This is a genomic window from Polynucleobacter ibericus (assembly GCF_018687955.1).
GTDB lineage: Bacteria > Pseudomonadota > Gammaproteobacteria > Burkholderiales > Burkholderiaceae > Polynucleobacter > Polynucleobacter ibericus.
Window position 1 is genome coordinate 1 of record NZ_CP061309.1, and the last position, 113,891, is coordinate 113,891.

Genomic DNA, 113,891 nt, shown 5'->3' on the forward strand with positions numbered 1-113,891 from the left:
TTGTAGCATCGCTACAATGGATCCTCCAAAAATATGAGCAACCTACACAATCCCCCTGCCTTGAATTCAATTAGCCCACTGGGGTTTTGGGATGATGCTATTGGCATTTTATCCCGCGAACTGTCGCCCCAACAGTTTAAAACATGGATTCAACCCCTTACTTTATTGTCTTTTATTGAAAGTGATGACTTACTAACAATAGGCGCCCCCAACCGATTTAAATTAGATTGGATTAAAAAGACTTTTGCCGACCGGTTCCAAGAATTGGCTTCGCAGTACTTTGGGCGCCCTATTAATGTAAGTTTTACTTTGGCGGCTGACGGCGTCGCAACAAGCGTCGCTCCCACAACAAACGTTGAAGAGCCCCCACAGAAAAGTATTTCGATAGATGTTGTTGAGCCCCTCATCTCCATTGAGGAAAACGCTTTTGAGATTGAAGATCACTCCAAGCTCAATCCAAACCTTACTTTTGAGACATTTGTAACTGGTAAAGCAAATCAATTGGCTAGGGCAGCATCAATTCAGGTCGCACATAACCCAGGCACATCCTATAACCCCATGTTTTTATATGGCGGGGTTGGGTTAGGAAAAACTCACCTAATACATGCTATTGGCAATCACCTCTTAAAAGAGAAGCCTAACGCCAGAATCCGCTATATCCACGCCGAACAGTATGTTTCTGATGTTGTTCGCGCCTATCAACAAAAGGCTTTTGACCGCTTTAAGCGCTACTACCACTCTTTAGACCTCTTATTAATTGATGATATTCAGTTTTTTAGCGGCAAATCAAGAACTCAAGAAGAGTTTTTTTATGCTTTTGAGGCCCTTTTGAGTAATAAAGCCCAAGTCATTATCACCAGCGACACCTACCCCAAAGAAATGGCTGGCATAGATGATCGCCTTATTTCTCGGTTTGATTCTGGCCTAACAGTTGCGATTGAGCCGCCAGAGCTGGAGATGCGTGTTGCCATTTTGATGAAAAAGGCGATTAGCGAAGGCATCCCCATGAGCGAGGATGTGGCGTTTTTTGTAGCCAAACACCTGCGCTCAAATGTTCGAGAGCTTGAGGGCGCACTAAGAAAGATTTTGGCTTTCGTGCGCTTCCATGGTCGAGAAGTAACAATTGATGTGGCTAGGACGGCATTAAAAGACTTACTTTCCATCCAAAACCGTCAAATCTCTGTTGAAAATATCCAAAAGGCGGTTGCTGATTTTTATAGCATTAAGGTTGCCGATATGTATTCCAAAAAACGTCCAGCCAATATTGCTAGGCCTCGACAAATCGCCATGTTTATGGCCAAAGAGCTCACCCAGAAGAGTCTTCCTGAGATTGGGGAGTTGTTTGGTGGCAGAGACCACACAACCGTTCTACACGCCGTGCGCAAGATCGCGGATGAGCGGGCGCACGATGGCCAACTAAACCATGAAATTCACGTTATTGAGCAAACTTTGAAAGCGTAATTTTTGCTTGTGGATAAGTTTGTGGACAACCCTAGGGATAAGTTTGGGGATTAGATGTGGATAAATTGTGGAAAGATTCAGCTTCATGCAAAAATAGGGTGTTAGTGAAAAGTTATCCCCTTTTTATGCAGTGCTTATACAAGAGTTTTCCACAGGTTTTTTTGTCTCCAATGTGTTGTTTTATAAAGGTTTTTTGACTTATCCACGGATTTTCGAACCCTTATTACTATTACTACTAAGATATATACAAGGATTTAAAAGCAATGCAACTCGTTAACACTTCTCGCGATAGCCTACTAAAACCCCTTCAGGTTGTTAGTGGAATTGTTGAACGCAGACATACACTGCCAATTTTGGCAAATCTATTATTTAAAAAGGTTGGAGAAAAGGTTTCGTTTATCTCCACTGATATTGAAATTCAAATAACAACAAATGCCAATTTTGGCGTTGGTTCTGAAGATGTTACGACCACTGTTGCTGCAAGAAAATTATTAGATATTTTGCGCGCACTACCCGAAGGACCGGTCTCCTTAAATTTAAAAGATAACCGTATGGTTGTGCAGAGCGGTAAGAGTCGTTTTTCTTTACAAACATTATCGGCAACAGAATTTCCAGTGATGCAAAGTGTAGGAGAGGTTACCGCTGCCTGGAAAATGTCTCAAAAGAGCTTCCGTCAATTAATTAGCCAAGTACATTTTTCTATGGCTCAACAAGACATTCGTTATTACTTAAATGGCATGTTGCTAGTGATTGAGGGTAAAAATGTAGTTGCGGTGGCAACCGACGGTCATCGTCTCGCTTACTCTCAAGTTGAGTTGGCGGAGGCCCCCTCTGGTTCTGGTGAAAAACAAGAAATCATTATTCCTCGCAAAACAATTCTAGAGTGTCAGCATTTGCTTGAAGACTCTGATGAGTCTTTAGAAATAAGTTTGACTACTAATCAAGTGAAGTTCTCATTTGGTGATATTGAGTTGATTTCAAAATTAGTTGAAGGCAAGTTCCCGGACTTTCAACGCGTTATTCCAAAAGGTCAGAAAAATTCACTAGTAGTCGGTCGCGAAGCGTTGCAATCAGCTCTTCAACGTGCCGCTATTTTGACAACAGACAAATTTAAAGGGGTTCGTTTTTCTTTATCCCCTAATCGCATCACCATTCAATCTACTAATGCCGAACAAGAAGAGGCCCAAGAAGAGATTGAAACTGAATATACGGGTGATGCAGTAGAAATCGGATTTAACGTTAGCTATTTACTTGATGTTTTATCAAACCTCAAGAACGAGAAAATTCAAATTAGTTTGGGTGATGCAAATAGTAGTGCTGTGGTTACTCTGCCTGGCTCAGAGAGCTTTAAGTATGTTGTGATGCCAATGCGTATTTAACTTAGAAAAAAATGACTGAAGAAAAAAAAGTAGTAGAGCAGTACGGCGCTGCATCGATTCAAATCCTAGAGGGTCTTGAGGCTGTTCGTAAACGTCCTGGCATGTACATCGGAGACACCTCTGATGGCACTGGTTTGCATCATCTCGTATTTGAGGTTTTAGATAACTCCATTGATGAAGCCTTAGCTGGGTATTGTTCTGAGATTACGGTCGTTATTCAAACTGATAACTCCATTTCTATTGTTGATAATGGCCGCGGTGTTCCAACAGGCATTAAATACGATGACAAGCATGAGCCAAAACGGAGCGCTGCTGAAATTGTGATGACCGAGCTTCACGCTGGTGGTAAGTTTGACCAAAACAGCTATAAAGTCTCTGGCGGTCTCCATGGTGTGGGCGTTAGTTGTGTAAACGCATTATCTAAATGGCTTAAATTAACCATTCGTCGTGATGGCAAAGCGCACTACATGGAGTTTGCCCGCGGCGTTATTCAAAACCGCAACGTAGTGGATGAGAACGGTGTTTTAGTTTCACCAATCACTGTTACTGGTGATACCGAGCTTTCGGGAACAGAGGTTCACTTTTTAGCTGATGAGACTATTTTTGGAAATGTAGAATTCCATTACGAAATCTTGGTTAAACGTATTCGCGAGCTTTCTTTTTTAAATAATGGCGTACACATTAAACTGATTGATCAACGCACCGGCCAAGAAGAGGATTTTGCTTTCTCTGGCGGCGTGAAGGGTTTTGTTGAATATATTAATCAAACCAAAAACGTACTCCATCCAAACATTTTTTATGCAGAAGGTGTGCGTCCATCAGATCTGGGTGGCCAAATTACAGCAGAAGTATCAATGCAATGGAATGACAGCTTTAGTGAACAAGTACTTTGTTTTACTAACAACATTCCACAAAGAGATGGCGGCACACATTTAACTGGTTTGCGCGCAGCAATGACACGTGTCATTAATAAATATATTGATGAGAACGAAGTTGCTAAAAAAGCAAAAGTAGAAATTTCTGGTGACGATATGCGCGAAGGTTTGGCCTGCGTTTTATCTGTCAAAGTGCCTGAGCCAAAATTCTCCAGTCAAACAAAAGATAAATTAGTGTCTAGCGAGGTGCGTGGGCCTGTAGAAGAAATTGTTGCAGAGGCTTTAAGCGCCTATTTGCAAGAGCGTCCAGCTGATGCCAAGATTTTGTGCGGCAAGATTGTTGATGCAGCGCGCGCTCGCGAAGCTGCACGCAAAGCACGTGATATGACACGTCGTAAGGGCGCTCTGGATGGTTTAGGTTTGCCGGGCAAGTTGGCCGACTGCCAAGAGAAAGACCCCTCTAAATCTGAATTATTTATTGTTGAGGGTGATTCCGCGGGCGGCTCTGCCAAACAGGGGCGTGATCGTCGTTTCCAAGCAATTCTTCCACTAAAAGGGAAAATCCTAAACGTTGAAAAAGCACGTTTTGACAAAATGCTTGCCAGTCAAGAAGTGGTCACCTTAATTACTGTTCTTGGTACCGGCATTGGTATTGAGGAATATAAGGCAGACAAACTTCGTTATCACCGCATCATCATCATGACCGACGCGGACGTTGACGGTAGCCACATCAGAACATTGTTACTAACGTTTTTCTACAGACAGATGCCCGAGTTAATTGAACGCGGCCATATTTACATTGCTCAGCCACCACTATATAAAGTGAAGTTTGGCAAGAATGAGCAGTACATTAAAGATGACAATGAACTCAATCAGTTGTTACTAAAAATCGCACTAGAAACAGCATCATTACAAACACCTTCTGGTGAGGTTGTCGAGGGCGAAGCACTCAATGAGCTAGCAAAACATTACCAAGTCATTCAATCAATTGTTGATCGCCTGTCGCGCACTATTGACGAAGACGCTTTGCGTGCAATTGCATCTGGCACACCACTGAATCTGGATACAGAAAAATCAGCCAATGAATCCGCCGACCGCTTAAGGCAGGCACTAGCGGATTCTTTGAATCCCTTGGCCTTGCCACCAGAGATCATTGTGCAAAAAGAAGATCGTACTGAGCGCTTCCGTTTGTTGTTATCACGACGCATTCATGGAAATTTGAAGTTGTCTTCAATTAACTCAGATTTTGTTCATGGTGATGATTATCAAAGCCTAGCGAATGCCGCAGCAGTTTTATCGGGCAAGGTGGTTGCAGGCTCAAAAGTTCGTCGCGGCGATCCAGATAAAAACCAAAAAGAACAAACCATCGGCGACTTCAGAGCTGCCTTTGCTTGGTTATTGTCTGAGGCAGAACGAGTTTTAAGCCGTCAGCGCTATAAAGGCCTTGGTGAGATGAATCCTTCGCAGTTATGGGAAACCACCATGGATGCAAGCTCAAGAACGCTTTTACAGGTGAAGATAGAGGACGCGATTGCTGCGGACCAAGTCTTTACAACACTCATGGGAGATGAGGTTGAGCCTCGTCGCGCGTTTATTGAAAAGAACGCCCTTATTGCACGCAACCTAGACGTTTAAAAATGGCATCTAAAAAACTAAAACCACCCAAGGTGGATAGATCTTGCATTATTGTTAAATCCTCACCAATTCATGGCAAAGGGGTTTTTGTTGCAAAACCCATCAAAAAAGGCCAGGCGATTATTGAATACAAGGGTGAGCGCATTAGTTGGAAGTTGGCGGAAAAGCGTCATCCACATGATCCCAAAGACCCTAACCACACCTTTTATTTCTCACTAGAGGATGGTCGTGTAATTGATGCGAAGTATGGAGGTAATGCTGCGCGCTGGATTAATCACTCTTGCAAACCAAGTTGTGAAACGCGCGAAGATAGCTTTGATGGCAAGCCAAGGGTATTTGTTTATGCAAAGCGTGCACTCGAGATTGGTGAAGAGTTGTTTTATGACTATTCGCTCGATGTTGAGGGGAAGATCACCAAAGAAATGAAAAAAGATTACGAGTGTCGTTGTGGTGCGAAAAAATGTCGCGGCACCATGCTCGCAACAAAAGAAAAATAAAAGCAATTTTTATGTTGTTTGTAACAATTCAAGAGCTTGAGGCAGCCATTAACTATTGGCGCAGTCAGTCTCCATCAGAGGGGGATGAGTTGCGTCTATGCCCAGAAGCCGCGGCCCTAGCGAAACCTTATGCACTCATGATTGTTCAGGGCGCTCAACGTGTGCCCATGGATGTCTTGGATGAGCTCGCTCGTTCAGCAATCCAAAAATTCCAAAAAACTTCTTAATCACTTTTTGAATCCATGCCCTTTAAGGTTTAGGGTAATTGCTATACATAGCCATGCCATCTTGGGGTATGCTCATATTCTTGCCCCCAAGTAGGGGGTAGAGGGTAATAGATTGCAAGAAACAATATTAAAAACAATTGGACTGGGGAAATCCTTCAAAGGATTTTCTGCTGTCACTGATGTAAACCTAGACGTAGCTCGGGGAACTATTCACGCCTTGATAGGCCCCAATGGCGCTGGCAAAACGACCTGCTTCAATTTACTCACTAAATTTTTAGAGCCGAGTAGCGGTCAAATTTTATTTAATGGTTTTGACATTACGAATGAGGCCCCAGCACAAATTGCGCGGCGCGGCATCATTCGCTCTTTTCAAATTTCAGCGGTTTTCCCCCATCTAACAGTTATCGAGAACGTTCGTGTTGCACTGCAGCGTGGATTGGGCACAGAGTTCCATTTCTGGAAATCTGGCAACTCCCTAAATGTCCTGAATGAGCGCGCCCTGGAGCTTCTCCATGAGGTCGGCTTGGAAGATTTTGCTTATGAAGAAACGCTCAATTTAGCTTATGGCCGCAAGAGGGCGCTTGAAATTGCAACAACCTTGGCTATGGAGCCTGAGTTGATGCTTTTGGATGAACCCACACAAGGCATGGGGCATGAGGATGTTGAGCGAGTTACTGAGCTAATTGATCGGGTTGCTAAAGGCCGCACTATTTTGATGGTTGAGCACAATATGAAGGTAGTTTCCTCGATTGCCGATCGGATTACAGTTTTACAACGAGGCTCGGTTCTAGCTGAGGGCTCATATAACGAGGTTTCAAACAACCCACTGGTTGTTGAGGCCTATATGGGAAGCCATGGGGGAGACAACCTATGAGCACCATGGCATTAGAGGTTAAAAATTTAGAGTCTTGGTATGGTGAGTCACACATCTTGCACGGCGTGAATTTCGCTGTGCGTGATGGTGAGGTTGTGACCTTACTTGGGCGCAACGGGGCAGGCAGAAGCACTATTCTGAAAACAATTCTGGGTTTAACCAGCAAAAGAACGGGTTCAGTTGAGATTTATGGTGCGCAGACAATTTCGATGCCTACGTACAAAATTGCGCGCCTAGGTGTTGGGTACTGCCCAGAAGAAAGGGGTATCTTCGCCAGCTTAAGCGCAGAAGAAAACCTATTGCTTTTGCCTGATATTGCGCCTGGCGGAATGGGGTTGGATGAGATTTATGAAATGTTCCCAAACCTCTATGAGAGAAGAAATAGTCCGGGCACACGTCTGTCTGGTGGTGAGCAGCAAATGCTCGCAATGGCGCGCATTCTAAGAACGGGCGCCAAGCTTCTGTTGCTTGATGAAATTACCGAAGGTTTGGCGCCGGTGATTGTGCAAAAGCTTGGAGAGGTGGTGACTAGCTTGCGCAATAAGGGTTTCACAATTGTGTTGGTAGAGCAAAACTTCCGTTTTGCTGCGCCGCTGGCCGATCGTCATTATGTTGTGGAGCACGGAAATGTGGTTGAGGTTGTAAATCAAAGCGAGCTTGCTGAAAAAGCGGCTCTATTAAATGAGTATCTTGGTGTTTAGTAGATTTCTATAGGAGACGGTAATGAAGTTAAAGCAAATAACCGCGTGTCTGGTTGCGGCAACCATGTTTGGTTCAAACCCAGCGTTCGCGCAAAGTGCACCGAAGGTTAGTGGTGATGTTGTCAAGATCGGTGTATTGACCGACCTTTCCTCAACTTACTCTGATTTGGCTGGTCCTGGTGCAGTGATTGCAGCAAAGATGGCGATTGCCGACTTCTCTAAAGACGGCACTGTCATTGGCAAGAAGATTGAGTTAGTTAGTGCCGATCACCAAAACAAAGCTGACATTGCTGCAAATAAAGCGCGCGAATGGTATGACAAAGACGGCGTAGATGTGATTGTTGAGTTGGTTTCAACAAACGTTGCTTTGGCGGTAATGGAAGTAGCAGAACAAAAGAACAAAATTACTTTGGTTTCTGGCGCAGCCTCTTTGCCAATTACCAATGAAAAATGTACAGCCAATAACGTCCACTGGACTTATGACACTTATGCGCTTTCTAACGGCACAGCCAAGGCTGTTGTTAAACAAGGCAAAAAGAACTGGTACTTCCTTACTGCCGACTACGCTTTCGGCGCAGCATTAGAGCGTGATTCAACTAATGTTGTGAATGCTAACGGCGGCAAGGTATTGGGAACCAGTAAGCACCCATTCCCAAACAGTGATTTTTCTTCTTATCTCTTAAAGGCTCAGGCAAGTGGTGCTGACGTAGTTGCTTTAGCAAATGCCGGTCAAGATACCATCAACAGCGTTAAACAAGCGTCGGAGTTTGGCATTAATAAAAAGCAAACGGTTGTGCCTTTGTTAATGTTTATTACTGACGTCCATTCTTTAGGTTTAAATGCTGCTCAAGGCATGTACCTCACAGAAGGTTTCTACTGGGATCGGGATGAAAAGACCCGTGCATTTGCAAAACGCTTCATCTTGCAACATAAGCGTATGCCATCAAGCGTTCAGGCTGGTGTTTACTCTTCCGTTCTTGCTTATTTGAATGCAGTACAAAAAGCAGGCACCGATGATACTCAAGCTGTAATGAAGGCGCTCAAGTCCACCAACATTGATGATGGTCTCTTTAAAGGCAAGATCCGTGCCGATGGTAAGTTTGAGCACGATATGTATCTGCTTGAAGTGAAGAAACCTTCTGAGTCTACAAGCCCATGGGACTATTACAACGTCAAAGCAGTGATTCCTGCTGCTGAAGCAACACAACCACTTTCATTGTCACGATGCAAGTTGGTTACTAACAAGTAATTGATCCTTATCTAGCATGTTCGAACTTCTTGGAATTACCCCTCAAGGGCTGGTAGCCCAGCTCTTGGTGGGGCTTATCAATGGCTCGTTTTACGCCATATTGAGTTTGGGATTGGCCATTATTTTTGGCCTTCTCAACATTATTAATTTTGCCCATGGTGCTCAATACACGATGGGTGCTTTTATTGCCTGGATTGGCCTAACTCAGATTAGCCAATGGCTTGGCTTCCCTGAGCTTTCTATTAATTATTGGTTTGCCCTGATTGTTGTGCCATTGGTTTTGGCTGGATTTGGCTTGATCCTAGAGCGCACGATGTTGCGACGCTTGTATCATCTCGACCATCTATACGGCCTATTACTGACCTTCGGCTTGGCTCTGATTATTGAAGGCATGTTCCGCCATTGGTATGGAATTTCTGGTGAGAGCTATCCAGCTCCCGAGATTCTGCAGGGCGCGATTCCTCTTGAGTCTCTCGGCATCATTTTGCCGAAGTACCGTGTATGGGTGGTTGTTATCTCCTTGGTGGTTTGCTTCTCTACTTGGTATGTCATTGAAAGAACCAAGTTGGGCGCCTATTTGCGCGCCGGAACCGAGAACCCTAAATTACTTCAAGCGTTTGGCATTAATGTCCCGCTAATGATTTCTTTGGCCTATGCCTATGGTGTTGGTTTGGCGGGTTTTGCTGGCGTGTTGGCGGCCCCAATCTTTCAAGTAAATCCACTGATGGGCTCTAATCTCATCATCGTTGTTTTTGCGGTGGTAGTCATTGGCGGCATGGGCTCTATCATGGGCGCCATTTTGACTGGTTTAGGTTTGGGCTTGATTGAAGGCCTAACAAAAGTCTTTTACCCAGAAGCTTCTGGCGTTGTGATTTTCGTGATCATGGCAATTGTTTTGTTGATTCGTCCTGCCGGACTGTTTGGGCGGGAGAAATAAACATGAATCCAAAAACAAAATTACTTTACGGCATCTTAGTTCTGATCGCTTTGTTGTTGCCGTTCCAAGATTTTATTTATCTTGTATTTGCAATGAAGGTTTTGTGTTTTGCCCTTTTTGCTTGCGCATTCAACCTATTGCTGGGCTTTACAGGCCTCCTCTCTTTTGGCCACGCCGCCTTCTTTGGAACTGCCGCCTACATTACTGCGTATTTTTGTAAGGAGGCGGGCCTCTCCCCTGAGTTGGGAATTATCTTGGGCGTGCTGGGCTCGGGCGTGCTTGGCTTTTTAATTGGCGCGCTCGCTATTCGTAGACAAGGCATCTACTTTGCGATGGTAACTCTGGCCTTGTCGCAAATGATTTACTTCCTCGCAGTTCAGCTTCCGTTTACTGGTGGCGAAGATGGAATTCAAGGGGTGCCCCGCGGGATGCTATTTGGCTTGATCGACCTAAAGAATGATGTTGCGATGTATTACTTTGTTTTAGCCATTTTCTTATTTGGTTTTGCTGTGATCATGCGTGCAGTGCACTCTCCTTTTGGCCAGGTGCTCAAAGCAATTCGCGAGAACGAGCCTCGTGCAATTTCTCTTGGCTATGATGTTGATCGATTCAAGTTAATGTCTTTCGTTATTTCTGCCGCCCTCTCTGGTTTGGCGGGCTCTATGAAATCTTTAGTGTTCCAGTTGGCAACATTGACTGATGTTCATTGGCACATGTCCGGCGAGGTGGTGTTGATGACATTGCTGGGTGGCATGGGAACTATTCTTGGGCCCGTGGTTGGCGCAGGCATTGTTGTTGGCTTGCAGAATTACTTGGCAAACATCGGCTCTTGGAGCACGATTGCTACCGGGTTCATTTTTGTGGTTTGTGTTTTAGCATTTCGTCGTGGTGTTGTTGGTGAAATTGCTGCGCACTTCAAAAACAAAAACTAAATTCCTTTTATTATTTGGTTTTAGTGTGGTGCGAATTTCATGAGCGCCACACTCATTTAATTAAAAGAGACGCTCATCGAATTTTCAATTTTCATATGGCCACTGCTTTTGGCAATGGCCTTCTTTGCTGGCTTGGTAGATGCCGTCGCCGGTGGCGGCGGCTTGATCCAGGTGCCCGCTCTGTTTGCGGCGTACCCCGATGCTCAACCAGCAACATTGCTTGCAACAAATAAAGTTTCTGCGGTTGGGGGAACTTTAAATGCCGCAAGAAAATATTTACGTCACGTGTCTTTGCCGTGGGCAATTGTTTTGCCGGCAATCGTTGCGGGTTTTATTGGCTCCCTTCTTGGCGCAAATGCTGTTAGTAACTTTCCGGCGGAGCCTTTACGCAAGGCCTTGCCATTCGTCTTGCTGTTTCTGTTGCTATACACCTGGTTTCAGCCATCACTTGGAGAAGCACATGCACCAAAAATTCTTGGGCGCTTTCAGCAAGTCAAGGGCGTCATTCTAGGCTTAACAATTGGTTTTTATGATGGCTTCTTTGGTCCTGGAACTGGCAGCTTTTTGCTGTTTGGTTTCGTGCGCTTTTTTGGTTTTGATTTTTTGCATGCTTCAGCTGCAACAAAACTGGTCAATGTTGCCACCAATCTAGCGGCGATTTTGATGTTGGCTAGTCTTGGCCAAATTAATTGGCCGCTTGGCTTAGCCATGATGCTTGCCAATATCGCCGGAAGTCAGTTTGGCAGTCGGCTTGCAATTCAGCATGGAAGCTCCTTTGTAAGAAAGGCCTTTTTAGTTATTGTGACCGTTCTGATTTTGAAGTCAGCCTGGAATGCATATTTTTATTAATTAAATCAATAAGTTAGAAAAATAACCTCGTTTTTCTAGGATTTTTGATGTATTTTGTTTCACGTGAAACAAACAAAATGCTATGATCATCGCCCTATCTGAGGCAAATCATGCGTTATTCCAAAAGTTTCGATGTCATCGTAGTTGGCGGCGGCCATGCCGGGACTGAAGCCGCCCTTGCATCCGCGCGCATGGGTTGCGATACCTTATTAATTACTCATAGCATTGAAAACCTCGGTGCCATGAGCTGCAATCCTTCTATCGGCGGGATTGGCAAAGGCCATTTAGTTAAAGAAATTGACGCCATGGGCGGCGCGATGGCTGCTGCCACAGACGAGGCTGGTATTCAATTTCGCATTCTGAACTCAAGCAAAGGCCCGGCTGTGCGCGCCACCCGAGCCCAAGGAGACCGAGTTCTTTATAAGGCAGCTATTCGCCGCCGGCTTGAAAATCAAGCGCATTTAACTCTTTTCCAGGCGGCAGTTGATGACCTGTTGGTTAAGGGCGATGAAGTTCAGGGTGTTGTTACGCAAATGGGCCTAGAGTTCTCGGCTAAAAAGGTGGTTCTTACAGCAGGTACCTTTTTAGATGGCAAGATTCATGTAGGTTTAAATAATTACGCAGGAGGCCGTGCTGGCGATCCTGCCGCAGTTTCTTTGTCTGCCAGATTAAAAGAACTAAAACTTCCTCAGGGAAGACTCAAGACTGGTACCCCGCCCCGCATTGATGGTCGAACCATTGACTTCTCGGTCATGCTGGAGCAGCCGGGGGATTTAGATCCGGTGCCCGTATTTTCTTATTTGGGGCGCCCAGAACAGCATCCGAAACAGGTTCCTTGTTGGATTTCTCATACAAATGAAAAGACGCACGACATTATTCGAGGTGGTTTAGACCGTTCGCCGATGTATACGGGCGTTATTGAGGGGGTTGGTCCACGCTACTGCCCTTCGATTGAAGACAAGATTCATCGTTTTGCCTCCAGAAATAGTCACCAGATCTTTTTGGAGCCTGAGGGTTTAACTACAAACGAGTTTTATCCCAACGGTATTTCTACTAGCCTGCCTTTTGATGTTCAGTGGGACTTGGTCCGTAGCATTCGAGGCATGGAGTCCGCAGTAATTGTGCGTCCCGGCTATGCAATCGAGTATGACTTCTTTGATCCCCGCCAGTTGCGCCATAGCCTTGAGACCAGAGTAATTGGGGGGCTGTACTTTGCTGGTCAGATCAATGGCACTACTGGCTACGAAGAGGCTGCAGCACAGGGTATGTTGGCTGGCATTAATGCTGGATTAGCCTCTCAAGGCAAAGAGCCTTGGCTACCTAAGCGTAGTGAGTCTTATATTGGTGTTTTAGTAGACGACCTGATTACGCGTGGTGTGCAGGAGCCTTATCGCATGTTCACAAGCCGTGCGGAGTACCGCCTAAGTTTGCGTGAAGATAATGCCGATATGCGTTTAACTGCTATTGGGCGCGAGCTGGGCTTGGTGGACGACTATCGCTGGGAAGTGTTTTGCAGAAAACAGGAAGCTGTTTCACGTGAAACATCTCGCTTGCAAGATATTTATATTGGCCCAAAACATGAATCTGCCGCCCTAGTTTCTGAGTTATTGGGGCAGGACCTCTCCCATGAGTGCAGCTTGGCAGAACTTTTAAGGCGCCCGGGCGTTACTTATGATGCAATTACTGCCTTGGGTAACGGAATGTGGGCCCCAGAAGCTTTAGATGAGGATCTTGGTTTGGCTGCTCAAATTAGCGATCAAGTAGAGATTTCTGTGAAATACCAGGGCTATATTGAGCGCCAAGCGACTGAAATTGCTCGTCAAGAGCATAACGAGACCTTCCCTCTTCCTGAGTCTCTCGATTATTCACAGGTAATTGGTTTGTCAAAAGAAGTTCAGCAAAAGCTGAATTTGCATAAGCCAGAAACATTGGGTCAGGCCGGTCGTATTTCAGGGGTCACTCCTGCGGCCCTCTCCCTTTTGTTGGTGCACCTAAAGAAAGGGTTGGGTCGCACCCAAGAGGCTCATGAGTGAGGGTCTGCTTGCCCTAGGAATTGAGGATCTTGGCCTCAAATTAAGCACGACTAATATTGCTGATTTAGAGTTATTTTTGCAGGAAATGGGGCGCTGGAATCAGGTTCATAACCTCACAGCAATTGAGGGCGAGAAAGATTCTATTCGCCTACATCTAATTGATTCTATTGCGGTTTTGCCGGTGCTGAGACAATTTTTGCAAGGCCCCTCACCCAGGATTGCTGATCTTGGATCTGGTGGCGGGCTGCCAGCAATCCCAATCGCCATTGTTCAGCCGGAATGGCATCTTTCATTGATTGAGGCTATTCGAAAGAAGACTGCTTTTCTGCAACACGTGCGCGGAAAGTTAAAGCTAAAAAACATTGAGGTGCTCTGCGAACGCGTAGAAGATGCTGCGGTGCAACAACCAGCGCAATTTGATGCCGTAATTTCCCGTGCATTTACCAACCTTGCTCGCTTCCTGGATTTGTCATTACCCTTCTTAAAGCCTAATGGCTTGGTATTTGCTATGAAGGCTAAGCGCGCTTATGATGAAATGAAAGATGTTTCCTTGGAAGATTGGCGCTTGATCGCTGATGAACCCCTCCATATTCCGAATTTAGCGGTAGAGCGACGCCTTTTAGTGTTGTCCCCCGTGAGAAAATCGACCCTCCCTTCTTAAGTAAACCCAAAGTAGCCATGGCAAAAATATTCTGTATCGCAAATCAAAAAGGTGGTGTTGGTAAGACCACTACCGCTGTAAATTTGGCTGCAGGATTGGCTGGATTACAGCAGCGCGTTTTGTTGGTGGACTTAGATCCGCAGGGCAACGCGACTATGGGCTCTGGGATAGAAAAAGCAGACCTTAATACGAGCATCTATCAAGTTCTGATTGGCATGGCATCGGTTAAAGAATGTGCGCAGCGTTGTGAGAGTTCTGGCTATGACGTGTTGCCAGCTAATCGTGATCTAGCAGGCGCTGAAATTGAGCTTGTAGATTTGGATTTACGCGAAGTACGTTTGAAGGATGCACTTGCTCAGGTCGCCAACGATTACGATTTTATTTTGATTGATTGCCCACCTGCTTTGTCATTGTTAACACTTAATGGACTGTGTGCAGCAAATGGTGTGATTGTTCCAATGCAATGTGAATACTTTGCACTAGAAGGCTTGTCTGATTTGGTGAATACCATCAAACAAGTGCATGCAAATTTAAATCCGGATTTAGTCATTATTGGTTTGTTGCGCGTGATGTTTGATGCGCGCATGACACTTCAGCAACAAGTTTCAGATCAACTGCTTGAGCACTTCGGCGACAAGGTATTTAAGACCATTATTCCGCGCAATGTAAGGCTTGCTGAGGCGCCTTCTTACGGACTTCCTGGTGTCGCATTTGATAAGTCATCTAGAGGCGCAAAAGCGTATTTAGAGTTTGGTGCTGAGATGGTTGAGCGCATCAAGCAGATGTAATTTTTAAAGAGAAGATAAAGAACATGGTTGCCATTAAGAAAAAAGGTTTAGGCAGAGGGCTTGAAGCCCTGCTGGGAGAAAAAACTCAGCAAGCAAATCCGTCTACCGATATCAATCGTTTGCCCCTCACTGCATTGCAAGCAGGCAAATATCAGCCGCGTCAAAAAATGGAAGCGGGCGCGCTGCAAGAATTGGCAGAGAGCATTCGCGAACAAGGTGTTATGCAACCTTTATTGGTTCGCCTAGTGTCCCCTGGTAAATATGAAATTATTGCGGGTGAGCGACGTTTTCGTGCAGCAACTATTGCTGGCTTAAAAGAGGTTCCTGTTTTAGTTTCTGGCGCAGACGATCAAGCTGCTGCAGCAATGGCTTTGGTAGAAAACATGCAGCGAGAGGATCTAAATCCTCTCGAAGAGTCACAAGGGTTAGCAAGATTAATTGAGGAGTTTGGCTTTACGCATGAGCAGGCAGCCAAGGCAGTTGGCAAATCTCGTAGCGCTATTACCAACCTATTACGCCTTGCTCAGCTGGCAAAGCCGGTGCAGGCCATGCTGTTAGCTGGGGATATAGATATGGGCCATGCCCGCGCGCTCTTGCCCTTGCCGGGCTCAAGCCAGGTTGCTCTAGCCCAAAGAATTTCGGCCCAAGGTTTGTCCGTTCGTGAAGCTGAGCGTATGACCGCAGCTTTAGTAATTGCAGGCGGCCAGATAGGGGACAAAAAAGCGAAAAGTAAGCCTGGTAGCTCTACTCAGAGCGCTGACCCAGACATGCAGCGTTTAACGCAGGAAATAGCTGATTTGATCGGTTTAAGCGCCGAATTTAAGCTCAAAGGCAAAGGCGGGGAGCTCATAATTCGCTTTAGCCAATTCGATGAGCTTGATTCTTTACTAAAAAAGTTGGGTATAGGGTCATAAATAGATTGAAAAATATACCCAAATCCTTTGACATATTGCAGTGCACACATTAAACTTTCGGGGCTAAATTGATTCCTCAAAAAAATCACTTTTCCGAAGTAAATGAATGGGATGAGCCCGAAGAAGAAGCCGTTCGGGTTTATAGTAAAGAAGAGATTGTTGCGTTGCAGCAAAGCAATGCGACAAAATACCGAGCCCTTTCACCTTGGAAAATTCTTTTGGCCCAAGTGCTGATTACGGCTATCAGCATGGTGTTTTGGTCAATTTTTGGGGAGCCGATAGGGGTAAGCCTTTATACTCAGTCGGCGTTTTTAGGTGGTTTAATTAGCGTCTTGCCAACAACCCTGTTTTTAGTAAGGTTGGAGTTGGCAAAAAAATCGCAAATATTAAATCCAGGAAGATTTTTGGCTGCATTGGTTTCTGGCGAATTTATCAAAATCGTCGTGACGCTGATGCTGTTTGTAGGGATTGCGTATTACGTCCCTGGCGTGCTTTGGGTCCCCTTGTTGGTGACTTACCTGCTTGCCTTGAAGTGCGTTTGGCTGGCGTGGTTGTGGCGCTAAGTGGTGACAATTGAGATTGAAACAAAGGACTAGTTAAGAGATGTCTAGCGAAGTAAACCAGGCCCACGGGGCAGCAGAACAAATGACGCCAACGGCGTACATTTCTGAGCATTTACAAAACCTTAACAACACCGGGTCCGCTCAAAGCTCGATTATTGATTTCAGCGTCATCAACTTAGATACGATTTTTTGGGCTTCCGTTATGGGTTTGCTCGCGGTATTTATTTTGTTGATCGCAGCGCGTCGCGCAACCCCAGGTGTGCCAGGTCGCTTCCAGTGTTTTGTGGAAATGATCGTAGAAATGGCAGAGACACAATCCAAGAGCATCGTTCATGGTGATCGCACTTTTATTGCCCCGCTCGCGTTATTTGTATTTTTCTGGATCATCCTCTTAAACACTCTCGATTTAATCCCAGTGGATTGGGTTTTGGGCGTTAATCATTTCATTGAGAGTTTTGGCGTGCATGTACCGCACCATAAGGTGGTTCCAACAACCGACCTCAATGCAACAATGGGCATGTCCATGTCTGTTTTACTCTTAGTTTTCTTTTATAGCTTCAAAGTAAAAGGTTTTGGCGGCTTCTTGCATGAGCTCGTTTCTGCCCCGTTTGGCGCGAAGTGGTACTTGGCCCCATTCAACCTTGCCTTGAACATCATCGAATATCTTGCTAAAGGTGTTTCATTGGGAATGCGACTTTTCGGCAACATGTATGCCGGCGAGCTGGTTTTCTTGTTGATCGCATTGCTAGGTAGTGTGTGGACATTTAATTTAGATTTATCCCTGTTCGGATTGGTGGGCCATGTTATTGCTGGATCAGCTTGGGCCATCTTCCACATTTTGGTTATTTTGTTGCAAGCCTTTATTTTCATGATGTTGACCTTGGTCTACATCGGGCAAGCGCATAGCCATCACTAAGATTTTTTATTTTTAACTTATCTCTTTAACTTCAGGAGTCAGCAACATGCAACAATTTCTCGCAAACATTCAAGGTTTCACAGCAATCGCTATCGGCATCATCATCGGCCTCGGCGCGATCGGTGCTTGTTTAGGTATTGCATTGATGGGCGGCAAGTACATCGAAGCTTGTGCACGTCAACCAGAGTTGATGGAGCCACTCCAAACTAAGATGTTCCTTTTGGCTGGTTTGATCGACGCTGCGTTCTTGATCGGCGTTGGTGTTGCAATGTTGTTTGCTTTCGCAAACCCACTGCTCGCAGTTATTAAGTAATTGTTTTGGCGTGGATGACCAAGGGGTCATCCAACTGTTCTCAACAATACTGAAAGGAATATCGTGAATCTGAACGCGACCCTATTCGCGCAAATGATCGTTTTCTTCGTCTTATGGTGGGTTGTTGCACGTTTTGTGTGGCCACCGCTAGTTAAGGCGTTAGATGAGCGTTCAAGCAAAATTGCTGATGGTTTAGCTGCTGCCGAGCGCGGTAAAGAAGCACTCGCATTAGCCAGCAATGAAGCTGAGCAAGAATTATCTAAAGCACGCCAAGAAGGCGTTCAACGTGTTGCCGAAGCTGAAAAACGTGCACAAATGTCAGCCGAAGAAATTCGCGCTAACGCACAAGCTGAAGCTGCTCGAATCATTTCTCAAGCTCAACAAGATGCAGCTCAACAAGTAACTCGCGCACGTGAAGTGTTGCGCGCTGAGGTTGCCGTGCTTGCTGTTAAAGGTGCCGAGCAAATTTTGCGTCGTGAAGTTGATGCAAAAGCGCATGGCCAATTGCTTGACCAACTAAAGGCAGAACTTTGATATGGCTGAATTAGCCACCATTGCACGTCCTTATGCGGAAGCGCTTTTTCAAAGCGCCAAGCCAGCTGAGCTTGCTGGATGTTTGGAGCAATTGAGCGAATTGGCGCAGCTAGCCGCTTTGCCAGAAGTTGCTGCTTTATCAAACAACCCAAAAGTATCCGCTGATGATTTGAGTAAGCTACTTTCCGGCATGGTGAAAACCAAGCTCGATCCGAAAGTTGCCAGCTTTTTGAATCTTGTGAATCAAAACCACCGCTTAGCAGCCGTTCCTGAAATTGCCAATCAATTTGAAGCAATGAAGAACAAGAGCGAAGGCGCAGCAGAAGTAAACATTACCAGCGCATTCCCTTTAGAGGGTTCTGCACTAAATGATTTGTTGTCAAGTTTGAAGAAGCGCTTTGGGGGTAAAGAATTGCGCCCTACTATTCAAGTTGATCCAACATTGATTGGCGGAGTTCGCATTCAAGTTGGCGATGAAGTAATGGATAGTTCAGTTAAGGCCCAGTTAGCTCAAATGCAAGCAAGTCTTGGCGCATAAGTGATCCCTATTAAGAACATACGAAATAAGACCCAGGAGTAAGTAATGCAACTCAACCCTTCCGAGATCAGCGAGCTGATCAAAAGCCGAATTAGCGAATTGGGCGTTGACTCCCAAGTTCGTAACGAAGGCACTGTTATTTCAGTGACCGACGGTATTTGCCGCGTACATGGCTTGTCAGGTGTTATGCAGGGCGAAATGTTGGAGTTTCCTAACAACACTATCGGCCTCGCATTAAACCTTGAGCGTGATTCTGTTGGTGCCGTAGTGTTGGGTGAATACACCCACATTAAAGAAGGCGACCCAGTGAAATGTACTGGCCGCATTTTGGAAGTTCCAGTTGGCCCAGAGTTGCTCGGTCGCGTTGTTAACGCGCTCGGTCAACCGATTGATGGCAAAGGCCCAATCAACACCAAGCTAACTGACTTTATTGAAAAAGTTGCTCCTGGCGTTATCGCACGTCAATCGGTTAGCCAGCCAGTTCAAACTGGTTTGAAGGCGATTGATGCGATGGTTCCAATTGGCCGTGGTCAACGCGAGTTGATCATTGGTGACCGTCAAACCGGTAAGACAGCTGTTGCAGTTGACGCGATCATTAACCAAAAAGGTAAGGGAGTTTATTGCGTTTACGTGGCGATCGGACAAAAAGCTTCTACTATTGCTAACGTTGTTCGCAAGCTCACAGAATTGGGCGCGATGGAATACACCGTAGTAGTTGCAGCTAGTGCTTCTGAGTCTGCAGCGATGCAGTACCTCTCTGCATATGCAGGCTGCACTATGGGCGAATACTTCCGTGACCGCGGCGAAGATGCTTTGATTGTTTACGATGACTTGACCAAGCAAGCAGTTGCTTATCGTCAAATCTCCTTGTTGCTCCGCCGCCCACCAGGCCGCGAAGCTTATCCTGGCGACGTGTTCTATCTCCACTCACGCTTGCTTGAGCGCGCTGCTCGTGTAAATGCCGAGTATGTTGAGAAGTTCACTAATGGCGCAGTAAAAGGTAAGACTGGTTCTTTGACAGCATTGCCAATTATTGAAACTCAAGCTGGTGACGTTTCTGCTTTCGTTCCAACTAACGTAATTTCGATTACTGACGGTCAGATCTTCTTGGAAACAGACTTGTTCAACGCCGGCGTACGTCCTGCGATTAACGCTGGTATCTCTGTTTCCCGCGTTGGTGGTGCTGCACAAACTAAAGTGATTAAGAAATTGTCAGGCGGTATTCGTACCGACTTAGCGCAATATCGTGAATTAGCAGCATTTGCTCAGTTCGCATCTGACCTCGACGAAGCAACCCGTAAGCAGTTAGAGCGTGGTCGTCGTGTTACTGAATTGTGTAAGCAAGCTCAATACAAGCCACTCCAAGTTTGGGAAATGGCTGCTTCACTCTACGCTGTGAATAACGGCTACTTCGATGACCTCGAAGTGAAGAACGTATTGGCATTCGAAAAAGGTTTGCAAGATCATTTGAAATCTAAATACGCTGACTTAGTTGCACGTATTGAAGACACCAAAGATTTGAGCAAAGATGACGAAGCTGCTTTGCGCGCTGCTATTGAGGATTACAAGCGTTCTGCCTCTTTCTAAGAGGGCTCGCATAAATCATGGCAAGCACAAAAGAGATACGATCTAAGATCAAGAGCGTGCAAAACACGCGCAAGATCACGAAAGCAATGGAAATGGTCGCCGCATCTAAGATGCGTCGCGCCCAGGAGCGTATGCGTAATGCGCGCCCATATGCTGAAAAAATTCGTGAGATTGTTGCTAACCTTTCTAAAGCAAACCCCGAGTTCCGCCCAGCTTATATGGCAACTCGCGAAGTGAAGAAGGTTGGTACCATTTTGGTTACTACAGACAAAGGCTTGTGCGGCGGTTTAAATACCAACGTACTACGCTTTATCGCCAACCAAGTGCGCGATTTGCAGCAAAAAAATATTGACATTGTCTACACGGCAATTGGTTCAAAAGGCCTGCAGTTTTTGAATCGCTCAAAAGCAAAACTGATTTCTCAAACAATCCAAATTGGTGACACACCACATATGGATGTTTTGATTGGCGCAATTGTTGCCCAATTAGAAGCGTTTGAGCGAGGCGAGATTGATGCTGTTTATTTGGCATACAACCGCTTTGTTAATGCGATGAAACAAGAACCTGTTTTAGAAAAACTCTTGCCTTTGGAACCAGAGGCTTTGGCCCCACAAGAGAAAACAGGCAATTCTTGGGATTACATCTACGAACCTGATGCAGAGTCCATTTTGAATGGCTTGCTTAAGCGTTACGTTGAAGCAATGATTTATCAGGCTGTTGCTGAAAATATGGCATCTGAGCAATCTGCACGCATGGTCTCAATGAAGGCCGCTTCAGATAATGCGAAGAACGTAATTGGCGAATTGCAATTGGAATACAACAAAACTCGACAGGCTGCTATTACTAAAGAGTTGTCAGAAATTGTTGGCGGAGCGGCTGCGGTTTAAGCGGTCAGCGTTTAGGAATACGAAAGAATTCAGGAATTAAAAGCGGAGAAATGCGATGAGTAACGGAAATATCGTGCAGTGTATCGGTCCAGTGGTGGACATTCAGTTCCCACGCGACAAAATGCCAAACATTTATGATGCATTGACATTAGTTGATAGCGGCGAAAAATCATTTGCTGAAAAAGGTTTGACCTTTGAAGTTCAGCAACAAATCGGTGACGGCGTAGTTCGCGCCATTGCCATGGGTGCGAGCGATGGCTTGCGTCGTGGCATGGAGGTGAAGTCAACCGGTAAGGCAATTTCTGTACCAGTTGGCCCTGCAACTTTAGGGCGCATCATGGACGTTTTAGGACGCCCAATCGATGATGCAGGTCCGATTGCAACTGAAGAGCGTCGCGCTATTCACCAGCCAGCACCTAAGTTTGATGAGCTCTCCCCTTCTGTTGACTTGCTCGAAACCGGCATTAAAGTTATTGACTTAGTTTGCCCGTTCGCTAAAGGCGGTAAGGTTGGCTTGTTCGGTGGTGCGGGTGTTGGTAAGACCGTGAACATGATGGAATTGATTAACAACATCGCTAAGCAACACTCAGGTTTGTCAGTGTTTGCCGGTGTTGGTGAGCGTACTCGTGAAGGTAATGACTTCTACCACGAGATGAAAGAATCTAACGTTATCGACAAAGTGGCGATGGTGTTTGGTCAGATGAATGAGCCTCCTGGCAACCGTTTGCGCGTTGCGTTGACTGGTTTGACAATGGCTGAAGCGTTCCGTGACGAAGGTCGTGACATTTTGTTCTTCGTTGACAACATCTACCGTTACACATTGGCTGGTACCGAAGTTTCTGCTTTGCTCGGTCGTATGCCTTCCGCTGTGGGTTACCAGCCTACTTTGGCTGAAGAGATGGGTAAATTGCAAGAGCGTATTACTTCTACTAAGACTGGTTCTGTTACTTCTATTCAGGCTGTTTACGTTCCTGCGGATGACTTGACCGATCCGTCGCCAGCGACAACCTTCTTGCACTTAGACTCCACCGTTGTGTTGTCACGTGACATTGCTGCATTGGGTATTTACCCAGCGGTTGATCCATTGGATTCAACCAGCCGTCAGCTCGACCCACAAGTAGTTGGTCAAGAGCACTATGAAGTTGCTCGTGATGTTCAGATGACATTGCAACGTTACAAAGAATTGCGCGACATTATTGCGATTTTGGGTATGGACGAATTGTCACCAGAAGACAAATTGGCTGTATCACGTGCTCGTAAGATTCAACGTTTCTTGTCCCAGCCTTTCCACGTTGCTGAGGTATTTACTGGTTCACCAGGCAAATACGTTCCATTGAAAGAAACTATCCGTGGTTTCAAAATGATCTGCAGCGGCGAATTGGATCACTTGCCAGAGCAAGCGTTCTACATGGTGGGTTCAATTGATGAAGCCATCGAGAAAGCCAAGAAGCTTTAATCTAGGGAAATTATGTCAACCATACGCGTCGATGTAGTAAGTGCTGAGCAGTCTATTTTCAGTGGGGAAGCCAAGTTTGTTGCGCTTCCTGGCGAAAGTGGTGAGCTCGGCATTTTGCGCGGCCACACTCCTTTGATTACACGCATTCGTCCGGGCTCAGTTCGTATTGAAAAAGCCGATGGTGATGAAGAGTTTGTTTTCGTAGCAGGTGGCTATTTAGAAGTTCAGCCAGATCGCGTTACCGTCTTAGCAGACACTGCTATTCGCGGCCATGATCTTGATGAAGCTAAAGCAACTGAAGCCAAGAAGCGTGCTGAAGAAGCAATGCAAAATCGTGGCACAGACTTTGATTTGGCTTTGGCTCAATCTGAGTTTGCAATGGCAGCTGCGCAGTTGGCTGCAATTGCTCGTTTCCGTCGCAAAAAGTAATAGCCGGTCATCTCCTTGCTGTTAAATGATCGGTTTTTAAAGGCCTGCCTGGGCGAAGCGGTTGATCAAACACCGCTTTGGCTCATGCGTCAAGCCGGTCGATACCTCCCCGAATACAATGCCACTCGCGCTAGAGCAGGAAGTTTTCTAGGGCTCGCAAAAAATCCTGCTTACGCTACTGAAGTAACCCTTCAGCCTTTGGATCGCTATCCATTGGATGCTGCAATTTTGTTCTCCGATATTTTGACCATCCCTGATGCAATGGGATTGGGCTTGAAATTTACTGGCGGCGAAGGCCCTAGTTTTGATCGCCCTCTTCGTACCGAAGAAGATGTTAAGAAATTACGCGTTGCTGATATGGATCAGCTCAAATATGTATTTGATGCTGTTTCTGAAATTCGTAAGGCGCTTATTCAAGATGGCAAACAACGCGTTCCTTTGATTGGTTTCTCGGGAAGCCCGTGGACGTTGGCTTGTTACATGATTGATGGATCAAGCGCAGATGATTTTCGTCATGCCAAAACCATGATGTTTAGTCGCCCTGATTTACTACAACATATTTTGGATATTAATGCTCAGTCAGTTGCTGCTTATTTGATTGAGCAAATGAAAGCAGGTGCACAGGCGCTGATGATTTTTGATACTTGGGGCGGCATGCTTCCAGATGGTTGGTATCAAAAGATGTCTTTGGCGTCTATGCAAAAAGTGATTGCTATGTTGCCACGTGAGCATGAAGGCAGAAAAATTCCCGTCATCATGTTTACCAAAGGCGGTGCAATTTGGTTGAATGACATGGCGCAAGTTGGGGCCGATGTCATCGCCCTGGATTGGACAATGTCGCTTAGTCGCGCCAGAAAACAATTGCTGTCTATTAACAAGCCTTTGGCAATACAAGGTAATTTAGACCCTCTTATTTTGTTCTCAGAGCCAAAACAAATTGCAGAGCAAGCAAATCTCCTTCTAGAAGATTTGGCGAGCGCTCCGGCCCTTAAATTGGGTTTGCACCCATTAGATGGACATGTCTTTAATTTGGGCCACGGTATTTCCCAGTTCACTCCTCCAGAAAGTGTTTCGGCACTCTCCGAAGCGGTCATTAATCGCTCGAGGGCTCTCAGGGCAAAGTCTTAATCCTGAGTGATTGCTAACTTGCTACCTAAATTTTTTAACGAAAGTTATGCACAGTTAGCGATAAAATTCAAAATTCAGTGAGATTGCGATTAAATATGAAAAATCACTTTCGAATATCTCTATAAGTCATTGATAAATATAAAAAATTACTAAAAAGCTTTAAAAGGGTGCAGAAACCAAAAGCGGATAAATTGGTTTATAAATCAGAATCATCTAATGATATCCACAGACTTATCCACAAGCAAAATAGAGATTTGAAGTAATTCATGCCCCCTCCCATCGTTGTTCAAGTCGTCGTTGATAAGCCCCTTGCGCAGGGCTTTGATTACTTATGGGATAAGGATTTATTAGGGGGTCTGCCAGAGGTGGGTGCAATAGTGGAGGTTCCTTTTGGGCGCAGCACTCTTATAGGTATGGTAATAAAAGTAAGTACTCACTCTGATTATGAAATCAGCAAATTAAAGGGGGTAAATAACATTGCCCCACTCCCCCCATTAGATCCTGCTGTTTTGAGGCTCATGAATTTTGCAAGCCAGTATTACATCCACGCACTTGGCGAAACTATTATTCCCACCATTCCACAAATGTGGAAAAAGTCTGCTGACTGGGAAAAGATCCCTAAAAAATTAGCAGCAGACGAAACAAAGAAGAAAAAAGAACCTCAAGAGTTGAGCGAGGGATTTATTGATCCAAGCCAACTAAATGATGGACAAAAGCTTGCGCTTGAAAAGTTACGCGCTTGCAATTTGAGCGAGTACAAAGCAATACTTTTGCAAGGCCAAACCGGAAGCGGAAAGACGGCAGTATTTTTAAACTGGATAAGCGGAGTTTTGGAAGATCAAAGCGCGCAAGTGTTGCTCTTGGTCCCAGAAATTAATTTAACACCACAATTAGAGCGAAGAGTTCGCGCCTATTTTCCAGATAAAAAAATGGTGGTACTCCACAGTGGAGTGAGTGAAAAAGTCAGAGGGATTGCTTGGTATGAAGCAATGACTGGTAAGGCGCAAATTATTTTGGGAACTCGGTTAGCAGCCCTTACTCCCCTACCAAATCTGCGCGCTATTGTTGTGGATGAGGAGAATGATTCATCTTATAAGCAGCAAGATGGCATTCGCTATTCCGCAAGAGACCTGGCGGTTTGGAGGGCGCATGATCTGAAAATACCGATCTTGCTTGCTTCTGCAACCCCATCACTAGAAACTTGGATGGCCGCAAAATCGGGTCGGTACGAATATATTCGCTTAGATCAGCGTGCTCAAGGCGCCAGCCTGCCTATAGTTCATTTGGTGAACACACGAGATCCACAAACCCAATTTAGTCCAGGTGATATTGGAAAGCCCAAAGCAAAAAGTTTGATTACTAAGACGCTCGCTAATGCAGTTAGCAAAAATCAGGCCAGTCAGCAGCAGAGCTTAATACTGATTAACCGTCGTGGTTATGCGCCCGTTCTTAGTTGCGGAGCATGTTCATGGCTTTCTCAATGTGAGCAATGCAGTTCGTACATGGTGCTACATAAAGCTGGTGCTTTAGGAAGAAAGTCAGTGTTAAGTTGTCACCACTGTGGCTTGGTCAAGCCAATACCGAATCATTGCCCTGATTGCGGAAATGCGGACCTATCAACCCTTGGGCAGGGAACCCAAAAGATTGAAGACTCTATTGAAGAGATGTGGCCAGAAGCGAGGGTGCTTCGGGTTGACACAGATTCGAGCAGAAAGAGTAAGGGTGCTGAGGAGCTCTTCCAAGAAATACATGAAGGCAATGTTGATATCGTTATTGGAACTCAGATGATTGCCAAGGGACACGATTATCAAAATATTGGCTTAGTTGCTGTGCTGGATGCAGATAGTAGATTGTTCTCTCAAGACTTTAGGGCTGCAGAGCGCTTATTTGCTCAGTTAGTGCAGGTTGCGGGGCGTGCCGGGCGGTCCAATAAGGATGGCGAAATAGGTGGAGCTATTTATATTGAAACCCAGTTTCCAGAGGCTGCTGTTTTTCAGTTTTTACTGCGTCACGATGTAGACGGATTTTTAGCCTTTACAGCAAATGAAAGAAAAGAGGCGGGTTTGCCTCCATTTGCGTATCAAGCCCTAATCCATGCTGAGTCAAAAAGCTTGGACAAAGCAATTCAGTTTTTGAGTGGCCTAAAGACGTATTTAAAGACTCAGGGCCTTATAGTTAAAGGCCTCAGAGTCTATGATCCAGTACCAAAGGCCGTGATGCGGGTGGCAGGATCAGAGCGCGCCCAGCTTTTGGTGGAATCCGATGACCGTAAAAACCTTCAAGAAATCTTAGAGGTGATGGATCGTTATTTGCGGGATAACTCTCAGGGGCGCATTAGCAAAGAAGGCCGTATTCGTTGGTTAATTGAGCGCGACCCTATTTCAATCTAATTGATTTGATTAATTAGGCGCCAGGGCCGGAGATATATTTTTCCGGGCTTAATAGTTGACTTATTTCAGATGCAAGAGTTTCATCAGAACTTGGTTTGATTTTAAATAACCAAACGCCGTATGGATTTTCATTCACAATCTCGGGCGATGCGTCTACCTCTTCGTTGAGTGCAACAATTTCTCCGCTCACAGGAGCATGAATATCGCTAGCTGCTTTTACGGATTCAATCACAGCAATGGCATCGCCCTGCTTTACTTGTTGACCCAGTTTTGGCGCCTGAAAAAACATTACATCACCAAGAGCCTCTTGTGCATGGTTACTAATACCAACCCACACTAGGCCATCATCTTCCTGATCGGCCCATTCATGGGTTTCCGCAAATTTAAATGTATCTTGGCTATTCATTGTTTTATCCTTTGCAAACATTTTATGCGCAGTCCCATAAACTAGTATTTCCCCAATAGCCCATTTATCCATCTCGCTTCATTAAATCCATCCATGCCAATTAAATTAGGAATTGTTCCCGTTACACCCTATGAGCAAAACTGCTCAATTTTGGTTTGCCAAGAAACCTCTGACGCTGCAGTGGTTGATCCGGGGGGTGATATTGAAAAAATCCTTGAGGCCCTTCAGCAGATGGGCGGCAAGGTCAAAAAGATCTTACTCACTCACGGACACCTAGACCATTGTGCGGCAGCTAAAGACTTGGCTGATCTGCTCGGAGTGCCTATTGAGGGACCACAGGAAGATGAGCGTTTTTGGATTGACCAATTGCCCGAACAAACAGTGCGTTTTGGTTTTGGGCATGCCAAAGTTTTTGAGCCTGATCGTTGGCTAAATAATGGCGATCATGTACAAGTTGGTAATGTTGATCTTGAAGTATTTCATTGTCCAGGCCATACGCCAGGCCACGTTGTATTTTTTGACAAGGAAGATCGTCTAGCAATAGTTGGAGATGTTTTATTTGCAGGATCAATTGGCAGAACTGATTTTCCACGCGGCAATCATGCTGACTTGATTAATGCGATTAAAACGAAACTTTGGCCCTTAGGGGATGATGTGCAGTTTGTGCCGGGACATGGGCCAATGTCTACGTTCGGAAAAGAACGTAAAACCAACCCCTATGTTGGGGATGGCGCTTAAAAACTTTTACTGCGTCAGGAATTAGGTTTTTGCTGAACCAGTACGATGAGTACGGTTGTATAAACAGCTAGCGCAGATCCAGCGCTGCTTACGATTACTTGTCGGAATCCATGTGCCACCCTCGAGGCGCTTTTCACGACTGCAAGAAGAGCAAAATTTCAGGCTCTGAGAGGTTTCTTGGGTAGCTGCTGGAGTTGAGGTAGTCATGGGCAATCCGGGTAAGGCAAATCTTATACAGAGATCTATTTTACCCGTTTTGTCCCACTGGAGCTGGGCTAAGCACAACTCGGACTGAATCGGCTGTTTTATTGCCGTCAAAATCAAGCCAAGCCTTGTTTTCAAAGTCATAGAGCTTGCACTTACGTGCAGTATCAAAATACCAACCCCAGGAGAACTTTTGCACAAAAATACGCTCTGGAAGGATGGTTTCCAGGGTTGTTTGGGCTTCCTCTAGGCGATATAAGGGAACACTCATGTCCACGTGATGGGCTGTGTGCTCCATGATGTGGTGCATTAATTTGCCCCAAATCCAGTTAAAAGTCAGATGTACGGTTGTAGAGACAAAAGGCTGGGCGCGTAACCACTCCGATTTCTTGTCATACCAAGACACCTTTGGATGGGTATGGTGAACGTAGACCACAAACCCGATCATGCCATTCCAGAATAAGAAAGGAACAGCAAAACCAGTGAGCAAACCTACCCAAATAGATTGACCAGTGGCGATGGCTCCGGCAATTAAGCAACCAATCCAAATAATCGCAAACGCTGTAACGAGCAAATTATCTTTTAAGAATATGGGGCGATCACCAGGTTTGTTTTTGGCATTTGGGAAATACTCACGTCTCCACCAAATTTCAATGAGGTAATAAAAAACAGGACCCCAACCACTGCGGTAAAGGCGCTCTAGAGCCTTACGCCATGAGGGAAGCGCGTCATATTCTGATTTTGATAAGGGCGCCCATACAAAGTCAAAACCCTTTAGATTGGTTTGGCCATGATGCACAACGTTATGACCAACATCCCATAGGCTATATGGAGTCAAGGATGGCAAGAACGCAATACGACCTAACACTTTATTGAGCTCACGATTAGGCGTGTAACTTTGATGGCAGGCATCGTGACCCAAAATAAAGATGCGACCGGTTACAAAGCCGGCGATGAGACCAAAGACAACCTTCAATAGAACGCTCTCTACAAAAATCGTTCCGGCAATGCAACCCAACCATAGGAGTGCATCGATTACCAGGAGCATGATTGCGCGTGCAGTTTCACCTTGGGCCATTGGGATTAGCCAGCTTCGAATGATTTTTCGATGCGGCAGTGGCGCCTCTGGCGGCAAAGGATTAGTTAAAGATGGCTCTGAAAGGGCGGTATTTAGATTTGTAGACACGATAAGAATCAATAAGTTAGATGCAAATGATAGTGGTTTTCGCAATTTTCCGCATGATGTAGGTCAAAAACCCCTCAATTTTTGGCGCGCCCGGCAGGAATCGAACCTGCGACCCTTGGCTTCGGAGGCCAATACTCTATCCACTGAGCTACGGGCGCCAGTAAAAAACGGATTACCCGCTTATTGTAAGTGCCTATAACCCTACTCTCTAGTTATAATCTATGCAAAATAACCCTAAAACCCGTCAAACGATAAATACTTATGAGCAACGAGCACGGAAATCTGATTAAGTCCCCAAAACAACTCATCATCATGGTGTTTGCAAGCTTTTTTGTACCACTCATCATTATTTTGCTATTGATGGTGTTTGTAAATAATGGCACCCGAAGCGATTCTTCCGCATCGGCCGAGGAGCTCATTAAGCCGGTAGCGCAATTAAATTTTAAAGATGCTAACGAGGCTGCAGCTCCTGCTCAAGCTGCCAAATAAGTAAGCGCTCCCCAATTTGAAAAGCTGGCCATGCGCCAGCTTTTTTATTTGCATCTATTCGTTCTTCGCATCCAAAGCAATTTGATAAGCCTCTTTCTTGGTGAGACCTAAAGTTTGCGAAAGGACAGCCGCGATTTCTTTGCTACCAAGATAAGGGCTCAAAGCGTTTGCCCAAACCAAGAGAGAGGAATGCTCCGGAGCCTCATCAACATTGGATGAGCGCCCCGCTACCACGATAACAAATTCGCCCTTTAGGCTCTCAGCCACTTCTAACCAGCTGACAATATTTTGCGCTTGAAGCGATACAAGCTGCTCAAATTTTTTAGTTAATTCGCGACAAACTAAAAGTTGACGATCAGGCTCTAGATTATTTGCAAGCAATGCTAGTGTTTCTTTGATGTGGTGTGGAGACTCAAAAAAAATGCTCGCTTTTTTGCTGCTAGAAATATCTTGCATGATCACATCGCGATCTTTACTTTTATTAGGCCAAAAACCTAAAAATTGAAAACGCCCTTCTGAGTTATGCATCACTGAGCCTGCTGCCGAGATCGCGCTAGACACTGCACTTGCCCCTGGAATGGGGACTACTCTCAGCCCCGCCTTTTGAACTTCATTTACTAGCTTTGCGCCAGGGTCTGATACTCCGGGCGTACCTGCATCTGAAATGTATGCCCAGCGTTCATTGTTAGAGAGGTGTTGGATGATCGTCTGAGCGCCAGAGATTTCGTTGTGTTCATGCAGGGCCATACATTTCTTGTGTATGCCAAATTGTTGAAGTAATGCTGCGCTATGCCTAGTATCTTCACAAGCAATTCCATCGACTGCATTCAAAACATGTAGGGCGCGCAAAGTAATGTCACCCAAATTACCAATGGGCGTTGCAACCATATATAAAGCCCCAGCGGGTAAATCCTGCTGCTTTAAAAAATCGAATGAGCTCGTTTCCATGGGGGGTTGCCTGCAAAAGTTAAACAATTACTAAGAGGATACGTTGCTTTTGAGATATGCTGATTCTTACTGAAATTAGGACGTCTTTAGCGCATAATATTGTTATGGAAAAAGAGATTAACGATGGTTTACGCAAGCGTGCTTCCCAGCATTTTTTAGAAAGCATTGCTGTAAAGCAAGAGGCTGAAAAATTATTGCCGGAGTCTGTTGCTAGAGGCGTATTAGCAATGGTGGATTGTTTGCGCGCTGGTAACAAGGTGATGGCCTGTGGCAATGGCGGCTCTGCAGCAGATGCTCAGCACTTTGCGGCAGAGCTGATTGGACGTTTTGAAAGAGAGCGCCAAGAATTAGCTGCGATTGCGTTGACAACTGACACTTCAATTCTGACCGCGATTGGAAACGACTATAGCTATGACGATATTTTCAGCAAGCAAGTTCGTGGGCTCGGCAAGCAGGGCGATATTCTTTTAGGAATCTCGACGTCTGGCAACTCCAAAAATGTTGTAAAGGCAATTGAGGCAGCAAAAAAAATGGGCATCAAAATTATTGCCCTAACCGGTAATGGCGGTGGAAAAATAGCCCAGCTATTAGATCAAGATGATATTCATTTGTGCGCGCCATCAACTCGCACCGCACGTATTCAAGAAACGCATTTAGTTTTACTTCATGCCTTATGTGATGGCGTAGACCATATTTTGCTCGACTAAAAATTTCACATTAAACAGAAAATATCTCAATGAAAATCTCATTTATCAGAAGATTGTTTGTCGCTGCTCTTATCGTATCTCAGCTTTCAGCATGCGCAGTGGTTGCTGTTGGTGGAGTGACTGCAGGCGCAACCATCATGGCAGACCGTCGCACACCGGCAGTACAGGCTATTGATAAAGGCATTGAGTTGGAGGCCGAGAATGCCTTAGCAAAACGTTTTGGCGATAACGCCCATATTAATGTGACCTCATTTAACCAAAAAGTATTGCTGACTGGCGAAGTGAAGGATGCAGATATTAAGAACGAGGCAGGCTCGTATGTAAAAGCAATGAAGAATGCCCGCTCGGTCTTTAATGAATTAGTGATTGGACCTAATAGCGCATACACTTCACGAGCCACTGATTCTTATCTCGAGTCTAAGATCAAAACACAAATGATATTTACTAATGAGCTGCCATCAAACTCGATGGCTATTGTGGCTGAAGGAAGTAGCGTATATCTCATGGGTATCTTGACGCAAAATGAGGCTGATCTCGCGAAGAAAGTCGCGAGCAATACTAACGGCGTGAAAGATGTTTACGTTTACTTTGACATCATTTCTCAAGCAGAAAAAGTGCGACTAGAAAAGCAAGGAAAGGCTGATGAAGCGCAGCCGAACAGCCCGCCCAAATTCCAATAATTTTTTGTAAGTTGGTGATATTCTCAATGCGAGTGATTGTTCAAACAGTTTTTTTGTTTACAACACTCGCTTATTTCATGCCAGCCGCACGAGCAAATACCGAAGATGCAAAAGCCTTCGTGATTGCAAAACAAAATGCATGCTTAGGTTGCCACGCAGTGAATAAAAAAATTGTTGGCCCAAGCTTTCAAGCGGTAGCTGAAAAATATAAGAGCGATCCGAATGCACAAGCACTCTTAAAAAATAAAATTGCTAAGGGTGGTGCAGGCTCTTGGGGTGTTGTACCGATGCCCGCTAATACCAAGTTAAATGAAGCAGATTTATCTACATTAACCAGTTGGATATTACGTGGTGCGCCCAACAAAAATTAATGCTGAAAATTAGCGTGCGAGACCTGGTCTTCCCAAGAACCACCACCAAGCTTCATTAGAGCGCTTGAGGTTTTCTTTTAGTACATAGTCCATATCGGCCCATTGCTCGTTGGCCGCCTCTTCCACAATCGTTGCGGGGCTTGCTGGAGGCAATTTAAGGCAAGCGTCAGCGTCACCATAAGCGAATTCAACGGTCATCCCCGCCTTTTGAGCCAAATGCATCATGGCTTTGTTATTAGCAAGACAATGAACGTAGAGAGTTTCAATGCGGGTGTTGCGTGAATGTACGGCCGAACGCTCTAGCAATGCAGTTCCCAGGCCCTTTCCGCGACCTTCCGGTAGAACGGATACTCCAAATTCAGCGGCTCGCGCCTGGTTTTTATGTTCTGGTAAGTAAGCTAAATGTGCCATACCAACAAGCTTCAGATCTAAATCAAACACACCAAAGATGACGTCTTTATTGAAATCCAGGTGCTCCACATAGTGGCGAATGACTTCGTCAGGCGTCTGCGTGCCAAAGCGCAAGCGTCGATCTTCATCATTTAGTTGCAATAAATGATGCAAAACCTCCTGCCTGTATCCGGCGTGAAGTTCCCGAACAGGTACAGCCTGTCTAGCCCTATTTGGCTTGGCAGGTAAGTGACTATTCGCTAATTTATTGTCCATAACAACATCTTAGCAGGAATAGGGTTAAATTTCAGGGTTTTCCCTAGGTTTGTTGGAAATACGTCAAAAAAGCATGAAAAAACAGTCAAATTTTCAGGCCATCTAGTGCTAAACCCTAAAAAAAGCAAAATTTATCAAAAAAAGTTGAATTTTTTTCAAAACCTAGACCCTTGTTTTTATTGGATTTATTTGTGCACTCAGAAAAAACTTCACCTTTTTTAAGTAAAAGAGTACGAAAGGTGTTGACGACCCGAAATAAGTGCGCTATAGTCTCACCTCTCTGCTGAATGTTATTTGAAATACAAAACAAGTCAGCCCTCTTTAAAAATTAGTCAACCGATAATTGTGGGTACTAAGTGAAAGCATCCAGTCCTTCGGGACAGATGTAAATAAATAGTACTCATAGACAGTAAAAAGATTTGGTTTTATTACCAAGTCAATTTCTTGAATGAGTGCGACGATCCGCAAGGATCACAGGAATTGAACTGAAGAGTTTGATCCTGGCTCAGATTGAACGCTGGCGGCATGCCTTACACATGCAAGTCGAACGGCAGCACGGGTGCTTGCACCTGGTGGCGAGTGGCGAACGGGTGAGTAATACATCGGAACGTACCTTATCGTGGGGGATAACGCAGCGAAAGCTGTGCTAATACCGCATACGCCCTGAGGGGGAAAGCGGGGGATCGAAAGACCTCGCGCGATTAGAGCGGCCGATGCCTGATTAGCTTGTTGGTGGGGTAAAAGCCCACCAAGGCGACGATCAGTAGCTGGTCTGAGAGGACGATCAGCCACACTGGGACTGAGACACGGCCCAGACTCCTACGGGAGGCAGCAGTGGGGAATTTTGGACAATGGGGGAAACCCTGATCCAGCAATGCCGCGTGAGTGAAGAAGGCCTTCGGGTTGTAAAGCTCTTTTGTCAGGGAAGAAACACCGGCTCTAACACAGTCCGGGAATGACGGTACCTGAAGAATAAGCACCGGCTAACTACGTGCCAGCAGCCGCGGTAATACGTAGGGTGCGAGCGTTAATCGGAATTACTGGGCGTAAAGCGTGCGCAGGCGGTTATACAAGACAGGCGTGAAATCCCCGGGCTTAACCTGGGAATGGCGCCTGTGACTGTATAGCTAGAGTGTGTCAGAGGGGGGTAGAATTCCACGTGTAGCAGTGAAATGCGTAGATATGTGGAGGAATACCAATGGCGAAGGCAGCCCCCTGGGATAACACTGACGCTCATGCACGAAAGCGTGGGGAGCAAACAGGATTAGATACCCTGGTAGTCCACGCCCTAAACGATGCTGACTAGTTGTTCGGGATTTACATCCTGAGTAACGTAGCTAACGCGTGAAGTCAGCCGCCTGGGGAGTACGGTCGCAAGATTAAAACTCAAAGGAATTGACGGGGACCCGCACAAGCGGTGGATGATGTGGATTAATTCGATGCAACGCGAAAAACCTTACCTACCCTTGACATGTCACTAACGAAGTAGAGATACATTAGGTGCTCGTAAGAGAAAGTGAACACAGGTGCTGCATGGCTGTCGTCAGCTCGTGTCGTGAGATGTTGGGTTAAGTCCCGCAACGAGCGCAACCCTTGTCTTTAGTTGCTACGCAAGAGCACTCTAAAGAGACTGCCGGTGACAAACCGGAGGAAGGTGGGGATGACGTCAAGTCCTCATGGCCCTTATGGGTAGGGCTTCACACGTCATACAATGGTGCATACAGAGGGTTGCCAACCCGCGAGGGGGAGCTAATCTCAGAAAATGCATCGTAGTCCGGATCGTAGTCTGCAACTCGACTACGTGAAGCTGGAATCGCTAGTAATCGCGGATCAGAATGTCGCGGTGAATACGTTCCCGGGTCTTGTACACACCGCCCGTCATACCATGGGAGTGGGTTTTGCCAGAAGCCGTTAGCCTAACCGCAAGGAGGGCGACTGCCACGGCAGGGTTCATGACTGGGGTAAAGTCGTAACAAGGTAGCCGTATCGGAAGGTGCGGCTGGATCACCTCCTTTCTAGAGAAAAGATGCTGGATCTATAGTGCCCACACTTATCGGTTGACAATAAAAGCCACGGGTCTGTAGCTCAGCTGGTTAGAGCACTGTGTTGATAACGCAGGGGTCGTAGGTTCAAGTCCTACCAGACCCACCACCAGCCAGAAACAAGACTTAGTGGGACGTTGGGGGATTAGCTCAGCTGGGAGAGCACCTGCTTTGCAAGCAGGGGGTCGTCGGTTCGATCCCGTCATCCTCCACCATCATCTAAATGTCAAAACTAAGCGATTTAATAATTGTTTAGTTTTGCCATTTATGGCTGTTCTTTAAAAATTTGAGTAAGCAAAGTGTCAAATGTTTCTTTGAGAGGACATTTGACAATGTAATAAGGGTAAAGATTGAATCATCAATCAGTAATACAAACGAGTTTTACCAAGTTCTTAACAAAGTACTTACAGTTTGGATTACGGCAAACATGTCAGAAGTAGAAGTAAACCTGTAACAGGTGCTAGCAATGGTGCTCGTTATAGGATCAAGTGAATAAGTGCACATGATGGATGCCTTGGCGATTACAGGCGACGAAAGACGTTATAACCTGCGATAAGCCCCGGGGAGCTGGTAAATAAGCTTTGATCCGGGGATTTCTGAATGGGGAAACCCACCACTTTTGTGGTATCCATACCTGAATACATAGGGTATGAGAAGCGAACCTCGTGAACTGAAACATCTAAGTAGCGAGAGGAAAAGACATCAACCGAGATTCCCAGAGTAGTGGCGAGCGAAATGGGAAGAGCCTTCTAGTGATAGCTCAGTAATTAACAGAATGGAATGGAAAGTCCAACAATAAAGGGTGATAGTCCCGTATGTGAAAATTATTGGGTGGTACTAGGCTAGAGACAAGTAGGGCGGGACACGTGAAATCCTGTCTGAATATGGGGGGACCATCCTCCAAGGCTAAATACTCGTAATCGACCGATAGTGAACAAGTACCGTGAGGGAAAGGCGAAAAGAACCCCGGGAGGGGAGTGAAATAGATCCTGAAATTGTGTGCATACAAACAGTAGGAGCCTCGTAAGGGGTGACTGCGTACCTTTTGTATAATGGGTCAGCGACTTACATTCAGTAGCAAGCTTAACCGAATAGGGAAGGCGTAGCGAAAGCGAGTCCGAATAGGGCGCTAGTTGCTGGGTGTAGACCCGAAACCAGTTGATCTATCCATGGCCAGGTTGAAGGTGCGGTAACACGTACTGGAGGACCGAACCCACTAACGTTGAAAAGTTAGGGGATGAGCTGTGGATAGGGGTGAAAGGCTAAACAAAACTGGAAATAGCTGGTTCTCTCCGAAAACTATTTAGGTAGTGCCTCGTGTATCACTGTAGGGGGTAGAGCACTGTCATGGTAGTGGGGTCCATTGCGGATTACTGCGCCATAGCAAACTCCGAATACCTACAAGTGCAAGCACGGGAGACAGACATCGGGTGCTAACGTCCGGTGTCAAGAGGGAAACAACCCAGACCGCCAGCTAAGGTCCCTAATATATGCTAAGTGGGAAACGAAGTGGGAAGGCTAAAACAGTCAGGAGGTTGGCTTAGAAGCAGCCATCCTTTAAAGAAAGCGTAATAGCTCACTGATCGAGTCGTCCTGCGCGGAAGATGTAACGGGGCTAAGCATATAACCGAAGCTGCGGATCACAGCAATGTGATGGTAGGAGAGCGTTCTGTAAGCCTGTGAAGGTGTCTTGTAAAGGATGCTGGAGGTATCAGAAGTGCGAATGCTGACATGAGTAGCGATAAAGGGGGTGAAAAGCCCCCTCGCCGTAAGCCCAAGGTTTCCTGTTCAACGTTCATCGGAACAGGGTGAGTCGGCCCCTAAGGCGAGGCAGAGATGCGTAGCTGATGGGAACAAGGTTAATATTCCTTGACCATTGTTAGATGCGATGGGGGGACGGATCGCGGAAAGTTGTCCGGGTGTTGGAAGTCCCGGTTCTTGCGTTGGAGAAGGCTATTAGGTAAATCCGGTAGCGTAATTCAAGGGCGTGAGACGAGCGAATTTATTCGCGAAGCAATTGGAAGTGGTTCCAAGAAAAGCCTCTAAGCTTCAGTCTAACAAGACCGTACCGCAAACCGACACAGGTGGGCGAGATGAGTATTCTAAGGCGCTTGAGAGAACTCAGGAGAAGGAACTCGGCAAATTTGTACCGTAACTTCGGGATAAGGTACGCCCTGGTAGTTTGACCCTGTACAAGGGGAGGACGAAAGGGTTGCAATAAAAAGGTGGCTGCGACTGTTTAATAAAAACACAGCACTCTGCAAACACGAAAGTGGACGTATAGGGTGTGACGCCTGCCCGGTGCTGGAAGATTAAATGATGGGGTGCAAGCTCTTGATTGAAGTCCCAGTAAACGGCGGCCGTAACTATAACGGTCCTAAGGTAGCGAAATTCCTTGTCGGGTAAGTTCCGACCTGCACGAATGGCGTAACGATGGCCACACTGTCTCCTCCTGAGACTCAGCGAAGTTGAAATGTTTGTGATGATGCAATCTACCCGTGGCTAGACGGAAAGACCCCATGAACCTTTACTGTAGCTTTGCATTGGACTTTGAATCGGTCTGTGTAGGATAGGTGGGAGGCGTTGATAACAGGATGCTAGTTCTGTTGGAGCCAACCTTGAAATACCACCCTGATTTATTTGAGGTTCTAACCTTGGCCCGTTATCCGGGTCGGGAACAGTGCATGGTAGGCAGTTTGACTGGGGCGGTCTCCTCCCAAAGTGTAACGGAGGAGTACGAAGGTACGCTTGGTACGGTCGGACATCGTACCTAAAGTGCAATGGCAAAAGCGTGCTTAACTGCGAGACCGACAAGTCGAGCAGGTGCGAAAGCAGGTCATAGTGATCCGGTGGTTCTGTATGGAAGGGCCATCGCTCAACGGATAAAAGGTACTCTGGGGATAACAGGCTGATACCGCCCAAGAGTTCATATCGACGGCGGTGTTTGGCACCTCGATGTCGGCTCATCTCATCCTGGGGCTGTAGCCGGTCCCAAGGGTATGGCTGTTCGCCATTTAAAGAGGTACGTGAGCTGGGTTTAAAACGTCGTGAGACAGTTTGGTCCCTATCTGCCATGGGCGTTGGAGATTTGACGGGGGCTGCTCCTAGTACGAGAGGACCGGAGTGGACATTCCGCTGGTGTACCTGTTGTTTCGCCAGAAGCATCGCAGGGTAGCTATGAATGGAAGAGATAACCGCTGAAAGCATCTAAGCGGGAAACTTGCCTGAAGATGAGATCTCCCGTAGGTTTAACCTACATAAAGGGTCGTTGAAGACCACAACGTTGATAGGTCGGGTGTGGAAGTGCAGTAATGCATTAAGCTAACCGATACTAATTGCCCGTTAGGCTTGATCCTATAACCAGCACTATTGTGTTGGATGTTTGCCAGATTTAATCTGCATCCTTATTACATGCTTACTCAAATAGAGTTGTTGATTTAATCAGCAGCTCAACCCTCTACGCCCGGTGACCATAGCAAGTTGGAACCACTCCTTCCCATCCCGAACAGGACAGTGAAACGACTTTACGCCGATGATAGTGCGGATTACCCGTGTGAAAGTAGGTAACTGCCGGGCACCAATGCGACGCCCAGACCCTTTTAGGTCTGGGCGTTTTTACTTGTGCAAAGCGTTTAGAGTGATTGACAGAAACTCCATTTGGAGTCAGAATATTGGGTTCGCGGAGGGGTGTCCGAGCGGCTAAAGGAGGCAGACTGTAAATCTGTTGGCTATGCCTACGTAGGTTCGAATCCTACCCCCTCCACCAGATGTGCGGGATTAGTTTAATGGTAAAACAGCAGATTTCCAATCTTCGGTCAAGAGTTCGATTCTCTTATCCCGCTCCAGAATTTGTTGCATTAGATTTAGCCCATGTGGCTCAGTGGTAGAGCACTCCCTTGGTAAGGGAGAGGTCGGCAGTTCGATCCTGCCCATGGGCACCATGTTTGGTTTTATTAATTGTGTATTTCGTGTTTGGTTTAAGAGTTAACTAAAGGCAGATTAAAAATGGCAAAAGAAAAATTCGAGCGGACAAAACCGCACGTAAACGTAGGCACTATCGGTCACGTTGACCACGGTAAAACGACATTGACAGCAGCAATTGCAACCGTGCTTTCTAAAGCATTCGGTGGCGAAGCTAAAGCATACGATCAGATCGATGCTGCTCCTGAAGAAAAAGCACGTGGTATTACGATTAATACTGCGCACGTTGAGTACGAGACTGCAAACCGTCACTACGCACACGTTGATTGCCCAGGACATGCTGACTACGTTAAGAACATGATTACTGGTGCTGCTCAGATGGACGGCGCAATTTTAGTTTGCTCTGCTGCTGACGGCCCAATGCCACAAACACGTGAGCACATCCTCTTGGCACGCCAAGTTGGTGTTCCTTACATCGTCGTGTTCTTGAACAAGTGCGACATGGTTGATGACGCTGAATTGTTAGAACTCGTTGAAATGGAAGTTCGTGAGCTTTTATCTAAGTACAACTTCCCTGGCGATGACACACCAATCATTCAAGGTTCTGCTAAGTTAGCCCTTGAAGGCGACGAAGGCCCATTGGGTAAAGAAGCCATCATGAAATTGGCTGAAGCACTCGACACATACATCCCAACTCCAGAGCGTGCTGTTGACGGCGCGTTCTTGATGCCAGTAGAAGACGTGTTCTCTATCTCCGGTCGCGGTACTGTTGTTACAGGCCGTATCGAGCGCGGTATCGTTAAGGTTGGTGAAGAGATCGAAATCATCGGTATCAAGCCAACCCTCAAGACCACTTGTACTGGTGTTGAAATGTTCCGCAAATTGCTCGACCAAGGTCAAGCAGGCGATAACGTTGGTATCTTGTTACGCGGTACAAAACGTGAAGAAGTTGAGCGCGGCCAAGTATTGGCTAAGCCAGGTTCAATCACCCCACATACTCACTTTACAGCCGAGGTTTACATCTTGGGTAAAGATGAAGGTGGCCGTCATACTCCATTCTTTAACAACTATCGTCCACAGTTTTACTTCCGTACTACGGACGTAACTGGTTCAATCGAGTTGCCAAAAGACAAAGAAATGGTAATGCCTGGTGATAACGTCACGATTACCGTAAAACTCATCGCTCCTATCGCGATGGAAGAAGGTTTACGTTTTGCGATCCGTGAAGGTGGCCGTACTGTTGGCGCCGGCGTGGTTGCAAAGATTTTGGCTTAAGTAGTTTTTTATAAAGGGGTGTAGCTCAATTGGCAGAGCGTTGGTCTCCAAAACCAAAGGTTGGGGGTTCGATGCCCTCCGCCCCTGCCACGATTTGAACTGAAAGTAATATGTCTCATCAAACAGCAAGTCAAACTGAAGAAAAAAGCAGCTGGGTCTCTGGACTCGCTGCTTTAATCGTCGTCGCAGCGTTAGTTCTTTACTACACGCTGGCTGATCAATCTTTATTGGTTCGCTTAGCTGTTTTGTTTGGCGGTATTGCTGCTGCAGTTTTGATTGTGGCGATTTCTCCGGATGGGCGTCGTTTTATCGCCTACGCAAAAGATTCTTGGTATGAAGTAAAAAAGGTTGTTTGGCCAACTCGTAAAGAGACGACCCAAATGACTCTAGTCGTATTTGGCTTTGTTCTGATAATGTCCTTGTTTTTATGGTTTGCAGACAAATTAATTGAATGGCTAGTTTTTTCAGTCTTTTTAGGCTGGAAGTGAGTAAGAAAAATGACTGATTCTGAATTGGCCGTAAATCCACAAGCTACTGGCAATATGCGCTGGTACGTTATTCATGCTTATTCAGGCATGGAAAAAAGTGTCAAAAGAGGTCTTGAAGAGCGTATTGCACGTTCTGGCATGCCTGAAAAATTTGGCCGTATTTTGGTTCCCTCCGAAGAGGTAGTGGAAATCAAATCTGGCACAAAATCAGTTTCTGAGCGTCGTTTCTTCCCGGGATATGTCCTGATTGAGATGGAAATGACCGATGAAAGCTGGCATTTGGTGAAAAATACACCAAAAGTGACTGGATTCGTAGGTGGCGTTCGTAACCGCCCAAGCCCAATTTCTACTGCTGAAGTAGCCAAAATCATGGATCAAATGCAGGCTGGGGTGGATAAACCTAAGCCTAAGACTCTATTTGAGGTTGGCGAGATTGTCCGCGTTAAAGAAGGCCCATTTGTTGATTTCAACGGAAATATCGAGGAAGTCAATTATGAGAAGTCAAGATTGCGCGTTTCTGTTACAATTTTTGGCCGCGGTACCCCAGTTGAGCTGGAGTTCGGCCAGGTAGAAAAGATGTAAAAACAAGGACTTAGTCCTGTTTTGCAGTGCAGTAGTTTTAAGTGGTTAGCAATAACCGAGGAGCGGAACTAGAAAGCCAAAAACTAGTGAAGCGTTTACTCAACAGCGGTCTTTCCTAATGAGGTTAGGCGCGCTTTAAGGAGCAACACATGGCAAAGAAGATTATTGGCTTTATTAAGCTGCAGATCCCTGCAGGTAAAGCAAATCCATCACCACCCGTAGGTCCAGCATTGGGTCAACGCGGTCTTAACATCATGGAATTTTGTAAGGCGTTTAATGCTCAAACTCAGAGCATGGAACCTGGCCTGCCAATTCCAGTCGTGATTACAGCGTTCGCTGATAAGAGCTTCACATTCATCATGAAGACTCCTCCAGCAACCATCATGATTAAGAAGGCTGCAAAGATCGAAAAAGGATCACCACGCCCCCATACCGATAAGGTTGGTTCAATTACTCGTGCTCAAGCAGAAGAAATTGCTAAAGCAAAAATGCCAGATTTGACAGCAGCCGATATGGATGCAGCTGTTAGAACAATCGCTGGTAGCGCCCGTTCCATGGGCATCACTGTGGAAGGTCTCTAATCATGACTAAATTATCTAAACGCGTAAAAGCAATTCAATCTAAAGTTGATCGCAACAAGTTCTACTCATTAGATGACGCATTGAACCTCGTTAAAGAGTGTGCAACTGCTAAGTTTGATGAATCTATCGACGTTGCTGTTCAGTTAGGTATTGATGCTAAGAAGTCTGACCAAGTTGTGCGTGGCGCAGTAGTGCTCCCAGCTGGTACAGGCAAGCATGTTCGTGTAGCTGTTTTTGCACAGGGCGAAAAGGCTGAACAAGCCAAAGCTGCTGGCGCAGAAATCGTTGGCATGGAAGATCTTGCTGAGCAAATTAAAGGCGGCAAAATTGATTTCGATATTTTGATCGCATCTCCAGACACAATGAAGATTGTTGGTACTTTAGGTCAAGTATTGGGCCCACGTGGCTTGATGCCAAACCCAAAAGTTGGAACAGTGACTCCTGACGTTGCTACTGCAGTTAAGAATGCAAAAGCTGGTCAAGTTCAGTTCCGTGTGGACAAAGCCGGTATCGTGCACGCAAGCATTGGCCGTCGTTCATTCGAACCAACTGCATTGAAGTCGAACTTGCTCGCATTGCTCGAGGCTTTGAATAAAGCTAAACCTCCTGCATCTAAGGGCATCTATTTAAAGAAGGTTGCCGTAAGCAGCACCATGGGTGCAGGCGTACGTGTAGACCAAGCATCGTTACAGGCTGCAGCTTAATTAGCCTGTAACAAAAAAGAACTTTGGGTCGACTCCCGCTTTTTGAGTGAGAGTCGAACATCAAAGACCGTTGGTGGGTTAGTTGCTTGCTCAGAATTAATTCTTAATCGTTACGAAAGTAATAGCCAGCGCAGATGGCGACCCTGAAAAGATTTTCACAAGAGCCTTTGTGAACAAATGATCAGACGCTGGTGTGTAACCCCAACTGGAAACAGTTGGTTTTTATGGAGTTAAACCGTGCCTTTGAATGTACAAGACAAAAAAGCGATTGTTGCTGATGTCGGCGCTCAATTGGCTGGAGCCCAAACTGTCGTGCTCGCTGAATACCGTGGTATTCCAGTAGAGCAGTTGACAAAGCTACGTGCTAGCGCACGTGACCAAGGTGTATATCTTCGCGTTTTGAAGAACACATTGGCACGCCGTGCTGCACAAGGCACACAGTTTGAGCCTCTTGCTGATTCGATGGTTGGCCCCTTGATCTATGGCATCTCTGCTGATCCGATTGCCTCGGCAAAAGTATTGCAGAACTTTGCAAAGACTCAAGACAAGCTAGTCATTACTGCTGGCTTATACAACGGCAAGTTGTTAGACGTTGCAGGCGTAAAAGCCCTCGCAACAATTCCAAGCCGCGACGAGTTGTTATCTCAGTTGTTAGGTGTGATGTTGGCACCAGTATCTGCGATGGCTCGCGTGTTGGGCGCAGTAGCAGCACAAAAGGCAGCTGGAGCACCCGCTCCTGTAGCCGAAGTAGCAGCACCTGCAGTTGAAGCAGCAGCACCAGCAGCAGTAGTTGCTGAAGCCGCCGCTCCAGAAGCAGCTGCTGAGCCTGCAGCCGCAGCCCCAGAAGCTGGAACAGAAGCAAAAGAAACCCCTGCCGCTGAATAAGCGACAGATTAACTATTTAAGTATTAGGAGCTAAAAATGGCGATTACTAAAGAAGAAATCATTGATGCAGTAGGTAGCATGTCCGTTATGGATTTGAACGACTTGGTTAAAGCGTTCGAAGAGAAGTTTGGCGTTTCAGCTGCAGCTATGGCTGTTGCTGGTCCTGCTGGTGCAGGCGGCGGCGGTGCTGCTGCTGAAGAGCAAACAGAATTCACTGTTAACTTGCTCGAAGCTGGCGCAAACAAGGTTTCAGTAATTAAGGCAGTTCGCGAAATTACTGGTCTTGGCTTGAAAGAAGCTAAGGACTTGGTTGACGGTGCACCGAAGCCAATCAAAGAAGGCGTTGACAAGAAAACTGCTGAAGAAGCTAAGAAGAAGCTTGAAGAAGCTGGCGCTAAAGCAGAACTTAAGTAATACATACAATGCTGGCGCCTCTCACAAAGGGGCGTTAGCCATGTTGGGTTTGACCTCTAGAGGTCAAACCCGATTTCATTTTTGATTGAAATCGGGTTTGCCTTCTGATACGACTGCAGAATGCAAGTTTGGTCGGACACTAGATCGAAACGATTTAGTGTTGTCCGCCAGTGATTGGTAGTGGCCAATCGCCAAATCTTTGTACAGTCGCTGAATTCGGAGATGAAATGAACTATAGCTTCACCGAACGCAAGCGAGTCCGTAAAAGCTTTGCTAAGCGAGTAAACAACCACCAGGTCCCGTACCTGATCGCAACGCAGCTGGAATCCTACGCTAAATTTTTACAGGCTGATAAGCCGGCAATGTCTCGTCTTACCGAGGGACTTCAAGCTGCCTTTACATCAGCATTCCCAATTGTGTCTAACAACGGCTATGCACGTATGGAATACGTGTCTTACCAGTTATCACAGCCACCGTTTGACGTTAAAGAATGTCAACAACGTGGTTACACATACCACTCAGCCTTACGCGCAAAAGTTCGCTTGATTATTTATGATCGCGAAGCGCCTACTAAGGTTAAAGAGGTAAAAGAGAGCGAAGTCTACATGGGTGAAATTCCACTCATGACAGAAAACGGCTCTTTTGTGATCAATGGTACTGAGCGCGTCATCGTTTCTCAGTTGCACCGTTCCCCAGGCGTGTTCTTTGAACACGATAAGGGCAAGACACATAGCTCAGGTAAGTTGCTGTTCTCAGCACGTATCATTCCTTACCGTGGTTCATGGCTCGATTTCGAGTTTGATCCAAAAGATATTCTCTATTTCCGCGTTGACCGTCGTCGTAAGATGCCTGTCACCATTTTGCTCAAAGCAATTGGTTTAAACAACGAACAGATTCTTGCTAACTTCTTTAACTTTGACCATTTCTCATTGACTGCTAACGGCGGCTCAATGGAATTTGTGCCAGAGCGTTTGCGTGGTCAGTTAGCTAGCTTTGATGTGCTCGACAAGAATGGCGTTGTAGTCATTCAAAAAGACAAGCGTATCAATGCAAAGCATATTCGCGAACTCGAAGCTGCAAAAACAAAAACAATCGCTGTACCAGATGACTATCTAATTGGTCGGGTAGTTGCACGTAATATTGTTGATCCAGACTCCGGTGAAATCTTGGCTTACGCTAATGATGAAATCACTGAAGAGTTGTTGGCGACATTGCGCGATGCAGGCATCAAGCAATTAGAAACTATCTACACCAACGATTTGGATTCTGGTGCTTACATTTCACAGACATTGCGTACTGACGAAACAGCGGACCAAATGGCTGCTCGTATCGCCATCTACCGCATGATGCGTCCTGGTGAGCCTCCAACAGAAGATGCTGTTGAAGCCTTGTTCCAACGCTTGTTCTATAGCGAAGATACTTACGATTTGTCACGCGTTGGCCGTATGAAGGTCAACAGCCGTTTGAACCGTCCAGAAATGGAAGGTCCAATGGTTCTGTCAAACGAAGATATCCTCGACACCATTAAGTCCCTGGTAGATTTGCGTAACGGCAAAGGCGAAGTAGACGATATCGATCACTTAGGTAATCGTCGTGTACGTTGCGTTGGTGAATTGGCAGAAAACCAATTCCGTGCTGGTTTGTCACGTGTGGAGCGTGCGGTTAAAGAACGTCTCGGTCAAGCCGAAACAGAAAACCTCATGCCGCATGACTTGATTAACAGCAAGCCAATCTCTTCTGCGATTCGTGAGTTCTTCGGTTCTTCACAGTTATCCCAGTTTATGGACCAAACCAACCCACTCTCAGAGATCACGCACAAGCGTCGTATTTCTGCATTGGGACCTGGTGGTTTGACGCGCGAGCGCGCAGGCTTCGAAGTGCGCGACGTGCATCCAACCCACTACGGACGTGTTTGCCCAATTGAAACTCCAGAAGGACCAAACATTGGTTTGATCAACTCACTCGCGTTGTTTGCGCGTTTGAATGAGCATGGTTTCCTTGAGACCCCATACCGTAAGGTTGCTAACAGCAAGGTAAGCGATGAAGTGGTTTACCTCTCTGCGATTGAAGAAGCCAAGTACGTGATTGCTCAGGCAAATGCAACAATCGACAAGAGCGGTAAGTTAGCTGATGAATTGGTTTCAGCTCGTCAAGCTGGTGAGACCATGATGGTTAGCCCGGAGCGCATCGATTTCATCGACGTTGCTCCTAGCCAAATCGTTTCTGCTGCTGCTTCATTGGTTCCATTCTTGGAGCATGATGATGCGAACCGTGCGTTGATGGGTGCGAATATGCAACGTCAAGCGGTTCCTTGCTTGCGTCCAGATAAGCCATTGGTTGGTACCGGTTTAGAGCGTATTGTTGCGGTTGACTCCGGCACAGTCGTATTGGCAGCGCGTGGCGGTATTGTTGATTACGTGGATGCAAATCGTGTCGTGATTCGCGTGAACGACGATGAGACTGCCGCTGGTGAAGTTGGTGTGGATATTTATAACCTCATCAAGTACACCCGTTCAAACCAAAACACCAACATTAACCAGCGCCCAATCGTGAAGGTTGGCGATCGCGTAGTCCGCGGCGACGTAGTTGCTGACGGCGCATCTACCGATTTGGGCGAATTAGCATTGGGTCAAAACATGACTGTGGCATTTATGCCATGGAACGGTTACAACTTCGAAGATTCAATCTTGATCTCTGAGAAGGTTGTTGCTGATGACCGCTACACCTCTATTCATATTGAAGAGTTGTCAGTAGTTGCACGTGACACCAAGCTTGGTTCAGAGGAAATTACACGCGATATCTCTAATTTGGCTGAGTCACAACTCTCCCGCTTGGATGAGAGCGGTATTGTTTACATCGGTGCTGAAGTTGAAGCTGGTGACGTATTGGTTGGTAAGGTAACTCCAAAGGGCGAGACTACTCTCACTCCTGAAGAGAAGCTCCTCCGTGCGATCTTCGGTGAAAAAGCATCTGATGTTAAAGATACTTCTTTGCGCGTTCCGTCAGGAATGATTGGTACTGTTATTGATGTTCAGGTCTTCACCCGTGAAGGTATTGAGCGCGATGCCCGTGCACAAGCAATTATTCAAGAAGAATTACAACGCTATCGTTTGGACTTAAACGATCAGTTGCGTATTGTTGAAGGCGATGCCTTCATGCGTTTAGAAAAACTGTTGATTGGCAAAGTTGCCAATGGTGGTCCTCAGAAATTAGCTAAAGGCACTAAGATCGACAAGGAATACCTTGCTGGCTTAGATAAATACCATTGGTTTGATGTGCGTCCAGCAGATGATGAAGTTGCCTCACAAGTTGAAGCGATTAAGTCCTCTATCGAAGCGAAACGTAAACAGTTTGATGAAGCTTTTGAAGAGAAGCGCACTAAGCTTACCCAGGGTGATGATTTGCAACCTGGTGTAACGAAGATGGTTAAGGTGTACTTGGCAGTTAAGCGTCGCTTACAGCCTGGTGACAAGATGGCCGGTCGTCACGGTAACAAGGGCGTGGTTTCTAAAATCGCTCCAGCAGAAGACATGCCATTTATGGCTGACGGACGCCCTGTTGACATCGTCTTGAACCCATTGGGTGTTCCTTCCCGTATGAACGTTGGTCAGATCTTGGAAACCCACTTAGGTTGGGCTGCTCAAGGTATTGGTAAGCGTATCGACGAGATGGTTCGTGAGCACGCTAAGCAAACTGAATTGCGTAAGTTCTTCAAGCAGCTTTACAACGAAACAGGCCGCATTGAAGACATCGACAACTTCACTGATGAGCAGATCAATGTTTTGGCTGAGAATCTCCGTCAAGGCTTGCCATTTGCTACTCCAGTGTTTGACGGTGCTACAGAAGCTGAAATCGGACGCATGCTCGAGTTGGCGTATCCAGAAGATGTTGCTAAATCTTTGAAGATGACTCCTTCACGTCAGCAAATGATTTTGTGCGACGGTCGTACTGGCGATCAATTTGAGCGTCCAGTCACTGTAGGCGTAATGCACGTCTTGAAACTCCACCATTTGGTCGATGACAAGATGCACGCACGTTCAACCGGACCTTACTCTTTAGTAACGCAACAGCCATTGGGCGGTAAAGCTCAGTTCGGTGGTCAGCGCTTTGGTGAGATGGAAGTCTGGGCCCTCGAAGCATACGGTGCTTCATATGTCTTGCAGGAAATGCTGACAGTGAAGTCCGATGACGTCGCAGGCCGTACCAAGGTTTACGAAAACATCGTCAAGGGCGAGCACACGATTGATGCTGGCATGCCCGAATCCTTCAACGTGCTGGTAAAAGAAATCCGTTCGTTGGGTATTGACATTGACATGGAGCGCAACTGATATGAAAGCATTGCTCGATTTATTTAAGCAAACGCAGGGCGAAGAGCAGTTTGATGTCATCAAAATTGGTCTCGCATCTCCTGAGAAAATTCGCTCATGGTCTTTTGGTGAAGTACGCAAACCAGAAACCATCAACTACCGGACTTTTAAGCCCGAGCGTGATGGTTTGTTCTGCGCCAAGATTTTTGGACCAACCAAAGACTACGAGTGCTTATGCGGCAAGTACAAGCGCTTAAAGTTCCGTGGCGTAATCTGCGAGAAGTGCGGCGTTGAAGTTACTCTCGCTAAGGTTCGTCGTGAGCGCATGGGCCACATTGAATTGGCAGCCCCTGTAGCGCACATTTGGTTCTTGAAGTCCCTGCCATCCCGTTTGGGCATGGTTCTCGATATGACATTGCGTGATATCGAGCGCGTTCTCTACTTTGAAGCATATGTAGTGGTTGATCCTGGCATGACTCCTGAAGGCGCAATGAAGCGTGGTCAGATCATGTCTGAAGACGAGTACATTGCTAAGACTGAAGAGTATGGTGACGGTGCATTTACCGCCATCATGGGCGCTGAAGGTATTCGTGATCTCTTGCGTTCGATTGACATCGATCGTGAAGTTGAGACCATTCGTGCTGACTTGAAAGCTACTGGTAGCGATGCCAAGATCAAGAAATACGCTAAGCGCTTAAAAGTGCTCGAGGCGTTCCAGACTTCAGGTATTAAGCCTGACTGGATGATCATGGAAGTATTGCCGGTATTGCCACCTGAATTGCGCCCATTGGTGCCATTGGATGGCGGTCGCTTTGCTACCTCCGATTTGAACGACCTTTATCGTCGCGTGATTAACCGTAACAACCGTTTAAAGCGTTTGTTAGAGTTGCGCGCACCAGAGATCATCGTTCGCAACGAAAAACGTATGTTGCAAGAAGCGGTTGACTCATTGCTCGACAACGGTCGTCGCGGTAAGGCTATGACTGGCGCTAACAAGCGTCCTCTCAAGTCCTTAGCTGAGATGATTAAAGGTAAGAGCGGTCGTTTCCGTCAAAACTTGTTGGGTAAACGTGTTGACTACTCTGGTCGTTCAGTCATCGTGGTTGGCCCTACATTGAAATTGCATCAGTGCGGCTTACCAAAATTGATGGCTTTGGAATTATTCAAGCCATTCATTTTTAACAAGCTTGAGACTTTGGGAATTGCAACCACTATCAAGGCTGCGAAGAAAGAGGTTGAAAGCCAGACTCCAATCGTTTGGGACATTCTCGAAGAAGTGATTCGTGAACATCCAATCATGTTGAACCGTGCGCCTACATTGCACCGTCTCGGTATTCAGGCCTTCGAGCCAATGCTGATTGAAGGCAAAGCAATCCAATTGCACCCATTAGTCTGCGCGGCATTTAACGCCGACTTTGACGGTGACCAAATGGCGGTTCACGTTCCTTTGTCGCTCGAAGCGCAAATGGAAGCACGTACATTGATGTTGGCTTCGAACAACGTATTGTTCCCAGCTAACGGCGAACCATCAATCGTTCCTTCACAGGACGTGGTGTTGGGTCTGTACTACGCTACACGTGACAAGATCAACGGTAAGGGCGAAGGCATGGTTTTCGCCAACATTACTGAAGTAGTACGTGCATACGAAGCAGGTCAAGTTGAATTGGCTTCTCGTGTTGCTGTGCGTATTACTGAGTATGAGATCGTGGATAAGAAGGCAGAAGGCGATGCGCGTTTTGCTGAGAAGACCAAGATCTATCAAACATCAGTTGGCCGTGCAATCTTGTCTGAGATTTTGCCTAAAGGTATGTCTTTCGAGGAAATCAACAAGCCTTTAAAGAAAAAAGAAATCTCACGTTTGATCAACACATCATTCCGTAAGTGCGGTTTGCGTGAAACAGTCATTTTTGCTGACCGTCTCTTGCAGTCTGGTTTCCGTTTGGCAACCAATGCTGGTATCTCTGTTGCGATCGACGATATGTTGATCCCAACATCCAAAGAGCGCATCATCACTGAGGCTTCTGCCAAGGTTAAAGAATATGACAAGCAGTTCATGTCAGGTCTCGTAACCAATCAAGAGCGTTATAACAACGTGGTTGATATTTGGGGTGCCGCAGGCGACCAAGTTGGTAAGGCGATGATGGATGAGTTGTCACACGTTGACGTACTCGACCGCAACGGTAAGACTGTTCGTCAAGAATCCTTTAACTCCATCTACATGATGGCGGATTCTGGTGCGCGTGGATCTGCAGCGCAGATTCGTCAGTTAGCTGGTATGCGTGGTTTGATGGCTAAGCCTGATGGCTCCATCATTGAAACCCCAATTACTGCGAACTTCCGTGAAGGCTTGAACGTGTTGCAGTACTTCATCTCAACCCACGGTGCTCGTAAAGGTCTGGCTGATACAGCATTGAAGACAGCGAACTCTGGTTACTTGACACGTCGTTTGTGCGACGTTACTCAAGATCTCGTGGTGATCGAAGAGGATTGCGGCGCGACTACTGGCGTAACGATGAAGGCGCTTGTTGAAGGCGGCGAGATTATCGAAGCATTACGTGACCGTATTTTGGGTCGTGTATGTATCGGTGACATCGTTCACCCTGACACACAAGAAGTGATTGTTCCTAACGATACATTGCTTGATGAAGATCACGTTGATCAAATCGTTGCATTAGGCATCGACGAAGTTAAAGTTCGCACAGTATTGTCTTGCTTAACTCGCTTTGGCTTGTGCGCTAAGTGCTACGGACGTGATCTAGGTCGCGGTGGTTTGGTTAACGTTGGTGAGGCAGTTGGTGTTATCGCTGCTCAGTCGATCGGTGAGCCAGGCACACAGTTGACTATGCGTACCTTCCACATCGGTGGTGCAGCGTCACGCGCCTTGGTTGCAAGCAATATTGAAGCCAAATCTAACGGTGCTTTGAAGTTCTCCGGCACGATGCGTGTTGTGAAGAACGCGAAGGGTGAACAGATTGTGATTTCACGTTCTGGCGAAGCCTTGATCGTTGATGAGAATGGTCGCGAGCGCGAGCGTCATAAAGTTCCTTACGGCGCAACTCTCTTGTTGAAAGAAGATGCGGCTGTTAAGGCTGGCGCAAGCTTAGCAACTTGGGATCCATTAACACGTCCGATTATTTCTGAGTACGCTGGTATCGCTCGCTTCGACAACGTCGAAGAAGGTGTAACTGTTGCTAAGCAGGTTGACGAAGTTACCGGTCTTTCCACTTTGGTGGTGATTGACGGTAAGCGTCGTTCAGCAGCAAGCAAAGGCGTTCGCCCAATGATCAACTTGGTTGATGAAAAGGGCAATGAAGTCATGATCGCTGGTACTGATCATCCAGTAAACATCGGCCTCCAAGTGGGCGCATTGATTACTGTTAAAGATGGTCAGAAGGTTGAAGTCGGTGAAGTATTGGCACGTATTCCAATCGAATCACAGAAGACTCGCGACATTACCGGTGGTTTGCCACGCGTTGCAGAATTGTTCGAAGCACGTTCACCAAAAGATGCAGCTGTATTGGCGAAAGTTACTGGAACAGTTTCCTTCGGTAAAGAAACCAAAGGTAAACAACGTTTGGTGATTACCGATATGGACGGTGAAGCCAATGAATTCTTGATTCCTAAAGAGAAACAAGTTCTCGTTCACGACGGTCAAGTTGTGAACAAGGGCGAGATGATTGTGGAAGGCCCTGCTGATCCACACGACATCTTGACTCTCAAAGGTATCGAAGAGTTGGCAATCTACATCGTTGACGAAGTTCAAGACGTTTACCGTCTCCAGGGTGTGAAGATCAATGACAAGCACATTGAAGTTATCGTGCGTCAGATGTTGCGTCGTGTTCAGGTAACTGATCCAGGCGACACATCATTCATCACTGGTGAGCAAGTTGAGCGTTCTAAGTTGTATGACGCTAACGATGCAGTGATCGCCCAAGGTAAGCACCCAGCTCAGTTCGATAACGTGTTGCTAGGTATTACTAAGGCATCCTTGTCGACCGACAGCTTCATTTCAGCGGCTTCTTTCCAAGAAACCACCCGTGTATTGACCGAAGCCGCAATTATGGGCAAGACCGATACACTCCGTGGCCTCAAGGAAAACGTCATTATTGGCCGTCTGATCCCTGCTGGTACCGGCTTGTCTTATCGCCGTGCACGCAAGGTCAGAGAGCAATTCGAGCGTGATCGCGCTCAAATGATTGCCGCCGAAGAGGAAGCAATGGCCAATATGCCTGTAGAAATCGAGGCTGAAGTCGTTGCTCCTGCTGGGGAGGCTGATCCAAGCTAATTTGGTAATTCTGGCCAGAAATGGCCAGTTTTTTCCCCATTTGGTTGACGGAAAAGGCTGGCCAAGCTAGAATGCTGAGTTCTACTGATTCAGAAGAGGGTCTTTTTGACCTAGAAATTCTCTAAGTCATTGATTTTCTTGAAGAAAGCAACAAAGAAGTACTAACCGAGCTATTTTATGCCAACAATTAATCAATTAATACGCAAGCCAAGATCCAGGCTTATCGTTAAAAGCAAGAGCCCTGCACTGGAAAACAGTCCGCAGCGCCGTGGTGTTTGTACACGTGTGTACACCACCACTCCTAAAAAGCCTAACTCTGCGCTTCGTAAAGTAGCCAAAGTTCGCTTAACCAATGGTTTTGAAGTGATTTCATACATTGGCGGTGAAGGCCATAACCTCCAGGAACACTCAGTAGTGTTGATTCGTGGTGGTCGTGTAAAGGATTTGCCAGGTGTTCGTTACCACATCGTTCGTGGCTCACTTGACTTGCAAGGTGTTAAAGACCGTAAGCAATCACGTTCCAAGTACGGTGCTAAGCGCGCTAAGAAATCTGCTTAATCTTTCAATAGATTTTTGCTGAAGTATTTGTAGTGAGTCTTCGTTTGTCAGACTTTAAAGACAAGTAAGTGGTTGTTCCGTCTAGGAATCTTCTTAGATAGTAGGGCAACCGGAGTGGATGGTTCATGTGAATCATCCCTAACTGAACTGAAGGAGTAGTTATGCCACGTCGTCGTGAAGTTCCCAAACGGGAAATTTTGCCGGATCCAAAATTCGGTAATGTAGAAGTAGCTAAATTCATGAACGTCCTCATGTTGGACGGCAAGAAATCGGTTGCAGAGCGTATCGTTTACGGTGCCTTTGACCACATCGAGAAAAAAGCAAACAAAGAACCACTCGAAGTTTTCTCAACAGCTATGGGCAACGTTAAGCCAATGGTTGAGGTGAAGAGCCGTCGTGTTGGTGGTGCTAACTATCAGGTTCCTGTTGAAGTTCGCCCATCACGCCGTTCTGCTTTGGCAATGCGCTGGGTGCGCGAAGCCGCTAAAAAGCGCGGTGAGAAATCCATGGCTCAACGTTTGGCCAATGAATTATTAGAAGCTGCAGAAGGTCGCGGCGGAGCAATGAAGAAGCGTGAAGAAGTTCACCGTATGGCAGAAGCTAACAAAGCTTTCTCACATTTCCGCTTCTAATCAAATAGTAAAGAAAAGGCACCAACAGTGGCACGTAAAACCCCTATCGACAAATACCGCAATATCGGTATTTCTGCGCACATTGACGCAGGTAAGACAACAACTACAGAACGCGTTTTGTTCTACACCGGTGTTAACCACAAGATCGGTGAAGTGCATGATGGCGCTGCAACCATGGACTGGATGGAGCAAGAGCAAGAGCGTGGTATCACGATTACTTCTGCTGCTACTACAACGTTCTGGAAGGGTATGGCTGGTAATTTCCCAGAGCACCGTATCAATATTATTGATACCCCAGGACACGTAGACTTCACTATTGAAGTTGAGCGTTCAATGCGTGTTTTGGACGGCGCTTGCATGGTTTACTGTGCGGTAGGTGGTGTACAGCCACAATCTGAAACTGTTTGGCGTCAAGCTAACAAGTATCAAGTTCCACGTTTAGCATTCGTAAACAAGATGGACCGTACTGGTGCGAATTTCTTCAAGGTCTACGACCAAATGAGAACTCGCCTTAAAGCGAATCCAATCTTGATCCAAATTCCAATTGGCGCTGAAGAAAACTTCAAAGGCGTTGTGGATTTGGTGAAAATGAAGGCCATCTATTGGGATGAGGCTTCACAAGGTACTAAATTTACTTACGAAGAGATCCCTGCTGAATTGCAAGCTTCTGCTGAAGAGTGGCGCGAGAAGATGCTCGAAGCTGCTGCTGAAAGCTCAGAAGAGTTGATGGAAAAATACCTCGGCGGCGAAGGTTTGACCGAAGAAGAAATCAAAGCAGCATTGCGTCAACGTACTATCGCTAACGAAATCGTTCCAATGTTGTGTGGAACAGCGTTTAAGAACAAAGGCGTTCAGGCAATGTTGGATGCAGTTGTTGAATTGTTGCCATCCCCATTAGACGTTCCACCAGTTCCATGTGAATTGGAAGACGGCACACCTACTACACGTGAAGCATCTGACAGTGCTAAGTTCTCAGCATTAGCATTTAAGATCATGACTGACCCATTCGTTGGTCAGCTCATCTTCTTCCGTGTTTACTCAGGTGTAATGAAATCTGGCGACACAATCTACAACCCAATTAAGGGTAAGAAAGAACGTGTTGGTCGTTTGTTGCAGATGCATGCAAACGAACGCGAAGAAATTAAAGAAGTATTCGCTGGCGACATCGCAGCTGCGGTTGGTTTGAAAGACGCAACCACAGGTGAAACATTGTGTGATCCAGATAGCATCGTTATTTTGGAGCGCATGGTATTCCCAGAGCCAGTGATCTCTCAAGCTGTTGAGCCTAAGACAAAAGCTGACCAAGAAAAAATGGGTCTTGCTTTGAATCGCTTGGCACAAGAAGATCCTTCTTTCCGCGTGAAGACTGACGAAGAATCAGGCCAAACAATTATTTCCGGTATGGGCGAGCTCCACTTGGAAATTTTAGTTGACCGTATGAAGCGTGAATTCGGTGTTGAAGCAACTGTTGGTAAGCCACAAGTTGCGTACCGTGAAACGATTCGTAAAGTTTGCGAAGAGATCGAAGGTAAATTCGTTAAGCAGTCTGGTGGCCGTGGCCAATACGGACACGTGGTATTGAAGTTAGAGCCACAAGCCCCAGGAAAAGGTTTTGAATTCGTTGACGCTATTAAGGGAGGTGTAGTCCCACGTGAATACATTCCTGCAGTAGAAAAAGGCATCATCGAAACATTGAACTCCGGTATTTTGGCTGGCTATCCAGTTGTTGATATCAAAGCAACATTGTTCTTCGGTTCATACCATGACGTTGACTCCAATGAAAACGCATTTAAGATGGCGGGTTCTATGGCGTTCAAGGACGGTATGCGTAAAGCGGCCCCTGTGTTGCTTGAACCGATGATGGCTGTTGAAGTAGAAACACCAGAAGATTTCATGGGTAACGTAATGGGTGACCTCTCATCCCGTCGCGGTATTTTGCAAGGTATGGATGACATTCCAGGCGGCGGTAAGATCGTTCGCGCTGAAGTGCCGTTGGCAGAGATGTTTGGTTACTCAACTGGCTTGCGCTCGTTGACCCAAGGTCGCGCTACCTACACCATGGAATTTAAGCATTATTCCGAAGCACCGAAGAACGTTGCTGAAGCAGTTATGGCTGCTAAAGCGAAGTAATTTATCCACATTAATTTTGAATATTGACTAGCTAAAGAAGGCAGACAAAAATGGCAAAAGAAAAGTTCGAGCGGACAAAACCGCACGTAAACGTAGGCACTATCGGTCACGTTGACCACGGTAAAACGACATTGACAGCAGCAATTGCAACCGTGCTTTCTAAAGCATTCGGTGGCGAAGCTAAAGCATACGATCAGATCGATGCTGCTCCTGAAGAAAAAGCACGTGGTATTACGATTAATACTGCGCACGTTGAGTACGAGACTGCAAACCGTCACTACGCACACGTTGATTGCCCAGGACATGCTGACTACGTTAAGAACATGATTACTGGTGCTGCTCAGATGGACGGCGCAATTTTAGTTTGCTCTGCTGCTGACGGCCCAATGCCACAAACACGTGAGCACATCCTCTTGGCACGCCAAGTTGGTGTTCCTTACATCGTCGTGTTCTTGAACAAGTGCGACATGGTTGATGACGCTGAATTGTTAGAACTCGTTGAAATGGAAGTTCGTGAGCTTTTATCTAAGTACAACTTCCCTGGCGATGACACACCAATCATTCAAGGTTCTGCTAAGTTAGCCCTTGAAGGCGACGAAGGCCCATTGGGTAAAGAAGCCATCATGAAATTGGCTGAAGCACTCGACACATACATCCCAACTCCAGAGCGTGCTGTTGACGGCGCGTTCTTGATGCCAGTAGAAGACGTGTTCTCTATCTCCGGTCGCGGTACTGTTGTTACAGGCCGTATCGAGCGCGGTATCGTTAAGGTTGGTGAAGAGATCGAAATCATCGGTATCAAGCCAACCCTCAAGACCACTTGTACTGGTGTTGAAATGTTCCGCAAATTGCTCGACCAAGGTCAAGCAGGCGATAACGTTGGTATCTTGTTACGCGGTACAAAACGTGAAGAAGTTGAGCGCGGCCAAGTATTGGCTAAGCCAGGTTCAATCACCCCACATACTCACTTTACAGCCGAGGTTTACATCTTGGGTAAAGATGAAGGTGGCCGTCATACTCCATTCTTTAACAACTATCGTCCACAGTTTTACTTCCGTACTACGGACGTAACTGGTTCAATCGAGTTGCCAAAAGACAAAGAAATGGTAATGCCTGGTGATAACGTCACGATTACCGTAAAACTCATCGCTCCTATCGCGATGGAAGAAGGTTTACGTTTTGCGATCCGTGAAGGTGGCCGTACTGTTGGCGCCGGCGTGGTTGCAAAGATTTTGGCTTAAGTTTTTACTAGTAATAAATATTTAGCGGTTTGCTAACCGGTGACATCAGTGCTGTTGATGTCACCGTGCTCTTTAGATGTATAACGTGGCAGCACCACAACGCTCTTTGGAATTAATATGCAAAACCAAAAAATTCGTATTCGCCTTAAAGCATTTGATTACCGTTTAATCGACCAGTCTGCAGCTGAAATCGTTGATACAGCTAAGCGTACTGGTGCAGTTGTTAAGGGTCCAGTACCTTTGCCAACTCGTATTGAGCGCTTTGATATCTTGCGTTCACCACACGTGAACAAGACATCTCGTGATCAGTTAGAGATCCGTACCCACCTCCGTTTGATGGATATCGTTGATCCTACAGAGAAAACTGTAGATGCTTTGATGAAATTAGACCTCCCAGCAGGTGTGGACGTCGAAATTAAGTTGCAGTAATTTGTTGTTTCCGGTCTTTTTGCTTGTCAAGATCGGTATTTCGGGATAGAATCTAAGGCTTCGCTCAATTATTTGAGCGAAAATCTTAGTTTTATCAGCATCAAAAACGTTGTAAGTTATTGATTTAGAAGTACTTTTACTTGTAAATCACTTAAATTAATTTTGCCGACCAATCGAAGTCGGCGTGGAGCATGAATATGAGCTTAGGCTTAATCGGCCGCAAGGTCGGCATGACCCGTCTATTTACGGACGAAGGGGATTCAATCCCTGTAACCGTAATTGACGTGAGCGACAACAGAATCGCTCAAATCAAGACCCAGGCAACTGATGGCTATGATGCTATCCAGTTGGCACATGGCACACGTAGAGCTACTCGCGTTACTAAAGCAATGGCTGGTCACTTCGCCAAAGCTGGTGTGATGGCTGGTAACGGTCTCAACGAATTCCAATTAGACGCAGCAAAAATCGCAGAAATGACACCAGGACAAGTAATTCCTGCTGACACTGCATTTACTGCTGGTCAAAAAGTGGACGTACAAGGCGTGTCTATCGGTAAGGGCTACGCAGGTACCATCAAGCGTTATCACTTCGCTTCTGGTCGCGCATCCCACGGTAACTCACGTTCACATAACGTACCAGGCTCAATCGGTATGGCGCAAGATCCAGGTCGTGTTTTCCCTGGTAAGCGTATGACCGGTCACTTGGGTGACGTTACACGTACAGTTCAAAATTTAGTCATCGCACGCATTGATGCAGAACGTAATCTCATCATGGTTAAAGGCGCTATTCCAGGTGCCCCAGGCGGTAAAGTTATTGTTACTCCAGCGGTTAAAACACCGTTGAAGAAGAAATAAGGAGAGCGAATATGGAACTTAAGCTTCTCCAAGACAACGGTACTTTAGGTGCAGGCGTTCAAGCTTCACCAGAAGTATTCGAACGTGAATATAACGAAGCATTGGTACACCAAGTTGTAGTGGCCTACCAAGCAAATGCACGTAGCGGTAACCGTGCACAAAAAGACCGTGAGCAAGTTAAGCACACAACCAAGAAGCCTTGGCGTCAAAAAGGTACTGGTCGTGCACGTGCTGGTATGAGCTCTTCCCCGCTGTGGCGTGGAGGTGGTCGTATATTCCCGAATTCTCCAGAAGAGAATTTCAGCCAAAAAGTAAACAAGAAAATGTACCGCGCTGGTATGAGATCTATTTTGTCTCAGTTAGCACGCGAAGGTCGTTTGAATGTAGTTGATCAATTTTCTCTTGACGCTCCAAAGACTAAAGTTTTAGCTGACAAAGTTAAAGCAATGGGATTGGATTCAGTCTTGATTATTGTTGATCAGGTTAGCGAGAATTTGTACTTGGCATCACGTAACTTACATAAAGTTGCTGTATGTGAGCCACAGCACGCTGATCCATTAGCTTTGGTTCAATACAAAAAAGTATTGGTAAGCAAAGCTGCGATCGCAAAAATTGAGGAGTTGCTGAAATGAGCCAAGTCCGTAAAAACGATCACAACCTGATGAGGGTTCTGCTTGGACCGGTTATCTCTGAAAAAGCCACTATGGTTGCAGAGAAAAACGAACAAGTAGTGTTCCAAGTAGCTCGCGACGCAAACAAGAGCGATGTAAAACAAGCAGTTGAATTGCTCTTCAAAGTGCAAGTTGACTCAGTTCAAATCGTGAATCAAAAAGGTAAGCCTAAGCGCTATGGCCGTTTTGAAGGTCGTCGTGACCACACTAAGAAGGCCTACGTAAGCTTGAAGCCAGGTCAAGAAATTAACTTTGAAGCGGAGGCGAATTAATCATGCCTTTGATGAAGACAAAACCGACCTCACCAGGTCGTCGTTCAATGGTCAAGGTGGTAAATCCTGACCTGCATAAAGGTAAACCTTTTGCAGCGTTAGTAGAGCCACAGTTCCAAAAAGCGGGTCGTAACAATAATGGTCACATCACTACCCGTCATAAGGGTGGTGGTCATAAGCATCACTATCGTGTTGTTGATTTCAAACGCAATGACAAAGATGGTATTCCAGCAAAAGTTGAACGCTTGGAATACGATCCAAACCGCAGTGCAAATATTGCATTGATCGTGTTTGCTGATGGTGAGCGTCGCTATATTCTTGCTGCAAAAGGCATGACTGTTGGTCAGGCGTTAATGACTGGTGCAGAAGCTCCAATCAAGTCTGGTAACAATTTGCCAATTCGCAATATTCCAGTTGGTAGCACCATTCACTGTGTTGAAATCATGCCAGGTAAAGGTGCCCAAGTTGCACGTTCCGCTGGTGGTTCAGCAGTATTGCTTGCTCGAGAAGGCGTATACGCTCAGGTGCGTTTGCGCTCAGGTGAAGTTCGCCGTGTTCTGATTGACTGCCGCGCCACTATTGGTGAAGTAGGTAACGAAGAGCACAGCTTGCGCGTTATCGGTAAAGCTGGTGCAAATCGCTGGCGTGGTATTCGCCCAACCGTTCGCGGTGTGGCAATGAACCCAGTAGATCACCCACACGGTGGTGGTGAAGGTAGAACTGGCGAAGGCCGTGTACCTGTATCTCCATGGGGCACTCCAACCAAAGGTTATCGCACACGTCGCAATAAGCGTACAACTTCGATGATCGTTCAACGTCGTCAAAAACGTTAAGCGATAAGGATAAATAGATATGACACGTTCAGCTAAAAAAGGCCCATTCTGCGACGCCAGCTTAGTAAAAAAAGTTGAAGTTGCACAAGCCAACAAAGACAAAAAGCCGATCAAAACTTGGTCACGCCGTTCAACAATCCTCCCAGACTTTATTGGTCTGACGATTGCTGTACATAACGGTCGTCAACACGTTCCGGTATATGTATCAGAAAACATGGTGGGTCATAAGTTAGGCGAATTTGCCTTGACCCGTACTTTCAAAGGTCACGCTGCTGACAAGAAAGTAACGAAGAAGTAAGGGGATGATGATGGAAGTTAAAGCTATTCACAAGGGTGCCCGCATTTCTGCGCAAAAGACACGTTTGGTCGCTGACCAAATTCGTGGTTTGCCGATTGCTCGCGCATTAAACATTTTGAACTTCAGCCCCAAGAAAGCTGCCTTCATTGTGAAAAAAGTTGTTGAGTCCGCAGTGGCCAACGCTGAACACAATAAAGGTGCCGACATTGACGAGCTCAAGGTTTCAGCAATTATTGTTGATAAAGGCACTTCATTGAAGCGCTTTACCGCACGCGCTAAGGGTCGTGGCAATCAAATTGAAAAACAAACTTGTCACATTAGCGTGACCTTGAGTAACTAAGGAAATATATGGGCCAAAAGATAAACCCAACCGGATTCCGCCTCTCGGTAACGAAGAATTGGACATCACGTTGGTATGCAAACAATACTGACTTCGCCAAGATGTTGAAAGAGGACGTTGACGTCCGCATCTATCTGAAGAAGAAGTTGAAGAATGCATCCGTTAGTAAAGTAGTGATTGAGCGTCCCGCAAAGAATGCACGTATCACTATTTATAGCTCACGTCCAGGCGTTGTGATCGGCAAAAAAGGTGAAGACATTGAAGTACTCCGCCGCGAATTACAAAAGCGCATGGGTGTTCCAGTTCATGTGAATATCGAAGAAATTCGTAAGCCTGAAGTCGATGCACAATTGATCGCTGACTCTATTACTCAACAGTTAGAAAAGCGTATTATGTTCCGTCGTGCCATGAAGCGTGCAATGCAAAACGCAATGCGCTTAGGCGCACAAGGCATCAAGATCATGTCATCCGGTCGTTTGAACGGTGCTGAAATTGCACGTCGTGAATGGTATCGCGAAGGACGTGTTCCGCTTCATACATTGAAGGCTGATATTGATTACGCAACTTCAGAAGCAGAAACAACATACGGCATCATTGGCGTAAAAGTTTGGGTATACAAAGGCGACACATTGGGTCGCGGTGCAGAAGCTCAAGTTGCTGCACAAGCTGCCGAACCAACTGCCGAAGAAAAGAAAACTCGTCGTGCACCAAGCAAGACAGCTGCTCGTAAACCAGCTGCTGGCACAGACAAGCCATTAGTTGCTGCTAAACCAGCAGTAAAGCGTGTGCGTAAGGTTGAAACACCAGCCGCAGATACGCAGAAGTCAGGAGAGTAAGCATGCTACAACCAAAGCGTCGCAAGTATCGTAAGGAACAAAAAGGCCGTAACACTGGCGTGGCAACACGCGGTAGTTCAGTAGCCTTTGGTGACTTTGGATTGAAGGCCGTTGGCCGTGGTCGTTTGACTGCTCGTCAAATTGAGTCAGCACGTCGTGCAATGACTCGTCACATTAAACGTGGCGGCCGTATTTGGATTCGCATTTTCCCAGATAAGCCAATTTCACAAAAACCTGCTGAAGTACGTATGGGTAACGGTAAAGGTAATCCAGAGTACTACGTAGCTGAAATTCAACCAGGCAAAGTGCTCTACGAGATGGACGGTGTTGATGAGCAATTGGCGCGCGAAGCTTTCAAGCTTGCAGCTGCTAAGTTGCCTTTACAGACTACTTTCGTGATTCGCCACTTAGGTTGATCGGGATAGAGATTATGAAAAATACAGAATTAGCTTCAAAAGATCTGAATGCATTGAATGCAGAGTTAACCGAGTTGCTTAAGACCGGTTTCAAGCTACGCATGCAAAAAGGCACTCAGCAACTCACAAATACCAGCCAATTGGGTAAAAATAAGCGCGACATCGCTCGTGTGAAGACTTTTATCGCCCAAAAGACTGCACAGAAATAAGGAAAAAGGGATATGACAGAATTATCTAAACCCTTGCGCCGCACCCTTGTGGGCCGCGTTGTTAGCGACAAAATGCAAAAAACTGTGACGGTGTTGGTTGAGCGTCAAGTTAAGCATCCAGTGATTGGTAAGTACGTTGGCCAGTCCAAAAAGTACCACGCACATGACGAAGCTGGCACATACAAGATGGGTGATACCGTTGAAATTGCTGAATCTAAGCCAATTTCACGCACTAAATCTTGGGTTGTGACCCGTTTGGTTGAGGCTTCAAAGGGTATTTAAAGAAATATTAGGGATTTTGGCGAAGTTTCTTCCCAAATCCCTGTTTTACGTAGTAGAATAGAAGGCTTCTCTGGTTTTATTGGAGAAGCAGTGTTTTTCATTAATTCCGGGTTTTAGCTTTCGTTAAAACCCATAGACGGAACCAAGACTGTTTGCCTTTGGCCAATAAGTTGGGGATTAGAAATGATACAAACCGAAAGTAGATTACAGGTTGCCGATAACACAGGCGCCAGTGAAGTGTTGTGCATCAAGGTATTGGGCGGCTCTAAGCGTCGTTACGCCAGTATCGGTGATGTCATTAAAGTGACTGTAAAGTCCGCTGCTCCACGTGGCCGTGTAAAAAAAGGTGACATTTATAACGCCGTAGTAGTGAGAACTGCTAAGGGTGTTCGCCGTCCAGATGGTTCATTGATTAAGTTCGATGGCAATGCTGCGGTATTGCTCAACGCTAAGTTAGAGCCAATTGGCACACGTATCTTTGGACCAGTGACGCGCGAGTTGCGTACTGAGAAGTTCATGAAGATCGTTTCTCTCGCCCCCGAAGTTATTTAAGAGGCTGATATGAAAAAGATTCGTAAAGGTGATTCCGTAGTTCTGTTGACTGGCCGCGATAAGGGCAAGCAAGGAACTGTTACAGCCGTTCTCGAGAACAAATTAGTGATCGAAGGCGTAAACATTTATAAAAAGAGCGTTAAGCCAAATCCAGCAGCCGGTGTTACTGGCGGCATGATTGACAAGACGATGCCTGTTCACATTTCTAATGTGGCTGTGGTTGACGGTAACGGCAAACCATCACGTGTTGGTATCAAACTCGTGGATGGTAAAAAGCAACGTTTCCTCAAAACCACTGGCGCAACTTTAAGCGCATAAGGGGCACGGAGAAATTATGAGCACACGTTTTCAAGAACACTATCAAGCTAAAGTAGTTGCAGATTTGATCGCCAAATTTGGTTACAAGTCTGTAATGGAAGTTCCACGTATCACTAAGGTTACCCTCAATATGGGCTTGGGCGATGCAGTGAACGACAAGAAAATTATCGAAAATGCAGTAGGCGATTTAACTAAAGTTGCAGGCCAAAAGCCAGTGGTAACTAAAGCTAAAAAAGCGATTGCAGGATTCAAGATTCGTCAAGGTTACCCAATCGGTGCCATGGTGACATTGCGTGGCGCACGCATGTACGAATTCTTGGACCGTTTTGTTACTGTTGCATTGCCACGCGTACGCGACTTCCGCGGTATCTCTGGTAAGGCATTTGACGGCCGTGGTAACTACAACATCGGCGTGAAAGAACAGATTATTTTCCCTGAAATCGAATACGACAAGATTGATGCCCTCCGTGGTCTCAATATCAGTATTACGACGACTGCTAAAACCGACGAAGAAGCAAAAGCTTTGTTGGCGGCATTCAAATTCCCTTTCCGCAATTAAGAGGCTAACGTGGCAAAACTATCCCTGATTGAGCGCGAGAATAAGCGCGCAAAAACTGTAGAGAAGTACGCTGTAAAGCGTGCCGAACTCAAAGCGATCATTGCTGATCAATCACGCAGCGATGAAGAGCGCTATGAAGCTCGCTTGAAGCTACAGGCACTTCCACGTAACGCAAGCCCGATTCGTCAAAGAAATCGTTGTTCATTAACCGGTCGCCCACGTGGCACATTCCGTAAATTCGGTTTGGCTCGTAGCAAGATTCGTGAAATCGCCTTCCGTGGCGAAATCCCCGGTTTAACCAAGGCCAGCTGGTAAGCGGCGAAAGAATTAGGAGAACTCATGAGTATCAGCGATCCAATCGCCGACATGTTGACAAGGATCCGCAATGCGCAAGCAGTGCAGAAACCCGTAGTCTTGATGCCGTCGTCAAAAGTTAAAGTAGCCATCGCAAAAGTATTGCAAGATGAAGGCTATATCGAAAGTTTTGAAATCAAAGGTGAAGCAGCTAAGCCAGTGCTACACATCGATCTCAAATACTATGCAGGCCGTCCTGTTATTGAGCGTATTGACCGTGTATCAACACCAAGTCTGCGTATCTATAAAGGCCGCCATGACATTCCAGAGGTAATGAATGGCTTGGGCATTGCAATTATTTCAACCCCTCAAGGCGTAATGACAGACCGTAAAGCACGTGCAACAGGCGTGGGCGGCGAAGTTATTTGCTACGTAGCTTAAGGAGCGAAATATGTCCCGCGTAGGTAAATCACCAATTACAGTTCCTAAAGGCGCTGAAATCAGCATCAATGGTGCGAACATTACTGTTAAAGGCCCATTGGGCACATTGACACATAACTTGCATCCTTCTGTTGGTTTGAAACAAGAAGATGGCGTACTGACTGTCGTTTTAAATAACGATTCACCAGAAGCTGGTGCTCAGTCAGGTACAGCGCGTGCTTTAGTTAACAACATGGTTGTTGGCGTAACTGCTGGCTTTGAGCGCAAGCTCAGCTTGGTAGGCGTTGGTTACCGTGCTGCTGCTCAAGGCGAAACATTGAAATTGCAGTTAGGTTTCTCACACGACATTATTTACAACCTGCCAAAGGGTGTGAAGGCTGAGACTCCAACTCAAACTGAAATCATTATCAAAGGTTCCAACAAGCAGCAAGTTGGCCAGGTCGCAGCTGAAGTTCGCGCATACCGTTCACCAGAGCCATATAAAGGCAAGGGTGTTCGCTACGTGGATGAGGTTGTGCATCTGAAAGAAACTAAGAAGAAGTAAGCGAGATTAGAAAATGAATAAAGACGAATCCAGACAAAGACGCGCTAGGCAGACTCGTATTCGCATTGCCGAGGCATTGGCAAATCGCTTAACAGTTATCCGTAGCAATACTCATATTTCTGCACAGGTTTATAGCCCATGCGGAACCAAAGTTGTAGCAGCTGCTTCAACAATGGAAAAAGATTTGCGCCAAGCGATCAAAAACGGCGGCAACGCTGAAGCGGCAAAACAAATCGGCAAGTTAGTTGCTGAGCGTGCTGTTAAAGCAGGCGTTGTTGATGTTGCGTTTGATCGTTCCGGTCATCGTTACCACGGCCGTATTAAGGCCTTAGCTGAAGCTGCGCGTGAAGCCGGCCTGAAGTTCTAATAGGGTTTAGGAAAAAACATGGCAAAAATGCAAACTAAGATGCAAAACGAAGAGCGTGATGATGGTCTTCGCGAGAAGATGATCGCTGTTAATCGTGTAACTAAAGTGGTTAAGGGTGGTCGTATTCTCGGCTTCGCTGCACTCACTGTAGTTGGCGATGGCGATGGCCGCATCGGCATGGGTAAAGGCAAATCAAAAGAAGTTCCAGTTGCTGTTCAAAAGGCAATGGACGAAGCACGTCGCAAGATGATCAAAGTTACTTTGCGTAAAGGTACTTTGCAGCACACCGTTACTGGTCAGCATGGCGCGTCACGGGTTTTGATTTCTCCAGCTAAAGACGGTACTGGAATTATTGCCGGCGGCCCAATGCGCGCAATTTTCGATGTAATGGGTGTAACTAACGTGGTTGCTAAGTCACTTGGCTCTACAAACCCATACAACTTGGTTCGTGCAACCATTGATGGTTTGAGCAAGATGAGTACTCCTGCTGAGATTGCTGCTAAGCGCGGTAAGTCAGTTGAAGAGATTCTCGGCTAAGACCAAAAGATTAGGAATCTACAAATGACAACATCTAACTCCAAAGTCAAACTGCAATTAGTACGCAGCTTGATCGGTACACGCGAAAGCCACCGTGCAACTGTACGAGGCTTAGGCCTTCGTCGCATCAATTCAGTTTCTGAATTGGAAGACACTCCAGCTGTTCGCGGCATGATTAATAAAGTTTCTTATCTAGTTAAAGTCGTTGGCTAATAACTAGCAAGTAAATAGGCGAAGAATATGCAACTCAACACAATTAAACCTGCAGAAGGCTCCAAGAAAAACCGTCGTCGCGTTGGTCGCGGCATTGGTTCTGGTCTTGGCAAAACTGCTGGCCGTGGTCACAAAGGTCAAAAATCCCGTTCCGGTGGTTTCCATAAGGTCGGATTTGAAGGCGGTCAGATGCCTATGTATCGTCGTTTGCCAAAACGTGGTTTCGTGTCCTTGACACGTCGTCATGTCGGTCAAATTACTTTGAATGACTTAGCAAAAATCAATTTGCCAGAAGTGGACTTATTGGTATTGAGAGCTCATGGCTTTGCTGGTGAGCAAATCAATGCAGTGAAGGTTATCAAGACTGGTGAACTCAAGATTGCTGTAACCCTCAAAGGCATTACAGCAACTGCCGGCGCTAAAGCAGCTATTGAAGCTGCCGGCGGCAAATTGGTTGAATTGGTTTAATAGGTCTTTTAGTAGATATGGCATTAGCACCTACCAATAACACAAGCACTGCAGCAACAGGTGGCAAGTTTGGCGAATTACGCCAGCGCTTGATTTTCCTGGTGTTGGCTTTGCTCGTGTTCCGTTTAGGTGCTCATATTCCGGTTCCTGGAATTGATCCAGACCAATTGGCACAGTTATTTTCTGGTCAAAAAGACGGTATTTTGGGAATGTTTAACTTGTTCTCAGGCGGCGCCTTATCGCGCTTCACCGTATTTGCTTTGGGAATCATGCCGTATATCTCTGCATCGATCATCATGCAGTTGATGACGATTGTCGTGCCTTCTTTGGAGTCTTTGAAAAAAGAAGGCCAAGCAGGTCAACGCAAGATTACTCAGTACACCCGCTATGGCACTGTGTTCTTGGCTACATTCCAGGCATTAGGTATTTCTGTTGCTTTGCAAGCTCAACCAGGTTTGGTTATTAATCCAGGTTTGATGTTTGAATTGAACACAGTCGTGACTTTGGTAACTGGCACGATGTTCTTAATGTGGCTTGGTGAGCAAATTACTGAGCGTGGTTTGGGTAACGGTATCTCCATCATTATTTTCGGCGGCATTGTTTCTGGTTTACCAAATGCATTGGCTAGCTTGTTAGAGTTGGTGCGTACCGGCTCAATGAATATTATTTCTGCACTGCTGATCGTCGTAATTTGCGTGGCAGTAACTTATTTTGTGGTGTTTGTAGAGCGCGGTCAGCGTCGAATTTTGGTTAACTACGCTAAGCGTCAAGTTGGCAACAAGATCTACGGTGGCCAATCTTCTTACTTCCCATTGAAGTTGAATATGGCAGGTGTTATTCCTCCAATTTTTGCTTCATCTATCATTTTGTTCCCTGCAACAATTGCTGGCTGGTTTACATCAGGCGAGCCAACCAATATGTTCAGCAGAATTATCAAAGATTTGGCCGCTACTTTGGCACCAGGCCAACCGGTTTACACGATTTTGTATGCAGCTGCGATTATTTTCTTCTGCTTCTTCTATACCGCTTTGGTATTTAACAGCCGCGATACAGCTGAGAACCTAAAGAAAAGTGGTGCATTTGTTCCGGGTATTCGTCCAGGCGATCAAACAGCGCGTTACATCGACAAGATCTTGGTTCGTTTGACATTAGCCGGTGCAATTTATATGGTTCTGGTTTGTTTGTTGCCAGAATTCTTAGTACTCAAGTACAACGTGCCGTTTTATTTTGGCGGCACTTCATTGTTAATTATTGTGGTTGTTGCAATGGATTTCATGGCTCAAGTTCAGTCATTCGTAATGCAACAGCAGTATGGCTCTTTGATGAAGAAAGCCAACTTTAAGATGGGCGCTTAACTGAATGTCTAAAGACGATGTAATTCAGATGGCGGGAGAAGTTGTAGAGAATTTGCCAAACGCGATGTTTCGCGTGAAGCTTGAAAACGGACATGTGGTTCTAGGGCACATTTCCGGAAAGATGCGGATGCATTACATCCGTATTTTGCCGGGAGACAAGGTGACGGTGGAGATGACTCCTTACGACCTGACGCGCGCCAGAATCATTTTCCGTGCGAAGTAAAGATTAGTAGTACCTATTTTTAAGAGGTGAGTTATGAAAGTTTTAGCATCCGTTAAGTGTATTTGCAGAAATTGCAAGATCATTAAGCGCAAACGCGTTGTGCGCGTGATCTGTTCTTCAGACGCACGTCATAAGCAGCGTCAAGGCTGATCTGGTTAATTAAGAGGAAATCTCATGGCACGTATCGCTGGGGTAAACATCCCAAATCATCAACATACTGTTATCGGTTTAACAGCAATTTTTGGCATTGGCACAACTCGTGCACGCAAAATTTGTGAAACCACAGGTGTTGCAATCGACAAAAAAGTTAAAGACCTTACTGACGGTGACTTGGAAAAGTTGCGTGATGAAGTAGGTAAATTCATTACTGAAGGTGACCTTCGTCGTGAAGTAACTATGAGCATCAAGCGTTTGATGGACTTAGGTTGCTACCGCGGTGTTCGTCATCGTAAGGGCTTGCCTGTACGTGGTCAACGTACTAAGACTAACGCGCGTACCCGTAAGGGCCCACGTAAGTCTGGCGTGCAACTGAAGAAATAATCAAGAAAGTTTATTGACATGGCAAAACAACAATCCGCTTCCGCCGCTTCACAGCGCGCTCGTAAGAAGGTTAAAAAGAACGTTGCTGACGGTATTGCACACGTTCACGCTTCTTTTAACAACACCATTATTACGATCACTGATCGTCAAGGAAATGCGCTTTCATGGGCAACTTCTGGCGGCCAGGGTTTCAAAGGCTCACGTAAATCAACACCTTTTGCTGCTCAGGTAGCTGCAGAAGTTGCTGGTAAGACAGCCATTGAATGCGGTATCAAGAATTTGGAAGTTCAGATCAAGGGCCCAGGTCCAGGTCGTGAATCTGCAGTTCGTGCATTGAACTCATTGGGCATCAAGATCACTGAGATTCAAGACGTAACTCCAGTTCCACATAATGGTTGCCGTCCTCCAAAGCGTCGTCGTATCTAAGTTTGGAAGTTGGCAGTACAACAGTTTCAGTAGTTTTTTATTAAAGCCCACTGTTCGCCTGATTTAAAGGGCGAACTCACCGCCGGTCGTAAGACTGCGGCAAAGAAAGGAAAGCATCGTGGCACGTTACTTAGGGCCTAAGGCCAAATTAGCACGTCGGGAAGGTACCGACTTATTTTTAAAGAGCGCACGTCGCGCCCTGTCAGACAAGTGCAAGTTAGATACTAAGCCTGGTCAACATGGCCGTACATCTGGCTCAAGAACATCTGATTACGGTAATCAATTGCGTGAAAAGCAAAAGGTTAAGCGTATTTATGGCGTACTAGAGCGTCAATTCCGTCGTTACTTCGCAGAAGCCGAGCGTCGTAAGGGCAATACTGGTGAAACATTGCTCCAGTTGCTGGAGTCACGTTTAGACAACGTGGTTTATCGCATGGGCTTTGGTTCAACACGCGCTGAAGCACGTCAGTTGGTTTCCCACTGCGCAATTTTGCTCAATGGTAGCCCTGTCAATATTCCATCAATTCAGGTTAAACCTGGTGATGTTGTTGCAATTCGTGAAAAAGCGAAAAAGCAAGCGCGTATTACAGAATCACTCAATTTGGTTGGACAAATGGCAGCTGTTACTTGGGTTTCAGTTGACGCAGCCAAGCTCGAGGGAACGTTTAAGCAAGTGCCTGACCGCGAAGATATTAGCGGTGAAATTAATGAAAGTTTGATCGTCGAATTGTATTCACGCTAATTAGGCACTCTCAAGGAAAAAATATGCAAACAAATTTGCTCAAGCCAAAGATTATTTCTGTTGAAGCGCTTACCGCCAACCAAGCTAAGGTTGTTATGGAGCCGTTCGAGCGTGGCTATGGCCACACACTCGGAAATGCATTACGTCGTGTACTGTTGTCCTCGATGGTTGGTTATGCACCAACTGAAGTAGCTATTGCTGGTGTTGTTCATGAGTACTCCACATTAGATGGAGTTCAAGAGGACGTAGTTAACCTCTTGTTGAACCTCAAAGGTATCGTATTTAAGTTGCAGTCACGTGATGAAGTTACTATCAATTTGCGTAAAGAAGGCCCAGGCGTCGTTACAGCAAAAGATATCGACTTGCCGCATGATGTAGAAATCATGAACCCTGACCATGTGATCGCTCACTTGTCAGCTGGTGGTAAGTTAGATATGCAGATCAAGGTTGAAAAAGGCCGTGGTTATGTACCAGGTAACGTACGTCAGTACAGCGACGAAGCAACTAAGATCATTGGCCGTATTGTGTTGGATGCTTCATTCAGCCCGGTAAGCCGTGTAAGCTATGCTGTTGAGTCTGCTCGTGTTGAGCAACGTACCGACCTCGATCGTTTAGTAATGACTATCGAAACAAACGGTGTGTTGTCTCCTGAAGAAGCCATTCGTCAAGCAGCTAGCATCTTGGTTGATCAATTAGTTGTATTCGCGGCCCTCGAAAGCAGCGAAGTTTCTGGTGATTTAGCACCAAGCCGTTCATCAATGGTTGATCCAATGTTGATGCGTCCGGTTGATGATCTCGAGCTCACAGTTCGCTCTGCAAACTGCTTGAAGGCTGAGAATATTTACTACATCGGTGACTTGATTCAACGTACAGAGAATGAATTGTTGAAGACGCCTAATCTAGGTCGCAAATCTTTGAATGAAATTAAAGATGTTTTAGCGGCTCGTGGCTTAAGTCTTGGCATGAAACTCGAAAGCTGGCCTCCAGCTAACCTCGAGAAATAATTAGAAAGGAAGCATCATGCGTCACGGAAACGGCTTACGCAAACTAAACAGAACATCATCACATCGCCTAGCGATGCTGCGCAACATGTCTAATTCACTTTTGGAGCACGAAGTCATTAAAACGACTTTGCCAAAAGCAAAAGAATTGCGCATGGTTGTTGAGCCTCTAATTACCTTGGGTAAAAAAGATAACTTAGCAAATCGTCGCTTAGCATTCAATCGCACACGTGATCGCGATATCGTAGCCAAGCTCTTTACAGAGCTCGGCCCACGTTACGCAACACGTCCAGGTGGCTACCTTCGCATTTTGAAGTTTGGCTTCCGTCATGGCGACAATGCTCCAATGGCTTTGGTTGAGTTGGTAGATCGCCCAGAAGTTGAAGAAACAGCAGTTGTAGCTGAAGAGGCTTAAGTCTCACGGTTGCAGTAAAAAGCCAGGCTTCGGTCTGGCTTTTTTCATTTATCAGGGTATAAATACAGAATGCCTCAAAACCCTCAAGACAATTTGGATGCCATGCTGGTGGTGGTAACAAGTCTGCCAAATGCAGAGACTGCTAAAGGTTTGGCTCGAGCCCTAGTGGAGAAGAATCTGGCTGCTTGTGTACAACTTACCGAGGGCATTCAATCAATTTATCGCTGGGAAGGCAAGATTTGCGAAGAGCAAGAAGTGCTGCTGTCCGCAAAGACGGCTGGGTCAAAGTGGCTTGAAATCTCTGCTTTTATTAAAGGCGCCCATCCTTATGATGTGCCAGAGATTTTGGCTTTCACGCCCACTCAATATGATGAGCAGTACGGCAAATGGGTACAGTCTGAGGTAAATTCGAAGTTATGAAATTACGTTCTTTCTTGGCCAAAATTTTTGCACTTTTACTGCTTCTCTCTGCGCAAGTTTTTGCCGCACAAGATTTCTTGCCGCCAGAAAAAGCATTTCGGGTGGAGGCTACTTGGCTTGAGAACTCTAATCAAATCGAAGTGGAGTTTTTGCCCGCCAAGGGCTATTACATCTACCAAGAATCACTCAAATTTCAGGCAAGTGCGAATGCTGAGAAATTAGTCAATATCAAGCCAGCATTGCCTGCCGGTATTGAAAAGTTTGATGAAACTTTCCAGAAAAAATTGCAGGTATATAAGCAGCCATTTATGGTGTTGCTGGACGCCAAACCCAGTGCTGGTAAGCCTATGCATGTAGAGGTTACTTTGCAGGGGTGTGCGGAAGCTGGTATTTGTTATCCGCCGATGATCCTCAAGTTTTTGCTAGCTGGTCCAGGTGTTAAGGCTGCTCCAATGCCAGAGGTTTTGGATGGCGCTCAAATACAAGCATCTCCTAAAAATACTGCATTTAGTCTTTCGGATTTATGGCGGGAACGCGATGACGTTAACGCTATCGGTCGTTTTTTAGAGGGCACCTCAACCGCTTATTTATTCCTAGCTTTCTTTGTTTTAGGTCTAGCTTTGGCATTCACGCCTTGCGTTCTGCCCATGTTGCCGATTCTATCGAGCGTTATCTTTGGAACTCAAGGTGGTAAAGCCATCTCAAAGGGTCGTGCAAGCATCTTAGCGTTCGCTTATGTATTGGGTATGGCCTTGGTCTATGCCTTAGCTGGTGTATTGATGGCAGCGCTAGGGGGTAGCGTGCAACGGGCTTTGCAAAGTCCCTTTGCTCTGGCTACTTTTGCCTTATTGCTCCTCGCTCTTTCAGGCAGTTTGTTTGGTCTCTATGACCTCCGTCTTCCGCAATCTTGGCATCAACAGGTGGATAAGTTAGCTGGGCGCCAAAAAGGCGGCAGTCTGTTGGGCGCTTTTGCTTTGGGCGGCATTTCTACTTTGGTAGCCAGCCCTTGTATTACCGCGCCCTTAGCGGGCGTATTAGCCTTTATTGCGCAAACAGGGTCTATGAGCCTAGGCGCAGGTCTTCTCTTCGTAATGGCCCTGGGAATGGGCCTGCCATTGCTCTTTATTGCTATCGAAGCCCGGATTTTGATTCCATCCACTGGTATATGGATGGTTTGGCTACAGCGTACCTTGGGGGTTCTACTGGTGGCTACTGCAGCTTGGATTGCTTCACCATTACTACAAAAAAATGACGCGTCTGGTGCAGCAAAGACAATTAATGGTCAGAGTATTCATCAGGTCAGCGATTTAACTTTTATAGTGATTCAATCCCCAACTGAATTAGATATGCAGCTAATCAAAGCGAAGGAGCAGAAGAAGTTAGTGCTGCTCGATTTCTATGCTGACTGGTGTATTAGTTGCAAAGAAATGGAAGTCAATACGTTTGCTAATCCAGAAGTGAGCAAGGAACTTAAGCAGTTTGTCTTACTGCAAGCAGACGTTACCGCAAATAGCCCTGAGAACCAAGCATTACTGAAGCGCTTTGGTTTATTTGGCCCGCCGGGTATTTTGATCTTTAATCAAAATTCGGAAGAGCAAAAAGAGCAACGCGTGATTGGCTATATGCCGCCGCAGCGTTTTATTGAGCGCCTAAAGAATGTATTGAAAAACTAAAGCAGCTATAAAGTAATTATTTATTAGCTGCTTTAATTAGGCGTGCCGCTTCAAGAGCGAAATAAGTAAGAACTCCATCAGCGCCTGCACGCTTAAATGCCAGCAGTGATTCCATCATGACAGCATCATGATCTAACCAACCATTTTGTGCGGCAGCTTTAAGCATGGCGTATTCACCGCTGACTTGGTAAGCGTACGTGGGGTAATTAAACTCTTCTCGTACGCGACGAACGATGTCCAAGTAAGGCATACCTGGTTTGACCATGACCATATCAGCACCTTCGCTTATATCAAGCGCAACCTCCCGCAAAGCCTCGTCACCATTGGCACAGTCCATCTGATACGTTTTTTTATCGGCCTTACCTAGGTTCTTAGCGGAGCCTACTGCATCCCGGAAAGGTCCATAAAAAGCAGAGGCATATTTGGCTGAATACGCCATGATGCGAGTGTGAATCAATTTCTTTTGCTCAAGCGCTTCACGAATTTTTCCGATGCGACCATCCATCATGTCTGATGGTGCAACGATATCTACCCCAGCTTCAGCTTGAGTGATTGCCTGTTGTACCAATATCGCAGTTGTCTCATCGTTGAGAATGCGACCTTGTTCATCGAGCACTCCATCTTGACCATGGCTTGTATAAGGATCAAGCGCAACATCGGTCATGATTCCTAGGTTAGGAAAACGTTTTTTGAGTTCGCAAACAGCAGTTGGAATAAGACCTTTTGGGTTAAACGCTTCTTTACCATCAGGTGTTTTTAATGCGGCATCGATTACTGGGAAAAGCGCCAGAACTGGAATGCCTAAATCTACGCATTCTTGCGCAACTGGAAAAAGTAAATCTAAAGATACGCGATTGACGCCAGGCATAGAGCTAACTGCTTCCGACTTGCCTTGGCCTTCTAGCAAAAAGACGGGGTAGATCAAATCATTTACAGAAACACTGTTTTCTTGCATCAGACGACGCGACCAATCATCGCGACGCATACGCCGAGGACGATGTCCGGGAAAATTAAGCAAAGAGTTAGCTGGTGATTTCATTTTCAGGAGTTTCTGCTTCAAATAGCCATTTAATGATTAAATTATCTGCCTCTTCAAGGCCAATGCGCTTAGTGCTTGAAAACAATTGTGCCGTAAGTTGTTTGGAGTCGCCCGTACCATCAGGCAATGCCGGGTCATATTGCTGCAGTCGCTTGATAACAGCTTCAAGGGCGTGTTTGCACTCGCTTTTATTCAATTTATCGCATTTGCTCAGCAAAACATGAATTGGCTTACCTGTTGGCACAAACCATTGAATCATTTGTTCGTCCAGATCGGTGATACCACGTCTAGAGTCCACAATCAGGATCATGCCTACCAACTGCTCTCGCTCTTGGAGATAGTCGCTTAAAAGGGCGTTCCAGTGGTATTTCGTCTCATGATTGACTGCAGCATAGCCATAGCCAGGCAAATCCACCAAGTAGGCCAAAAGATCGTCTTTAGCAAAAACCCCAAAATAGTTGATATGTTGGGTGCGACCAGGGGTTTTACTGGCAAAAGCGAGCCTTTTTTGGTTGCACAGGACATTTAGCGCACTAGATTTGCCCGCATTTGAGCGGCCAGCAAAGGCTACTTCTCGCAGCGGTGTGGCAGGCAGGCAATGGGTGTCATTGACTGTGGTGGCGAATCGGGCTTGAAAGAGTTTAGACATGTCCAGAAGCTATTGTAAAATCACGCAAAATCATGAAATATCTCATGGTGTTGGGTAAAAGGTTGTAAAAGCAGGGCCCAAACACTTTTAGGAATTTTTGCCAAGGTAAACATAATGCGTCAAACCTCTCAAATCTCCAAATTAACTAGCTTACGTGCTGGTTTTGCGGCTTTCTCTATTTTCGCTCTGATTGGCGTTTCTGGCACAGTTTTTGCTGCTGATGCGGCTCCAGCCGCCCCTGCTGCTGAAGCTAAAGCTGCCGTCCTAGGCAAGCCAAAAGTTGATGTCGCTGCTGGCGAGGCTCTTTACTCTAGTGGCGACGCTAGTCGTGGCGTGACAGCTTGTATTACTTGCCACGGACCTAAAGGTCAAAGCGCAATTGGCACATGGCCTAAGCTATCTGCTCAGCATGCTGCTTACACAGCTAAGCAGTTGAAAAACTTTAAAGAAGGTACTCGTGCTAACCCGGTCATGATGGGTATGTCTGCAACCCTGACCGAGCAAGATATGCAAAACATTGCAGCGTACTTGGTCAAGCAACCTGTTTCCTTAGGTGTTGCTCAAAATAAAGAAACAATTGAATTGGGTCAAAGTATTTATCGCGGCGGCATTGCAGCTAAAGGCGTTCCAGCTTGTGCTTCCTGCCATAGCCCAACGGGTGCTGGCATTCCCTCACAGTACCCACGATTAAATGGACAATGGGCTGATTATTCATACGCACAATTAGTTGCATTTGGTAATGGCACTCGTAAGAATGGTCCAATGATGACTACTATTGCAGGCAAGATGTCAGACTTAGAAATGAAAGCAGTTTCTGATTACATCGCTGGTTTGCGTTAATTAGTTAAAAGTATAAAAACAAAAACCCCGCTTATGTAGCGAGGTTTTTTATTGCCTAAAACTCTTAACTTGGTAAAACGGTTTCGGAAGAAAACAAATCAGATGTTTTTTCACGGGTGCGAATAACGTAGGCATTTTTCCCATCAACCATGATCTCTGCAGGCTTCGGGCGCGTGTTGTAGTTTGAGGCCATCACAAAGCCATAAGCACCTGTAGACAGAATGGCAAGAAGATCACCTTCCTCAACGGCTAGATGGCGATCTCGGCCAAGCCAGTCACCGGATTCACAAACGGGACCAACGACATCGTACGTTAACGCTTTTACCACCTTCTCTTGTACGGGCACTATGCCGTGGTGCGCCTCATACAAGGCGGGGCGCATTAGTTCAGTCATCGCCGCATCAACAATACAAAAGTTCTTTTCAGCACCAGGCTTTAAATACTCTACGGTTGTGAGCAGCACACCAGCGTTGCCGACTAAGGACCTGCCTGGCTCAAGGACGATATCTAAATGACCAAAGCCACGTTCAGCAACCCGATTCAAGAGGGTATTTGTAAACTCGGTAATGTCTGGAGGAGTCTCGTCGCTATAAGAAATTCCGAGGCCACCACCTAAATCTAGATGGTGAATAACAATGCCTTCTTCTTTCAATTGCGCTGCAAGATCAAGCACCTTATCTAAAGCATCTAAATACGGTGCAGTAGTAGTGATCTGCGAACCAATGTGACAATCAATACCCACAACATCAATTTGAGAGAGTTGTGAAGCTTCGCGATAGGTTTTCAAAACCTCGTGGTAGGCAATGCCAAATTTGTTGCCCTTTAATCCAGTAGAAATATACGGGTGGGTCTGTGCATCCACATCTGGATTAACGCGCAAAGAAATGGGCGCACGGCAATTGAGCTTAGTAGCAACGCGATTGATCTGGTGAAGCTCCGCAATTGATTCAACATTGATGCATTTAACCCCAGCCTGCAAGGCCGAAGCGATCTCGATGGAGGATTTACCAACGCCGGCAAACACTAAACTTTTTGGGTCTGCGCCAATTGCTAAGGCGCGTGCTAATTCACCGCCACTCACTAAATCAAATCCAGCACCGAGTTTTTTGAAGCAATCAATTACCGCTAAATTGCTATTGGCTTTCATGGCGTAGTGCACGCGAGCACGTCGCTTGCCTTGTTGATCAACACAGGCTTTATCGTAGGCTTGATAAGCTTCAGTCAGCGCTTTTTTGCTATAGATATAGAGCGGAGTCCCAAATTCTTTTGCTAAATCTGCGAGTGGAATTTCTTCGGCATACCAATCGCCATTACGCTCGGTAAAACCGGATAACTTAGGAAGGGGAATTGCTGTGCTTGTCATTACTTGGCCGATGAGGAATTGCTTGGGCTAGCGGGAGTTTGGGGTGGATAGAGCTTGCCTTTTGGTTCTGGCTCTGTAGGAGCCGGTGGAACTGGCGGTACATTTGGCATAAATAGCGGCCCTCTTACCCCGCACCCTACAAGGGATATTAAAAGGCTAAAGCAGAGGGTTCTATTAAGAATCGCTATCATGAATGTCTCTAAAACGAATGATTGAATATAGCATGCAGGACTCCAGTATGAATCCAAATAGCTCCGGCGTAGAAACCATTGATGACAAGCAGTTTTACCAACTAGGAAGTAATTTATTGCAGTCTATCGAGGTGGCATTAGAGGCTGCTGACGATGCATTGGATCTTGATTTAGATATCGAGCGCCAAGGTGGAAATGTCATCAACATTCGTTTTAAGGACAAAAGCGTCATCGTGGTGAATACTCAGCCCCCCTTGCATGAGATTTGGGTTGCAGCGAAGTCGGGCGGATACCACTATCGTTGGGCTGGCACTGTAGCAAAACCGCTGTGGCTCGATACTAAAACCGGTAAAGAGCTCCTGAGTGATCTAACTGAGTTTGCGAGTGCCCAGGCAGGCCTGCCCGTCAAAATTAGCTTGATTTAAGTCGCGCCAGTAGCGCTTAGTGTTTCAATGACTTGAGCATCAGCTACGCTTTGAATCTGGGCTTTACCGATTTTTTCTAAAACAACATAACGGATTTGCCCACCCTCAGTTTTTTTATCAACCTGCATGAGCTCCATATAGCGTTCAGCACCAAACTTCGGTGGCTTAATCGGTAAGTTCATGGATTGAATAATGTTGGTGAGGCGCAGAACATCAGCTTCGCTAATGTAATTCAGGCGACGGGATAAGTCTGCGCCAAGTACCATTCCGCAACCCACTGCCTCACCGTGTAACCATTCACCATAGCCCATACCGGCTTCAATTGCATGACCAAAGGTGTGACCAAAGTTTAGGGTCGCACGAATACCGCCTTCTCTTTCATCGGCAGAAACAACTGCAGATTTAATTTCGCAAGAACGTAAAACCGCATGACCCATAGCTTCTGTATCACAGGCTAATAATGCTGTTGCATTAGCTTCAATCCAATCTAAAAATTGAGCATCTGCAATAGCGCCGTGTTTGATTACTTCAGCAAGACCTGCAGAAAGCTCTCTTGGAGGGAGTGTTTTTAAAGTGTTGAGATCAGCAATCACTGCAGCGGGCTGATGAAAGGCGCCAATCATGTTTTTACCTAAGGGATGATTGATGCCAGTCTTGCCACCAACTGATGAGTCCACTTGAGCCAGTAATGTGGTGGGTACTTGAATAAAGCGAATGCCGCGCATAAAGCTCGCTGCAGCAAAGCCTGTCATATCGCCGATCACTCCACCACCCAAAGCTACCAACATCGTTTGGCGATCAGCACCAAACTTTAAAAGATCATCAAAAATCAGTTGGAGGTTTTTCCAGTCTTTATAAGACTCACCGTCAGGCAGAACAATTGTTCTAACCGGCTTGCCAAAGATATTAAGGGTCTTTGTAAGGCGCTCAGCATAGAGTGGCGCAACTGTAGTGTTGCTAACAATGTAGATAGAGGTCGCTTTTTCACAGGCACTAAATAAGCTTGCTTGATCAATCAGATCTGTACCGATATAAATTGGATAGCTGCGATTGCCGAGATCAACTTCAAGTGTTTTCATCATGGTGCCGATATATTTAAGCGGAAAGTTCAAGCTGCATAATTAAAGTATTAACTAGTTGATTAACGCTGGGTTTGCCAGTCTCAATCACATGATTGGCGATTTCGCGGTAAAGGGGGTCGCGAATGGCATATAAATTCTCCAGGATTTTTTTAGCATCACCATTTTTGAGTAGGGGTCGTCCCTCGCCACCTTTAGTGCGATGCCAAAGCTCCATTGGATTTGCATGAAGATAAATGACGGTACCGCGCTCGCTTAAGGCCTGACGATTTTCAGGTAACAGAATTGCACCACCACCAGTAGCCAAAATAATGTTTTGCTCAGCAGTAATTTCACGAATGGCTTGCGCCTCTCTTTTACGAAAACCCTCCTCGCCTTCCATTTCAAAAATGACGGGGATTTTTACACCACAGCGATCTTCGATAACATGGTCAGCGTCCAGAAAGCGACGACCCAATTTTTTTGCCAAGACTTTACCGACGGTCGACTTCCCGGCGCCCATCAGGCCGATCAGAAAGATATTGTTTGTCGAAGAGTTCACCCCTCGATTTTATTAGGGTTTGTCGAGAACGGTCGGAGTTAAAAAGACAAGTAGCTCAGTTTTATCTTGTAATTTGGATTTATGGCGAAAAAAATGACCAATGAGGGGTATATCGCCCAGTAAGGGGATTTTGACTTCATCTTGACGCTCAGTTGTTTGGAAGATGCCGCCAATAATGGCTGTCCCGCCGTTTTCAACGGTGACCTCTGAGCTCAAGCTTTTGGTATCAATCGCATAACCTTGCTCTGTTTTCATGCCTACAGTATCTTTATTAATGCCCACCAGCATTGAAATCTTTCCATCTGGATGGATTTTAGGAAGTACCTCAAGACGCAGATTTGCTTTTCTGAATTGCAATTTACTGCCATTTTGGTTGGAAGTTTGGTAGGGGAGTTCAGTGCCCTGTTCAATCGTGGCCTTTACTTGGTCACCAGTCATGATGCGGGGATTGGAGAGAATTTTTCCCTGACCCTCAGATTCCAAGGCAGAAAGTTCTGCTTGAAGAATGCGGCTAGCATTTTTTGAGACGAGGGTTGCGGCCATAGTAGCTGGATTAAAGCCGCTTAATCCAGCACCACCTAAATCCATATTACCGCTCAGTTTTTGGTCTGGCTTGCCGCCAATGCCATTAGCTTGGTATCCAAGCTTGACTCCTAGTTCTCTGGCAAAGCGCTCATCTGCTTCGACTATGCGCGCTTCTATGAGAATTTGCCTAGGGCTATTAATGTGATCGCCACCAAAAGGAAGTGCAGCATCTTCCCGCCGGTATTTCTGAAAGGCCTGGATTTCTGCATGGGGCCCAATCCAATAGATTTCTCCATTCCGTACGAGCCTTAATCCGCGGCTAGCCAAAATAGAGTGGAGCGCTGTTTGCCAAGGAGTATTTCTGAGATCTATCGAAATCTTTCCTGTAATCGACTCGCTCAATAAAAAATTGGTATTTCCCAATTTGGCCAATGCTTGTAGAAGTTCTGTAATTTCAATATCAGTGAATTGCAGGCTGATAGGAGTCAGAAAATGATCTTGCGACGGTGGATTTCCTCCTGCCGTATTGCTTGATAAAAATATCAAAACTAGCAAGCATGTGTTGAAGTGTTTTAAGTATTTCCAGATGCAACTTGTGTAGAGCTTCATTCGCTTTTAGACGCCTTGAGGACGATTGATTTGCCTTGGGTGTGGGTTAGGGTGACGAGCTCCTTTTCAATATTGCTAAGACGCCAATCCCCCAAAACCTGAGCGCCTTTTGCAAAGACAAGATGGCTTTTCCCTGTATGGAAATAGGCCTGATAAGAGGGGCCCATTTGGGAGCTCCCAAGGTAACGCCAGCGACGGAGTTCCGGCTCATGAGGGGGTGCCTGAGGCTTGCTGAAAACTCGTATTTCCGGCTTTTTATCTCTTATAGAGTGAATGCTTACTTCTATTTCATCGATTGCCAAATATAGGTCATCTTGATCCTGGTGAATTTCATCCCGCATTAATAAGAGTTCCTTTTTTAGCTCAGAGATTTGTTTTTGGGATGTCTCAAGAGCGCTTTTGGTGTCATTGGTAAGGGCTTGATGGGCAATCAAAAAACCGACTATTGCCGCAATGAAGACCGCAATGAGAAGGATGGGGCCCGTAAATCCTTGGAGAGAATCTTTGAGCTGAATCTTGCTTAAGGGCTCTCTAAAGAGATTTACTTTGCTATGACTTTCGGGTCTAGGTGTAGTCTTTTGTTGGGGAGGTGGTTTGCGTATTCCATGGGGGTCGGGAATAGCGGGGTCATCACCAAGGTCACTCAAAATTTCATCAAAGGACTGGCTGGAAATATGGCGTGAAGGCATGTCCATATTCTTCTGTTTTGAGAGATCAATATCTATCGGCTAGGCTTGAACCCTGGGTCAGAAATTGAGCCTTCACAATTTGCAAAACCAGGTTTTTGGAGCTTTTAAGGAAATTGCCTAAGCACCCTATAATTTGGAGATATGGCCTTACCTCCAAAAGACAAGCCGCTAAACCAGCGTCCCATTCGTCCATCCGATAGACGTCCTCGGCAAACACGATTTGAGCCTGGCTTACCACGTAAGAATTCAAGCAATCCGCTCGTAAAGGCCCTATTGATCATCGGCGTAGTTTTTGCTTTGGTGGTCATGCTGCTAATGGGCTATGCCTTTTTAGTAGCAAAGCCCAATCTTCCCAAGATTTCTGCATTAACGGATTACAACCCTAAGACACCGCTGCGTATCTATACGGCAGACAAAGTTTTAATTGGTGAGTTTGGAGAGGAGCGTCGCAAGGTAATCCCCTTAAATGAAATTCCGCAAAGCATGCGCAATGCCGTTTTAGCGATTGAGGATGATCGCTTTTACTCACATGGTGGCGTGGACTACATCGGAATTTTGCGGGCTGCAGCAACCAATTTGCGCGGCCACCTCTCGCAGGGTGCCTCAACCATCACGATGCAGGTGGCACGTAACTTCTTCCTAAGTAATGAAAAAACCTTCAGTCGCAAAATATATGAAGTACTGCTTGCTTGGGAAATTGAGTCTCAGTTAACCAAAGACAAAATTCTGGAAATTTATATGAACCAGATTTTCTTAGGTCAGAGGGCTTACGGTTTTTCCAGCGCAGCGCAGATTTACTTTGGTAAAGAACTAAAAGACATCACGATTGCTGAGTCAGCTATGCTGGCTGGTTTGCCAAAAGCACCATCAGCCTACAACCCGGTCAGCAACTTCCGCCGTGCCAAGATTCGTCAAGAGTACATTCTTCAGCGCATGCGCGATCTAGGCTACATCACCCCGGAAGATTATCAAAAGGCGATGATTGAGGAATTGCATATTCGTGGCTTGGGCAATGAATTCGCAGTACGTGCTGATTTTCCTGCTGAGATGGTACGTCAATTGCTTTTCACCCAATATGGTGAGGCAATCTATTCGCAGGGGATCGACGTCTACACCACCATCCTCAAGGCCGATCAAGACGCTGCTTATAAAGCAGTCCGCCGTGGTATTTTTGAATACGATTTACGTCACGCTTATCGTGGCCCAGAAGGTTTTATCGATCTTCCTGAAGACACAGTGAAGCGCCAGCGTGCAATTGACGAAGCCCTGCTTGCTTACCCACAGTTAGATGATCTGCAGTCCGGTGTTGTACTAGACGTTAAGCCAAAAGAAATGCAAGTCATGATTGCTACTGGAGACACTATCACTATTAAAGGGGAGGGAATGAAATTGGCATCCGCTTCCCTCACCGATAGCACCCAACCCAAGAAACGTTTGCGTCCTGGTGCAGTAGTGCGACTGTTGTCTGATGGAGGGGTTTGGAAATTAGCACAGCTGCCGCAAGTTGAGGCTGCTTTTGTGTCCATGAATGCTGAGACGGGCGCGATCCTGTCATTGGTGGGTGGTTTTGATTTCCGTCGCAATCAGTTCAATCACGTCACTCAAGCCTTACGTCAGCCTGGCTCATCTTTTAAGCCGTTTATTTATGCTGCAGCCATTGAAAAAGGTTTCACCCCCAGTACGATGGTGAACGATGCGCCACTGTCAATCGGAAGTATGGAAACAGGTAGCCAAGCTTGGCAACCAAAAAACTACGATGGTAAGTATGACGGCATGATGCGTTTGCGTAATGCTTTAGCTAAATCGAAGAACTTGGTTTCAGTTCGCATCATTCGCGCTATTGGGCCTTCATATGCACAAGAATATATTCAGCGTTTTGGTTTTGAACCAGAGAAGCATCCCCCTTATTTAACAATGGCATTGGGTGCGGGCTCTGTAACCCCATTGCAAATGGCTTCTGCATATAGCGTGTTTGCTAATGGCGGCTACCGTGTAGACCCATTTTTAATTGACAAGATGGTGGACTCCAAAGGCACCGTTATGTTTGAAGCGAAGCCTACTCGTTCTGGCGAAGATGCGCCTCGTGTTCTTGATGCGCGTACAGCCTTTGTCATGGATAGCATGTTGCAAGAAGTCACAAAGTCTGGCACCGCAGCCTCAGCACGCGGCAAGTTAGGCCGCAGTGACATCGCCGGTAAAACTGGAACTACTAACGATTCCCATGATGCTTGGTTTGCTGGCTACAGCCCTAAAGTGGTGGCGATTGCCTGGATTGGTTTTGATAAGCCTGCAAGCTTAGGTGATCGGGAAACGGGTGGCGGACTTGCTTTACCGATGTGGATTTCTTATATGTCGACCGCATTGAAAGATAGTCCGCAGATATCACGTGAAGTGCCGAGTGGGGTTACTCAAGTGGACGGTGACTGGTTTATTCCAGAATTCTCCAACAATGGCGGTGTGCGCGAACTGCAATAGTTCGTCTCTAGCATGGCACGGCAAGCTCGCACAGTAATACCAGGTCAAGCGATGCATGTGATGGTCCGCGGTAATAATCGCGAAACATTATTTTTTGGCGACACAGATCGGCGTGCTTATTTGGAGTGGTTGCGCGAAGCCGCAAGGCAGTTTGGCTGCGCAGTTCATGCCTTTGCATTGATGCCTAACCATGTGCATTTACTCATGACGCCCCAAAGCGAAGATTCGCTTGCAAAGACCATGCAATCTCTTGGACGTCGTTATGCTCAATACTTCAATCAGCAGCACCATCGATCCGGAACTATTTGGGAAGGTAGATACCGCTCATCTCTCATCGATCCAGATTATTTTCTGCGCTGCCAGCGTTATATAGAGCTCAACCCTGTCAGAGCTGGATACGAATCTAATCCTCAAAGCTCTAGTTGGACTAGCTTTGCAACCCATATAGGGGGCAACGCAGAGCCTTGGTTGGTAGACCACCCTTACTTTTGGAAGTTGGGTAATACCCCTTTTGAAAGGCAGATGAGTTGGTCTAACTTCGTTAAAGAGGGTGCACCTCATTGGGAGGATCGCCAAATCACAGAATCTTTGATTCGATCAAAACCCTGGGTGAGTGATATTTATGCAAAAAAACTCTTTAAAGACACGCCCGAACTTACCTTAATTCGCCATCGTGGACGCCCTAGAAAAATAATTACAGCAAATTCAATAACTTAAGAAGCTTACAAATTCTCTAAAACATCAATAGGGTCTTGAATCTCGCGACTCTGTCCCCATATATAGAATACATATTGGTGCGACATCTAAATAAATGGGACAGACTCATTTTATTTCTATTGCATCAGTATGGGTATTCACCTATATTTGATCCTCCAAAAGTAATCAGGCCTTTGTCGCCCCTCGGAAATACTATGACTACACAATTAAATTCAAATCTTCGCCCAATCGCTCACGGTTTATATGACCCTGCTAATGAGCATGACGCATGCGGCGTAGGATTCGTTGCGCACATCAAAGGAAAAAAATCCCATGAGATCGTTTCGCAGGGTTTACAGATTCTGGAGAATCTAGATCACCGTGGAGCGGTTGGTGCCGATCCTTTAATGGGAGATGGTGCTGGCATCTTGATCCAGATTCCAGATACTTTGTATCGCGAAGAAATGGCTAAGCAAGGCGTGACATTGCCACCATTAGGTGAGTATGGCGTTGGTATGATTTTCTTGCCAAAAGAACATGCTTCACGTTTGGCATGCGAGCAAGAATTAGAGCGCACCGTGCGCTTGGAAGGCCAAGTTGTTTTAGGTTGGAGAGATGTTCCGGTAGATGTGAAATTACCGATGTCTCCTACAGTGCAGATGACTGAGCCATTTATTCGTCAAATTTTCATTGGCCGCGGTCGTGACATCATGACAACAGACGCGCTTGAACGGAAGTTATATGTCATTCGCAAAACTGCAAGTCATGCAATTCAAGATTTACATTTGAAGCATGGCAAAGAATATTTCGTTGCTTCAATGTCTGCTAGAACCATTGTTTATAAGGGTTTGCTGTTAGCGAACCAAGTGGGCGCCTATTACCAAGACTTGCAAGATAAGCGCACTGTATCTGCACTTGCTTTAGTACATCAACGTTTCTCTACCAATACTTTCCCTGCTTGGGAATTGGCTCATCCGTATCGCATGATTGCACATAACGGTGAGATCAATACTGTTAAAGGTAACGTTAATTGGGTGAATGCACGTGAGGGCGCAATTAGCTCCCCAGTACTTGGTGACGACTTACAAAAACTCTGGCCTTTAATTTATCCAGGCCAATCAGACACTGCTTGTTTTGATAACTGTTTAGAGTTGTTGGTAATGTCTGGCTATCCATTGGCCCAAGCCATGATGATGATGATTCCTGAGGCGTGGGAACAGCATGCATTGATGGATGACAATCGCCGTGCTTTCTATGAATACCATGCGGCCATGATGGAGCCCTGGGATGGTCCTGCAGCAATGGCATTTACTGATGGTCGTCAAATCGGCGCAACTTTGGATCGCAATGGATTGCGTCCAGCACGTTACTACGTCACCGATGATGATTTAGTCATCATGGGTTCTGAAGCTGGCGTTTTACCTATTCCTGAAAGCAAGATCGTTCAAAAATGGCGTTTGCAACCAGGCAAGATGTTCATGATCGACATGGAGCAAGGCCGCATCATTGATGACGTTGAACTCAAGAATGCGGTTTCTAAGGCCAAGCCATATAAGAGCTGGATCGATGCAGTTCGTGTGAAGTTAGATGAAGTTGATGCCAGCAAGGCAGACTTGATTGACGAGAAAATGACGATTCGTCCGGCGGCCAAATTATTAGATCGCCAACAAGCCTTCGGTTACACACAGGAAGACATTAAATTCCTGATGGCCCCAATGGCCACGAATGGTGAGGAGGCTATTGGTTCCATGGGGAATGACAGCCCATTGGCTGTTCTTTCTAATAAGAACAAGCCGCTCTACAACTACTTCAAGCAATTATTTGCTCAGGTTACGAATCCTCCAATCGATCCGATTCGCGAGAATATGGTCATGTCATTAGTGTCATTCATCGGTCCAAAGCCGAATTTGTTAGACACCAACAATATCAATCCACCAATGCGCTTGGAAGTCAGTCAGCCGATTTTGGATTTTGATGACATCACCAAGATTCGTCATATTGGACATTACACCAACGGCAAGTTCCGTTCTTATGAGTTAGATATTTGCTATCCAGCAGCATGGGGTAAAGCAGGTATTGAGGCACGCTTAGCTTCTTTATGTGCTGAAGCGGCAGATGCTGTGCGTTCTGGTTACAACATTTTGATTGTGAGCGATCGTCAAGTTGATGAGAAGCACGTGGCTATTCCTGCTCTGTTGGCTACTTCCGCAATCCACCAACATTTAGTGCAAAAAGGTTTGCGTACTAGCGTTGGTTTGGTAGTTGAAACTGGTAGCGCACGTGAGACACATCACTTTGCTCTCCTTGCTGGCTATGGTGCAGAAGCTATTCATCCGTACCTTGCTATGGAAACTTTGGCTGAAATGGCTAAAGGTTTATCCGGTGATTTGTCCGCTGAAAAAGCAGTGAAGAACTTCGTTAAGGCCATTGGTAAGGGCTTGCAAAAAGTCATGTCCAAAATGGGCATTTCCACTTATATGTCTTACACCGGTTCACAGATTTTTGAAGCAATTGGTTTAAATCACGACATCATCGATCAATACTTCAAAGGCACTCCATCAAACGTAGGCGGTATTGGTGTATTTGAAGTAGCTGAAGAAGCCTTGCGCATGCATACATCTGCATTTGGTAACGATCCAGTCTTGACCAATATGCTCGATGCTGGTGGTGAATATGCTTTCCGTGTTCGTGGTGAGAACCATATGTGGACTCCAGATACGATCGCGAAGTTACAGCACTCGACGCGTATTGGTGCGGAGAAGGGCTATCAGACTTATAAAGAGTACGCCAACATCATTAATGATCAAACTAAGCGCCAAATGACTTTGCGTGGTTTGTTTGAATTCAAGATTGATCCAGCTAAAGCGATTCCATTGGATGAAGTGGAGTCTGCCAAAGAAATCGTCAAACGTTTTGCAACGGGCGCGATGTCTTTAGGTTCTATCTCTACCGAAGCACACGCTACTTTGGCGATTGCCATGAACCGTATTGGCGGCAAGTCTAATACTGGAGAAGGCGGTGAAGATCCAAACCGTTATGTGAATGAGCTCAAAGGCATTCCAATCAAGAAGGGCGAGACTTTAGCCAGCATCTTGGGTAGTGATGTTGTTGAAGCCAATATTCCATTGTTGGACGGTGACTCATTACGCTCCAAGATTAAGCAGGTTGCTTCAGGTCGCTTTGGTGTGACTACTGAATATTTACGCTCTGCTGATCAGATTCAGATCAAGATGGCGCAAGGTGCTAAGCCTGGTGAAGGTGGTCAATTGCCTGGTGGAAAAGTTTCTGACTACATCGGTAAGTTGCGTTTCTCAGTGCCGGGTGTTGGTTTGATTTCTCCTCCTCCGCACCATGACATTTACTCCATTGAAGATATCGCACAATTGATTCATGACTTGAAGAATGTGAATCCAAAAGCTGACGTTTCAGTGAAGTTGGTATCTGAGGTTGGTGTTGGTACGGTTGCTGCTGGTGTTGCTAAGGCAAAGGCTGATCACGTGGTGATCGCTGGTCATGATGGCGGTACTGGCGCATCTCCATTGTCTTCAATCAAGCATGCTGGCTCCCCATGGGAACTCGGTTTGGCGGAAACGCAGCAAACATTAGTTCTAAATGGTTTGCGTAGTCGTATTCGTGTTCAGGCTGATGGTCAAATGAAAACGGGTCGTGACGTAGTGATTGGTGCTCTATTGGGCGCTGATGAGTTTGGTTTTGCGACCGCTCCATTGGTGGTTGAGGGTTGCATCATGATGCGTAAGTGTCATTTGAATACCTGCCCAGTTGGTGTTGCTACACAAGACCCAGAATTGCGTAAGAAATTCTCAGGCAAGCCAGAGCACGTTGTGAACTTCTTCTTCTTTATCGCAGAAGAAGCTCGCGAGATCATGGCGCAATTGGGTATTCGTAAGTTTGATGACTTAATTGGCCGCGTTGATTTGTTAGATACCCGCAAAGGTATTGAGAACTGGAAAGTACACGGCTTGGATTTCAGCAAGATTTTTGCTGAGCCGCAAGTTGCTGCCGAAGTTCCACGTTACCAAGTGCTGACACAAGACCATGGTTTGGCTAATGCACTAGACAATATCTTGATAGAGAAGAGTGAGCCTGCATTAGAGCGTGGTGAAAAGGTTTCCTTCATTGTTCCTGTGAAGAACGTAAATCGGACTGTTGGCGCAATGCTCTCCGGCGAAGTTGCACAGCGTTATGGTCATGCAGGTTTGCCTGATGACACGATTCATATTCAATTGAATGGTACTGCTGGTCAAAGCTTCGCGGCCTTCTTGGCGCGCGGCATCACTTTAGATCTAGTGGGAGATGGCAATGACTATGTCGGTAAAGGCCTATCAGGTGGTCGTGTAATTGTTCGTGCTCCCCATGAGTTCCGCGGTGATACAGCGAAGAACATCATTGTTGGTAATACCGTTCTCTACGGTGCGATTGCAGGCGAAGCATTCTTCAATGGTGTAGCTGGGGAGCGTTTTGCTGTTCGTAACTCTGGCGCAACTACTGTTGTTGAGGGTACTGGGGACCATGGTTGCGAGTACATGACCGGTGGAACCGTCGTTGTATTGGGCGCTACAGGCCGTAACTTCGCTGCGGGTATGAGCGGTGGTATTGCTTATGTTTACGACGAAGATGGATTATTTGATAAGCGTTGCAATACCAGCATGGCTACCTTGGAAAAAGTACTTCCATCTGCTGAGCAAATTGCCAAGATGCCGAAATCTGAGTGGCACGCCCCAGTTGATGTCAAAGATGGCGGCGAGCGCGTGACTGATGAGCAAATTTTGAAGGGCTTGATTGAGCGTCATTTCCGTCACACTGGCTCTGAGCGTGCAAAAGCGATCTTGGCTGACTGGGAAAACGCCCGTGGTCGTTTTGTGAAGGTTCTCCCAACTGAGTACAAACGTGCTCTAGGTGAGTTATGGGAAAAAGCCCAGAACAAAACTGTTGCAGCTTAAGTCACTCAATTAAACAGATAGATATTAAGAAAAGATACTAAGGATTCGATATGGGTAAGGTCACTGGATTTATGGAGTTTGAGCGCGTTGATGAGACGTACGAAGTACCGGTTAAGCGCCTCCATCATTACAAAGAATTTGTTGCTGCGTTAACTGATGAAGAAGCTAAAGTTCAAGGTGCACGTTGTATGGATTGCGGCATTCCGTTTTGCAATAGCGGCTGTCCAGTGAATAACATCATTCCTGACTTTAATGACTTGGTATTTCAGAATGACTGGAAGAATGCATTGGATGTTTTGCAATCAACCAATAACTTCCCAGAATTCACTGGCCGTATCTGTCCGGCGCCTTGTGAAGCTGCTTGTACTTTGGGCATTAACAGCACTGCAGTAGGTATCAAATCTATTGAGCACGCCATTATCGATAAGGGTTGGGAGAGTGGTTGGGTTAAGCCTCAACCATCCAAGACCAAGACTGGCAAAAAGGTAGCGGTTGTTGGCGGCGGACCTGCGGGTATGGCGGCTGCGCAGCAATTGGCTCGGGTTGGTCATGATGTAACCGTATTTGAAAAGAACGATCGTGTTGGTGGCTTACTGCGTTATGGCATCCCTGATTTCAAAATGGAAAAATGGTTGATTGATCGTCGTGTCGAGCAGATGCAGGCTGAAGGCGTCAAGTTTGAGACAGGTGTATTCGTTGGCAAAGAAGCGGTTGGTATAGAAGTAAAAAATTACTCTACTAAAACTGTTTCACCAGAGCAGTTGATGAAAGATTTTGATGCGGTAGTGATTACTGGTGGCGCAGAGCAACCACGAGATTTGCCAGTACCAGGCCGTGAGTTGGCTGGCGTGCACTATGCATTGGAATTCTTGATTCCACAAAATAAAGAAAATGCTGGTGACTTTAAAAATGAAATCCGTGCAACCGATAAACATGTAGTGGTTATCGGTGGTGGTGATACAGGTTCAGATTGTGTTGGCACCTCAAACCGTCACGGCGCAACGAAGATTACTCAGTTTGAGTTACTCCCGCAGCCACCGGAAGTAGAGAACAAGCCATTGGTCTGGCCATATTGGCCAACGAAGTTACGCACATCCTCATCTCATGAAGAGGGTTGCGAGCGCGACTGGTCTGTTGGAACTAAGCGTTTTGAAGGCAAAAACGGCAAAGTCGAGAAACTCATTGGTGTGCGTTTGGAGTGGAAAGACGGCAAGATGTCAGAAGTGCCAAACTCTGAATTTGAGATCAAAGCAGATTTAGTGCTTTTGGCTATGGGATTTGTCTCCCCAGTACAACAAGTATTGAATGCATTTGGCGTGGATAAAGATGCTCGCGGTAATGCAAAAGCGACAGAAGATGGCCAAAATGCTTATCAAACTAACGTTCCAAAGGTATTTGCTGCGGGTGATATGCGTCGCGGACAGTCTTTGGTGGTCTGGGCAATTCGCGAAGGACGCCAGTGCGCCCGTTCAGTAGACGAGTATTTAATGGGGTCTTCTGTTTTACCTCGATAATATCGAGGATATGAACAGTGGTCAGCCAAACTCCTTGGATGTAAGCAAGCAAGCTGCAGGTGAAGTTGTCGTCTCTATCAAGGACGTCGACTTTTCCTATGCCCCGGGAGAGCGGCAAATTTTGTCCGGACTCAATATGGAGTTTCGGCGTGGTCAAGTAGTGGCAGTGATGGGTGGTTCTGGTTGCGGTAAGACCACCATTCTGCGTTTAATTGGTGGTCAATTTACCGCCCAATCTGGACAAGTGCTGTTTGAAGGTCAAGACATTGGCAAGATGACTGGCGCTGAGTTGATGGCAGCCCGGCGTCGCATGGGAATGTTATTTCAGTTTGGCGCCTTGTTCACCGACCTCAGCGTTTTTGAAAACGTTGCCTTTCCCCTGCGTGAACACACAAACCTCAGTGAAGAATTATTGCGTTCACTAGTGTTGATGAAGCTCAATGCTGTTGGTTTACGTGGGGCGCGTGACTTAATGCCTGCACAAATTTCCGGTGGTATGGCAAGGCGAGTTGCCCTTGCTAGAGCGATTGCATTGGATCCGCCGCTCATCATGTATGACGAGCCATTTGCTGGTCTTGATCCTATTTCATTGGGTATCACTGCGCGCTTAATTCGTGACCTTAATAATGCCCTGGGAGCCACGAGTTTATTGGTGACGCACGATGTTGAGGAGACTTTTGCGATTGCTGATTATGTTTACTTTATCGCCAACGGCCGTATTGGTGCAGAGGGAACACCTGAGGAGTTGAGTCGCTCTACAGATCCTTTCGTTAGGCAATTTTTAGATGCTGCTCCAGATGGTCCTGTGCCTTTCCACTACCCTGGCATGAGCCTTGAAGAAGATTTTGGGGTGGGTGCCTAATGACTGCGCTTCTCAATCTATTTGGCGACCTTGGGTTTTTTGTTCGCCGTAATTTAAGTAGTCTTGGTTTGGCTGCACGCATGTTTGTCGCAGTGATTGTGCGCTCAGGATTCTTGCTGAAAAGACCGCGTTTAGTCATTGATCAAATTTTATTTGTCGGTAATCACTCTTTTGTCATCATTGCGGTATCAGGATTATTTGTTGGCTTCGTACTTGGTTTGCAGGGGTACTACACCCTGAACCGCTATGGTTCAGAACAAGCACTGGGTTTATTGGTTGCCCTCTCGTTAACGCGTGAATTAGGCCCTGTCATTACTGCTTTGTTATTCGCTGGTAGGGCCGGTACTTCTTTAACAGCAGAGATTGGTTTAATGAAGGCCGGCGAACAATTGACCGCTATGGAAATGATGGCAGTGGATCCGCTGGGTCGTGTCATTGCACCCCGTCTCTGGGCGGGCATTATTTCAATGCCCATCTTGGCAACAATCTTTACAGCAGTGGGTGTATTGGGCGGCTATCTCGTTGGTGTGCCACTCATTGGGGTAGATTCCGGCGCCTTTTGGTCCCAGATGCAGGGTGGAGTCGATCTGTTTTCTGACATTGGCAACGGCCTCATTAAAAGTATGGTGTTTGGTGTCGCTGTGACCTTTATTGCGCTCTATCAAGGCTATGAATCTAAACCTACGCCTGAAGGTGTTTCGCAAGCGACTACCCGTACGGTGGTGATCTCTTCCTTATCGGTTTTAGCATTAGATTTCTTGCTAACCGCGATGATGTTTTCTAATTAGAAAGAATAAACTGGGGCTCTTATGAGAAAAAGTGCAATTGATGTTTGGGTTGGAATTTTTGTTGCCATTGGTTTGCTGGCAGCATTATTCCTCGCACTGAAGGTTGGCAATATGAATGCAGTGTCATTTGCCCCCACTTACAAAATTTCTGCACGCTTTGACAATATTGGCGGTCTAAAGCCTCGCGCACCTGTGAAAAGCGCTGGTGTAGTAGTTGGCAGAATTGCAAATATCTCTTTTGATGACAAAACCTATCAAGCTACAGTGGTGATGACTATTGAAGATTCTTATAAATTTCCAAAGGATTCATCTGCTAAGATTTTAACTTCAGGTTTATTGGGTGAGCAGTACATTGGGCTTGAAGCGGGTGGCTCTGATGATATGTTGACTAATGGAGAGAAGATTTCTCAAACCCAATCAGCGATTGTTTTAGAAAATCTCATTAGCCAGTTCCTTTATAACAAAGCAGCAGATAGCGGACAAGAAAAGGGCGCAGCAAAATGATGTTGTCTGTTCTTTGCAAGCTCAAGAAAGTATTTTTACTGGGTTTGATCGTCAGCATGGTTGGCTGTGCATCGATTCCTGCGGGTGCAGAGCGCTCCCCTCAAGATCCTTGGGAGCCATTCAACCGCTCGGTATTTGAATTTAACGAAGGCTTAGATGCTTATGTTCTAAAGCCGGTGGTTGCTGGCTATCGTTTTGTATTACCCGAATTTGTGCGTGATGGCATTTACAACTTCTTTAGTAATTACAGCGATATCTATACGGCTCTTTATAACTTATTGCAAGGTAAGCCAGGCGACGCTTTTAATGATCTCGTCCGGGTGTTTGTTAATACAACTATGGGCCTAGGCGGCCTAATAGATTTAGCTACCCCTGGTGGTCTTGAAAAGCATAAGGAAGATTGGGGTCAAACCTTGGGTGTTTGGGGCGTGCCCTCAGGGCCATACGTGGTTTTACCTTTCTTCGGCCCAAGCAATGTCCGCGATACCTTTGGTACCGCAGCTGACTTGGAGTCTGATTACTTGTTTAGATTGTTGCCAAACGTTGCCCTACGAAACAGCTTGACTGGTTTGCGTGTGGTGAATGCTCGTAATACTTATTACGAAGCAGGTGATTTGCTTGATGGTGCTGCAATTGATAAATACAGTTTTGTGCGGGATGCGTACATTCAAAGACGGGCATATCAAATTAATGAGGGTCGCGATGATGAAGACTCTCCCATACCTGTTTACGAGAATCCATACCAATAAGACGCAAAAACAAGCAACAGGCAACTAGCAACATAGTTTGATGTGAATAAAATAGGCTTCAATTTAGATAAAGATGGTGGCAGGAATATGAAAAGCTTTAAACAAATCTTCAGTTTTATTTTTGCAGGCCTATTGCTCTCTGCCAGCACTGTGTTTGCTCAAACACCTGATCAATCAACCCCTCCGGACGCTCTAATTAAGATGGTGGTTACTGAGGTGATGGCAGCAGTTAAATCTGATCCCGATATTCAAAAAGGGAATATTCCCAAGATTGTGGATTTAGTTGAAAAGAAAATTGTTCCATATACCGATATGCGGCGTACTACGGAAATGGCAATGGGGCCCAATTGGAAAAAGGCCTCGCCTGAGCAACAAGCTCAACTGACCACTGAGTTTAAAAATCTACTCATTCGTACTTATTCTGGTGCACTGAGCCAATTGCGTGATCAGACTGTGCAATTTAAGGCCTTACGTGCGGCACCAGACGATAAAGAAGTGGTTGTGAAGACAGTGGTGCTTGGTCGTGGCGATCCAGTTCCTTTGGATTACCGCCTGGAGAAAACAGCCAATGGCTGGAAGGTATACGACATGAACATCATGGGGGTTTGGTTGGTTGAGGCTTATCGCAATCAATTCTCCAATCAAATCAGTCAAAACGGTATTGAGGGTCTGGTGAAGTTCTTGCAAGATCGTAATAAACAATTAGCCACTGCTAAGCCTGCTAATTAATTGTTAAGCGCCCATATCATGCCTTTTCTTTTGCCAAAAATGATTACGCAAGCAAATGCTTTGCAGCTGCAAAAAGAAGGCTTGTTAAATATCCCAAATTTGCGCTCGATAGATTGCTCAGAATTAAAAGACTTTGATTCGACGGTATTAACGGTATTGTTGGCGTGGCAGAACAAGCTCAAGTCTGAGGGGCAATCTATTGCCGTAGAGCATGCGCCAGAAAAGTTAAAAGTTTTAGCTGGGGTTTATGGTGTTGCTGCATTGCTAGGTTTGTAATGGCGATGCATTCTGCAATATCGATTCAGAATATATCTAAACAGTACGGAGCGCTCCAAGCTTTAGATGATGTTTCTCTGATTATTGAGCCTGGAGAATTTTTTGGTTTGCTGGGGCCGAACGGCGCTGGCAAGACAACATTAATTTCAATATTAGCTGGCTTAGTAAAGCCTAGCCATGGCCACGCAGCCATTATGGGCGCGGATGTGCAAAAGGGCTTTCGTGAAGCACGCCGCATGCTCGGAGTAGTTCCCCAGGAGTTAGTCTTCGACCCCTTTTTTACGGTTCGTGAGACATTGCGTTTTCAATCGGGCTACTTTGGTATACGGAATAACGATGCGTGGATCGACGAGATTATCGGTAATCTTGATCTCACTTCTAAGGCCGATAGCAATATGCGCTCTTTATCTGGCGGTATGAAGCGTCGCGTGCTTGTTGCACAGGCTTTAGTGCATAGACCACCAGTCATTATTTTGGATGAGCCCACTGCTGGTGTAGATGTTGAGTTGCGTCAGTCGCTGTGGCAATTTATCAGCCGCTTAAATCAAGATGGTCATACGATTGTTTTGACTACGCATTATTTGGAAGAGGCTGAGGCTTTATGCCAGCGTATTGCCATGCTAAAACAGGGCAAGATTGTGGCGCTCGATACAACAGCAAATTTATTAAGCCGTTACGGATCTGTCAAAAAAGATGGTGAAGGTAAAACTGATTTAGAAGAGGTCTTCGTCAATATCATGTCTGGGGGTGCCCTATGAAGCATGGACTAAATAGGCCTGCTTTGGAATACGGCAGTGGCTTCCCAAATTTATTGTTTAAGGAAGTAAAGCGCTTTTATAAGGTGGCCTTTCAGACAGTGGCTGCGCCAGTTCTCACGGCCGTGCTCTATCTGATGATCTTTGGACATGTGCTTGAGGGCAGAGAAGTGTATGGCCGCTTAAGTTATACCGCTTTTTTAATTCCTGGCTTAGTGATGATGAGCGTTTTGCAAAACGCTTTTGCAAATACTTCCTCTTCTTTGATTCAGTCAAAAGTCACGGGCAATTTAGTATTCGTTTTATTGGCCCCCTTAAGTCATTTGGAGTTTTACGCTGCTTACATACTGGCAGCGGTATTTCGAGGTATTGTGGTTGGTCTGGGCGTCTTAATTATTACTGCCTACTTTGCATTCCCAGCACTTGAATATCCATTGTGGATTTTGGTATTTGCTTTCTTGGGTGCTGCGATTTTAGGAAGTCTTGGCTTAATTGCTGGTATCTGGGCAGATAAATACGATCAATTAGCTGCCTTTCAGAACTTCATCATCATGCCTGCAACGATGTTATCGGGTGTCTTCTACTCCATTCACTCTTTGCCGCCAGCCTGGCAGGTGGTATCCCACTTCAACCCTTTCTTTTATATGATTGACGGCTTCCGCTATGGATTCTTTGGAGTTTCAGATAACTCCCCTTGGAGTAGCCTGGTAATCGTGTTCTGTTTTTTTGTAGCGGTGTCAGTGATTGCTTTGCGCTTGCTTCAAAAGGGCTATAAGCTGCGTTATTAATTGTTTACACCCTGGTTTATTAGGAGAAGAAATGCTACCCACCCCAGAACAAATTGAAGGCTATATCAAGCAGGGTATTAACTGCACTCATATCCAGGTTGAGGGTGATGGGCAGCACTTTTTTGCCACTATAGTGAGCCCTGAGTTCGAAGGCAAACGTTTAGTACAACGTCACCAATTGGTATATGGCGCAATGGGCGATCGCATGAAAGCAGAGGTTCATGCTTTATCGATGAAGGTGTTCACGCCCGAAGAGTTTACGCAAAATTCAGCAACATAAAAACGCATCATTACTGATTGCACATTAATTACTAAGTTTTCACTGGAATCGTTTCATGGATAAATTACGAATGGTTGGCGGCACACCCCTCAAAGGTGAGGTAGTGATTGCTGGCGCTAAGAATGCTGCTTTGCCAATTCTGTGTGCTTGTCTGTTGACCGATCAACCAGTGGTATTGCGTAACGTTCCTGATTTGCAGGATGTACGCACCATGCTCAAACTTCTGCAAGAGATTGGTGTGACGGTAGACTTTCCAAGCGCTAATGATCGTAGTCATATGGTGTTAAGTGCGGCTGTTATTAAGAGTTCAGAAGCCACGTATGAAATGGTAAAGACTATGCGCGCCTCCATCTTGGTGCTTGGTCCTTTGCTAGCCAGAATGCATAGCGCTAAGGTTTCATTGCCAGGTGGATGCGCTATTGGCGCACGTCCAGTAGATCAGCACATCAAAGGTTTGAAAGCAATGGGCGCTGCTATCAAGATTAAGAGTGGCTATATCCAGGCAGAAACAAAGCCACAATCTGAACGATTGAAGGGCGCCTCCATCTTGACCGACATGATCACCGTAACCGGTACTGAGAATTTATTGATGGCCGCCACTTTGGCATCTGGTACTACGGTTTTAGAAAATGCTGCGCGCGAGCCTGAAGTAGGTGACTTGGCGGAATTGTTAGTAAAGATGGGCGCAAAAATTTCAGGAATTGGCAGTGATCGTTTGGTGATCGAGGGAGTTGAAAAACTGCACGGCGCAGAACATTCAGTGATTCCAGATCGTATTGAGGCAGGAACATTTTTGTGCGCAGTGGCTGTCACTGGCGGAGAGATCACTGTTAAGCATTGTCGTCCCGATACTTTGGATGCTGTCATCGTGAAGTTAAAAGAAGCTGGTCTGCAAATGGAAATTGGCCCTGATTGGATCAAGGCATCAATGCAGGGTCGTCCAAAAGCGGTTAATTTCCGTACTTCTGAGTACCCCGCCTTCCCAACCGATATGCAAGCGCAGCTGATGACCGTCAATGCAATCGCATCCGGTAATTCCACTATTACCGAAACCATTTTTGAGAACCGCTTCATGCATGTTCAGGAGCTCAATCGTTTGGGTGCAGATATTGCCATTGAAGGTAATACTGCAATTGCTCAAGGGGTGGAAAAGCTCTCAGGTGCAATTGTGATGGCGACCGATCTTCGAGCCTCGGCCAGCTTGGTGATTGCTGGATTGGCTGCTCAGGGCGAAACCCAAGTGGATCGTATTTACCATTTGGATCGCGGCTATGACCGCATGGAACATAAGTTAACCCTCTTGGGCGCCAATATTGAGCGCGTAAAGTAAGGCTGATGGATAATTAGTCCATGAAATTGACTTTAGCGCTCTCCAAAGGGCGTATCTTCGAAGAAACTGCAGAGATCTTATCCAAGGTCGGTATTGTGCCGTTGGAGGATCCTGAAAAGTCCCGCAAACTCATTATTGAGACTACCAACCCCGATGTTCGTTTGATTATTGTCCGTGCATCGGATGTGCCAACTTACGTGCAATTTGGCGGTGCCGATTTTGGAGTAGCTGGATTAGATGTGTTGATGGAAAAAGGCACTGATGGTTTGTATGTGCCTTATGACTTAGATATTGCTAAGTGCCGTATGTCTGTGGCAGTTCGCGAAGGCTTTGATTACGCTGCGGCTGTAAAGCAGGGCTCACGCTTAAAAGTAGCTACGAAGTATGTCAATTGCGCTCGTGATCACTTCGCAAATAAAGGCGTTCACATTGATACGATTCAACTCTATGGTTCGATGGAGCTTGCTCCTTTAGTCGGCTTAGCAGATGCTATTGTGGATTTAGTATCTACTGGGAATACGCTCAAGGCTAATGGCTTGGTTGAGGTAGAGCCAATCGCTGATATCAGTGCACGTTTGGTAGTGAACCAAGCTTCTTATAAGCGTAAGCGTGCTCAGTTACAGCCTATTTTTGAGTTACTGAAGTAATCAGTAGCTAGATGATCAGAAGTATTTAATCCATGTCTTCAAACGTTAACGTTAAACGCCTCAACAGTAAGGATGTCGGCTTCAGGGAAACTCTGTTGTCTAGTCTTTCTTTGCCGATGGCTGACGATGAAGCAATTGATTCTGCTGTAGTCAAGATCCTGGCGGCAGTCAAAGATAAGGGTGATGAGGCGGTCCTGGGTTTTACAAAACAATTTGATCGTTTAAATATTGCCAATGTTTCTGATCTAGAAATTCCTCACAAGGACTTAGAGTTAGCCTATAACTCTTTATCTATAGAGCAAAAAAATGCATTGGATATTGCTGCGCAAAGAGTGCGCGCGTATCACGAGCATCAAAAGATTGAAGCCGGCTGTCATTCTTGGGAGTACGAAGAGAAGGATGGAACTCGCTTAGGTCAAAAAGTCACACCACTAGATCGTGTTGGTATTTATGTGCCGGGCGGTAAGGCTGCTTACCCTTCTTCAGTGTTGATGAACGCCATTCCTGCAAAGGTGGCTGGTGTTGCCGAGGTCATTATGGTCGTGCCTACACCAGATGGTGCACGCAATCCCTTGGTTTTGGCGGCAGCTTATCTAGCTGGTGTAGATCGCGTCTTTACGATTGGCGGCGCCCAAGCTGTAGGGGCTTTAGCCTATGGAACCAAAACCATTCCTTCGGTCGACAAAATTGTTGGCCCTGGCAATGCCTATGTAGCTGCAGCTAAACGCAGAGTATTTGGTATTGTCGGTATCGATATGATTGCTGGCCCTTCCGAAATCTTGGTGCTCTGCGATGGTTCGAGTAATCCGGATTGGATAGCGATGGATTTGTTCTCACAGGCTGAGCACGATGAGCAAGCGCAATCGATCTTGCTTTGTCCGGATGCTGCTTACATTGAGCAAGTACAAGCAAGCATTGATAAGCTTCTGCCGGAAATGCCAAGGGCGAAAGTGATTGAAGCGTCTCTCACCAATCGCGCCTTACTGATTCAGGTAGAAGATATGTCTGAGGCTTGCGAGATTGCTAATGCGATTGCAGCTGAGCACTTAGAGATCTGTGCTGTTGATCCACGTAAGTGGGCCGAGCAAATTCGTCATGCTGGCGCCATCTTTATGGGCAACTACACTAGCGAGTCTCTCGGCGATTATTGCGCTGGACCAAACCACGTATTGCCAACAGCTCGTACTGCACGTTTTTCATCACCATTGGGTGTTTACGACTTTATCAAGCGTTCTAGCATGATTGAAGTCAGCGAAGTGGGCGCGCAAACCTTAGGCTCTGTAGCCAGTACGCTAGCTCACGGTGAAGGCTTGCAAGCCCATGCCCGCGCAGCCGAGATGCGCTTGAAGAAGTAAAAAGAATTTACTTCTTAAAAAATTAATTCAGAATTTCTTTTAAAGCGACGACTAGTTCGTCGCTTTGTTCATCTGTGCCAATGGTAATGCGTAAAAACTCATCTATCAGCGCAGATTTGAAATGACGCACGATGATGCCTCGATCACGCAAGGCTTGATAGAGCTTTACTCCAGCATGCTTTGGATGACGAGTGAAAATAAAGTTGGCGGTTGAAGGTAGTGTTTCAAATCCCAAGGCGTTGAGCTGCTCAACTAACCGAGTGCGAGTTTGAATAACCTTGGCAGAAGTTTCTTCCAGATGCGCCTGATCTTCAATAGCTGCAATGGCCCCAGCTTGAGCAAGGCGGCCTAGTGGGTAAGAGTTAAAGCTATTCTTTACCCGCTCTAAACCTTCGATCAAATCAGGATGACCAACGGCGAAGCCAACTCGTAGGCCAGCTAAGGCGCGTGATTTGGAAAGGGTATGTACGGCTAGAAGATTTTCTGGACAGGCATTGCCGCGCAATAATGGAATGCAAGATTCAGTACCGTAATCAACGTAGGCTTCATCGATAACAACTACGGAGTCTTTATTGCGAGATAACAAAGCTTCGATTTCGGAGCGAGGAATAGATCTGCCGGTTGGAGCATTTGGGTTGGGGAAAATAACTCCACCATTGGGCACTTTGTAGTCAGCAGTATTAATCTCAAACTGATTACCCAGAGCTACAGTTTTATAGTCAATTCCGAAAAGTTTGCAGTACACCGGATAGAAGCTATAAGTGATATCAGGAAAATGCACAGGCTTGCTTTGTTTGAGCAATCCCGCAAAGACATGCGCCAATACTTCATCGGAGCCGTTACCCAAAAAGACTTGTTTTGGGTCTAAGCCATGTAATTTGGCGATGGCATTTTTAAGGGCGGTTCCTTCTGGATCTGGATAAAGGCGTAAATCCGCAGTATTTTGACTCTCAATTGCAGTAAGGGCCTTGGGCGATGGGCCATAAGGGCTCTCATTAGTGTTGAGTTTGACCAGCCGCTGCATTTGCGGTTGTTCCCCTGGAACATAAGGGGTTAATGTTTGAACAACAGGGCTCCAGAAACGGCTCATGAGGGTTCTCAGGTCAAAAATCAGGGTGAAAGTACTGCGCTAACGGTATTTAATTCTCTTCTAGGAATGATATTATGAGGCTTCAATCAACACTTCGCCTCGCGGCGCAATGAAGCATGCGGCAAGCCGACGTCACCCGAAACACTTCGGAAACCAAAATTCAGATTTCCATCAATTTAGATGGTACCGGTAAGGCTGAACTAGCCTCTGGGGTTCCTTTTCTCGATCACATGCTCGATCAAATTGCCCGTCACGGCATGATTGATCTCAAAGTGGTTGCCAATGGAGATACCCATATTGATGATCACCACACCGTTGAAGATGTAGGAATCACCTTAGGACAAGCTTTTGCTAAAGCGGTTGGTGATAAAGCGGGCATTACTCGCTATGGTCACTCCTATGTTCCTTTGGATGAAACCCTATCTCGTGTTGTGATCGATTTCTCTGGTCGCCCAGGCCTGGAATTTAACGTTCCATTCACCCGCGCTCGTGTTGGTGACTTTGACGTTGATCTCAGTATTGAGTTCTTCCGTGGTTTTGTGAATCACGCTGGCGTGACTTTACATATTGATAATTTGCGCGGCATTAATGCGCATCACCAAATTGAAACGGTGTTCAAAGCCTTTGGCCGCGCTTTGCGTATGGCTCTAGCTGTTGATCCTCGCGCTTCAGGTTCTATTCCCTCAACTAAAGGAAGTCTTTAATCTAGACTCCTCACAGTTGCTCAGAAGACAACAGTAGACAACAGGTAAATTTTGGCGCAAACCATTGCGATCGTCGATTATGGAATGGGCAACCTCCGTTCCGTGTATCAAGCCTTTCATCATGTTGCACCCGATGACAATGTCTTGATTGCGCATCAGCCAGATGAGATTCGCTCTGCTGATCGTGTCGTATTGCCCGGCCAAGGCGCTATGCCTGATTGCATGAAGCATTTACAAGAATCCGGGCTATTGGAGGCCTTATTAGAGGCGTCAAAAAGTAAGCCACTCTTGGGTGTTTGTGTGGGTGAGCAAATGCTTTTTGATCAAAGTGCAGAAGTCCGTGCCAGTGGCAGTGACCCATGGACGCCGTGCTTAGGCTTAATTCCGGGCGAAGTTCGCCGTTTTGATCTAGCCGGAAAAAAGCAGCCAGACGGTTCTGCTTATAAAGTGCCGCATATGGGCTGGAATCAAGTGCGTCAGGATAGCAAGCACCCACTTTGGGACGGCATACCGGATTTAACAAGCTTTTATTTCGTGCATAGCTACTATGTTGTACCGCAGCGCAATGAAGATATCGCTGGATCAACAGAATACGGTGATTGGTTTACTTCTGCCGTGGCGCAAGATAATATTTTTGCAACTCAATTTCACCCAGAAAAAAGTGCAGAATACGGTTTAAAGCTTTATAAAAATTTTGTTTCTTGGCAACCTTAATTTAATTACTCTTAGCTATGCTGCTGATTCCCGCAATTGATCTTAAAGACGGCCACTGTGTTCGACTCGAGCAAGGTGACATGGATAAAGCCACAGTTTTTTCTGAAGACCCGGGCGCGATGGCGGCACATTGGATTAGTAAAGGTGCGCGACGTTTGCATCTAGTAGATCTCAATGGCGCATTTGCGGGTAAGCTTAAAAATGAATCCGCCATTAAATCTATCCTCAAAGCAGTTGGCAATGAGATCCCCGTTCAATTAGGCGGTGGTATTCGTGATCTTGAAACCATTGAGCGTTTATTGGATGACGGTATTAGTACTGTCATTATTGGCACTGCAGCGGTGAAGAATCCAGGATTTGTACAAGATGCCTGCACAGCATTCCCAGGGCATGTCATGGTTGGCTTGGATGCGCGTGATGGCAAAGTAGCCACTGATGGCTGGAGCAAAATTACCGGTCACGAAGTCATCGACTTGGCAAAGAAGTTTGAAGATTGGGGCGTTGAGGCCATCATTTATACCGACATCGGTCGTGATGGCATGCTCAAAGGCGTGAACATTGATGCCACTGTAAAGCTTGCTCAGGCGATTCGTATTCCTGTGATTGCCAGTGGCGGCCTTTCAAATAATCACGATATTGATGCGCTCTGTAAAGCAGAAGAAGAAGGTGTGATGGGCGTGATTGCCGGTCGTTCAATTTATGCCGGCGATCTTGATCTAGCTGCTGCCCAAAAATATGCTGATGAACTAACGCTTAAATACAAAAAGAACATTCTCTAGTGTTAACCAAGCGAATTATTCCTTGCCTGGATGTTACTGCGGGACGCGTAGTTAAGGGTGTGAACTTTGTTGGTCTGCGTGATGCAGGAGACCCAGTCGAAATCGCAAAACGATACGATACGCAAGGCGCAGATGAACTGACTTTCCTAGACATTACAGCTACATCTGATGGCCGTGATCTCATATTGCACATCATTGAAGATGTGGCATCACAAGTATTTATTCCATTGACTGTTGGCGGCGGCGTACGTGCAGTTGCTGACGTACGACGCCTGCTCAATGCTGGCGCTGACAAAGTGAGTATGAATTCCTCAGCAGTTGCTAATCCTGATTTAGTGTCTGATGCAGCAGCCTACTATGGCTCCCAATGTATTGTGGTGGCGATCGATGCCAAGCAAACAGAGGCTGGTAACTGGGAAGTATTCACCCATGGCGGTAGAACGGCTACTGGCATGGATGTCGTGGAATGGGCCAAGGAAGTTGCCAAGCGTGGCGCTGGTGAAATCTTGTTAACCAGCATGAATCGCGATGGTAGCAAAGATGGTTTTGACTTATCTTTAACAGCTGCCGTTAGTGATGCGGTTTCTGTACCAGTGATTGCGTCCGGTGGCGTTGGTAATTTGCAGCATTTAGTGGATGGTATTACCAAGGGTCATGCAGATGCAGTATTAGCGGCCAGTATTTTTCACTATGGTGATTACACCGTTGGGCAGGCAAAAGAATATATGGCTGCTCAAGGAATTCCGGTTCGGATTTAGTCTGAGTGTTAAGCGCTAATCGCCATATGCGCAATAAAAGCAGAGCGATTCTCGCCAGCTGATTTAGCCTTCGCATCCAATCTTGCTAGCACTCTTTTTGGTAAAGAGATATTCACTCTTTCAATATCGTCGGATAGTAAAGCTGGGTCAATCTCGGCAATTGCCCAGATATATCCTTTAAGCTCTTTCTTTTTCTGAAGATCGGTAATGGAGCTGGGCTTGGGTATATCTTCACCAGCATCTAAGGCTGCTTCAATCCAAAGCTCAATTGCTTCTTTAGCATTTTCAATTGCCTCATCGATACCGCTGTCAGCGGCTGAGAAGCACCCTGGCATATCAGGAACAATGACTCCCCACGCCAACTTATCTCCACCCGGTTCAATTGCAATTGGATATTTCATAATGTGTTCTCTATTTAATTCCTGCTTGTTTCAGTAGCTTTTGGACTAATCCGATGCCTAGATCCTTTTTGGGGCGTGGAACGGTGATATGTCCATCTTTACGGGGGTGATTAAAAACATGATGAGAGCCTTTTGAGCCTCTCAATACCCATCCATCCTTTTCTAACGCCTTGATTAATTCTTTGCTATTCATCCACGAATTATAAATTTTATACACATCATACACACAAATAAGAGAAGTGTCCATGAGGTGGTGCTGGTTATTGCGACAAGCTCTACACACTACTTATTTGGTTTGCGCTTAACAATTCTGTCAAAATTGGACAAATGTCAGATACGAATAAAACTTCACCAAACGAAAACTTGCTAGACGCCGTCACATGGAACGAGCAAGGCCTGGTGCCGGTTATTGCTCAGGAAGTTGGTAGTGGCGATGTATTGATGATGGCTTGGATGAATCGTGATGCCCTTTTAGAAACCATTCGTTTGGGCGAAGCAGTCTATTGGACGCGCTCAAGACAAAAGCTTTGGCATAAAGGCGAGGAGTCTGGCCACACTCAAAAGGTAAAAGAAATCCGACTCGACTGTGATGGAGATACCATCTTGCTCAAAGTGGAGCAAAAAGACGGTATTGCCTGTCATACAGGGGAGCATAGTTGTTTCTTTATGCAGTGGGATTCAGTCAAAGCTGCCTGGGTTGACGAGTCAGTTTCCAAAAAATAAAGAGAAATAGTCTTTTGCATAAAAGACATAAAATGAACACATGACTAGCTCTGCTAACAAACCTTCCAATTTAGATTCTGCATTCGCTCATCTGGCTGATGTAGTTGATCAACGCCGCGATGCATTTAAGGCGGGCCAAGCAGATCCTAAAACCTCTTATACCGCCTTGCTCTTTTCGAAGGGTGATGATGGGATCTTAAAAAAGATTGGCGAGGAGGCAACTGAGGCGGTTATGGCTGCGAAGGATGCTCGCCATTCCAATCTGGCAGTTGAGCAGCAACAATTGCTGATTGGCGAGATGGCTGACTTATGGTTTCACTGCTTGATAGCGCTGTCCCAATTTAACTTGCGCCCAGAAGATGTGATTTCTGAGTTGGATCGTCGTTTGGGAACTTCGGGCATCGAAGAAAAGGCTGCAAGAAAAGCCGCCGGCCAAGAGTAGTAGCGAAATAACGCTGGAATAAATACGGAATAAGCATGTCACACGATCCAAATTGCCTGTTTTGCAAGATTTCTCAAGGCTTAATTCCCTCCCAAAAGGTCTATGAGGACGAGGAAATCTTCGTTTTTAACGATATCAACCCCGCTGCCCCTATCCATTTTCTGATGATTCCTAAAAAACATATACCCATGTTGGAGTCAGCAGAAAGCATAGATGCACCTTTGCTGGGTAGAATGATGGAATTAGCACCCCGTCTTGCCAAAGAGCAAGGTTGCCGACCCGGAAAGGACGGCGGCTTTAGATTGATGGTAAACAATGGTGCGGATGGTGGGCAGGAGGTTTATCACTTGCACTTACATGTGATGGGCGGTCCCCGCCCCTGGAAAAAATAATCCAAGGAGATTAAAGATGGGTTCATTTAGCATTTGGCATTGGTTAATTGTTTTAGTCATCGTAATGCTGGTATTTGGTACCAAGAAATTACGCAACATTGGCCAAGATTTGGGCGGAGCTGTTAAAGGCTTTAAGGATGGCATGAAGCCAGGCGAAGAATCTAAAGAGCAAATCCAGCAAGCTGCTGCTTCAACAGAAAAGACTGTTGATGTTCAGGCTAAAGACGTCAACAAATAATTAATCATTAACTCAAGCGCGATAGAAGCTCATGCTGCATTTATATAACTGCGTTAAATGATTGATCTTGGAGTTTCAAAACTTGCGCTAATTGCTGTAGTTGCTTTGGTGGTGGTTGGACCAGAGCGCTTGCCAAAAGTGGCACGTATGGCAGGTAATTTATTCGGCCGTGCGCAGCGCTACATGGCTGATGTGAAGTCTGAAGTCAATCGTCAGATGGAAGTGGAAGAGTTTAAAAAGTTTCGAGAAGAAACTACTGCTACTTTTAAAGAGGTTGAAAACAGCATAGGCTCCACTGTCCAAGAGGCCGGAGCCAACTTAAGTGATCAGGCCGATATCTTTGAAACGAGTTTTGATAAGCCACCGCTTGACGAAAAAGAAGTACTCCGAAAATCTAAGCGCCAAGGCCGCAATAGCTGGGGTGTACGTCGTGCAGCAAGGCCGGTTTGGTTTAAGCGCTCCGCAGGCATTCGGACTCGGGTGCAGTCTGGCGCTGCCAGGATGAAGCGCTTTCATCACACTGCCAGTAAATAACGGTAAAAGTAAAAGAATAAAAATAGCGACGCATGACTGAAAACAATTCAACTGAAGATTCGGGATTACAAGAAACTTTTCTGTCCCACTTATATGAATTACGTGATCGCGTAATCAAGTCAGTATTGGCCATCATTATTGTTTTCGTTTCCTTGGTCTATTGGGCGCCAGATATTTTTCATTTATTCTCACAGCCACTACTCGATTCGTTACCAGCCGGTGGCAAGATGATTGTGACTGACGTTACGGGCTCATTCTTTGTGCCGATGAAAGTAACGATGTTGGTAGCATTCATTATTGCTTTGCCGGTAGTGATTTATCAGCTATGGGCATTTATTGCGCCTGGCTTATATCAACATGAACGTAAGTTGGTAGTGCCATTGGTGGTCAGTAGCTATAGCCTATTTATTTTTGGTATGGCTTTTGCCTACTTTTTAGTATTCCCAACGGTATTTAATTTTATGGCGAGCTATAACGCACCGCTAGGCGCTGAGATGTCTACGGATATCGATAAGTATCTTAGCTTTGCTATGAATACTTTTTTAGCATTTGGCCTTACTTTTGAAGTTCCTGTGGTGGTCGTTGTCTTGGTGCGTATGGGCATAGTGCCCTTAGCTAAGTTAAAAGAAATCCGCCCCTACGTCATTGTGGGTGCTTTTGTGATTTCTGCAATCGTTACGCCACCAGATGTTCTTTCTCAATTGTTATTGGCAGTACCAATGACCTTGCTCTACGAGTTGGGTTTATTGGTGGCGCGCTTTTATATGCCAAAGACTGAGGATGAGCCTACTCCTGATCAATCGACTTCTGCGTCTGCTTGATTCTTGGCGAAAGTATTCGTTAACCAGTTAGTAACTCGATCAAAGCGATAGCGTCTTTGACGCAAATTGCCTTCAAGATCTATTTCAGAACCAGCAAAAGCCTTGCCGGCAGCCAAAAGGGCGCGGCGTTGTTGAATAGATTCAATCTGAATCAATCTTGGCAAGATCTTGGGAAGCTCCCAACGAATATCCACTACTACACAGTGTTCGTGCTGTAGTTGCCCCACCTCACAAAGCAAGAGTTCTGCTTTAGTGAAATTAAATTGATTTGCAACGATCAGTCGGTGACATAGCAAGAGCCAATCTTCATCTAGCTTGTGTTCAGCGTGATGATTTAGTGCCTGCTCGGCAAATTGAGCTAGCTCAAACCATTCGTTTTTCTTCGGGTCCGGGCAACCTTCCAAAATCTTGCTCAGCAAATCTTTGGCTTCTGGTACACCTTGCTGGTGCGCTTGCCAAACCCAGTATGAAGCTTGCAGACCCCGAACCTTCTCCTCGCTCTTCTCACGCTTTCGCCAGAGATTAGCGCCTTTACGAAGTTGTGCCTGCGCATGACCAAGATCAGCGGCGCGATCAAAGCAGCGATCACTCTCTGCAGCGTTGTATCCAGAAAATTGCGGGCGACGATAAATTTCTCCCAGGGCATACCAGGCATCGCGATCACCATCCTTAGCAGCAAGCTCTAACCAATACGCTGCTTTTTTAAGAGAGGCATTAGATTTGCCTTCATCTGAGTCAACTCTACCGTCAAGTTGCGCAAGACGTAATCCTAGAGTGAGCTTAGCGATAGTGAGGCCTAGCTCGGCTGCCTGCATCAGTGCGGTTTCATTTTTCTCATCAAGCCAAACCTTCCACAAGGATGAGAGGGCCTCATTCTTTGGCTGAAGCTTGATGAGTAATTCTTTTGCGCTGGAGCTAAACCGAGAATCTCCCTCTGCAAGTTCTTGTAAATATTGTTTAGCTATTTTCTGAATACCTGCAAAATCCAAAGCAGAAATTTTTTCTACCGATGGTAGTGAGGTTTTTTTCTTAAACCAGTCTACTAATTCAACTTGGATTTCTTGATTGGTAGGGTTAATTAATAAGTTAACAAGCTGCCATCTTGCTGCCAGTTGAGACTCATGGCCCCCTTGTGCTTCTGCTAGCTTCCAAAAAGAATCCCACCCAAATGGAAATGCGGGGCTATTAAAGGTTTCAGCCAATGGAATATTGGCGACTTGACTTAAAACATCCAAAATCTCGGCATTACTTGAGATTTGATTCTCAAGTATCTGATTTGCAATGGAAAAATAAGATTTTTCAAGCCAAATCAAAGCATTAGAGGGTTGAATGGGGGTTTTGTAGGCACCCGTCAAATAGGCTTGAGCCAAATTTTGTTGTGCAGAAACATCACCCAATCGGGCTGAACTCAGGATTTTTAAGAATTCGCGACTTGCCATATGACAATTTTGTCATCTACAGGGCTTAAAAGACAGAAAAGAGGGGTCTTGTTGCCGAGATACAACGAAGAAAGCCAAAAAACTACCTTTTGACAAGCAAAAAGAGCTCCTAAATACTCTGACATCCAGTCTAGTTGGGCAAAACAAGCAAAATTCATAGGTCCCAGTTTTATTTGGGCATTACTTTTAATTTTTGGAGATTTAAAGAATGAAAAAATCGCTATTCGCTCTCGCAGCTACAACAGCATTTGCTGGTGCAGCTCAAGCTCAATCAAGCGTAACTGTATATGGCCTGTTGGATATGGGTTATGTTGGTTACAACACACGTGCTGCTAACGGCCTCACAACTAACGGCGCTCCATCAGGCGTTGTAAGCAAGACTACTGGTAATGCATTCTCCGCTTCTGGAGAGTCCACATCACGTTTAGGCTTCAAAGGTACTGAAGACTTAGGTGGTGGTACTTCTGCATTCTTCACTATCGAACTCGGTTTGACACCTAACGGCGCTCAAGCTGTTAACTCCGGTGGTACACAAAACCGTCAAACTTTCGTTGGTTTGAAAAAGAATGGCGTTGGCCAATTCGCTTTGGGTACTCAATACACAGTTATCCACGCAGCTGTTGCAGCTACTGACCCAGGTCAAGCTAACAACATCTCTGGTAACCTCATCTACCCAGCTGTAACTGAAGGCGCTGGCTCTTCTGAGAACTCAACAGGTGCAGCGTACACAGTTCGTACAAACAACCAGTTATCTTTGAAATCAGATACATTTGCTGGTTTCAGAGCAAACGCAATGATTGTTGCTAACAACAAGAACCAGAACCAAACTACTGCAACTGTAGCAACAGCAAACAACTCTGCTGCTGCTTTGACTTCTAACAGTATCAGTGGTGGTATTAATAACCAAAATGGTTGGGGCTTAGGCGTTGATTACACAATCCAAAAGTTCTATGCAACTGCTAACTACCAAGCATTGACATCAAAGCAAGCTTACAACCCAACAACTACTTACAATGCTACTGGTGTTGCTGGTAACAATGTTACTACTACTGCTGCCTCTGCTGTTACTAACGCTGGTTTCCCAACCACTGGTTATGTAGGTGGTGCTTCAACTCCTGGTACTAACGTACAAGACAACCAGTTCTACGTTGCTGCTACTTATGACTTCGGTATCTTGAAGGCATATGCTCAGTACATTAACCGTAAAGTTTCTGCACAACAGAATAGCGGCTGGTTTTCAAAACGCAGTGCAGAGCAGATCGGTGTTCGTAGCTACATCACTCCAACTATCGAAGCTTGGGCATCTGGTGGTTTGGGTCGTTACAATGGTTACGGTTCCAACAGTGCTAACTTGACAGCATGGCAGATTGGTTCTAACTACTGGCTCAGCAAGCGTACTAACTTGTACGCAATCTATGGCCAAGCTGGAACATCTAACACTTCATTCCCAACAGCTGCGAATGGTACAGCAACAACCGGGTTGAATAATCCCAGCTCTAACAACATCAGCAACTACGCTGTTGGCGTACGTCACACTTTCTAATTTAACGCTAGCGTAAGCTAGTTAGAATTAGTTAGGTATTAAATGAACCCATCGTGGAAACACGGTGGGTTTTTTCTTCGTATCAATTTCTAGATATGACTCATGAAACTTCCTTCGATTAAAATTGGCTTATGAGTTCCGAAATTATTCAATTGCTTCAAAAAGCAACGCAAGAGATACAAGCCAATCGGCTAGATTCTGCAAAGTTGTCTTTGGAAGAAGCATTAAAAATTGATAGCAAACATACAGAAGTATTGCGTCATTTGGGAATTGTTGCTGCGATCAGGTCTGATTGGGATGATGCCCTCAGATTTTTCGATCTTGCCGTACAGTCTGACCAGAATAACTTCCTTGCTCTGAGTAATCGCGGAAATATTCTGAAGTTATTGATGCGTTTTGACGAGGCCCTACAGTCCTATGAGGCGGCGCTTCTATTAAATCCATCAGATGTCAGCGCTCTATGCAATGCCGCCACTATCTTTAATTTGCGCCATGAATATGGGCTTTCACTTGCATGTAGTGAAAGGGCGAGCGCTATCAGTCCTGATAATGTCATGGCATGGGAAGAGATTGGTAAAACCTATTGGCTAGTCAAGCAGTATGAAAAGGCAATTGATGCATTTAATCGTGTCACTGCTATAGACTCTAGTAATCTTAATGCTTGGCTGTCTAAGGCTAATATTTACGCCGAGGATAAGCAATTTGATATGGCTCAAGTGGCTTATCAGCGAGCATCTGAAATAGCTCCTCACTTAGACTATTTGTTTGGTACAAAGCTCCAAAATGCCTTGCAGATGTGCGATTGGTCTAATTTACAAGATCAGACCCAATACTTAATTAATGGGATACGGCAGGGTCTGAAAGTAGCCCTTCCATATAACGTATTTACCCTGCTGGATGATCCTCAGCTTATTAAGAAGGCAATCTCAATATACGCTAATGGTGTTCAGGGGGATATCAAAAGAGAGATCATTTCCTCATACTCAAACCATCAAAAAATCCGCTTAGGCTATTTTTCTGCAGACTTTCATGATCATCCTACGGCCCACTTGATGGCTGAATTATTTGAAAGCCATGATCGAGAAAAGTTTGAGTTAATTGCTTTTGTATTTGGGCGAAATCAGCCAGATGAAATGCGCTCCAGACTTGCGAAGGCATTTGATCAGTTTATTGATGTTGAGCATAAAACCGATCGGGAGATAGCAGCCCTCTCTCGGGAGCTTGAGATTGATATCGCGATTGATTTAAAAGGCTTCACCCAAGAGGGTAGGGCGCCCATATTTATGTATGGAGCTGCGCCCATTCAGGTTAGCTACTTAGCATTCCCTGGAACCATGGGTACGCCATGCTTTGATTACGTTGTTGCAGATCGCATTTTGATACCAGAAGACGCCCAAAGTGACATGGTTGAAAAAATCATTTACTTACCAAATAGCTACCAGGTTAACGATAGAAATAAGCAAGTTTCCTTATCTACAAAATCGCGAGAAGAGCACGGCCTTCCTTCGACAGGCTTTGTATTTTGTTGTTTTAACAATAATTACAAAATTTTGCCTGCTGTATTAGGTGGGTGGATTAGGATATTGAATGCAGTAGAAGGTAGTGTGCTGTGGCTTTTTGCTGATAATCCCTTTGCCGTAGCTAACCTTAAAAAAGAAGCAGCGCTCAGAGGGTTAAATCCGGATAGGATTATTTTTGCAGAGCGTATCCCCCCGGCTGAGCATTTGGCAAGATATAAGCTGGCAGATTTATTTTTAGATACAACTCCTTGTAATGCCCACACTACAGCAAGTGATGCTTTGTGGACCGGGCTACCTGTTCTCACTTTAGTTGGAAAATCTTTTGCTGCCAGGGTTGCTGCGAGTTTGCTAAATGCCGTAGGGCTGCCAGATATGGTGGTGGAGACCCAGGAGGAGTATGAGGTTTTAGCATTAGACCTAGCAACTCATCCTGAAAAATTACAAGAAATTAAAGCACGACTAAAGGGTAATTTATTAACAGCACCTTTATTTGATACTCCGCTGTTTACTAAAAATCTCGAGAATGCTTATATTGAAATCTACAAACGACATCAAAAGGCTATCCCGCCAGAGCATATTTATATAGCTTGATTGCAATGTTTGAGTAGGTGTTATTTCTGACGCTATATTTTTATATCTTTAGGTGCATGATTATTTGCAGATAGTGATTGCGCCTCTACAAGAGCCCGCTCAAGATTCTGTACAAATGTTTTGGCATTAAAGAGAAGCGAGCTTGCTTTATTGGCGAGTATTTTTTTCTTTATTTCAGCCAGTCTGTGTGGTTGTGAGCCTAGTTTGATTGCCTGTGCCTCATAGCTCTCAATGGATTGATGAATTAATTCGGGTAGATTGAGTTGTACTAGCAAGCTGGAGGCAATGCGACTCGGGAAAGAGGATCCTTGCAAAGTGAGCACTGGAGTGCCCATCCAGAGTGCATCGCTGGCGGTTGCTCCTGCGTTATAGGGGTAAGTATCCAGGAATAGATCAACTATTCCATAGTGAGCAAGATAGTCAGCCCTGGGCTGACGCTCCATAAAGATGAGTCGTTTTGGATCGATGCCCGAACTGAGGGCGTGCGACTTTAGATTAGAAATAGCTTCGGGATTTTCGCCAAAGAGCAGCAAAGCGGAATGATCTACACTTTTCAATATTCTTAACCAAGCATCAAAAATGAACTCAGTAATTTTGAAGACATTATTGAGGTTGCAAAAAACAAACTGATCTTCTGCAATCCCAAAATCTACCTTTTTAAAAATCTTGCTTCCAGGTGCTCGTTTGGAGTCATTTGCCTGATAGCTAGGTAAGTAAATAATTTTTTCGCTATAAAAATTTCTGAGCTCGCTAGGGATAATGACTTCATCGGCTATGAGGTAATCCATATAGTCAGCACCCATTGTCCCTAAAAATCCGATG

At 45.9% G+C, this 113,891-nt stretch carries 120 protein-coding genes, 7 tRNA genes, 3 rRNA genes and 2 pseudogenes (1 of these 132 running past the window's edge); 114 read left to right on the plus strand and 18 right to left on the minus strand.

Features of this window, described 5'->3' with window-relative positions; genetic code table 11:
* The first annotated feature begins 33 nt into the window (after positions 1-33).
* The 26 genes from dnaA to priA all read left to right on the plus strand — a co-directional run bounded on the left by dnaA (position 34) and on the right by priA (position 26,753).
* Positions 34-1,461 carry a chromosomal replication initiator protein DnaA gene (dnaA, locus tag AOC20_RS00005; protein WP_215360577.1) on the plus strand — a complete coding sequence of 476 codons (1,428 nt, stop codon included), beginning with the start codon at positions 34-36 and terminating at the stop codon, positions 1,459-1,461.
* A 263-nt stretch (positions 1,462-1,724) separates the two neighbouring features.
* Positions 1,725-2,840 (plus strand): DNA polymerase III subunit beta, encoded by a 1,116-nt coding sequence (gene dnaN / locus AOC20_RS00010; protein WP_215360578.1) that lies wholly within the window; start codon positions 1,725-1,727, stop codon positions 2,838-2,840.
* Positions 2,841-2,851: 11 nt separating this feature from the next.
* Positions 2,852-5,350, plus strand: coding sequence for a DNA topoisomerase (ATP-hydrolyzing) subunit B (gene gyrB, locus AOC20_RS00015; protein ID WP_215360579.1), 2,499 nt, complete (start codon positions 2,852-2,854; stop codon positions 5,348-5,350).
* A gap of 2 nt (positions 5,351-5,352) precedes the next feature.
* Positions 5,353-5,847: an SET domain-containing protein gene (locus tag AOC20_RS00020; protein WP_215360580.1), complete on the plus strand. Its 495-nt coding sequence runs from the start codon at positions 5,353-5,355 to the stop codon at positions 5,845-5,847.
* Positions 5,848-5,858: 11 nt separating this feature from the next.
* The gene (locus tag AOC20_RS00025; protein ID WP_215360581.1) at positions 5,859-6,074 is read left to right on the plus strand and encodes a DUF3717 domain-containing protein; all 216 of its coding nucleotides are present in this window, start codon (positions 5,859-5,861) and stop codon (positions 6,072-6,074) included.
* A gap of 112 nt (positions 6,075-6,186) precedes the next feature.
* Positions 6,187-6,948 (plus strand): ABC transporter ATP-binding protein, encoded by a 762-nt coding sequence (locus AOC20_RS00030; RefSeq protein ID WP_215360582.1) that lies wholly within the window; start codon positions 6,187-6,189, stop codon positions 6,946-6,948.
* A complete protein-coding gene (locus tag AOC20_RS00035) occupies positions 6,945-7,649 on the plus strand; it encodes an ABC transporter ATP-binding protein (protein WP_215360583.1) in 705 nt (234 codons plus the stop codon). The genes AOC20_RS00030 and AOC20_RS00035 overlap by 4 nt, the downstream gene beginning before the upstream one ends.
* A 22-nt stretch (positions 7,650-7,671) precedes the next feature.
* Positions 7,672-8,898: an ABC transporter substrate-binding protein gene (locus AOC20_RS00040; RefSeq protein ID WP_215360584.1), complete on the plus strand. Its 1,227-nt coding sequence runs from the start codon at positions 7,672-7,674 to the stop codon at positions 8,896-8,898.
* A gap of 16 nt (positions 8,899-8,914) precedes the next feature.
* Positions 8,915-9,835 carry a branched-chain amino acid ABC transporter permease gene (locus tag AOC20_RS00045; RefSeq protein ID WP_215360585.1) on the plus strand — a complete coding sequence of 307 codons (921 nt, stop codon included), beginning with the start codon at positions 8,915-8,917 and terminating at the stop codon, positions 9,833-9,835.
* 2 nt (positions 9,836-9,837) lie between these two features.
* Positions 9,838-10,767, plus strand: a complete 930-nt coding sequence (locus AOC20_RS00050) for a branched-chain amino acid ABC transporter permease (RefSeq protein ID WP_215360586.1) — start codon at positions 9,838-9,840, stop codon at positions 10,765-10,767.
* A 114-nt stretch (positions 10,768-10,881) separates the two neighbouring features.
* Positions 10,882-11,616 (plus strand): sulfite exporter TauE/SafE family protein, encoded by a 735-nt coding sequence (locus tag AOC20_RS00055; RefSeq protein WP_215360587.1) that lies wholly within the window; start codon positions 10,882-10,884, stop codon positions 11,614-11,616.
* Positions 11,617-11,726: 110 nt separating this feature from the next.
* Complete coding sequence (gene mnmG / locus AOC20_RS00060; RefSeq protein ID WP_215360588.1) at positions 11,727-13,649, plus strand: tRNA uridine-5-carboxymethylaminomethyl(34) synthesis enzyme MnmG; 1,923 nt, start codon at positions 11,727-11,729, stop codon at positions 13,647-13,649.
* Positions 13,642-14,310 carry a 16S rRNA (guanine(527)-N(7))-methyltransferase RsmG gene (gene rsmG, locus AOC20_RS00065; RefSeq protein WP_215360589.1) on the plus strand — a complete coding sequence of 223 codons (669 nt, stop codon included), beginning with the start codon at positions 13,642-13,644 and terminating at the stop codon, positions 14,308-14,310. Before mnmG ends, rsmG begins: the two co-directional genes overlap by 8 nt.
* 17 nt (positions 14,311-14,327) lie before the next feature.
* Positions 14,328-15,098 carry a ParA family protein gene (locus AOC20_RS00070; protein WP_215360590.1) on the plus strand — a complete coding sequence of 257 codons (771 nt, stop codon included), beginning with the start codon at positions 14,328-14,330 and terminating at the stop codon, positions 15,096-15,098.
* Positions 15,099-15,121: 23 nt separating this feature from the next.
* Positions 15,122-16,012: a ParB/RepB/Spo0J family partition protein gene (locus tag AOC20_RS00075; protein ID WP_215360591.1), complete on the plus strand. Its 891-nt coding sequence runs from the start codon at positions 15,122-15,124 to the stop codon at positions 16,010-16,012.
* A 68-nt stretch (positions 16,013-16,080) separates the two neighbouring features.
* On the plus strand, positions 16,081-16,575 hold the full coding sequence (locus tag AOC20_RS00080) for an ATP synthase subunit I (protein ID WP_215360592.1): 495 nt from the start codon (positions 16,081-16,083) through the stop codon (positions 16,573-16,575).
* Positions 16,576-16,615: 40 nt separating this feature from the next.
* A complete protein-coding gene (gene atpB / locus AOC20_RS00085; RefSeq protein WP_215360593.1) occupies positions 16,616-17,491 on the plus strand; it encodes a F0F1 ATP synthase subunit A in 876 nt (291 codons plus the stop codon).
* A gap of 46 nt (positions 17,492-17,537) precedes the next feature.
* Entirely contained in the window at positions 17,538-17,804 is a 267-nt protein-coding gene (gene atpE / locus AOC20_RS00090; protein ID WP_012357116.1) for a F0F1 ATP synthase subunit C, read from the plus strand.
* 63 nt (positions 17,805-17,867) lie between these two features.
* Positions 17,868-18,338, plus strand: a complete 471-nt coding sequence (locus AOC20_RS00095; protein WP_215360594.1) for a F0F1 ATP synthase subunit B — start codon at positions 17,868-17,870, stop codon at positions 18,336-18,338.
* Between the two features lies 1 nt (position 18,339).
* Positions 18,340-18,876: a F0F1 ATP synthase subunit delta gene (locus AOC20_RS00100; protein WP_215360595.1), complete on the plus strand. Its 537-nt coding sequence runs from the start codon at positions 18,340-18,342 to the stop codon at positions 18,874-18,876.
* A gap of 45 nt (positions 18,877-18,921) precedes the next feature.
* Positions 18,922-20,463, plus strand: coding sequence for a F0F1 ATP synthase subunit alpha (atpA, locus tag AOC20_RS00105; protein ID WP_215360596.1), 1,542 nt, complete (start codon positions 18,922-18,924; stop codon positions 20,461-20,463).
* 17 nt (positions 20,464-20,480) lie between these two features.
* Positions 20,481-21,350, plus strand: a complete 870-nt coding sequence (atpG, locus tag AOC20_RS00110; protein ID WP_215360597.1) for a F0F1 ATP synthase subunit gamma — start codon at positions 20,481-20,483, stop codon at positions 21,348-21,350.
* A gap of 55 nt (positions 21,351-21,405) precedes the next feature.
* The gene (atpD, locus tag AOC20_RS00115) at positions 21,406-22,806 is read left to right on the plus strand and encodes a F0F1 ATP synthase subunit beta (RefSeq protein ID WP_215360598.1); all 1,401 of its coding nucleotides are present in this window, start codon (positions 21,406-21,408) and stop codon (positions 22,804-22,806) included.
* Between the two features lie 12 nt (positions 22,807-22,818).
* Positions 22,819-23,235: a F0F1 ATP synthase subunit epsilon gene (locus AOC20_RS00120; RefSeq protein WP_215360599.1), complete on the plus strand. Its 417-nt coding sequence runs from the start codon at positions 22,819-22,821 to the stop codon at positions 23,233-23,235.
* 9 nt (positions 23,236-23,244) lie between these two features.
* Positions 23,245-24,363, plus strand: coding sequence for a uroporphyrinogen decarboxylase (gene hemE, locus AOC20_RS00125; RefSeq protein WP_215362038.1), 1,119 nt, complete (start codon positions 23,245-23,247; stop codon positions 24,361-24,363).
* Positions 24,364-24,629: 266 nt separating this feature from the next.
* A complete protein-coding gene (priA, locus tag AOC20_RS00130) occupies positions 24,630-26,753 on the plus strand; it encodes a replication restart helicase PriA (RefSeq protein ID WP_215360600.1) in 2,124 nt (707 codons plus the stop codon).
* 13 nt (positions 26,754-26,766) lie between these two features.
* Here the strand turns inward: priA and gcvH are convergent, their stop codons facing one another.
* Complete coding sequence (gene gcvH, locus AOC20_RS00135) at positions 26,767-27,159, minus strand: glycine cleavage system protein GcvH (RefSeq protein WP_251373106.1); 393 nt, start codon at positions 27,157-27,159, stop codon at positions 26,767-26,769.
* Positions 27,160-27,252: 93 nt separating this feature from the next.
* Between gcvH and AOC20_RS00140 the strand changes: the two genes are divergently transcribed.
* A complete protein-coding gene (locus tag AOC20_RS00140) occupies positions 27,253-27,897 on the plus strand; it encodes an MBL fold metallo-hydrolase (RefSeq protein WP_433915456.1) in 645 nt (214 codons plus the stop codon).
* A gap of 21 nt (positions 27,898-27,918) precedes the next feature.
* Here AOC20_RS00140 and AOC20_RS00145 read toward each other — a convergent pair whose 3' ends face one another.
* The 3 genes from AOC20_RS00145 to AOC20_RS00155 form a co-directional block, all read right to left on the minus strand.
* Positions 27,919-28,104: a hypothetical protein gene (locus AOC20_RS00145; RefSeq protein ID WP_041396810.1), complete on the minus strand. Its 186-nt coding sequence runs from the start codon at positions 28,102-28,104 to the stop codon at positions 27,919-27,921.
* A 40-nt stretch (positions 28,105-28,144) separates the two neighbouring features.
* A complete protein-coding gene (locus tag AOC20_RS00150) occupies positions 28,145-29,299 on the minus strand; it encodes a fatty acid desaturase (RefSeq protein WP_433915457.1) in 1,155 nt (384 codons plus the stop codon).
* Between the two features lie 70 nt (positions 29,300-29,369).
* A tRNA-Arg gene (locus tag AOC20_RS00155) sits at positions 29,370-29,445 on the minus strand.
* A 103-nt stretch (positions 29,446-29,548) separates the two neighbouring features.
* Here AOC20_RS00155 and AOC20_RS00160 point away from each other — a divergent pair.
* On the plus strand, positions 29,549-29,776 hold the full coding sequence (locus AOC20_RS00160; protein ID WP_251373108.1) for a hypothetical protein: 228 nt from the start codon (positions 29,549-29,551) through the stop codon (positions 29,774-29,776).
* A 54-nt stretch (positions 29,777-29,830) separates the two neighbouring features.
* Here AOC20_RS00160 and rsmI read toward each other — a convergent pair whose 3' ends face one another.
* Complete coding sequence (rsmI, locus tag AOC20_RS00165) at positions 29,831-30,724, minus strand: 16S rRNA (cytidine(1402)-2'-O)-methyltransferase (RefSeq protein WP_215360602.1); 894 nt, start codon at positions 30,722-30,724, stop codon at positions 29,831-29,833.
* A 104-nt stretch (positions 30,725-30,828) separates the two neighbouring features.
* Here rsmI and AOC20_RS00170 point away from each other — a divergent pair, with 104 nt between their 5' ends.
* From AOC20_RS00170 to AOC20_RS00180, 3 genes are read left to right on the plus strand one after another with little or no spacing between them, the layout of a single operon-like run.
* Positions 30,829-31,431 carry a phosphoheptose isomerase gene (locus tag AOC20_RS00170; protein ID WP_215360603.1) on the plus strand — a complete coding sequence of 201 codons (603 nt, stop codon included), beginning with the start codon at positions 30,829-30,831 and terminating at the stop codon, positions 31,429-31,431.
* Positions 31,432-31,460: 29 nt separating this feature from the next.
* The gene (locus AOC20_RS00175; RefSeq protein ID WP_215360604.1) at positions 31,461-32,111 is read left to right on the plus strand and encodes a BON domain-containing protein; all 651 of its coding nucleotides are present in this window, start codon (positions 31,461-31,463) and stop codon (positions 32,109-32,111) included.
* A 53-nt stretch (positions 32,112-32,164) separates the two neighbouring features.
* Positions 32,165-32,482, plus strand: a complete 318-nt coding sequence (locus AOC20_RS00180; protein WP_251373109.1) for a c-type cytochrome — start codon at positions 32,165-32,167, stop codon at positions 32,480-32,482.
* Positions 32,483-32,491: 9 nt separating this feature from the next.
* Here AOC20_RS00180 and AOC20_RS00185 read toward each other — a convergent pair whose 3' ends face one another.
* The gene (locus tag AOC20_RS00185; protein ID WP_215360606.1) at positions 32,492-33,148 is read right to left on the minus strand and encodes a GNAT family N-acetyltransferase; all 657 of its coding nucleotides are present in this window, start codon (positions 33,146-33,148) and stop codon (positions 32,492-32,494) included.
* Positions 33,149-33,630: 482 nt separating this feature from the next.
* Between AOC20_RS00185 and AOC20_RS00190 the strand changes: the two genes are divergently transcribed.
* The 53 genes and pseudogenes from AOC20_RS00190 (at position 33,631) to dsbD (ending at position 73,721) form a co-directional block, all read left to right on the plus strand.
* Positions 33,631-35,163: ribosomal RNA gene (locus tag AOC20_RS00190) — 16S ribosomal RNA — on the plus strand.
* 59 nt (positions 35,164-35,222) lie between these two features.
* A tRNA-Ile gene (locus AOC20_RS00195) sits at positions 35,223-35,299 on the plus strand.
* A gap of 30 nt (positions 35,300-35,329) precedes the next feature.
* A tRNA-Ala gene (locus AOC20_RS00200) sits at positions 35,330-35,405 on the plus strand.
* Between the two features lie 267 nt (positions 35,406-35,672).
* A 23S ribosomal RNA gene (locus AOC20_RS00205) occupies positions 35,673-38,546 on the plus strand.
* Positions 38,547-38,652: 106 nt separating this feature from the next.
* Positions 38,653-38,766 (plus strand): 5S ribosomal RNA (rrf, locus tag AOC20_RS00210).
* Together the 16S, 23S and 5S rRNA genes with 5 tRNA genes alongside form the textbook arrangement of a ribosomal RNA operon.
* A 105-nt stretch (positions 38,767-38,871) precedes the next feature.
* Positions 38,872-38,956, plus strand: a tRNA-Tyr gene (locus AOC20_RS00215).
* Between the two features lie 5 nt (positions 38,957-38,961).
* Positions 38,962-39,035: transfer RNA gene (locus AOC20_RS00220), tRNA-Gly, on the plus strand.
* A gap of 21 nt (positions 39,036-39,056) precedes the next feature.
* Positions 39,057-39,131 (plus strand) — tRNA-Thr (locus tag AOC20_RS00225).
* Between the two features lie 64 nt (positions 39,132-39,195).
* Entirely contained in the window at positions 39,196-40,386 is a 1,191-nt protein-coding gene (gene tuf, locus AOC20_RS00230) for an elongation factor Tu (RefSeq protein WP_071464430.1), read from the plus strand.
* Between the two features lie 14 nt (positions 40,387-40,400).
* Positions 40,401-40,476 (plus strand) — tRNA-Trp (locus AOC20_RS00235).
* Positions 40,477-40,496: 20 nt separating this feature from the next.
* Positions 40,497-40,874: a preprotein translocase subunit SecE gene (secE, locus tag AOC20_RS00240; protein WP_215360607.1), complete on the plus strand. Its 378-nt coding sequence runs from the start codon at positions 40,497-40,499 to the stop codon at positions 40,872-40,874.
* A 9-nt stretch (positions 40,875-40,883) separates the two neighbouring features.
* Positions 40,884-41,456 carry a transcription termination/antitermination protein NusG gene (gene nusG / locus AOC20_RS00245; RefSeq protein WP_251373110.1) on the plus strand — a complete coding sequence of 191 codons (573 nt, stop codon included), beginning with the start codon at positions 40,884-40,886 and terminating at the stop codon, positions 41,454-41,456.
* 149 nt (positions 41,457-41,605) lie between these two features.
* A complete protein-coding gene (rplK, locus tag AOC20_RS00250) occupies positions 41,606-42,037 on the plus strand; it encodes a 50S ribosomal protein L11 (RefSeq protein ID WP_068320088.1) in 432 nt (143 codons plus the stop codon).
* Between the two features lie 2 nt (positions 42,038-42,039).
* On the plus strand, positions 42,040-42,741 hold the full coding sequence (gene rplA / locus AOC20_RS00255) for a 50S ribosomal protein L1 (RefSeq protein ID WP_215348179.1): 702 nt from the start codon (positions 42,040-42,042) through the stop codon (positions 42,739-42,741).
* A 237-nt stretch (positions 42,742-42,978) separates the two neighbouring features.
* Positions 42,979-43,527 (plus strand): annotated as a pseudogene (gene rplJ, locus AOC20_RS00260) (50S ribosomal protein L10); the annotation flags it as partial.
* 135 nt (positions 43,528-43,662) lie between these two features.
* The gene (gene rplL / locus AOC20_RS00265) at positions 43,663-44,040 is read left to right on the plus strand and encodes a 50S ribosomal protein L7/L12 (RefSeq protein ID WP_112202584.1); all 378 of its coding nucleotides are present in this window, start codon (positions 43,663-43,665) and stop codon (positions 44,038-44,040) included.
* A gap of 227 nt (positions 44,041-44,267) precedes the next feature.
* Entirely contained in the window at positions 44,268-48,368 is a 4,101-nt protein-coding gene (gene rpoB, locus AOC20_RS00270) for a DNA-directed RNA polymerase subunit beta (protein WP_215360609.1), read from the plus strand.
* A gap of 1 nt (position 48,369) precedes the next feature.
* Positions 48,370-52,632, plus strand: a complete 4,263-nt coding sequence (gene rpoC / locus AOC20_RS00275; RefSeq protein WP_215360610.1) for a DNA-directed RNA polymerase subunit beta' — start codon at positions 48,370-48,372, stop codon at positions 52,630-52,632.
* Between the two features lie 177 nt (positions 52,633-52,809).
* Complete coding sequence (gene rpsL / locus AOC20_RS00280) at positions 52,810-53,190, plus strand: 30S ribosomal protein S12 (RefSeq protein ID WP_072582063.1); 381 nt, start codon at positions 52,810-52,812, stop codon at positions 53,188-53,190.
* A gap of 161 nt (positions 53,191-53,351) precedes the next feature.
* Complete coding sequence (gene rpsG, locus AOC20_RS00285) at positions 53,352-53,822, plus strand: 30S ribosomal protein S7 (RefSeq protein WP_015420229.1); 471 nt, start codon at positions 53,352-53,354, stop codon at positions 53,820-53,822.
* 27 nt (positions 53,823-53,849) lie between these two features.
* Positions 53,850-55,952 carry an elongation factor G gene (gene fusA / locus AOC20_RS00290; protein WP_215360611.1) on the plus strand — a complete coding sequence of 701 codons (2,103 nt, stop codon included), beginning with the start codon at positions 53,850-53,852 and terminating at the stop codon, positions 55,950-55,952.
* Positions 55,953-56,002: 50 nt separating this feature from the next.
* Positions 56,003-57,193 (plus strand): elongation factor Tu, encoded by a 1,191-nt coding sequence (tuf, locus tag AOC20_RS00295; protein ID WP_071464430.1) that lies wholly within the window; start codon positions 56,003-56,005, stop codon positions 57,191-57,193.
* A 117-nt stretch (positions 57,194-57,310) separates the two neighbouring features.
* Positions 57,311-57,622, plus strand: coding sequence for a 30S ribosomal protein S10 (gene rpsJ, locus AOC20_RS00300; protein WP_011901899.1), 312 nt, complete (start codon positions 57,311-57,313; stop codon positions 57,620-57,622).
* A 197-nt stretch (positions 57,623-57,819) separates the two neighbouring features.
* Positions 57,820-58,476 carry a 50S ribosomal protein L3 gene (rplC, locus tag AOC20_RS00305; RefSeq protein WP_011901900.1) on the plus strand — a complete coding sequence of 219 codons (657 nt, stop codon included), beginning with the start codon at positions 57,820-57,822 and terminating at the stop codon, positions 58,474-58,476.
* 11 nt (positions 58,477-58,487) lie between these two features.
* Positions 58,488-59,108: a 50S ribosomal protein L4 gene (gene rplD / locus AOC20_RS00310; RefSeq protein WP_011901901.1), complete on the plus strand. Its 621-nt coding sequence runs from the start codon at positions 58,488-58,490 to the stop codon at positions 59,106-59,108.
* The gene (gene rplW / locus AOC20_RS00315) at positions 59,105-59,419 is read left to right on the plus strand and encodes a 50S ribosomal protein L23 (RefSeq protein ID WP_068320111.1); all 315 of its coding nucleotides are present in this window, start codon (positions 59,105-59,107) and stop codon (positions 59,417-59,419) included. The genes rplD and rplW overlap by 4 nt, the downstream gene beginning before the upstream one ends.
* A gap of 2 nt (positions 59,420-59,421) precedes the next feature.
* Positions 59,422-60,252 (plus strand): 50S ribosomal protein L2, encoded by an 831-nt coding sequence (rplB, locus tag AOC20_RS00320; RefSeq protein WP_215360612.1) that lies wholly within the window; start codon positions 59,422-59,424, stop codon positions 60,250-60,252.
* A gap of 19 nt (positions 60,253-60,271) precedes the next feature.
* Entirely contained in the window at positions 60,272-60,550 is a 279-nt protein-coding gene (rpsS, locus tag AOC20_RS00325; protein ID WP_011901904.1) for a 30S ribosomal protein S19, read from the plus strand.
* A 7-nt stretch (positions 60,551-60,557) separates the two neighbouring features.
* Positions 60,558-60,890, plus strand: a complete 333-nt coding sequence (gene rplV, locus AOC20_RS00330; protein ID WP_198929325.1) for a 50S ribosomal protein L22 — start codon at positions 60,558-60,560, stop codon at positions 60,888-60,890.
* A gap of 8 nt (positions 60,891-60,898) precedes the next feature.
* Positions 60,899-61,726: a 30S ribosomal protein S3 gene (gene rpsC / locus AOC20_RS00335; RefSeq protein ID WP_215360613.1), complete on the plus strand. Its 828-nt coding sequence runs from the start codon at positions 60,899-60,901 to the stop codon at positions 61,724-61,726.
* 2 nt (positions 61,727-61,728) lie between these two features.
* Positions 61,729-62,142 (plus strand): 50S ribosomal protein L16, encoded by a 414-nt coding sequence (gene rplP / locus AOC20_RS00340; protein WP_011901907.1) that lies wholly within the window; start codon positions 61,729-61,731, stop codon positions 62,140-62,142.
* A 14-nt stretch (positions 62,143-62,156) separates the two neighbouring features.
* Positions 62,157-62,351, plus strand: coding sequence for a 50S ribosomal protein L29 (rpmC, locus tag AOC20_RS00345; protein ID WP_068320118.1), 195 nt, complete (start codon positions 62,157-62,159; stop codon positions 62,349-62,351).
* A gap of 12 nt (positions 62,352-62,363) precedes the next feature.
* Positions 62,364-62,633, plus strand: a complete 270-nt coding sequence (gene rpsQ, locus AOC20_RS00350) for a 30S ribosomal protein S17 (protein ID WP_011901909.1) — start codon at positions 62,364-62,366, stop codon at positions 62,631-62,633.
* A 183-nt stretch (positions 62,634-62,816) separates the two neighbouring features.
* A complete protein-coding gene (rplN, locus tag AOC20_RS00355) occupies positions 62,817-63,185 on the plus strand; it encodes a 50S ribosomal protein L14 (protein ID WP_015420241.1) in 369 nt (122 codons plus the stop codon).
* Between the two features lie 9 nt (positions 63,186-63,194).
* A complete protein-coding gene (gene rplX / locus AOC20_RS00360; protein ID WP_011901911.1) occupies positions 63,195-63,503 on the plus strand; it encodes a 50S ribosomal protein L24 in 309 nt (102 codons plus the stop codon).
* 16 nt (positions 63,504-63,519) lie between these two features.
* Positions 63,520-64,062, plus strand: coding sequence for a 50S ribosomal protein L5 (gene rplE, locus AOC20_RS00365; protein WP_046329383.1), 543 nt, complete (start codon positions 63,520-63,522; stop codon positions 64,060-64,062).
* 9 nt (positions 64,063-64,071) lie between these two features.
* A complete protein-coding gene (rpsN, locus tag AOC20_RS00370) occupies positions 64,072-64,377 on the plus strand; it encodes a 30S ribosomal protein S14 (protein WP_011901913.1) in 306 nt (101 codons plus the stop codon).
* Between the two features lie 24 nt (positions 64,378-64,401).
* Positions 64,402-64,797, plus strand: a complete 396-nt coding sequence (rpsH, locus tag AOC20_RS00375) for a 30S ribosomal protein S8 (protein ID WP_011901914.1) — start codon at positions 64,402-64,404, stop codon at positions 64,795-64,797.
* 10 nt (positions 64,798-64,807) lie between these two features.
* Positions 64,808-65,341 carry a 50S ribosomal protein L6 gene (rplF, locus tag AOC20_RS00380; RefSeq protein ID WP_215360614.1) on the plus strand — a complete coding sequence of 178 codons (534 nt, stop codon included), beginning with the start codon at positions 64,808-64,810 and terminating at the stop codon, positions 65,339-65,341.
* Positions 65,342-65,354: 13 nt separating this feature from the next.
* Positions 65,355-65,708: a 50S ribosomal protein L18 gene (gene rplR / locus AOC20_RS00385; protein WP_215360615.1), complete on the plus strand. Its 354-nt coding sequence runs from the start codon at positions 65,355-65,357 to the stop codon at positions 65,706-65,708.
* Positions 65,709-65,726: 18 nt separating this feature from the next.
* The gene (gene rpsE, locus AOC20_RS00390; protein ID WP_011901917.1) at positions 65,727-66,245 is read left to right on the plus strand and encodes a 30S ribosomal protein S5; all 519 of its coding nucleotides are present in this window, start codon (positions 65,727-65,729) and stop codon (positions 66,243-66,245) included.
* Positions 66,246-66,269: 24 nt separating this feature from the next.
* Positions 66,270-66,458, plus strand: a complete 189-nt coding sequence (gene rpmD / locus AOC20_RS00395; protein ID WP_215358833.1) for a 50S ribosomal protein L30 — start codon at positions 66,270-66,272, stop codon at positions 66,456-66,458.
* A 27-nt stretch (positions 66,459-66,485) separates the two neighbouring features.
* On the plus strand, positions 66,486-66,926 hold the full coding sequence (rplO, locus tag AOC20_RS00400; protein WP_215360616.1) for a 50S ribosomal protein L15: 441 nt from the start codon (positions 66,486-66,488) through the stop codon (positions 66,924-66,926).
* Between the two features lie 17 nt (positions 66,927-66,943).
* Positions 66,944-68,281, plus strand: a complete 1,338-nt coding sequence (gene secY / locus AOC20_RS00405) for a preprotein translocase subunit SecY (protein WP_215360617.1) — start codon at positions 66,944-66,946, stop codon at positions 68,279-68,281.
* A gap of 4 nt (positions 68,282-68,285) precedes the next feature.
* Positions 68,286-68,504: a translation initiation factor IF-1 gene (gene infA, locus AOC20_RS00410; protein ID WP_068320132.1), complete on the plus strand. Its 219-nt coding sequence runs from the start codon at positions 68,286-68,288 to the stop codon at positions 68,502-68,504.
* 33 nt (positions 68,505-68,537) lie between these two features.
* Entirely contained in the window at positions 68,538-68,654 is a 117-nt protein-coding gene (gene rpmJ, locus AOC20_RS00415; RefSeq protein WP_012357167.1) for a 50S ribosomal protein L36, read from the plus strand.
* A 24-nt stretch (positions 68,655-68,678) separates the two neighbouring features.
* Positions 68,679-69,044 carry a 30S ribosomal protein S13 gene (gene rpsM / locus AOC20_RS00420; protein WP_015420253.1) on the plus strand — a complete coding sequence of 122 codons (366 nt, stop codon included), beginning with the start codon at positions 68,679-68,681 and terminating at the stop codon, positions 69,042-69,044.
* An 18-nt stretch (positions 69,045-69,062) separates the two neighbouring features.
* Positions 69,063-69,470 carry a 30S ribosomal protein S11 gene (gene rpsK / locus AOC20_RS00425; RefSeq protein WP_015420254.1) on the plus strand — a complete coding sequence of 136 codons (408 nt, stop codon included), beginning with the start codon at positions 69,063-69,065 and terminating at the stop codon, positions 69,468-69,470.
* Positions 69,471-69,588: 118 nt separating this feature from the next.
* Positions 69,589-70,212 (plus strand): 30S ribosomal protein S4, encoded by a 624-nt coding sequence (rpsD, locus tag AOC20_RS00430; RefSeq protein ID WP_011901924.1) that lies wholly within the window; start codon positions 69,589-69,591, stop codon positions 70,210-70,212.
* Between the two features lie 23 nt (positions 70,213-70,235).
* Positions 70,236-71,216 (plus strand): DNA-directed RNA polymerase subunit alpha, encoded by a 981-nt coding sequence (locus AOC20_RS00435; RefSeq protein WP_215321281.1) that lies wholly within the window; start codon positions 70,236-70,238, stop codon positions 71,214-71,216.
* 16 nt (positions 71,217-71,232) lie between these two features.
* On the plus strand, positions 71,233-71,628 hold the full coding sequence (gene rplQ, locus AOC20_RS00440; RefSeq protein WP_087908811.1) for a 50S ribosomal protein L17: 396 nt from the start codon (positions 71,233-71,235) through the stop codon (positions 71,626-71,628).
* A gap of 69 nt (positions 71,629-71,697) precedes the next feature.
* Positions 71,698-72,048: a divalent-cation tolerance protein CutA gene (gene cutA / locus AOC20_RS00445; protein WP_215360618.1), complete on the plus strand. Its 351-nt coding sequence runs from the start codon at positions 71,698-71,700 to the stop codon at positions 72,046-72,048.
* Positions 72,045-73,721 carry a protein-disulfide reductase DsbD gene (gene dsbD, locus AOC20_RS00450; protein ID WP_215360619.1) on the plus strand — a complete coding sequence of 559 codons (1,677 nt, stop codon included), beginning with the start codon at positions 72,045-72,047 and terminating at the stop codon, positions 73,719-73,721. Before cutA ends, dsbD begins: the two co-directional genes overlap by 4 nt.
* 16 nt (positions 73,722-73,737) lie before the next feature.
* Here dsbD and hemB read toward each other — a convergent pair whose 3' ends face one another.
* Together hemB and yihA are read right to left on the minus strand one after the other, a co-directional pair.
* A complete protein-coding gene (hemB, locus tag AOC20_RS00455) occupies positions 73,738-74,760 on the minus strand; it encodes a porphobilinogen synthase (protein ID WP_215360620.1) in 1,023 nt (340 codons plus the stop codon).
* A complete protein-coding gene (gene yihA, locus AOC20_RS00460; RefSeq protein WP_215360621.1) occupies positions 74,744-75,409 on the minus strand; it encodes a ribosome biogenesis GTP-binding protein YihA/YsxC in 666 nt (221 codons plus the stop codon). Before yihA ends, hemB begins: the two co-directional genes overlap by 17 nt.
* Positions 75,410-75,523: 114 nt before the next feature.
* On the opposite strand from yihA, the gene AOC20_RS00465 reads away from it, so the two are divergent.
* Entirely contained in the window at positions 75,524-76,249 is a 726-nt protein-coding gene (locus AOC20_RS00465) for a c-type cytochrome (protein ID WP_215360622.1), read from the plus strand.
* Between the two features lie 64 nt (positions 76,250-76,313).
* On the opposite strand, the gene lysA is transcribed toward AOC20_RS00465, so the two are convergent.
* A complete protein-coding gene (gene lysA, locus AOC20_RS00470) occupies positions 76,314-77,612 on the minus strand; it encodes a diaminopimelate decarboxylase (protein ID WP_215360623.1) in 1,299 nt (432 codons plus the stop codon).
* A gap of 238 nt (positions 77,613-77,850) precedes the next feature.
* Between lysA and cyaY the strand changes: the two genes are divergently transcribed.
* The gene (cyaY, locus tag AOC20_RS00475; RefSeq protein ID WP_215360624.1) at positions 77,851-78,228 is read left to right on the plus strand and encodes an iron donor protein CyaY; all 378 of its coding nucleotides are present in this window, start codon (positions 77,851-77,853) and stop codon (positions 78,226-78,228) included.
* Here the strand turns inward: cyaY and aroB are convergent.
* Genes aroB through AOC20_RS00495 form a run of 4 tightly spaced genes read right to left on the minus strand, consistent with a single transcriptional unit; the run spans position 78,225 to position 81,677 of the window.
* Positions 78,225-79,307 (minus strand): 3-dehydroquinate synthase, encoded by a 1,083-nt coding sequence (aroB, locus tag AOC20_RS00480; RefSeq protein ID WP_215362047.1) that lies wholly within the window; start codon positions 79,305-79,307, stop codon positions 78,225-78,227. The two genes, cyaY and aroB, sit on opposite strands and share 4 nt — an antisense overlap.
* A gap of 16 nt (positions 79,308-79,323) precedes the next feature.
* Positions 79,324-79,848 carry a shikimate kinase gene (locus tag AOC20_RS00485; protein WP_285896900.1) on the minus strand — a complete coding sequence of 175 codons (525 nt, stop codon included), beginning with the start codon at positions 79,846-79,848 and terminating at the stop codon, positions 79,324-79,326.
* A 12-nt stretch (positions 79,849-79,860) separates the two neighbouring features.
* Positions 79,861-80,982 (minus strand): secretin GspD/PilQ domain-containing protein, encoded by a 1,122-nt coding sequence (locus AOC20_RS00490; protein WP_251373111.1) that lies wholly within the window; start codon positions 80,980-80,982, stop codon positions 79,861-79,863.
* Positions 80,979-81,677, minus strand: coding sequence for a PulJ/GspJ family protein (locus tag AOC20_RS00495; protein ID WP_215360625.1), 699 nt, complete (start codon positions 81,675-81,677; stop codon positions 80,979-80,981). Before AOC20_RS00495 ends, AOC20_RS00490 begins: the two co-directional genes overlap by 4 nt.
* A gap of 135 nt (positions 81,678-81,812) precedes the next feature.
* Between AOC20_RS00495 and AOC20_RS00500 the strand changes: the two genes are divergently transcribed.
* From AOC20_RS00500 to hisD, 16 genes and pseudogenes are all read left to right on the plus strand, one after another.
* Entirely contained in the window at positions 81,813-84,146 is a 2,334-nt protein-coding gene (locus AOC20_RS00500) for a penicillin-binding protein 1A (RefSeq protein ID WP_215360626.1), read from the plus strand.
* A 12-nt stretch (positions 84,147-84,158) separates the two neighbouring features.
* The gene (locus tag AOC20_RS00505; protein WP_215360627.1) at positions 84,159-84,863 is read left to right on the plus strand and encodes a transposase; all 705 of its coding nucleotides are present in this window, start codon (positions 84,159-84,161) and stop codon (positions 84,861-84,863) included.
* A 194-nt stretch (positions 84,864-85,057) separates the two neighbouring features.
* Positions 85,058-89,803 (plus strand): glutamate synthase-related protein, encoded by a 4,746-nt coding sequence (locus AOC20_RS00510; protein WP_215360628.1) that lies wholly within the window; start codon positions 85,058-85,060, stop codon positions 89,801-89,803.
* A gap of 50 nt (positions 89,804-89,853) precedes the next feature.
* A complete protein-coding gene (locus AOC20_RS00515; RefSeq protein ID WP_215360629.1) occupies positions 89,854-91,317 on the plus strand; it encodes a glutamate synthase subunit beta in 1,464 nt (487 codons plus the stop codon).
* 10 nt (positions 91,318-91,327) lie between these two features.
* Positions 91,328-92,179 carry an ABC transporter ATP-binding protein gene (locus AOC20_RS00520; protein ID WP_215360630.1) on the plus strand — a complete coding sequence of 284 codons (852 nt, stop codon included), beginning with the start codon at positions 91,328-91,330 and terminating at the stop codon, positions 92,177-92,179.
* Positions 92,179-92,967: a lipid asymmetry maintenance ABC transporter permease subunit MlaE gene (gene mlaE, locus AOC20_RS00525; protein ID WP_215360631.1), complete on the plus strand. Its 789-nt coding sequence runs from the start codon at positions 92,179-92,181 to the stop codon at positions 92,965-92,967. Before AOC20_RS00520 ends, mlaE begins: the two co-directional genes overlap by 1 nt.
* Positions 92,968-92,988: 21 nt before the next feature.
* On the plus strand, positions 92,989-93,471 hold the full coding sequence (gene mlaD / locus AOC20_RS00530) for an outer membrane lipid asymmetry maintenance protein MlaD (protein ID WP_215360632.1): 483 nt from the start codon (positions 92,989-92,991) through the stop codon (positions 93,469-93,471).
* The gene (locus AOC20_RS00535; protein ID WP_251373112.1) at positions 93,468-94,220 is read left to right on the plus strand and encodes an MlaA family lipoprotein; all 753 of its coding nucleotides are present in this window, start codon (positions 93,468-93,470) and stop codon (positions 94,218-94,220) included. Before mlaD ends, AOC20_RS00535 begins: the two co-directional genes overlap by 4 nt.
* 87 nt (positions 94,221-94,307) lie before the next feature.
* Positions 94,308-94,949, plus strand: coding sequence for an MlaC/ttg2D family ABC transporter substrate-binding protein (locus tag AOC20_RS00540; protein WP_215360633.1), 642 nt, complete (start codon positions 94,308-94,310; stop codon positions 94,947-94,949).
* Between the two features lie 18 nt (positions 94,950-94,967).
* Positions 94,968-95,225 carry an STAS domain-containing protein gene (locus AOC20_RS00545; RefSeq protein ID WP_215360634.1) on the plus strand — a complete coding sequence of 86 codons (258 nt, stop codon included), beginning with the start codon at positions 94,968-94,970 and terminating at the stop codon, positions 95,223-95,225.
* Between the two features lie 5 nt (positions 95,226-95,230).
* Positions 95,231-95,914, plus strand: a pseudogene (locus tag AOC20_RS00550) (ABC transporter ATP-binding protein); the annotation flags it as partial.
* Between the two features lie 65 nt (positions 95,915-95,979).
* On the plus strand, positions 95,980-96,768 hold the full coding sequence (locus AOC20_RS00555; protein ID WP_215360635.1) for an ABC transporter permease: 789 nt from the start codon (positions 95,980-95,982) through the stop codon (positions 96,766-96,768).
* Between the two features lie 31 nt (positions 96,769-96,799).
* The gene (locus tag AOC20_RS00560; RefSeq protein WP_215360636.1) at positions 96,800-97,048 is read left to right on the plus strand and encodes a BolA family protein; all 249 of its coding nucleotides are present in this window, start codon (positions 96,800-96,802) and stop codon (positions 97,046-97,048) included.
* 55 nt (positions 97,049-97,103) lie between these two features.
* Positions 97,104-98,378: a UDP-N-acetylglucosamine 1-carboxyvinyltransferase gene (gene murA, locus AOC20_RS00565; protein ID WP_215360637.1), complete on the plus strand. Its 1,275-nt coding sequence runs from the start codon at positions 97,104-97,106 to the stop codon at positions 98,376-98,378.
* A 20-nt stretch (positions 98,379-98,398) separates the two neighbouring features.
* Positions 98,399-99,025: an ATP phosphoribosyltransferase gene (gene hisG, locus AOC20_RS00570; protein WP_215360638.1), complete on the plus strand. Its 627-nt coding sequence runs from the start codon at positions 98,399-98,401 to the stop codon at positions 99,023-99,025.
* A 32-nt stretch (positions 99,026-99,057) separates the two neighbouring features.
* Positions 99,058-100,380: a histidinol dehydrogenase gene (hisD, locus tag AOC20_RS00575; protein ID WP_215360639.1), complete on the plus strand. Its 1,323-nt coding sequence runs from the start codon at positions 99,058-99,060 to the stop codon at positions 100,378-100,380.
* A 22-nt stretch (positions 100,381-100,402) separates the two neighbouring features.
* Here the strand turns inward: hisD and hisC are convergent, their stop codons facing one another.
* The gene (gene hisC / locus AOC20_RS00580) at positions 100,403-101,470 is read right to left on the minus strand and encodes a histidinol-phosphate transaminase (protein ID WP_215360640.1); all 1,068 of its coding nucleotides are present in this window, start codon (positions 101,468-101,470) and stop codon (positions 100,403-100,405) included.
* A 116-nt stretch (positions 101,471-101,586) separates the two neighbouring features.
* Between hisC and hisB the strand changes: the two genes are divergently transcribed.
* Genes hisB through hisF form a run of 4 tightly spaced genes read left to right on the plus strand, consistent with a single transcriptional unit; the run spans position 101,587 to position 104,425 of the window.
* The gene (hisB, locus tag AOC20_RS00585) at positions 101,587-102,174 is read left to right on the plus strand and encodes an imidazoleglycerol-phosphate dehydratase HisB (RefSeq protein ID WP_215323729.1); all 588 of its coding nucleotides are present in this window, start codon (positions 101,587-101,589) and stop codon (positions 102,172-102,174) included.
* Between the two features lie 51 nt (positions 102,175-102,225).
* Entirely contained in the window at positions 102,226-102,888 is a 663-nt protein-coding gene (hisH, locus tag AOC20_RS00590) for an imidazole glycerol phosphate synthase subunit HisH (RefSeq protein ID WP_215360641.1), read from the plus strand.
* Between the two features lie 17 nt (positions 102,889-102,905).
* Positions 102,906-103,667, plus strand: a complete 762-nt coding sequence (gene hisA, locus AOC20_RS00595) for a 1-(5-phosphoribosyl)-5-[(5-phosphoribosylamino)methylideneamino]imidazole-4-carboxamide isomerase (RefSeq protein ID WP_215360642.1) — start codon at positions 102,906-102,908, stop codon at positions 103,665-103,667.
* Positions 103,667-104,425, plus strand: coding sequence for an imidazole glycerol phosphate synthase subunit HisF (gene hisF, locus AOC20_RS00600; RefSeq protein ID WP_215360643.1), 759 nt, complete (start codon positions 103,667-103,669; stop codon positions 104,423-104,425). Before hisA ends, hisF begins: the two co-directional genes overlap by 1 nt.
* A gap of 8 nt (positions 104,426-104,433) precedes the next feature.
* On the opposite strand, the gene AOC20_RS00605 is transcribed toward hisF, so the two are convergent.
* Both AOC20_RS00605 and AOC20_RS00610 read right to left on the minus strand, forming a co-directional pair.
* Entirely contained in the window at positions 104,434-104,826 is a 393-nt protein-coding gene (locus AOC20_RS00605; RefSeq protein ID WP_215360644.1) for a type II toxin-antitoxin system HicB family antitoxin, read from the minus strand.
* A 10-nt stretch (positions 104,827-104,836) separates the two neighbouring features.
* Entirely contained in the window at positions 104,837-105,019 is a 183-nt protein-coding gene (locus AOC20_RS00610; protein WP_215360645.1) for a type II toxin-antitoxin system HicA family toxin, read from the minus strand.
* Between the two features lie 134 nt (positions 105,020-105,153).
* Here AOC20_RS00610 and hisI point away from each other — a divergent pair, with 134 nt between their 5' ends.
* From hisI to tatC, 6 genes are read left to right on the plus strand one after another with little or no spacing between them, the layout of a single operon-like run.
* Positions 105,154-105,549, plus strand: coding sequence for a phosphoribosyl-AMP cyclohydrolase (gene hisI / locus AOC20_RS00615; protein WP_215360646.1), 396 nt, complete (start codon positions 105,154-105,156; stop codon positions 105,547-105,549).
* A 40-nt stretch (positions 105,550-105,589) separates the two neighbouring features.
* A complete protein-coding gene (locus AOC20_RS00620; RefSeq protein WP_215360647.1) occupies positions 105,590-105,991 on the plus strand; it encodes a phosphoribosyl-ATP diphosphatase in 402 nt (133 codons plus the stop codon).
* A gap of 35 nt (positions 105,992-106,026) precedes the next feature.
* Positions 106,027-106,383, plus strand: a complete 357-nt coding sequence (locus tag AOC20_RS00625; protein ID WP_215360648.1) for a histidine triad nucleotide-binding protein — start codon at positions 106,027-106,029, stop codon at positions 106,381-106,383.
* A gap of 16 nt (positions 106,384-106,399) precedes the next feature.
* A complete protein-coding gene (gene tatA / locus AOC20_RS00630; protein WP_215360649.1) occupies positions 106,400-106,621 on the plus strand; it encodes a Sec-independent protein translocase subunit TatA in 222 nt (73 codons plus the stop codon).
* A 57-nt stretch (positions 106,622-106,678) separates the two neighbouring features.
* Positions 106,679-107,155: a Sec-independent protein translocase protein TatB gene (gene tatB / locus AOC20_RS00635; protein ID WP_215360650.1), complete on the plus strand. Its 477-nt coding sequence runs from the start codon at positions 106,679-106,681 to the stop codon at positions 107,153-107,155.
* Positions 107,156-107,187: 32 nt separating this feature from the next.
* Positions 107,188-107,976 (plus strand): twin-arginine translocase subunit TatC, encoded by a 789-nt coding sequence (tatC, locus tag AOC20_RS00640; RefSeq protein ID WP_215360651.1) that lies wholly within the window; start codon positions 107,188-107,190, stop codon positions 107,974-107,976.
* Here tatC and AOC20_RS00645 read toward each other — a convergent pair.
* On the minus strand, positions 107,952-109,415 hold the full coding sequence (locus AOC20_RS00645; RefSeq protein WP_215360652.1) for a tetratricopeptide repeat protein: 1,464 nt from the start codon (positions 109,413-109,415) through the stop codon (positions 107,952-107,954). The two genes, tatC and AOC20_RS00645, sit on opposite strands and share 25 nt — an antisense overlap.
* A gap of 208 nt (positions 109,416-109,623) precedes the next feature.
* Here AOC20_RS00645 and AOC20_RS00650 point away from each other — a divergent pair, with 208 nt between their 5' ends.
* Positions 109,624-110,958 (plus strand): porin, encoded by a 1,335-nt coding sequence (locus AOC20_RS00650; protein WP_215360653.1) that lies wholly within the window; start codon positions 109,624-109,626, stop codon positions 110,956-110,958.
* A 131-nt stretch (positions 110,959-111,089) separates the two neighbouring features.
* Entirely contained in the window at positions 111,090-113,069 is a 1,980-nt protein-coding gene (locus AOC20_RS00655) for an O-linked N-acetylglucosamine transferase, SPINDLY family protein (RefSeq protein WP_215360654.1), read from the plus strand.
* A 32-nt stretch (positions 113,070-113,101) separates the two neighbouring features.
* Here AOC20_RS00655 and AOC20_RS00660 read toward each other — a convergent pair whose 3' ends face one another.
* A protein-coding gene (locus tag AOC20_RS00660) for an O-linked N-acetylglucosamine transferase, SPINDLY family protein (protein WP_215360655.1) crosses the window boundary here: on the minus strand, positions 113,102-113,891 show its end. The gene runs 1,187 nt beyond the window's last position; the window shows 790 of its 1,977 coding nt (coding positions 1,188-1,977); its start codon lies off the right edge, out of view; its stop codon occupies positions 113,102-113,104.

Coding starts and splice junctions, on each gene's coding strand:
- rplX (WP_011901911.1), top strand. CDS start 63,195: ATGAAAAAGATTCGTAAAGGTGATTCCGTAGTTCTGTTGACTGGCCGC.
- rpsE (WP_011901917.1), top strand. CDS start 65,727: ATGGCAAAAATGCAAACTAAGATGCAAAACGAAGAGCGTGATGATGGT.
- hisG (WP_215360638.1), top strand. CDS start 98,399: ATGAAATTGACTTTAGCGCTCTCCAAAGGGCGTATCTTCGAAGAAACT.
- AOC20_RS00435 (WP_215321281.1), top strand. CDS start 70,236: ATGCAAACAAATTTGCTCAAGCCAAAGATTATTTCTGTTGAAGCGCTT.
- tatC (WP_215360651.1), top strand. CDS start 107,188: ATGACTGAAAACAATTCAACTGAAGATTCGGGATTACAAGAAACTTTT.
- dnaN (WP_215360578.1), top strand. CDS start 1,725: ATGCAACTCGTTAACACTTCTCGCGATAGCCTACTAAAACCCCTTCAG.
- AOC20_RS00185 (WP_215360606.1), bottom strand. CDS start 33,148: ATGGACAATAAATTAGCGAATAGTCACTTACCTGCCAAGCCAAATAGG.
- rpmC (WP_068320118.1), top strand. CDS start 62,157: ATGAAAAATACAGAATTAGCTTCAAAAGATCTGAATGCATTGAATGCA.
- AOC20_RS00055 (WP_215360587.1), top strand. CDS start 10,882: ATGGCCTTCTTTGCTGGCTTGGTAGATGCCGTCGCCGGTGGCGGCGGC.
- rplL (WP_112202584.1), top strand. CDS start 43,663: ATGGCGATTACTAAAGAAGAAATCATTGATGCAGTAGGTAGCATGTCC.
- rpoC (WP_215360610.1), top strand. CDS start 48,370: ATGAAAGCATTGCTCGATTTATTTAAGCAAACGCAGGGCGAAGAGCAG.
- AOC20_RS00620 (WP_215360647.1), top strand. CDS start 105,590: ATGACTAGCTCTGCTAACAAACCTTCCAATTTAGATTCTGCATTCGCT.
- yihA (WP_215360621.1), bottom strand. CDS start 75,409: ATGTCTAAACTCTTTCAAGCCCGATTCGCCACCACAGTCAATGACACC.
- AOC20_RS00535 (WP_251373112.1), top strand. CDS start 93,468: ATGATGTTGTCTGTTCTTTGCAAGCTCAAGAAAGTATTTTTACTGGGT.
- AOC20_RS00075 (WP_215360591.1), top strand. CDS start 15,122: ATGGTTGCCATTAAGAAAAAAGGTTTAGGCAGAGGGCTTGAAGCCCTG.
- rpmJ (WP_012357167.1), top strand. CDS start 68,538: ATGAAAGTTTTAGCATCCGTTAAGTGTATTTGCAGAAATTGCAAGATC.
- atpG (WP_215360597.1), top strand. CDS start 20,481: ATGGCAAGCACAAAAGAGATACGATCTAAGATCAAGAGCGTGCAAAAC.
- rpmD (WP_215358833.1), top strand. CDS start 66,270: ATGACAACATCTAACTCCAAAGTCAAACTGCAATTAGTACGCAGCTTG.
- AOC20_RS00495 (WP_215360625.1), bottom strand. CDS start 81,677: ATGGACATGCCTTCACGCCATATTTCCAGCCAGTCCTTTGATGAAATT.
- AOC20_RS00645 (WP_215360652.1), bottom strand. CDS start 109,415: ATGGCAAGTCGCGAATTCTTAAAAATCCTGAGTTCAGCCCGATTGGGT.
- rpsC (WP_215360613.1), top strand. CDS start 60,899: ATGGGCCAAAAGATAAACCCAACCGGATTCCGCCTCTCGGTAACGAAG.
- cutA (WP_215360618.1), top strand. CDS start 71,698: ATGCCTCAAAACCCTCAAGACAATTTGGATGCCATGCTGGTGGTGGTA.
- AOC20_RS00605 (WP_215360644.1), bottom strand. CDS start 104,826: ATGAAATATCCAATTGCAATTGAACCGGGTGGAGATAAGTTGGCGTGG.
- tatA (WP_215360649.1), top strand. CDS start 106,400: ATGGGTTCATTTAGCATTTGGCATTGGTTAATTGTTTTAGTCATCGTA.
- rplK (WP_068320088.1), top strand. CDS start 41,606: ATGGCAAAGAAGATTATTGGCTTTATTAAGCTGCAGATCCCTGCAGGT.
- rplQ (WP_087908811.1), top strand. CDS start 71,233: ATGCGTCACGGAAACGGCTTACGCAAACTAAACAGAACATCATCACAT.
- rpoB (WP_215360609.1), top strand. CDS start 44,268: ATGAACTATAGCTTCACCGAACGCAAGCGAGTCCGTAAAAGCTTTGCT.
- AOC20_RS00555 (WP_215360635.1), top strand. CDS start 95,980: ATGAAGCATGGACTAAATAGGCCTGCTTTGGAATACGGCAGTGGCTTC.
- hisB (WP_215323729.1), top strand. CDS start 101,587: ATGCGGCAAGCCGACGTCACCCGAAACACTTCGGAAACCAAAATTCAG.
- rpsS (WP_011901904.1), top strand. CDS start 60,272: ATGACACGTTCAGCTAAAAAAGGCCCATTCTGCGACGCCAGCTTAGTA.
- rplF (WP_215360614.1), top strand. CDS start 64,808: ATGTCCCGCGTAGGTAAATCACCAATTACAGTTCCTAAAGGCGCTGAA.
- tuf (WP_071464430.1), top strand. CDS start 39,196: ATGGCAAAAGAAAAATTCGAGCGGACAAAACCGCACGTAAACGTAGGC.
- rpsK (WP_015420254.1), top strand. CDS start 69,063: ATGGCAAAACAACAATCCGCTTCCGCCGCTTCACAGCGCGCTCGTAAG.
- lysA (WP_215360623.1), bottom strand. CDS start 77,612: ATGACAAGCACAGCAATTCCCCTTCCTAAGTTATCCGGTTTTACCGAG.
- AOC20_RS00465 (WP_215360622.1), top strand. CDS start 75,524: ATGCGTCAAACCTCTCAAATCTCCAAATTAACTAGCTTACGTGCTGGT.
- AOC20_RS00170 (WP_215360603.1), top strand. CDS start 30,829: ATGGAAAAAGAGATTAACGATGGTTTACGCAAGCGTGCTTCCCAGCAT.
- tatB (WP_215360650.1), top strand. CDS start 106,679: ATGATTGATCTTGGAGTTTCAAAACTTGCGCTAATTGCTGTAGTTGCT.
- AOC20_RS00610 (WP_215360645.1), bottom strand. CDS start 105,019: ATGAATAGCAAAGAATTAATCAAGGCGTTAGAAAAGGATGGATGGGTA.
- hisC (WP_215360640.1), bottom strand. CDS start 101,470: ATGAGCCGTTTCTGGAGCCCTGTTGTTCAAACATTAACCCCTTATGTT.
- AOC20_RS00175 (WP_215360604.1), top strand. CDS start 31,461: ATGAAAATCTCATTTATCAGAAGATTGTTTGTCGCTGCTCTTATCGTA.
- rsmG (WP_215360589.1), top strand. CDS start 13,642: ATGAGTGAGGGTCTGCTTGCCCTAGGAATTGAGGATCTTGGCCTCAAA.
- AOC20_RS00545 (WP_215360634.1), top strand. CDS start 94,968: ATGCCTTTTCTTTTGCCAAAAATGATTACGCAAGCAAATGCTTTGCAG.
- atpE (WP_012357116.1), top strand. CDS start 17,538: ATGCAACAATTTCTCGCAAACATTCAAGGTTTCACAGCAATCGCTATC.
- AOC20_RS00035 (WP_215360583.1), top strand. CDS start 6,945: ATGAGCACCATGGCATTAGAGGTTAAAAATTTAGAGTCTTGGTATGGT.
- infA (WP_068320132.1), top strand. CDS start 68,286: ATGTCTAAAGACGATGTAATTCAGATGGCGGGAGAAGTTGTAGAGAAT.
- rplB (WP_215360612.1), top strand. CDS start 59,422: ATGCCTTTGATGAAGACAAAACCGACCTCACCAGGTCGTCGTTCAATG.
- secY (WP_215360617.1), top strand. CDS start 66,944: ATGGCATTAGCACCTACCAATAACACAAGCACTGCAGCAACAGGTGGC.
- AOC20_RS00040 (WP_215360584.1), top strand. CDS start 7,672: ATGAAGTTAAAGCAAATAACCGCGTGTCTGGTTGCGGCAACCATGTTT.
- AOC20_RS00540 (WP_215360633.1), top strand. CDS start 94,308: ATGAAAAGCTTTAAACAAATCTTCAGTTTTATTTTTGCAGGCCTATTG.
- atpB (WP_215360593.1), top strand. CDS start 16,616: ATGTCTAGCGAAGTAAACCAGGCCCACGGGGCAGCAGAACAAATGACG.
- AOC20_RS00160 (WP_251373108.1), top strand. CDS start 29,549: ATGAGCAACGAGCACGGAAATCTGATTAAGTCCCCAAAACAACTCATC.
- dnaA (WP_215360577.1), top strand. CDS start 34: ATGAGCAACCTACACAATCCCCCTGCCTTGAATTCAATTAGCCCACTG.
- nusG (WP_251373110.1), top strand. CDS start 40,884: ATGACTGATTCTGAATTGGCCGTAAATCCACAAGCTACTGGCAATATG.
- AOC20_RS00070 (WP_215360590.1), top strand. CDS start 14,328: ATGGCAAAAATATTCTGTATCGCAAATCAAAAAGGTGGTGTTGGTAAG.
- AOC20_RS00140 (WP_433915456.1), top strand. CDS start 27,253: ATGCCAATTAAATTAGGAATTGTTCCCGTTACACCCTATGAGCAAAAC.
- AOC20_RS00050 (WP_215360586.1), top strand. CDS start 9,838: ATGAATCCAAAAACAAAATTACTTTACGGCATCTTAGTTCTGATCGCT.
- atpA (WP_215360596.1), top strand. CDS start 18,922: ATGCAACTCAACCCTTCCGAGATCAGCGAGCTGATCAAAAGCCGAATT.
- AOC20_RS00520 (WP_215360630.1), top strand. CDS start 91,328: ATGAACAGTGGTCAGCCAAACTCCTTGGATGTAAGCAAGCAAGCTGCA.
- rplA (WP_215348179.1), top strand. CDS start 42,040: ATGACTAAATTATCTAAACGCGTAAAAGCAATTCAATCTAAAGTTGAT.
- AOC20_RS00655 (WP_215360654.1), top strand. CDS start 111,090: ATGAGTTCCGAAATTATTCAATTGCTTCAAAAAGCAACGCAAGAGATA.
- rplD (WP_011901901.1), top strand. CDS start 58,488: ATGGAACTTAAGCTTCTCCAAGACAACGGTACTTTAGGTGCAGGCGTT.
- mlaE (WP_215360631.1), top strand. CDS start 92,179: ATGACTGCGCTTCTCAATCTATTTGGCGACCTTGGGTTTTTTGTTCGC.
- AOC20_RS00650 (WP_215360653.1), top strand. CDS start 109,624: ATGAAAAAATCGCTATTCGCTCTCGCAGCTACAACAGCATTTGCTGGT.
- murA (WP_215360637.1), top strand. CDS start 97,104: ATGGATAAATTACGAATGGTTGGCGGCACACCCCTCAAAGGTGAGGTA.
- atpD (WP_215360598.1), top strand. CDS start 21,406: ATGAGTAACGGAAATATCGTGCAGTGTATCGGTCCAGTGGTGGACATT.
- mlaD (WP_215360632.1), top strand. CDS start 92,989: ATGAGAAAAAGTGCAATTGATGTTTGGGTTGGAATTTTTGTTGCCATT.
- rpsH (WP_011901914.1), top strand. CDS start 64,402: ATGAGTATCAGCGATCCAATCGCCGACATGTTGACAAGGATCCGCAAT.
- rplC (WP_011901900.1), top strand. CDS start 57,820: ATGAGCTTAGGCTTAATCGGCCGCAAGGTCGGCATGACCCGTCTATTT.
- gcvH (WP_251373106.1), bottom strand. CDS start 27,159: ATGAATAGCCAAGATACATTTAAATTTGCGGAAACCCATGAATGGGCC.
- AOC20_RS00515 (WP_215360629.1), top strand. CDS start 89,854: ATGGGTAAGGTCACTGGATTTATGGAGTTTGAGCGCGTTGATGAGACG.
- rplW (WP_068320111.1), top strand. CDS start 59,105: ATGAGCCAAGTCCGTAAAAACGATCACAACCTGATGAGGGTTCTGCTT.
- rplP (WP_011901907.1), top strand. CDS start 61,729: ATGCTACAACCAAAGCGTCGCAAGTATCGTAAGGAACAAAAAGGCCGT.
- hemB (WP_215360620.1), bottom strand. CDS start 74,760: ATGAAATCACCAGCTAACTCTTTGCTTAATTTTCCCGGACATCGTCCT.
- rsmI (WP_215360602.1), bottom strand. CDS start 30,724: ATGGAAACGAGCTCATTCGATTTTTTAAAGCAGCAGGATTTACCCGCT.
- rplO (WP_215360616.1), top strand. CDS start 66,486: ATGCAACTCAACACAATTAAACCTGCAGAAGGCTCCAAGAAAAACCGT.
- cyaY (WP_215360624.1), top strand. CDS start 77,851: ATGAATCCAAATAGCTCCGGCGTAGAAACCATTGATGACAAGCAGTTT.
- gyrB (WP_215360579.1), top strand. CDS start 2,852: ATGACTGAAGAAAAAAAAGTAGTAGAGCAGTACGGCGCTGCATCGATT.
- mnmG (WP_215360588.1), top strand. CDS start 11,727: ATGCGTTATTCCAAAAGTTTCGATGTCATCGTAGTTGGCGGCGGCCAT.
- hisI (WP_215360646.1), top strand. CDS start 105,154: ATGTCAGATACGAATAAAACTTCACCAAACGAAAACTTGCTAGACGCC.
- AOC20_RS00120 (WP_215360599.1), top strand. CDS start 22,819: ATGTCAACCATACGCGTCGATGTAGTAAGTGCTGAGCAGTCTATTTTC.
- AOC20_RS00100 (WP_215360595.1), top strand. CDS start 18,340: ATGGCTGAATTAGCCACCATTGCACGTCCTTATGCGGAAGCGCTTTTT.
- rplV (WP_198929325.1), top strand. CDS start 60,558: ATGATGGAAGTTAAAGCTATTCACAAGGGTGCCCGCATTTCTGCGCAA.
- priA (WP_215360600.1), top strand. CDS start 24,630: ATGCCCCCTCCCATCGTTGTTCAAGTCGTCGTTGATAAGCCCCTTGCG.
- AOC20_RS00145 (WP_041396810.1), bottom strand. CDS start 28,104: ATGACTACCTCAACTCCAGCAGCTACCCAAGAAACCTCTCAGAGCCTG.
- secE (WP_215360607.1), top strand. CDS start 40,497: ATGTCTCATCAAACAGCAAGTCAAACTGAAGAAAAAAGCAGCTGGGTC.
- tuf (WP_071464430.1), top strand. CDS start 56,003: ATGGCAAAAGAAAAGTTCGAGCGGACAAAACCGCACGTAAACGTAGGC.
- AOC20_RS00045 (WP_215360585.1), top strand. CDS start 8,915: ATGTTCGAACTTCTTGGAATTACCCCTCAAGGGCTGGTAGCCCAGCTC.
- rpsL (WP_072582063.1), top strand. CDS start 52,810: ATGCCAACAATTAATCAATTAATACGCAAGCCAAGATCCAGGCTTATC.
- AOC20_RS00020 (WP_215360580.1), top strand. CDS start 5,353: ATGGCATCTAAAAAACTAAAACCACCCAAGGTGGATAGATCTTGCATT.
- AOC20_RS00500 (WP_215360626.1), top strand. CDS start 81,813: ATGGCCTTACCTCCAAAAGACAAGCCGCTAAACCAGCGTCCCATTCGT.
- rpsJ (WP_011901899.1), top strand. CDS start 57,311: ATGCAAAACCAAAAAATTCGTATTCGCCTTAAAGCATTTGATTACCGT.
- rpsQ (WP_011901909.1), top strand. CDS start 62,364: ATGACAGAATTATCTAAACCCTTGCGCCGCACCCTTGTGGGCCGCGTT.
- aroB (WP_215362047.1), bottom strand. CDS start 79,307: ATGAAAACACTTGAAGTTGATCTCGGCAATCGCAGCTATCCAATTTAT.
- rplE (WP_046329383.1), top strand. CDS start 63,520: ATGAGCACACGTTTTCAAGAACACTATCAAGCTAAAGTAGTTGCAGAT.
- rpsG (WP_015420229.1), top strand. CDS start 53,352: ATGCCACGTCGTCGTGAAGTTCCCAAACGGGAAATTTTGCCGGATCCA.
- hisA (WP_215360642.1), top strand. CDS start 102,906: ATGCTGCTGATTCCCGCAATTGATCTTAAAGACGGCCACTGTGTTCGA.
- AOC20_RS00025 (WP_215360581.1), top strand. CDS start 5,859: ATGTTGTTTGTAACAATTCAAGAGCTTGAGGCAGCCATTAACTATTGG.
- rplR (WP_215360615.1), top strand. CDS start 65,355: ATGAATAAAGACGAATCCAGACAAAGACGCGCTAGGCAGACTCGTATT.
- AOC20_RS00560 (WP_215360636.1), top strand. CDS start 96,800: ATGCTACCCACCCCAGAACAAATTGAAGGCTATATCAAGCAGGGTATT.
- rpsM (WP_015420253.1), top strand. CDS start 68,679: ATGGCACGTATCGCTGGGGTAAACATCCCAAATCATCAACATACTGTT.
- AOC20_RS00490 (WP_251373111.1), bottom strand. CDS start 80,982: ATGAAGCTCTACACAAGTTGCATCTGGAAATACTTAAAACACTTCAAC.
- AOC20_RS00510 (WP_215360628.1), top strand. CDS start 85,058: ATGACTACACAATTAAATTCAAATCTTCGCCCAATCGCTCACGGTTTA.
- AOC20_RS00625 (WP_215360648.1), top strand. CDS start 106,027: ATGTCACACGATCCAAATTGCCTGTTTTGCAAGATTTCTCAAGGCTTA.
- hisD (WP_215360639.1), top strand. CDS start 99,058: ATGTCTTCAAACGTTAACGTTAAACGCCTCAACAGTAAGGATGTCGGC.
- rplN (WP_015420241.1), top strand. CDS start 62,817: ATGATACAAACCGAAAGTAGATTACAGGTTGCCGATAACACAGGCGCC.
- AOC20_RS00505 (WP_215360627.1), top strand. CDS start 84,159: ATGGCACGGCAAGCTCGCACAGTAATACCAGGTCAAGCGATGCATGTG.
- dsbD (WP_215360619.1), top strand. CDS start 72,045: ATGAAATTACGTTCTTTCTTGGCCAAAATTTTTGCACTTTTACTGCTT.